Below are 111543 nucleotides of genomic sequence, written 5' to 3'. Positions count from 1 at the left end.
GTTTGGTCTGATTCGATTGAGGTCGAAGCAGATGCCACACGGACAAAGCACGGAACGGGCTGTTCCGCGGGTCAGGTCAAAGCACGTGCGCGGGTGATCCGCGATCCTCGGACCGAGGCGCTGAACCCCGGCGAAGTACTGGTTGCCCGCCACACCGATCCAGGCTGGATCGCCGTTTTCTCGAACGCCTCTGCCATCGTTGTCGAACGTGGCAGCTTGTTGTCCCACTCGGCCATTGTGGCGCGCGAATTGGGTATCCCCTGCGTTGTTGGCCTAAAAGGGGCCACACAATGGATCAAAGACGGAGAAGTACTGTCTGTCGACGGGGCAAGCGGCGCAGTGGAGCGGTGCGATGCATAGCAGTGAAATCGAAGAAAAGGCGGATTTCGACCATATCCGGTACGCCCAACTGTGGGAGGATGCGGACGTCCTGACCGCCGCATTGGGTGATTGCACGGGGCGGACACTGGTGTCGATATGCTCGGCCGGGGACAATGCGCTGGCCATGCTGACACTCGATCCCGCGCGTGTTGTGGTGCTGGATCTGTCGGCGGCTCAGATCGCCTGCCTCAAGCTCAGGATCGCGGCGTATAAGGTACTGACGCATTCAGAGTTCATTGAGTTGACGGGCTCGCGCCCAAGCAAGCGGCGGCTTGCTTTGCTGAACCGGGTGCTGGAAGAAACCGATGCGGAAACACACGCCTTCTGGCAGACCCTTGCGTCCGAGGTAAACAGACACGGCATCGGGGGCGTCGGCAAGTTCGAGCGGTATTTTCGCATCTTTCGAACCTGGCTGTTACCGCTGGTCCATTCGCGCCGCACCGTCGACGACGTGTTCACGCCCCGCCCCCCCGACGCACGCGAGGTTTTTTTCGACACGCGGTTCAACACATTCCGATGGCGGTTGTTGCTAAACACTTTCTTCTCGCGATTCGTGATGGGGCGGATGGGGCGGGACAGCGCGTTTTTCGACCACGTAGATGGAAGCCCGGCCCAACATGTTGCTCGCCGACTGCGCCATGCCGGGGTCGCGACCGATCCATCGCAAAACCCTTATCTGCACTGGATTCTGAAGGGCACCCATGGCGACGCATTGCCGATGGCGTGGCGTCCGGAACATTATGAAACTGTCCGGTCCCGATTGGATCGCCTGGATATTCGCCTTGGCTCGCTCGAGGCTTTCGTCGCGACAGGCGAAAAGGCCAGCGGGTTCAACCTGTCCGACATTTTCGAATACATGTCCCCTGAAACGTTCAAGCAGGTCTATGGGGCGATCCTGAGTGCGGCAGAGCCAAATGCACGATTGGTTTATTGGAACATGATGGCGCCGCGCCGTGTACCAGCGGATTACCGGGACAGGATTGAAACCCTGACCGAAATCGAAACACAGCAGAAGGCCCGCGATCTGGCCTTCTTCTATTCGGATTTCGTGGTCGAAGAGGTTCGGCCTTGACCGTTCTCATGCAGATATTGCTGGCGGCAGGGTCGGTGTTAGCATTGCTCGGCGTGATGATGGTCATCCGCCACCTGGCCAAAGCTGCAGGGCTGAACGCCGAAGTGCAGCGGAAACTGATGCATGTAAGCACGGGGCTCTTTGCGTTGCTGCTGCCCTGGATCTTTCCCGACCGCTGGCCGGTTTACATGCTGATCGCCACCACAATGCTTGTGATGCTTGTCTTGCGTCTTCCTCGTTATTCGAAAGGTCTCGGCGCGACCCTGCATGGGGTGGAGCGAACATCATATGGTGACTTCCTGCTCGCGTTGTCGGTGGGGCTTTGCTTCCTGCTGGCCGGGGACAACCTGTTGTTCTACATCTTGCCGATTGCGGTTCTGACCTTGGCAGACGCCGCCGCCGCGCTGGCCGGAACCGCGTATGGAACGCGGCGGTTCATTGTCGAGGATGGTGAGAAAAGCGTCGAGGGATCGGTCGTTTTTTTCGTGGTTACGATGCTGATCGCGATCGTCTGTTTTCTGTTCATGGCCGCCTTGCCACCGGCGAACACCCTTATGCTCTGCGTTATGGTTGCTGCGTTTGGAACCCTGGTCGAGGCCCAAAGCTGGCGGGGTTTTGACAACCTGTTCCTCCCACTTGGCCTCCTGATTTTTCTGAGCGTACACTTCGACAGTTCCTTGATTGAGCTGGCGACCATAGCCTTGGTTTTTCTGGCCTCGCTCGGCGGTTTCAGCATCCTGAGCGCAAGGCTGGGTCTTACCAAACATGCCACACGGGTTTACGTCATCACCGTTTTCCTCTTGCTGGCGGTCACTGCACTTCAAAATGCGGTCCTGCCTATTTTGGTACTGGCGACGCATCTTTGGGCACGGGTATCGACCCCCTGTGACAGTAAATACCCGGATCTGGATGTCGTGGCGTCTCTGGGGTTGTTCAGTTTCGGATGGCTGGCGCTTGGCAATGCGACCGGGTGGAATGCCGTATCGTTTTATGGCCTCAGTGCGATGGGGCTGGCCATGGGGTTCAGCGTTCTGGCGCTGCGAGGCAAAATCCTTGCGATCCTTGTGGTGGCCACAACATTATTCTTAGTCAGACACTTTTCTACTGCGCTGAACCCGGAACCTGCACGCTGGGCCGAACCGCTGACAATTCTGGCGCTGCTTTCCTTAATCTGCATGACGGCCGTACCGTGGATCAGACCGCAGTGGTTTGAAAAAGATCGGGTGCTGAGGTTAACAGTATTGGCCCTTGCCCTTCCGTTGATCTATTACGCGTACTCCGTTGCGGGATCGATCGGTGCAGGTTTTTTTGCCGGAGTCGCGTCATGACCAAAGAGACAATCAAAACCGCTGATGCGAAGCTGACCGTTTACCTGAACGGCCCCAATTGGGAGGGCGTACAAGCGGCAACATTCGGTGACTTTTCATGCAAATCACTCGAAGCCGGTGCCGAAATTCTGGATACGGGTATAGAACTGGTCAGAAACGCAGGCATCGACCGGGTCATTGGGCCGATGTCGGGGGACACCTGGCACAGTTACCGGTTCGTCTCCTACAGCGACGGTTCCTCTCCGTTCCTGATGGAGCCGACCAACAAAGCGCATGAACCTGAAGTATTCCGATCCGCGGGTTTTTGCGAAATCAGCCGGTATTTCTCGGCCCGTGTAGAGTTGGAGGATACCGACACAGTGGCACCGCCTGAAAACGATGGTTTTGAGGTGGAAGCGTGGGATGGAAATGATCCCGAGGGCTTGTTTCGCCAGGTGTTCGCGCTGTCTGCACAGGCGTTTTCGGAAAACGCGTTTTTCAAACCGATTTCCGAGACCGAGTTCCTAGCCATGTACCTGCCTGTCGTGCCGATGATGAAGCGTGAACTGATCCTGTTTGCGCGTCGCCACGATGGCAATTTGGCGGGTTTTCTGTTCGGCATTCCCAACTATGCCGAAGGGCCCACCCCCAGTTCCGCGATCCTCAAAACCTATGCAAGCCTGGAACCGGGCGCAGGGCGGCATCTGGCCCACAGGTTTCACAAAGCGGCTGCAGAGATGGGGTGCAACACTGCCATCCATGCCCTGATCCACGACGACAATAAGTCCGCTGATCGCAGTGCGGCAGAAGGGGCGACTATATTCCGGCGATACTCTCTGTTTGGACGTAAGCTGAATGGCTGATTTGATAGCACATTTTGCTGCTGCGGTTGAACGGTTTCCGAACAGAACCGCCATAGTGGACGGCAAAGGCCGCCAGATCAGTTTTCAGCAACTGCACTCTCGCATGCAGAAACTGGCAGGCCGATGGCACGCAAAAGGTATCAGGCCAGGCGACCGCGTATTGCTGGCAATGCCCGTCGACGCAGACCTATATGCAAGCCTGGCGGCCCTGTGGTCGTTGGGTGCAACCGTTGTGCTGCCGGAACCGGCAATGGGACTGGCCGGTTTGCGCCACGCTGCGCGGGCCACTTCGCCCAAGGCGTTCTGCGCAGCGGGCGCGTACTTTTTGCTCAAGTTTCTAATTCCAGAGCTTTGGAGGCTGCAACTTCTGACGCCCAAAGAAGGCCCCGGCTCGCCGCCCAATCATCAGATTCAGGCGGATGACACAGCCTTGATCTCATTCACCTCCGGAACGACAGGCCAGCCCAAGGCCATCCCGCGCTCGCATGCGTTTTTAATGGCGCAACACGACGCCATTGCTCCCCTTCTAGAAAGCGACAAGGCTGAAAGGGATTTGGTGGCCTTTCCGGTGTTCACCCTGATCAACCTGGCCGCAGGGCGCACCACCGTTATGCCAAACTGGCGGCTGAGCAAGTTTGACCGCCTTGCGCCCACCCACTTGGCGGACTGGATTCAAAAGCAGCAAGTTACTCGCGCCCTCATTCCACCCTCAATTTGCGAAAAACTGACCCAAACCCAAAATACCGGACAGTTGAACACGGTCTTCACGGGTGGCGGTCCGGTTTTTCCGGACCTTGTTGACACGTTGCGAACCCGAAACGGGCTTTCCGTGGTTTGTGTCTATGGATCGACCGAGGCTGAACCGATTGCCCACCTTGATGCCACAGATATCTCAGAACACGATCACCGACAGATGGCCGAAGGGAAAGGTCTACTTGTGGGGTATCCGGTTCCTGAAATCATACTCCGTATCTGCGACAACGAGATACAGGTCGCTGGGGCGCACGTGAATGACGGCTATCTTGATCCCGCACATTCGGGCGAAAATAAAATCAAAGAAGGCGCCGTCATCTGGCATCGCACCGGAGACGCCGGCACGTTGGATGAAGAGGGACGCTTGTGGTTGTGGGGTCGGGTGGGGTCTGAAATAGAAGTGAAATCGGGCCTGCTCTTTCCCTTTGCGATTGAAGTCGCGGCAAGACAATGGCCGGGTGTTGCGCGCTGTGCGTTGATCAACACTGGGACCAGACCGACGCTATGTGTCGAAGGGCGGCGTGATCACCTTCAGGATTGGCGTAAATTCGCGTCGGATTTTGGCGTGCCCAATGTGATTTCAGTTCACAAAATCCCCATGGACAAACGCCACGCATCTAAAGTTGACCGCTCGGAACTTGAACGTATCGTTGCCCGCTAGTGCAACACGGGTCGAAATCATGGCAAAGCACCTTCCCACTGAAATCCAAGTAATCTCCAACAATTGCGACCGACCTTGGTACAGCGACAACGGACGTGTTCAAGATTTCTTTCTTTGGTATTTCGATGATTTGGTGAAATGGCGATCCCTGAAGGACTCGAACCCTCAACCTGCTGATTAGAAGTCAGCTGCTCTATCCAGTTGAGCTAAGGGACCGCTGCGCCCTTCTTGCGGTTTTTACGGGCGGGGTTCAAGACCCAAGCGCATGAAGGCGCTGTTCGGGTCGGCCTCATACCCAAATATCGGTCCGCAATAGGTATATCCCAGCGCCTCATAGAGTTTGCGCGCGGCATCATATTCCGTCAGATGTTCCGCCCCAGTTTCCAGCACCAGGGCCGTCACACCTTCTGAACGGGCAAGGTCAGCCAGGTAGGTCATGATCACTCGCGCCAGACCACGGCCACGGGCGGCGGTCACGACATGCACTGATTTCACCTCAGAGGTGCCATCGGGCAAGGCTTTAAGCGCTCCGCATCCCAGCGGTTTACCCGCTTCATACAATGCCCAGAATCGAATGCCGGGCTCTCGCAATGCATCGACGTCCAGGGTGTGGTTCGAGGTCTGGGGCGTGGCATCCCAGCTATGGGCCAAATGCGCTTGAATGATCGGGCGCATGTCCTGCGCTCCGGGATCCACTTCGCGGATGTCGATCATTCCAAGGGTTTCGGTCAATGGGTCCAGGGTGCCCGACGACCCGGGGCGAAGTTTTCACCATACCCACCTGCGCGTACGTTGGGCTTGCGCTTATGCGGTTCGCTGACCTGCGCATCAATCCCGTTGTCCTTGGCGTAATCCAACGCCTCTTCCTTGGTGTCGAACTTCAGGCGCACCTGGGTCTGCGTGTCGTTGGACGAGGTCCAGCCCATCAGCGGATCAACCTCGCGCGATGACGCGGGGGCGTATTCCAAAACCCACTTGCGGGTCTTGGCCATTCCCGAAGTCATTGCATTTCTTGCGGGCTGGTAAATCCGTGCGCGCATGTCGCCTCTCCGTACTCACTTGGCTAGGGATGTTTATGCGTCAGGCAGGCGGCGCGGACAAGTCCGCAATTGTCGCAATTTCGGCATTTGGAAATGCCCCCTTGAACAAGAACAAAAACAGATCAAAATCAGGCGCGAAAGGAATCTCCCCCTATGGCCTATGCTCATTCCGACAAGACCCAGATGAATGCCGAGGATGTCCGCGCCCGCCTGAAGCTGGAAGGCGGCAAGGAATTCGTTATGCATACCGAGTTCGCACCAGCGGGTGACCAACCAACGGCCATCAAGGAGCTGGCCGGGGGCGTGATGGACGGTGAACGCGATCAGGTTCTGCTGGGCGCGACGGGGACGGGCAAGACCTTTACCATGGCCAAGGTGATTGAGGAGACCCAGCGCCCGGCTATCATCCTTGCACCCAATAAGACGCTGGCAGCGCAGTTGTATGGCGAATTCAAAGGCTTCTTCCCCGAGAACTCGGTCGAGTATTTCGTGTCCTACTATGACTACTACCAGCCCGAGGCCTACGTGGCGCGATCGGACACCTACATCGAGAAAGAATCCCAGATTAACGAACAGATCGACAGGATGCGCCACTCAGCCACGCGGGCACTGTTAGAGCGGGACGATGTGATCATCGTCGCCTCGGTTTCCTGCATCTATGGTATTGGTTCGGTCGAAACCTATGGGGCGATGACGCAAGACCTAAAGGTCGGCAACGAATACGACCAACGGCAGGTGATGGCCGATCTGGTCGCCCAGCAATACCGCCGCAACGATCAAGCGTTTCAGCGCGGGTCTTTCCGGGTACGCGGCGATTCCTTGGAAATCTGGCCCGCCCACCTTGAGGATCGCGCCTGGAAATTCTCGTTCTTCGGCGAGGAACTGGAAACCATCACCGAATTCGACCCGCTGACCGGCGAACGCGCCGCTACGATGGAACAGGTGCGCGTTTATGCGAACTCACACTACGTGACACCGAAACCAACGATGCAGCAGGCCATCATTGGGATCAAAAAAGAACTGCGCATCCGGCTTGATCAGCTGGTGGGCGAGGGCAAATTGCTGGAAGCGCAGCGGCTGGAACAGCGCACCAATTTCGATCTGGAGATGCTTGAGGCCACCGGCGTCTGCAACGGAATCGAGAACTATTCACGCTATCTGACCGGTCGCGCACCGGGCGAGCCGCCCCCGACCCTATTCGAGTTCATCCCCGACAACGCGATCGTCTTTGCCGACGAATCCCACGTCAGCGTCCCGCAGATCGGCGGTATGTACCGGGGCGACTATCGGCGCAAGTTCACGCTGGCCGAACATGGGTTCCGCCTGCCGTCCTGCATGGACAACCGACCGCTGAAGTTCGAAGAATGGGACGCCATGCGCCCCCAATCCGTCTTTGTCTCGGCCACCCCAGCAAAATGGGAGATTGAACAGACCGGCGGCGTCTTCACCGAACAGGTGATCCGCCCCACCGGCCTGCTGGACCCTGAGGTCGAAATCCGCCCCGTTTCGATGCAGGTGGACGACCTGCTGGACGAGGTGCGCAAGGTGGCCGCCGATGGCTATCGCACGCTGGTCACCACGCTGACCAAACGCATGGCCGAGGATCTGACCGAATACCTGCACGAACAGGGCATCAAGGTGCGCTACATGCACTCGGACATCGACACGCTGGAACGCATTGAAATCCTGCGCGACCTGCGTTTGGGCGCGTTCGATGTGCTGATCGGTATCAACCTTTTACGCGAAGGGCTCGACATCCCCGAATGCGGGCTGGTCGCCATTCTGGACGCGGATAAAGAGGGCTTCCTGCGGTCCGAGACTTCTCTGGTCCAGACCATCGGCCGCGCCGCACGGAATGCCGATGGCCGGGTGATCATGTATGCCGACAAGGTCACCGGTTCCATGGAGCGCGCGCTGAATGAGACCAACCGCCGCCGCGCCAAACAGCTGGCCTATAACGAGGAACACGGCATCACCCCCGAGACGGTGAAAAAGAATGTCGAGGACGTTCTGGCCGGTCTCTACGAGGGCGACGTCGACATGAACCGCGTCACCGCCACCATCGACAAACCGATGCACGGCGCCAACCTCGAGGCCCATCTGGACGGGTTGCGCGACCAAATGCGCAAAGCCGCCGAGAACCTGGAATTCGAAGAGGCGGCCAACATCCGCGATGAGATCAAACGTCTGGAAGCGGTCGACCTGGCCATCGCCGACGACCCCATGGCGCGCCAATGGGCGGTCGAGAAAGCCTCGGAAGACGCCGTGAAATCGCGCGGGCGGTCAACGGCTGGACGACCGGGGCAAAGAGGTGGGAATGTGAAGAGAAGAAAGCGTTGATTGATCTGAAATGGTTTCACCTAAAATAACAAGCAGAAGCATTTGACCGCGTCAGTTTAGATCTGTTTATGGAAGCCTATCAGCATAAAGGACTACTCATTGAACTTTGAATACGCACTTAAAAGCTACTTTCTCAAAGATGGAATTTTCAAGGATTACGGAATTGCAGAGTTATCGAACCGTTTTGTTTGGACGGTTCCACGCGATATTCCATTCGGGATCAAGCTAGAGGCCCAAAATTCGGCCACAAGAAATGTAGAGCTGAGATACAAGCTTAACAAAATTTGGATTAGTGAGCCGGAACATAGGTTAGAGATCACTACATGGATTGTTAAAGCTTGGGGCGGCATTCGCAATATCTTACCAGATTCCTTGGAAACATTCGTCCGACGTGCTGAATTGCAAAGTAGCTACGTTCCTGTGGACAAGATTGCTAGCTTTTCAAAGGTTTTATCTGTCGCGAACCCTGACAAGTTCGCCATCTTTGATGCACGGGTAGCCGTTAGCTTAAATGCGATACAGCTGTTGCACGGCGTTCGAGAAGGGACAGCTTTTCCATACTTGCCAGGTCGAAACAACATTACCGGCAACTGGTCAGCCAAAAGCAAGAAAGGGTTTTCCACTGTTCCCGAATTTTCCACTCAACAATTGGAGAGCGCCCACGGATGGGTGAAGCTACTTCCGGATTTTTCTTATGAAACATATATTGACTGCCTTGCGAAAGTCCGTAACGAAGTTTCACAAGAATATTCTCTTACTTGGTACGAAATGTGCTTATTCGCAGACGCTGAATCGTTGGCCTCAAAGTTAATGAAGGCTGCTCGCTAAATTTGTGTCCGGGGAATCTCAACACTGCAAATTACTCCCGGTCGCTGCCCTTTGTTAGCGGTCAAGTGGCTCAGTATTTGATTTCAGGAGTCTCCGCACGCTTGCGCTTTGTGACTTTTGACACATCCAGAACCAACACTCCACCCTTGCACCCCGCTCCACCCTCCTCCACGTTTGAAATCACAAATTGTGATTCCAAACGGTTGCCATGACGAACCCGAACACCCTGCCCAGCACGCATGAGGTCCAAAGCGCCATTCACCGGGTGCGCGGCACTCGCGTGGTGCTGGCCGAGGATCTGGCGCAGTTCTACGGAAAGTCCGTCAGCGCCTTCAATCAGGCCGTCTCGCGCAACAAGGACCTGTTCGAGGGTTACCGCTTTCAGCTGACCGACGCCGAGGTCGCCGATTTGCAATCACAGAATGTGATCTCAAAACCCAAGGGCCGCGGCGGGCGGCGGGTCAACCCTTGGGTCTATACCGATTACGGCGTGGCCATCGCCTCGGCCCTGTTCAAGGACCCGCGCGCGATCAAGATCACCCGGATGATCACCGAGGCCTTCGTTGACGGCGCAAATGCGCTGGCAGAGACCCCGCGCAGCGTGCCGGAAATCCTGCCGCCGGAGAACGCCCCGACCCCGCTGTTGCCCAATGGTGAGCAGTTGCGCGATCTGGCCGAAAACATCCTCGATTCCGGGCAGCAGAGCCTTGTCGATTATATCGCCAGCCCAACCACCAAGCGCCAGCAGGCCGTAGCGGCGATTATGAAAACTCTGGCGGAAACCGCCGGAGAAGAAGTGCGTACCCAGCACGAACGCCTGCGCCTGAACATCGCCCAGCGTCTGGCGATCGGAGATTACGCCGATGATGACGACAGAAAACGTCTGCTGGAATTGCTGCACGCGATGAAGGGTTAAACACCCAATTCGGCCCGCGCCTTCTTGGTCAGCTTGGCCACAACCAGATCATAAGACGTCACAATATGTTCGCGCAGGGAAGTATCGCTCATCCCGCGCTCTTCATAGACCTGCAGCCATTTCATCCCCCGCGAGGCCAGATAAGGCGCTGGGCGGATGCCGGGCTCATTACCAAGAACCTCAAAAGCCAGATCAGTGGCCTTGAAGGTGAACGCATCACGCCCGTCGTTCCAACCGCAGATCGCAAAGACCTTGCCGCCCACCTTCCAAACATCCGCATTGCCCCATTGCACCACATGGCTGGTGGCTTTGAGGCTGGCGCAAAAGCTGTTGAATTCATCACGGGTCATGACCCGATCTTGGCTTGCAGGATCAACTGAAAGCAAGCGAGAAGATCAATCCTCTCGCTTACTTTCTTTCCATGCGTTTAGTAGCTGACCCACCAATCATGTAAGTTGCGTTTGCCGTCAGTGAATCTCAGGTCACGGCCCATAAAATAGACTTTCGAACAGCGTTCGCCTTTGCCAGAGGTATCAGATTCCCGGCAAAGTTCATTGCCTTTGACGGACCACGTGCCTTTGTCTGTCCATGACCCATCATTTGCCGTCGAAGATTGTTTTCCGTCTTTTTCAAACGTCCAGGTCCAGTTGGAACTCTTGAGAGTTTTCCCCGAGACGATCTTTTCTATCGACGCCCCGTCCATTTGCTGTGCGCCCATATCCTTAATCTGGGACACCTTGGTCGCCGTCAGGAAATCTTTGGATGTGTCGGCAATGGCCGCACCGGAAAACAGGGTTGCGATCAAAGCCATAGCTGCGCATTTCGAAAAGTTCATTGAACATTCCTCCTGAAATAGTCTGGTACTAGAGTTGAAAGATTTGGCCCTGAATACGCGGACCTATCCTTTATCCCAATGGACAACCACGTCGAACCCGGCCGGTGATGGCGGGCCTTCTAGGAATTCGGCAAAATGTCCCCAAAGCGCCGCCACTTTGGGGGCGTTGGCGTTCGAGGTTTCCTCGCTTTGAACCACGGCCACAACAAAACCGGTACCGTCCTCATTCATGACATTGGTAAAGCTGTGCATGCCTTCCATGCCCATAATCTGATCTTTAAGCTCGTTCATCTTTGCCTCGGCCGCATCCCGCATTCCGGGCTTCATCTTGAACTGAGTAATACGTGCAAACATGATTTTCCTCGCTATCTGGGCGAAATCCCCCAATGACGGCCAAAACGGCGCGTCCGGCGGAGTGTACCACAGTCACGGGGATTCTGTTAGAATTGGGGTCAGGGCCGCAGGAATTTGGCGTTGCCGACTGTCCGCGATCTGGGCGTTTCAGCCGGTTGCGGCACTGCGCTCTGCTCGGAAATCGACCTTTGCGTTCCGCAGGCCACACCATCGCCATCGGGGTCATTGCGCGGGTGATACCCTGGGCCGCCCTCAACGAATGGCCCCGGCACAATGGTTTCAATCGCGCCGCACCCCGCCAGGGCAATCAGATGCAGCAAAGCTTCTTCGTGCCTATACTCAGACGTCCGCAGATAGACCCCCACAACGATGCCCATAATCGTCACCGGCAGCATCAGGACCATGAGGAAAATTCGAACCGGGGATAATGCGCGTTTCCGCTGCGCCTCAGCCCGTTTTTGACGCCGCGAAACCTTGGGGGCAGAAGATTCCGTTTCAGGGGTGGGTTTTCTAAACTGCATTCCCCTCTGTTACCCTCGATTTGTGGCGAAACCGAGACCCCAATTGACCCGGAAACAAGCCCTCGCACAGGGAGGGCATAGGGGGTATCTTTTGCGTGTTTCAAACAGCTAGAACCACGCACATCATGAGCCAATCCAGCCCATTTCACCCGGTCGATGAGACCGCCCGATGTTTGACTCGTGATCTGATCGAGGGCGCAACCTATGGTGCGCTTGCCACTTTGCGACCGGACTTAGGGGTGCCTTCGGTGTCGCGCATCGCCCTGGCCACGGATGACGCGGGCAGCCCTATAACCCTGATTTCGACATTGGCGGATCATACAGCCGCCTTGCGTGCCAATCCGGTTTGCGCGTTGCTAATCGGAGAACCCGGCAACACCGGCGACCCGCTGACCCATCCCCGATTGACATTGCATGCCACAGCCACGTTCGTTGCCCGTGAAAGCGCCGAACATGCCAGCTTGCGGTCGCGGTATCTGACCTTGCGACCCAAATCGAAACTCTATGTCGATTTCACCGATTTCAGCTTTGTGCGTTTCGCCATTTCAGACGCCGTTCTGAACGGAGGGTTCGGCAAGGCCTGGCGCCTTGCCCCCAACGATTTGCGGCCTGATCAACGCACCACGTGAACCGCACAGGCGGCGTGACGGACCACGTGGTTTGTGGTTGAGCCCAACAAAAGATCCTGCATGCCAGGCCGGTGTGAGGCCATGATGATCAGGTCAGGCTTGTGGGATTCCGCCCAGTCCAGAATGGTGCGCCCAGAATGCCCTTCGATCACCACACCCGTCGCATTGGACAGCTTGGCCGCCAACTCATCCAGCTCGCCCTGGACCGCCTTGCGGGCCGCGGTCAGATATTCCGGCGGCATGTAGGAAATCGCGTAGTTCGGAATATGCTCGACCACATGCAGCAGTGTCACCTGAGCATCTGGTGTTGCCAAAATCTCGGCCAGTTTCAGCGGGCCGGAGATATCCCGATCGGCATCAAATGAAATTGGAACAAGAATGTTGTGATACATGGTGAGCCTCTACTTTCTTCAGCCACCATACCTGATTTTATCGATTAAGGTTTTGATACAAGTCAGGAACTGCCAAAAGTTTCGGCCACGTCATACATCACCGGCTCAAAGCTTTTACACATCTCGTTGATCTTGCGATTGCGATCGCGCATTTCCGGCGTTCGCAACATTGCCAGAAAATCCTCACGACGGTTCCATTGGGAATAGTTGGCAATCCGCGTCTGCGCATCGTTCACATGCAGCCCTGCGGAAACAAATCCCGGCTGTTTCGAGATAAACTCGGCGTAGGCGTCGGTCAACGCATCCAACAGATCGTGGCAGGTACCCGGTGTCATCTCAAAAGTGGTGATGACAGTCTGGACGCTCGCGGTCTTGGAAATCTTCGGCATCTGGAATCTCCCTTTTCTTTTGCAAGCTTAACACAGGATTTGGAAAGGTCTTGTGTTTCCTTAAACGACACGTCGCCTTGGATTGGTTTCCAGAAAATAAACAAAACACTAACCAACCGTTAACCATGCTTGCGGAAACTGCGTGCATGTTCCGGGTTCTCGCTTTTTTGGTATTGCTGCTTGCCGCAGCCCCGGCTTGGTCCGGCGCATGGCTGCGTGAGAAGGACGTAGCGTTCACCGCGGCCTCGGTCACTGCATTCAAAGACCGTGACGGCAGCTATGATTACAAAACGGCGCTTTATGCTGAATTCGGATACAGGCCGAACCTCACAATCGGGGTAGATTTCGAACAAAGCCGGGATTTCTACGGCCACGCCCTGTTGTTTGCCCGGGTTCCCGTGGCCAATTTCAACAAATGGGGGCATTTCGCGGCCGAGTTCGGGGCCGGTGCCCACCACAAGCAACTTGACGCCTGGGCGATGTACAAACTGACCCTGTCCTATGGCAAAGGGTTTCAAACCGGTTGGGGCAACGGTTGGGTTGCGGTCGACACGGCCCTGGAAATTCGCACACATGACGCGGTTTATCGCAAACTGGATATCACGGCGGGCCTTTCGTCAGATCGATTGCTCAATCCTCTGATCCAGGTGGAAACGGCTTATACCTCTGGACACTCGTTATTTTGGAGGGCCAGGCCCTCGGTCATGATCCGTGCGCGCGACAAAGGGCCCACCTGGGTGCTGGGCCTTGAACGCAACGATGCCCGCAACGATACCGGTTTGAAAATCGCGCTTTGGGAAGAGTTTTGAGACCGGTGAAATGGCCACCCTGCAAAAGGGTGGCCATCCCAGTTGTCAGCTTTCCATACGAATGTGGGTCGAGACTTCTCCGCGGACCGCCTCGGGCCAGCGCAGGTTGATCGCATTTCTCGACGCACCTTGTTCTAACTGCACATAGGGGGTGGCATAGGTCACCGCGCCGAATGTATTTCTCAAAGCTCCCAATGCCGTAACCGCGTCGCAACTACGCGCATAGCCCCCGAAAGGCAGCTCTCCGGCTGTCTGAACGGACCAGGCTTGCGCTGCGGTTCCTTGCTTATGCTTGACCCGCAATGGGTTCGCAACTTTTTGGTCAACGCCGTGAAAGGTATTGTTTTCAAACATCACATTGCGATGCGCAAAGTTGTTCATACTGGCAAATGAGGTATCCACCCGTTCCACCCGCGTGATACCACCGCTTGTTGCGCGGAACTTATTTCCGGTCACGATCACACCGTTCAGGAAGTGTCCTGCACCATGGGGACGAACAATGAGATAGGTGAACCAGGCCGGGGCCTCGCTGGAATAGAAGATATTGTCGGTAATGGCCATCGAGCTGAAGGAAAACCCGGTTGTGTAAACCGGATCTGCGTCCCGTTCATTGGTCCACAGGATCGAGCAATTGTCGATATAGTTCCCCGAGATTGTCGAGCTGTTGTAAGTGCCGATCATGACCAATCCAGGGCTGCGTACACCTTGTGGAATGCTGTCGCCCTGGAAAAAGTGATTGCCGAGGATCATGTTGTTGGTGCCACCCAGAACCGCAAAATGGCGGAACCGTACGGCCCGGTTGTGGCGCAGTTTGACGTCGTTGGCTGTCGCGTTTAGCGCGATCGACGAACGGTCTGGGACGTTAAAGGATTCTTCGGTGGACAGGAATTGACACGTATCGATCAACATGCCCTGACAACCGGTACCGATAGACGTGATCCCGCGATCTTTGGGGCGGCTGACAAAACAGTTCGCCAATGCAAAGGTGCTACCTGACGGGGCCAGACGGATCGCGCTGCTGCGGCCGTTACATTGGAATTCGATCTGTTCCATTCCAAATTTGCGCAGCGTGCTGAAACCGCTGAAATCCAGCAGGTACTTGAAGGACAGGAACGTGAATGTCTGCGTACCAGACGCATCGTAGAGCGGCGCGCTGAGCGTGATTTCACCCGCGCCGTCGTTCTTCGAACGCACGTAAATCTCGCGACCGACCCCGCTCCCCTGTACCAGACAACCAACCGGAATATTGCCCACATTCGCCACGTTCACCAACCGGGTGGGATCGTTCGGGTTGTAGGTCGCGACCGATGTAAAGGTTTCGGTATCCCAGGCCGTACTGCTTTTGACGTCGAACTGTCCGTTGCGGATCACACGGCGCGTCGAGAATCCGGTTTGCCGGTTCGGAACAGCAGCGGCCATATCGATCGGCTCGGTTACCGATACCTTGCGCCCACCCATATCCAGCGATTCATGGTCAGAATTGTTCAACAACGCCTGAAACGCCTTTTTAAAGGCCCGCATTTCATCACCAAACGCATTGATATAGGTCGGCAGATCAAAATTCTTGGTCAGCAGCAGCATCTTGTCATCCGGCATTGTTACGGTGCCTTCAAATTCGATCTCGGATGCCACCGACGTGTTTTGCGCCAGCAGATAGGTCCCCTCGGGCACGAAAATACGACGACCATTCGCAGCCTGATCCGCGGCTTCAAACGCAGCTGAGTCATCCGTCACGCCATCCCCGACCGCGCCGAAATCGCGGACATCGACCAGACTGATGAGATTGCGAAGGAACACACCGGTGACATCCAAAATCTCGATATCATCAACGCGGATAACCGCCCCATTTGCGCCGTCGATATCCAGACCGAAATGCCCGTAAAGGGCTTGTACACCCCATGGCATATCCACGCCAGGGCGTTGACCGGTGCCGACAATGGCCGTGATCTCGTGCACAGTGCCATAGCCCGAAAGCTGCGTGGCCGGGCCTTGCTCGACCACACCGGTAACCTGAACATCCCCGGTACCGCCAGCCCATCCGGCGATACGTACCTCGGGCAGCGGGCCGCTGATGGCTTTGACCCGAGCCTTGATTTGCAGGTAACAGCCCGGCAGCAACGGCGTCTGCCCCATGTAACGCAGGCGCTGGGTGGTGCTGACTTTCAGGATTTCCAGACAGCCCGCAAAATCCGCATCCGCCGGAACAAATGCGCCGGTGCCAGATCCGTCATAGGTAGGCGAGCCGGGCGTCCCGTCGCCGCTGGACCACACATTCAAACCATTTGCGAAAGCAGGCGGCGTGAACACGATACCGTCGGTGATTGCCTTGTTCATAGAAATCCCTTTCCCAATCGCGCCGCATCAGCGCGCATAAACCCAGTGCCCGGAGACACACGCCCCGAACGCAAAAGCCTGAGTACCGAAAAGGGATTAACCGTCGCTCATATCACCGTGACGGTGGTGTTGCATCAAGCTGCCGGATCAGAATTGCCCAGCAATTGCACGCCATTGATCTTCCAACCGTTGTCCATCTGCACCATCTGATAGTCCAGGATATGCACCTTGCCAGCGTCATCAGTGATCATGACTTTTTGCCACAGCGCCCCGGCCACCTCGCGCAATTCCAGAAAACGAACCTCCGCCGGACGCCAGACCATCGGATAGCCGCGCCTTACCATGACGCCGAAATTCTCGGGCGTTTGAAACAGTTGCTGGATATTGGGGCTGGCAAAGGTAAAGGCGGTGGCAAAATCATCAGCCTCAAACGCCTTAATCTGCGCCGCGATGTTTTTCTCGATCTCGGCGCTTTGGGCAAACGCGCCCGAGGCCAAACCGGCGCTGAGGGATAGTGCAAGCAGTATTCGACGCATGGGGCCACCTCCTGTTGAAAGAGTAGCCCCACGCGGTATCAGGTCAAATCAGACCAGCTCACCCGTCAACGCCTTATCGATCAGCGCGATCGTTTCCGGCACGCCGTACAGCGCGATAAAGCCGCCAAAACGTGGGCCCTGCGAGGCACCCAACAACACTTCATACAGCGCAGTAAACCACCCGCGCATGGGATCGAACCGCTCTCGCCCGATCGAATAAACAACCGATTGCAGCGCTTCATCCTCAATGGGGCCATCATAAGCTTCCAACGCAGTTTTCAGTGCCTCCAACGCTTCGCGTTCCTGATCCGTCGGGGCGCGGTGCTGACGTGTTGGTTTGACGAAATCGTTGAAATAGCGCACGGCAAAGCCAGCCGCCTGATCCAGATCCGGATGCGTTTCAGCCGTCGCCTCAGGCGCATAGCGGCGGATAAAGCCCCACAGTGCCTCTTTATCCTCAGCCCCCGAAACGGATGCCAGGTTCAACAACATCGCAAACGGCACCATCAGTGTGGATGCAGGAACATCACCACCATGGATATGCCAGACGGGGTTGTTCAACTGCGCCTTCAGCTCCTGCCCCGGATAGGCTCGCAGCTGTTGATGATACTCATCCACTGCCTTCGGGATTACGTCAAAATACAGCCGCTTGGCCGTTTTCGGTTTCTGATACATGAAGTACGACAGGCTTTCAGGCGCGGCATAGGTCAGCCATTCGTCCATCGACAAGCCATTGCCCTTCGATTTGGAAATCTTCTGGCCCTGCTCGTCGTTGAACAGCTCATAGCTCAGCGCCTCGGGAGGCTTCTGGCCCAGCGCTCGGCAAATCTTGGAGGACTGCGTGACCGAGTCGATCAGGTCCTTGCCCGACATCTCATAGTCCACACCCAGCGCAGCCCAGCGCATCGCCCAATCCGGCTTCCACTGCATCTTGACGTTACCGCCAGTGACCGGGATTTCGACCTTCTCGCCGTCAGGTTCCTGATAGACGATCGTGCCCTTAGCGACATTGCGCTCCAGCGTCGGCACTTGCAGCACGTGCCCGGTTTTCGGGCTGATCGGCAGGAAGCACGAATAGGTCTCGCGCCGTTCCGGCCCAAGCGTCGGCAGCATGATCTCTTGAATTTTGTCGAAGCGCTCCAACGCGATCAACAGCATCTCATCAAACCGACCGCTGGTGTAGTAATCCGTGGCCGAGGCGAACTCGTACTCAAACCCGAAACTGTCCAGGAAATCGCACAGCATCGCATTGTTGTGCTGGGCAAACCCGGCATGGGTGCCAAACGGATCGCGCACCTTGGTCAGCGGCAGATGCAGGTCTTCTTTCAGCTCTTCCTGCATCGGCACGTTGGTCGGCACCTTGCGGAAACCGTCCATGTCGTCCGAGAAACAGATCAGCTTAGTCGGGATGTCACTGATTTGTTCAAAGGCGTGACGGACCATCGAGGTCCGTGCAACCTCGCCAAATGTACCGATATGCGGCAGACCCGACGGGCCATAGCCGGTCTGAAACAGCACGTATCCCTTTTCCGGAGCCGCTTTCTGATAGCGTTTGAGCACCCGGCGCGCCTCTTCGAAAGGCCAGGCCTTGGACGCAATCGCGGTTTCACGCAGTTCAGACATTTTTAGACAAGCTCCATCGGGAAAAACAGCGCCGGTCACCCCATGCAACCGACCGGACCCTCCTATTGTGCCGGTGCAGCATGAGTCAATAAAGCGCTGGTTTTTTCCTGTATGGAAGGCTGATCTATATGGTCAACTGGTCCAGTTTGGCCGCCCAGATGAAATCATTCTCGCTTAGACCACCAATTTCATGCGTGGTCAGTCTGACATCCACATAACCCCAGCCAAAGGTGACATCCGGGTGGTGCCCCTGCTGATCGGCGAGCCACGCGCAAAGATTGGCCAGATAGGTCGCCTTGGCGAACCCTTTGAACTTGTAGTGACGGCTCAGTTCTTTCGCATCAGCGTCCAAATTCCAATCGGGCGAAAGCTCCGCCATGTGCGTGTTCGCCTCATCCCGCGTCAAAGCTGGAACGCCACCTGAACAGGGCACACAGGTTCGGTCCGATAGGCTGCAGGTTTCTCCTGTTAGTGTCATGATCCGTTCACTCCGCTGCGGTTGCCTTTTCCGGGAACTTGTTTGGCAACAATCCCAGGGATTGTGCCTGCCGCACGTCTGCCAGCAAATCGCGGTCGGCGGCGGCAAAAAGTTCCTCGGGTGAGTTTAGCACGAAATAGCCCATCTGATGCATATCGATCCGATAAGGCGTGCGCAGGATCGTCAGCACATCGAACGGATCCCGATCAGGAATGTCGCTTTCGACGGCATAGACAAGCTCTGTCGGCGAGGACGCCAACCCCGACCCCAACGCCTTGATCACACCATCCTGACGACGCAACCCAAATTCGATCGAAAACCAATACAGTCGGATCAGCCAGGCATAGTCCTTGTCATCAGCCTGCACGCCTGCCTTGCCGATGGCATGGCTGAACGCCGCAAAGCGTGGATCGCTCAGCAGCGGGGTATGACCGAAAATTTCATGAAAAATATCCGGTTCCTCAATGTAATCGAAATCCTCGCGTGACCGAATAAAGGACGCAGCGGGAAACACCTTATCTGCCAGCATGCCAAAGAATGTCTTGAACCCGATAAGCGCTGGCACAGGCTGAACCCGCCAGCCGGTCATGTCCAACAGCCGTTCCGAGATATCCGCGCATGAAGGCACGCGGGTCATTGGCAAGTCCAGCCTTTCCAACCCTTCAAGATAGTCTCGCGCCATAAAACGCTGCACGTTCTCTGCTTGCGCAGCATAGAGGTCAGCCCAAACGGCGTCCTCTTCTTCTGTATAGGCGATATGGCCGCGTTCATCGGCCACTTTGGCGATGTATTTGGTCGACTTTGGCATCTGCATTCCCTCCGCAGGAAAAGTATAGCCACGCGACTTGAAGGTTTTGATTTGGACAATCGATGGTTTCTGATTATTTTGGCAAATATTTATCGAAAGGTGACAATTTGTGAAACAAACCATCCAACCTGCTGATATCGCCATCCTGCAAGAGCTGCAGACCAATGGCCGCCTGTCTATGCAAGACCTTGCCGACCGAACCGGTCTTTCCGCCTCGCAATGTTGGCGGCGCGTACGCGATCTTGAGGCATCCGGGGTGGTATCAGGCTACATTGCGCAGGTGCGGGCCAAATCGGTCGGGCTGGACGCCATTGCCTATGTTCACGTCGCATTGCGCGATCACCAAGAGGACAGCATCAACTCATTCCTGCGATTGGTCGAAACCGAGCCGCAAATCGTCGAATGCGCCTCAATCACCGGAGACCACGACTTTATCCTAAAGGTTTATGCCAAGACGCCCGAGGACCTTGAACATTTCATCATGCAACGGCTGCTGAAATCCGGCCTTGTCCGCGACACGCGCAGCAATTTTGTGCTGCGCCAGACCAAAACACGCGGCCCGTTGCCCATTCTCTGATCGGTCAGGGGCAAAATCCGTTGAACCTGCCCGCCAGCCCTCCTATCGTGCGAGCGCAAAAAGCCCAATCAGGACGACACCATGACCGAACAAGTACCCCACCCGATGTCCCCACAGGATTGCCTGGTTGCGATCATGGTCGCGGTCTCTGCATCGGATGAAACCATTCGCACGGCCGAGCTGGTCAAGATCGAAGGCGCCGTCAACATGTTACCTGTCTTTGCCGAATACGATATCGACCGCACGCGCCGTGTATCTCAGACGGTGTTCGACCTGTTCGAGCAAGAGGACGGGCTGGATGCACTTTTCGGCCTGATCCGCGATAACCTTCCCGAGCGGCTGAATGAAACGGCCTATGCGCTGGCTTGCGATGTGGCCGCTGCGGACGGGTCGCTTGCGGAAACCGAACTGCGCCTGCTGGAAGAAATCCGCTACGAGTTGAGCATTGACCGTCTGCACGCCGCAGCGATCGAGCGTGGCGCACGGGCGCGCCACACGACCTGATCCTAGCTGCCCTGTAACGACCCCCAACGTTCGATCAACGCGCGTTGCAGCTTGCGCGACCTGTTGTTCCAGCTGCGCGCGCCTTCCGGACGCTCGCGCAGCGCACGGGGAATGGTCGCGCGGTGATCAACGTCAGCGGTAAAGATGGCAAAGGCCAATTCAGAGCCATCCGGTGCAGTTATGAAGCCGCCCAATCCCGACACGAAATTCAGCGTCCCGGTCTTTGCGTCTACTTTGATCGGGTGATCCTTGACCGGCCGTCCCTTACGGTCCGCCAGGGTAAATTTCTTGAGCAAGGGCCGCAGCGCGCCGTCCTTGCGCGCCGCCACCAGCGCGGTAACCAAATCCGCGGGTGCCACGCGGGACGCATCGCCAAGCCCCGAATGATCCACCATCGCAATCCCGGTCACACCATAGGTCTCGACCGCCCAGCGATTCATTTCAGCGGCGGAATCGGCGAGGCTTTGCATATTTGCCCCACGGGCTTTCGAAGCCATCATACCGACCAATTCGGCCGTTATGTTGGTCGAATATTTGAGCATACCGCGCAGAATACTTTCCAGCGGATCACTCTGATGCACCACCAAAACAGTGCCCTGCGAGGTCTGCCGCGTGATCTGTACGCGCCCCAGCACAATGCCATTTGCCCGCGCCAGAGTCCGGAAAACATCCCCCGCATAAAGCGCAGGTTTGCGAACGGGCAGCCAACGCGCGCCACCATTGCCCAGCGCACCGCGGGCAACGGTCCAGCGATCCTGCCGCGCACTTGGCTGATAGGTGTATATCGGCAAACTGCGCTTTTCGACCTGCATCGACGCCATATCCACAGACGGAGTATATCGGGCGGTGCGCGCATCCATACTCACGTCATAACTGGCACCAGCGCGCTTCCATTCGAAATGGACGCGATTGAAATTGAGTGAGATGCCGCTGATGGCCGGGCTATAACCCAGATGATCCGGCTGCCCGGGGTCAATGCTGAACACATAGGGCAACGCTCCGTCATAGACCATGAACGCCCCGCGCACCTCGGTGATTCCGGCCTCGCGCAGATTGGCGGCCATCGTGGCCAGATCATCTGTGTCCAGCAACGGGTCGCCGCCACCAACAAGGATCAGGTCACCATCCAACACGCCATTCTCAATCGGCCCATCCGCCATCAACGCGGTTTCAAACCGATAATCCGCGCCCAGAACATCCAGCGCATAAAGCGCGGTCAGTGCTTTGGCGACACTGGCGGGCGGCAGGCCCTGATCGCCGCCAAACGCCTCAACCTGCATACCGGTCTCTGCATCAGAGACTGCAAACACAACCTCCCCGCGCAACCCGGCGGACTGGATAAGGCGCTCTGCCCCGCTGGGCAGGTCCCCCCGCAGTTGCGGTCGCAAGGATTGAACAGGCGCGTCGGCCAACGCTGAGCCCGACGCAATAGAGGCCCCAAGGCCCGCAAGAAACAAACGACGCGAAATACGATCAACCATGGGTCAATTAAAATCCCAGAGATCACAGGCAAACAACCACTGAATGTGATTATGCCCGCATGGGGGCTATTCAGGCAACACCCCTCCATCCCAGCCACCGCGTGTGCGAATCTCGGTCGAGCTGACATCGACCATCGGTACATTCACGAAACACCACGCCGGTGCCTGCGCACGCCCCAGCAAATGCCGCGCTTGGCCGTCAATGCGATATCGAGCGTAAAGCCGCGCCGCAGGCGACATCCGTGCCGAGATCCGATCCCCCGGCCGTGCGACAACCCCCACCGGCACGCTGTCCATAATCAGCCGCCAATCCTTCCAGTGATGAAACTGCGCCAGATTGTCCGCGCCCATCAGCCAGACAAACCGCACCTGCGGATAAAGTTTTTGCAAGGCCGCCAGCGTATCCGCCGTCGCCCGCGTCCCGGTCAGCGCCTCGATATCCGTCACCTCGACCTTGGGGTGCTGCATGACGTCCCGCGCAGCCTTGATGCGCCGCTGTAGCGGGGCAGGTCCACGCGCCTTTAACGGATTGCCCGGAGACACCAGCCACCAAACCCGATCCAGCCCAAACGCCTTCATCGCTTCAAGCGAGACATGCACGTGGCCGCGATGCGGTGGATCAAAAGACCCGCCGAACAGACCAACGACCTGCCCGGGCCGTGCATATGGAATAGCGCTTCGCAACATCCTTTGCTGATGTTCAGAACTGAAGCGGCTTGTCAATCAACCGGTTGCACCAGATCGCCCAGCCGGACCCGTCCGGACCTGATGACCTCGGCGCACCATCCCCCATGCCCACGCACGGCGGAATAGCCGCCCTTGCCCAGCGCCTCCTCCATCCGGCTGCAAGGCGCGCAGATGACTGTAAAACGCAAAATAGCCCCGCCAACCTGCACCTCACGCCCCTTGAGCGCCGCCAGATTAATCCCCGACACGACCAAGTTGCGCCGTAGGATGTCGGCGGCAATCGGCCCTTGCCCCAAGTAGGAACCAATCGCCGCCAGATGTTCTTGCTGGATCAGAGTCACAGCCCTTTTGCCAGCGCGACTCCGGTCGCCCTCTAGGCCGTCGGCTGAAATCATAATATTATCAACCGCGCGCATTTCTTTGCAGCGCTCAGGTCGCAATCCAATCCAATCGACACAACCCGGCTTGGCCCAGCCAGCTATCAATTCCGCCAAATTCGACATTTTAGCTCCCACTCAGCGAATAGATCTAACTAAATTCGACGCCATTAGAAATTCACAAAACCACCAGCTTGCCCCGCCCGCCCCGCTTAGATATCTAGCGTTTCAACCCAATTTCCCCGACCCAAAGGACGCGACATGGCCGCCTATCAATATGTCTACCACATGCAGGGTGTCTCAAAGACCTATCCCGGTGGCAAGAAGTGCTTTGAAAACATCCACCTGAGCTTTCTGCCTGGCGTGAAAATCGGTGTTGTCGGCGTCAATGGCGCGGGTAAATCGACGCTGATGAAGATCATGGCCGGCCTCGACACCGATTTCACTGGTGAGGCTTGGGCGGCTGAGGGCGCCAAGGTTGGCTACCTGCCGCAGGAACCGCAGTTGGATGAATCGCTGTCAGTCCGCGAAAATGTCATGCTGGGCGTGGCTGCGAAAAAGGCCAAAGTCGACCGGTTTAACGAGATCGCCATGGAGATCGCCGAGAATTACTCGGACGAGCTGATGGAGGAAATGACCACCCTGCAAGACGCGATCGATGCGGAAAACTTGTGGGATCTCGACAGCCAGATCGACGTGTCGATGGAGGCACTGCGCTGCCCGCCGGACGACGCCAACATCGCCAACCTTTCCGGTGGTGAGAAACGCCGCGTGGCGCTCTGCAAACTGCTGCTCGAAGCGCCCGACATGCTGCTGCTCGACGAACCGACCAACCACTTGGACGCCGAGACAATCGCATGGCTGCAACAGCACCTGATCGACTACAAGGGCACCATTCTGATCGTCACCCACGACCGGTATTTTCTGGATGATATCACCGGCTGGATTCTCGAACTCGACCGTGGCCGCGGCATTCCTTACGAAGGCAACTATTCCGCGTGGCTGGAACAAAAGGCCAAACGGTTGGAGCAAGAAGCGCGCGAAGACAAGTCCAAGCAGAAAACCCTGCAGCGCGAGCTGGAATGGATGCGTCAGGGCCAGAAGGCCCGTCAGGCCAAATCCAAGGCCCGGATCAACGCCTATAACGAGCTGGCTGAACAGTCCGAACGCGAAAAGCTGACCCGCGCCCAGATCGTCATCCCCAACGGCCAGCGCCTTGGTGGCAAGGTTATCGAGGTCGAAGGCCTGTCGAAACACATGGGCGACAAGCAACTGATCGAAGGTCTGGACTTTGCCCTGCCCCCCGGCGGCATTGTCGGCGTCATCGGCCCCAACGGCGCCGGTAAATCGACCCTGTTCAAGATGCTCACCGGTCAGGAACAGCCCGACAGCGGCACCATCACGCTAGGCGACACGGTTGAGCTGTCTTATGTCGACCAGTCCCGCGACGACCTGAAAGACAACGACACCGTGTGGGAGGCGATCACCGGCGGTGCCGAGATCATCCAGTTGGGCGACGCGCAGGTCAATTCCCGCGCCTATTGCTCGTCCTTCAACTTCAAGGGCGGCGACCAGCAGAAGAAAGTCTCGCTGCTGTCCGGGGGTGAGCGCAACCGCGTCCACATGGCCCGTCTGTTGAAAGAGGGTGGCAACGTCCTGCTGCTCGACGAACCGACCAACGATCTGGATGTCGAAACCCTGCGCGCGCTGGAAGACGCCTTGGTCGATTTCGCCGGCTGCGCGGTGGTCATCAGCCACGACCGTTTCTTCCTGGACCGTATCTGTACGCATATACTGGCCTTCGAAGGTGATGCCCATGTGGAATGGTTCGAGGGCAACTTCGAAGATTACGAAGAGGACAAGAAGCGTCGTTTGGGACCAGATGCGCTGGAGCCCAAGCGGTTGAAGCACAAAAAGTTTGCGCGATGAACGGTTTCATCGAAGCACGTATAGACAAATGGATGCGCAGCGTACGCAAAAGGCTGGCCCCCCGGCGTTTGAAGCGCATCCCGCAAAACGCGCCGGAAAATTGCGTCATCGTCGCCAGCAATGGCCGGTCAGGTAGCACAATGACCTTTCTGGCCCTTGCGGATTCGCTAAGGGACGTTGATAGGGAAGCTGCGAAAAAATCGAACTTCATCGCCCGGCTGGACGACGCTACATTTCACGCGCCGTGCGTGTACAAGACACACGATTACCCTCAGCCCCTCTCTTCATGGCCCGAGAACACTCGGGTCGTTTTTTGTTTTGGGTCTGCTAAGGATTCCGCGTTTTCCGTCTATTCCGCGCTGGACAGATACGGTGCAGATTGGATCGACCTGCATTTTCATCACCTGCATGCCACCGGTACCTATGACGAACTGTTTCAGCGTGATGTGCTGCAGCAGGCGCGGCAGATCAAGGAATGGGTGACATATGAAGACGTGCCTGTTCTGTGCGTTCACTATGACGCGCTTTGGGAATATCAGGAAACCATCTCGCGCTTTACTGGATTGGACTTCAGGCCCCCTGAACGGCGCGAGCGTGTGCCAAAGGACATTCCGGCAGAACTCAAAGCTGCAGCCGATCTTGTTTACGATCCGATCGACGACGTGATCGAACACCTGCCACGGTGTTTTGTTGCGTCCAAACAATACCGAATGACTGTCGAAGAACTACCGATTTCCAACTGAAGACCGCAGATCAAAGCACCCTGACTGGATGTTCGACGATGCATCACCCAGGTCAGACCAGCTTGGCAATTAGAAAAAAGTGGGTCAGGTTGCAACTGTTGGTCACATCGCAGCCGCAGCAGACGAGTAACAAAAGGACAATATTTGTGAGAGTGCTTTTCTCAAAGGGGCTTGTTTTCATATCCAAGCCACGCTGTGGTTCCACATCAATCCGCAGACATCTGGGCCCTTTTCTTTCAAAGGATGACGGTGATTTTGCTGTCGATGTGGCCAAAACGGTCGAGCATTTTCACCCGCATGATACGGCGCCCTATGTCAAAGCAAAGCTGGCAGAGTTGTACCCGGATCACCCAAAGCTGACCTATTTCATGACCATCCGTAATCCGGTTGATATGCTCTGGTCATATTATCGGTTTTTTCGACCTGATGCTGATTGTCTCTACAACTATCAATCCGATTGGAATGAAAACTCGACAATCGACTTTGAAGAATGGATTCAATTCGGCAAAGTTGGCATGAACCCTGCCTGGCAGGAACTTGCGCCCAAATGGATTTCGACCCAGAATCTTTCCCCGCTCAGCCTAGAAGCACATGCCATCGACCGCGCAGGTGTCAACCACGTCAAAAACGTGTTTCAGCTTGAAAACACTGAGAAACTGAACAGGTGGCTAACCAGCAAGCTGGAAAATCGTAGATTCCCAGCTTTGTCCGAGGCTTGGCGGTCTCGCAGACTTAAGCCACTTTCCAGCGCCAAGAACAAACAAAAGGCGCTTCCACACGTTAATCAATCGGATGGGGTTGGAAAGGCCGCAAGTGATCAACGACCCGTTGTTCTGTCAGACCAAAGTCTGAAGGCGATCCGAACAATGTTTCCTGAGGAAAGCAAGATTTACAAGATTTGACTCGCCCTTAACCGAACGGCCAATTGCCTACTGAAGGATATCGCCTTCAGCACTCTCTTGCCCTGCGCTTGTGCAAATGCCATATCTGACGGGCACACGTTTTTCTATTTCGACCTACTGTCTCCTTCTACGGCGCTCAGTCTATCGATACAGACAACGACGCCGGGCTGCCGCAACACCGTGGGCAGCACTAAACAGGAGACAACGGATATGCCCGCAGGCACCGTAAAATGGTTCAACACCACCAAAGGCTATGGCTTTATCGCACCCGAAGATGGCGGCAAAGACATCTTCGTACACATCTCAGCTGTCGAGCGTTCGGGTCTGACCGGCCTGGCCGACAATCAGAAAGTCACGTACGAGCTGCGCTCGGGTCGTGACGGCCGCGAAAGCGCCGACGACATTCAGTTGGCGTAAGTCAATGAAAGGGCAGAGCATTTCTCTGCCCTTTTCCTTACTGGACGACCACTTTTGCGTTTGACCATCATCCGCAAGTGTGTCCCGGCGAATACATCACAAACAGGTTACTTCTCTCCGGCGATTGACCAGATCGGCTATCATTCCGACATTAGGGTCAAGAATTTTGTGTTTTGTTGAAGAGAGCTGCCATGTTCACGCGCCGTACTTTCCTGACAGCAACTGCTGCCACCAGCCTTTTGCCCGGTGTTGCAATCGCAAAGCAAAAAGCTGTCGAATACGATCCCACGCCGCAATACGTACGGATCAAGAAAGAGTTTTTGCCGGGTCAGTTGCTTGTCGTTCCCCGGTCCTTCTACCTCTACTACGTTACCGAACCGCGCAAGGCGGTCCGCTATGGGTGCGGGGTGGGTAAAGCGGGGTTGGAATTCACCGGCACCGCCACGATCGACGTCAAGAAGGAGTGGCCGACCTGGCGCCCGACTGATGAGATGATCGAACGCGAACCCGTCACCTATGCCAAGTTCAAGGACAATGACTATGTCCAACCTGGTGGAGGCGACAATCCATTGGGGGCGCGGGCGCTTTATTTGTTCCAGAACGGTGTCGATACCTATTTCCGCATTCACGGCACCACGCAGCCGCAAACCATTGGGCGGGCAGCATCCAACGGCTGTATTCGCATGCTGAATTCACATGTGGTCGATCTGTATGAACGTGTGCCCATCGGCACCGTGGTCACTGTCGTCTGATCACTGCCGCGTGGCGTTCACAAGCTCCAACACGTAAGGACCTAGGTTCTCAACGATCAAGGTCACACCTGCGGCGTTCGGATGAATGCCATCTGATTGCATGTAGTTGCGGGCGGCGCCCGGATCGCCCCCGGCTGTCAGCCCAGCAAAGAAACTGGGCACATAACCCGTTTCATACGCAGTCGCCAAGTCGGGATAGATCGCGTCAAACGCTTCTTTGTAATCCGCCCCATAATTCCCCGGCGCTTGCATGCCGACCAGCAGGATATCGACCTCCGAGCTGTCTGCCACTTTTACAATTGCCTCAAGATTACTGCGCGACACTGCCGGATCGATCCCCCGCAGCAGATCATTACCGCCCAGCGCCACGATCATACCATCCACGTCCGGCGTCAAAGTCCAGCCCACGCGCGCGGCGCCTCCGGCTGTGGTATCGCCGGATACACCGGCGTTGATCAGGCGTACATCCGCGCCTTGTGCCCTCAACCACCGGTCCAACTGCGGTACAAACCCGTCCTCTTCCGGCAACCCATAGCCTTGTGTCAGGGAATCGCCTAAGGCTGCGATTACGACCTGTTCAGCTGTGGTTGCAAAACCGCAGCAGACAAATATCACCGACAACAAAGCCTTGCGCACCATCAGAACCGCTCCATATCCCATTTGACCGCCTTCATTTGGAAAGACCTATGACGACACCTGTTCTTTCGCTCCAAAATGCCGCTTTGTCGCTGGATGGCAATGCCGGGCGGGTCAATATCCTGCATGACATCTCCCTGACCGTGGCCAAAGGTGAGACACTGGGTCTGGTGGGGCCCTCCGGGTCGGGCAAATCCTCGTTGTTGATGCTGATGGGCGGGCTGGAACTGGCGACGGCGGGCAAGATCACCGCCCTTGGCAACGATCTGACAGAAATGGACGAAGACGCCTTGGCCCGTTTTCGGCGGGACACGATGGGGGTGGTGTTTCAGAACTTCCACCTTATCCCGACCATGACCGCGCTGGAAAACGTGGCCACGCCGCTGGAACTGGCCGGCCACAGGGATGCGTTCGACAGCGCCGAGGCCGAACTGGAAGCGGTCGGCCTGTCCCATCGGCGCGATCATTACCCGGCGCAATTGTCGGGGGGTGAACAACAACGGGTGGCGCTGGCCCGGGCGTCGGCCCCGCGACCGCAGATATTGCTGGCGGATGAACCCACGGGAAATCTGGACGATGCAACTGGTGCCGCCATTGTCGATCTTCTGTTTGGTCTGCGTGACAAACACGGTGCAACACTGGTTCTGGTCACGCACAGCCACAGTCTGGCGCGCAAGTGCGACAGGGTCGTGCGGTTGCGAGACGGAACGATTGCCGAAGACGTTCAGCAAGAGGCCGCGGAATGAGCCTGCGGCTGGCTGGCCGTCTGGCCCGGCGCGAACTGCGCGGCGGCCTGCGCGGTTTTCGGGTGTTTCTGGCCTGTCTTGCGTTGGGTGTTGCCGCCATCGCCGCCGTTGGATCGGTGCGTCAGGCCATCCAGACGGGACTTGCCCAGGAAGGCGCTGCGCTTCTGGGTGGACACGCCCAATTGGAATTCACCTACCGCTTCGCCAATGAGGATGAGCGTGACTGGATGGAACAGACCGCAACGGCTGTGTCTGAGGTGGTCGACTTCCGCTCGATGGCCGTAGTCCAGCAAGGCGAGGAAGCCCAGCGCGCGCTCACCCAGGTGAAATCGGTGGATGCAGCTTATCCGTTGTTGGGCACACCCGTGCTGGACCCTGACCAAACGCTATCCGCCGCTCTGGATGGTGATCAGAACCTGCCCGGAGCGGTCATGGATCCGGTGCTGATGGATCGGTTAGGTCTGTCCGTCGGAGACCGCTTTGCCCTTGGTACGCAAGAGTTTGCCCTGACCGCCGCCCTGATTCACGAGCCGGACGGGGCTGCCGACGGGTTCGGATTGGGGCCGCGTACTTTGGTACGAACCGAAGATTTACAGGCGTCGGGCCTTTTGGCGCCGGGGACGTTGTTTTCCACCAAATACCGGCTGGCTTTGCCACCCGATACTGACCTTGCGGCCTTGTCCACCACAGCACAGCAAAGTTTCGACAGTACCGGTATGCGCTGGACCGATGCCCGCAATGGCGCTCCGGGGATCGCGGAATTCGTCGCCCGCCTCAGCGCCTTTCTGGTTCTTGTGGGACTGTCGGGTCTGGCGGTTGGCGGTATCGGCGTCTCTGCCGCCGTCCGGGCCTATCTGAGGCAAAAGACCGAAACCATCGCCACGCTGCGCACTTTAGGGGCGGATCGCGCGACGATTTTGCAAACCTACATGATCCAGATCGGTGTATTGTCCGGTATTGGCATCCTTATAGGCATAACATTGGGTGGGCTACTTCCCCTGCTACTGGCCCCGCTGATCGAAAGCCAATTACCTGTCCCGGCGGTCTTCTCGCTTTATACCCGTCCGCTGGCCGAGGCCGCGCTATACGGGGTTCTGACAGCCTTCCTGTTCACCCTCTGGCCGCTGGCCCGCACCGAAGAAGTGCGTGCCGCGACCCTGTTCCGCGATGCGTTGTCTTCGGCCCGCACCCTCCCGCGCCCGGTATTCATCCTGGCGACTGGCATCGGGCTGGTCCTGCTGGTCGCATCAGCATCCTGGTTCAGCGGTTCGGCACGTCTGACACTCTGGACCAGCGGAGGACTGGTCGGCGCGCTGCTTGTGCTGTCTCTGTCGGCTTTGGCAATCCGCAAGTTTGCCCGTTTCGGTGCCAAACCAGCACGTGGTCGCCCGGCCCTGCGATGGGCCTTATCGGCCATCTCGGACCCGCGCGAAGGGGCTGCGTCGGTCGTGCTGTCCTTGGGGCTGGGGCTTTCGGTACTGGCCGCCGTTGGCCAGATTGACGGAACCCTGCGCAATGCAATCGCAGGCAATTTGCCGGACGTGGCGCCATCCTATTTCTTCGTCGACATCCAAAAAGACCAGATGCCCGGTTTTACCGAACGGCTGAACGCTGACCCGGCTGTCACCCGTGTTGAAAGCGCACCGATGCTGCGGGGGATCATCACCCAGATCAACGGCCGCCCTGCCCGTGAGGTAGCTGGCGACCACTGGGTTCTAGACGGTGATCGGGGCGTGACCTATTCCGCCGCTCGGCCACAAAACACCCGCGTCACGGCAGGCGAATGGTGGCCGGATGACTATTCCGGTTCACCGCAGGTCAGTTTCGCGGCAGAAGAGGCCGAGGAAATGGGCCTGTCCCTAGGCGACGAGTTGACCGTAAATATCCTTGGCCGGGACATCACTGCCGAAATCACCTCACTACGCGAGGTCGATTTTTCAACCGCCGGCATCGGCTTTATCATGTCGATGAACCCTTCGGCGCTGGCCGGAGCCCCACACAGCTTTATCGCTACCGTCTATGCCGAAGAACAGGCCGAGGCTGCCATTCTGCGCGATCTGGCCGGGCAATATCCGAACATCACCGCGATCCGGGTGCGTGATGCGATTGATCGTGTCTCGGGCCTGCTGGCCGGGCTGGCGGCGGCGACCTCCTATGGAGCGGGTGTGTCTTTGCTGACCGGTTTCTTGGTCCTGATCGGGGCCGCCGCAGCAGGCGAAACCGCGCGCCGCTACGAATCTGCGATCCTCAAGACATTGGGCGCAGACCGGCGGCGCATTTTGCTCAGCTTTGCGCTGCGTTCGATCTTGCTGGGCGGGGCCGCCGGATGTGTCGCCCTGCTGACCGGGATATTAGGAGGTTGGGCCGTGGCCACATACATCTTTGACACCGGGTTCACGGTCATCTGGAGTTCAGCCCTGGGTATCGTGCTGGCTGGAATCCTTGTGACACTGGGCGCAGGTCTGGTCTTTGCCCTGCGCCCACTGGCGGTACGCCCGGCCAGCATTCTGCGCGCCGCTGACTAGGATCAGCGCACGCAGGCCACCGGTTGCAGGATTTGCAAAAGCTGTTCGTTGTCACAGACCAGCGCATCCAGCGTGATCTCGTCCAGCGAGGCATAGAAAACCTCGGCAGCGTCGCTAAGCGCCACCCGCAAGCGACACGCATCGGTCAGCGGACAAGTATTGTCAGCATCGGCAAAACACTCGGCGATCGGCAAAGCGCCCTCGACATGGCGAAAAACCGACCCGACGCGAATTTCGTCAGCTGGGCGCGCCAGAGACATACCGCCATTGCGACCGCGCTGGGTGCTCAGGTAATTTAGCTGGCTCAATTGATTGATCACCTGTGCCAGATGGTTTTCCGAGATATTGCACACATCCGCAATCTCGGCCTTTGTCACCAATCGATCCTGATGCGCCGCACAATACATCAAAAGGCGCACTGCTATGTTTGTCCGTTTGGTAATCCGCATGTTGGCCTCCCAAATTTCAAGGTGGGACCTTATTGCATGTCTGGCAAAAAAGCGGTTTGACATACATCAATCGCTTCAAAGGATATGACGGCGCATGGCGGACCCCTATTTCTTTGGCTATGGCAGCCTTGTGAACCTTTCGACCCATGATTTCCCCGATCCGCACCCGGCCCGGTTAAAGGGATGGCGGCGCGCCTGGCGCCATACCGATCTGCGCCCGGTGGCCTTTCTGACCGCAGTGCCGGACCCGGATTGTGAGATTGAGGGGATGATAGCTCATGTCCCGAAAAACGACTGGGCGGCGCTGGATGAACGGGAATGGGCTTATGATCGGGTGCCTGCCACCCAGGCGGTGACACACCCTCTGACCCATGACGTTGAAATTGCCGTGTATGCGGTGCCGCATGACCGTCATACCGCACCCAGCAACCACCACCCGCTGCTGCTAAGTTATATTGACGTGGTTGTGCAGGGTTATCTGCGTGCCTTCGGAACCGATGGAGTGGATCGGTTTTTTGCAACCACCGATGGTTGGGACGCGCCAATCCTGAATGATCGCGCAGAACCTCGGTATCCGCGCCATCAGCAACTAAAACCGGCAGAGACCGAATTGGTGGATGATCGTTTGCAACAGGTTTCGGCACAAGTGCTGCAGACCGGCCAACAAAAAAAGGCAGGCGGTTTGCCTGCCTCATTCGTGTTCTAGGCTGATTAATACCGGATCAGGTACATTCATCCGCGCGCGCGGATCACCTGCAGCAACGGCAGCAAGGTCGCCATTTCCGGGCCCCGCTCCATGCCGGTCAGCGCCTTGCGCAGCGGCATGAAAAGGCCCTTGCCCTTGCGGCCGGTGGCCTCTTTCACCGCCTTGGTCCATGCGCCCCATGTTTCACCATCGAAAGGCCCTTCGGGTAGCAGCGCAACGGCTTCGGCGATAAACTCACGGTCCTCATCCGCGATCAAGGGTTCAGCCCCGTCGCGGCACAGCTCCCACCAGCCTTTCAGATCGGCCAGGGTGGTGATGTTTTCGCGCGCCATCGACCAGAACGGCTCGGCCAAGTCGGCTGGAACGCCTGCGTCGGCAACGGCGTCGGCCACATCGGCCAGCGGCAGCGATTGCAGGTGCTTCGCCGTCAGCGGGAACAGGTCCTGCACGTCGAACTTGGTTGGTGCAGCCCCGAAACGGTTTACATCAAATCCTTCGATCAGTTCAGCCATGTCCGAACGCAACTCAACCGGATCGGACGAGCCCAGACGCGCCATCAGGCTCAGCAGAGCCATTGGTTGCACACCCTGTTCACGCAGATCGCGCAGGGCCAGCGTGCCCAGACGCTTGGACAAAGCCTCACCCTGCGGGCCGGTCAGCAGCGAGTGGTGCGCAAAGCGCGGGCAAGTGCCGCCCAGTGCCTCGATGATCTGAATCTGCGTCGCGGTGTTGGTCACGTGGTCCGAGCCGCGCACAACGTCAGTAACGCCCATCTCAGTGTCATCCACCACTGACGCGATCGTATACAGAACCTGACCGTCCCCCCGGATCAGCACCGGGTCAGACACCGAGGCCGCATCGATTGAGATGTCGCCCAGAATACCATCGGTCCATTCGATCCGCTCATGATCCAGCTTGAACCGCCAGACACCATTACCACGCTCGGCCCGCAACGCGTCTTTCTCAGCCTCAGAAAGGTTCAGCGCGGCGCGGTCATAAACTGGCGGCTTGCCCATGTTCAGCTGTTTCTTGCGCTTCAGGTCCAGCTCGGTCGGCGTTTCAAACGCCTCATAAAACCGGCCCATCTCACGCAGTTTGTCCGCAGCTTCGGCATAGCGGTCCAGCCGTTCGGACTGACGCTCGACCCGGTCCCAATGCAGGCCCAACCATTCCAGATCCTGCTTGATCGCATCGACATATTCTTCTTTCGAACGCTCGGGATCGGTGTCGTCGATACGTAGGATAAACGTACCGCCTGCCTTGCGGGCGATCAGATAGTTCATCAGGGCGGTGCGCAGGTTGCCCACATGGATATAACCGGTGGGCGACGGGGCAAAACGGGTGGTGGTCATGGAGTTCTCCTGTTGGCGCGGCTCATGTCACAGGATGGGCCAATTGTCCAGCAGAGGCGTTCAGGTCGGCTGTACCGGCCAGTGCTGATCAAGGTCCTTCAACCCGGCTCGGATCAGCTCGGACAGAACGTCCAGATCAATATCCGCCAGCTTGTTCACATAGAGGCAGGACTTGCCCAGTTTGTGTTTGCCCAGGCGCGTCAGGATATCCCCGAAATCCGCATAACCGGGCATGATATAGATCGACAGCGCAGATTTACGTGGGGAAAACCCGGTGGCCAGAAAATCACCCTCGCGCCCAGATTTATATCGGTAATGGTATCGCCCGTACCCGATCATCGACGGCCCCCACATAACAGGTGCAAATCCCGTCGCGTCGCGGAATACTGCATCCAGTACCCGTGCCTCCTCGGCTTTTCGCGTTGGCTGTACCGCCGAAAGGAAACTCTCAACGCTTTGCCCTGTGGGGACGGTTTTGTTTACAGATCGCGCCATGAACAAAATTTAACACGTAATGTTCAACCACACAGCCCATGTCTTGGGTGTATAGAGTGGCAAGTGACCCTCTCCGCCCTACCTAACATCCTGATATTCTGACAGGGAGATCGAAAATGACCATCAAATTGACTCGCCGCGCGGCCATGGGAGCCGCAGCAGCATTGCCATTCGCATCCGCCGCCGCTCCGGTTTTGGCCGCCGGAACCGAGACCAAGGCCAATTCAACCATCGCCAAATCCTTTAAGTTGGGCGACTTCACCGTCACCACATTGTTGGACGGTAGCCTGCCCCGTGACGGCGCCAAGGATATCTTTGGCGGCGGCGCTTCGGACGAGGATTTCGCCAAGGTCTCAGCCGACAACTTCATCTCGCCCGAGGTGGCGCAGTTCTTTTTTACCCCAACACTGGTCAATACCGGGTCTGAGCTGGTTCTGTTCGACACTGGCCTGGGTCAGGGCGGCATTCAGGCCGCGCTGGCGGATGCGGGCGTGACGCCAGATCAGATCAATACCGTTGTGATCACCCATATGCATCCCGACCATATCGGCGGCATGACCACGAACGACTCGCCGACCTTCCCGAATGCGCGTTATGTCACTGCATCGCCTGAATATGATTTCTGGGCCGCGCAAGACGCAGGCAACCGCGTTGGCGATCTGGTCGCAGCCAAAGTGACACCGCTGGCCGAAAAGATGACCTTTGTCGAAGACGGGGGCGAGGTCGCGTCGGGCATCACCGCAGTCGCAGCCTATGGGCATACTCCGGGTCACACGGTTTACCACTTGGAAAGCAACGGGCAACGTCTGGTGCTGACCGCTGATTTGGCCAATCACTATGTCTGGTCTTTTGCCCACCCGGAATGGGAGGTGCGCTTTGACATGGACAAGGCGGCAGCCACTGCATCCCGGCGCAATGTGCTGGGCATGCTGGCCGCCGACAAGGTGCCTATGATCGGCTATCACATGCCGTTCCCGGCGGCTGGCTTTGTCGAAACGCGCGGTGACGGGTTCCGCTTTGTCCCGGTCAGCTATCAGATGATGGGCTAAGCCCTAGTATCCAGGGTCCGGCCGCACTACTGAGCCATCCGTGAAACGGGACAGGCGAAAAGCGGCCGGATCGACGCAAGGCGTGGTTTCGGCGACCAGGTCAGCCATCAGACGACCTGCTGCGGGGCCAATACCAAACCCGTGACCGGAAAAACCGGTTGCAATATACATTCCCGCCATCTCATCCACCCCCGAGATTACCGGCACCGCATCCGGTGTTACATCGATCATCCCCGCCCAGCTTTGTACAATCTCGGCCTGTTCAAGCGCCGGAAACGCATTGCGTGCTTTGGCCCATGCCTTGCGCAACACTTTTGACGACGGCTCGGGGTCCAGCACACGGCATTTTTCGAATGGCGTCACATCGGTTGGCAGCCAGGTCTGATCCTGCTGCGCCTCGGTGCGCCAGCGGCCCGACAATCGAAAGCGCAAAGACCGCCATTCCTGTTTAAAGGCAGGTAGGAACTGTCGACCCAGACGAAAGCTATCGGGCACGATATCAACCGTATTCTCACGACCGGACGCGATGCTATAGCCGCCATCGGCACGCTTTCGCATTGCGAATTCATCCGCCCAAAGCGCTGTTTCAGGACCCTCGACAGGTGACGTGCGCAAAACCGTGTTCAGTACCTTCAGTTGCGGCAGATCAATCCCGGCATTCCCGGCAAACAGACGTGACCACGCACCACCGGCCAGAACCACATAGTTACATGCCACCCGACCACGCTCGGTGAACACACCAGAAACGCGGCCATCCCTAAGATCGACACTGCGCACTGCGCAATTGGTCATCAGCACCGCCCCACGGTCCCGCGCCGTCTCGGCGATGGCGGGTGCGGCCCATTGCGGCTCGGCCCGACCGTCTTGCGGCATAAAAAGGGCGCAATCAAAATCCGCTGCAGTACCGGGCAGCATCGCGTCCAACTCACCCCCGGCCACCAATCTGGCACCGGTTTGCAACCCGTCGACATGGCGTAGCCAGCGTTCCAGATTTCCGCTGCTGCGTTTGCCCGAGGCGCCAAACAGGATGCCTGCACGGGTATAACCTGTCTTGCGGCCGGTCCGCTGATCCAGCCCTTGCCACAGGTGCAGCGCCTCGACCATCAACGGGATTTCCCGCGGGTCGCGCATACCCAGACGCACCCATCCCCAGTTGCGCGAGCTTTGCTCGCCCGCGATCTGCCCCTTTTCACACAGCAGCACCGAAGCACCGCGTTCAGACAGTTCCAACGCGGTGGACGCGCCGATTATGCCGCCGCCAATGACAACGACATCCACGGTTTTGGGCAAGTGCAAATCAGGTTCGAAGGGGGTTGGCTTGGGGCCGGGCATCAACCGCTCTTATTTCATGGCTCGAACCGCCATGAAGGCCCAGAGCGAGCGCACAGGCAACGTGTCTTGTGCCGCAGGGGTGATGATTTTCAAAAGTTGTGGCGAACACGCCAATAGGCGCGAGAAAACACGCGCCATTCCGTCCGGATTCACCTGGAAATTAAGCCGCGCCGCGCAACTCTGCCAATTTCTGGCGCAGGGTCGCCCCCAACCCGCTGTCTTTCGTCTCGACCTCTTCATCCATCTCGGCCTGTTGAGGCAGTTCAGGAAAGACGGCCGGCGCTTTTGTGGATTTCACCTCAGGCTCGGGGTCTTCGGGCTCATCCTCGCGAAGAAGATCCGCGATGGCAGAATCCAACTTAGCTTCGTCCAGAACCCGCGCCTCGGACTCCATTGATTTGTACCTCAACGGCGGGTGAAGCGGTTTGTCATATCCCTCATACATAATAACACCAAATCGTTAACTCAGACATCCAATACCAAGTGCGCCACAATTCGATACTTTCGAAATAAGGTCACACCGCCCCAGATGGGGCGTGAATTAAGCTAAAATGTGGCAAAAAAATGTCTCAATTTCAAGCCATCCATTCCAAGAGAGGCTGGAAAATTAGAGTGTTATCGGAAAATTTGAAACAATGCTCACCTCTCTGGGCAAACTAGCCTAGCGAAGGAGACAATCATTTTTTCCTTAATTGGTTCCAGAGCAGTTCAGCCTTTGTCCCGCCAGCGATTCACAATCGGATAGCGGCGATCCAGCCAGAAAGCCCGATGTGTCAACCGAGTTCCGGGGGCGGACTGAAAGCGTTTGTATTCGCTGATATAGATCAGATGCTCGACCCGCCGCGCATCAGCCTCGTCAAATCCGGCAGCGACACAATCGGCGATCGAGCCCTCACGATCGACCAGAATATCCAGAATGGCATCCAAAACCGGATAGTCGGGCAGGCTGTCGCTGTCCTTTTGGTCCTCACGCAGCTCGGCACTGGGCGGTTTGTCGATGACCGAAGGGCGGATCACCACACCTGCGGGCCCCATCATCCAGTCGCGGTGGTTTGCATTGCGCCAGCGGCAGGTCTCGAACACACGGGTTTTGTACAAATCCTTGATCGGGTTATAGCCGCCGTTCATGTCGCCGTAGATGGTGGCATATCCCACCGCGACCTCGGATTTGTTGCCTGTGGTCAAAAGCATCTCACCAAACTTGTTCGAGATCGCCATCAACAGCAATCCGCGCAAGCGGGATTGGATGTTCTCTTCGGTCAAATCCGCATCACGCCCAGTAAACAGCGGGGCCAAGGTCTCGGTCACGGCTGCCCTGCTGTCCGAGATCGGCACATAGTCATAGTGAACGCCCATCGCCTTGGCGACGGCTTCGGCATCGTCCAATGACGCCTGACTGGTGTATTCCGAAGGCAGCATCACACAGCGAACATTCTCAGCGCCAATGGCATCCACTGCGATAGCCGCGACCAAGGCAGAATCAACGCCGCCCGACAAACCCAGCAGCGCTTTTTTGAACCCGGTCTTGCCCATATAGTCGCGCAAGGATTGCACCATGGTGCGATAGTCCTGCTCCCATTCGTCGGGCTGCGGCACGATTTCTGCGGGCACGATGCGCCAGCCATCATCGCCACGCTCCAGATCGATCTGCGTCACGGCCTCGTCAAAGACAGGCATCCGAAACGCCAGCTCTCCGCCCGGGTTCAGGCCAAACGTGGCCCCGTCGAATACCTGATCGTCCTGACCGCCAACCATGTTCAGATAGATCAGCGGCAGGCCAGTCTCGACCACGCGGGCCACCATATGGTTCAGGCGCACGTCGTATTTGTTGCGGAAATACGGCGAACCATTGGGGATCAGCAGAAACTCGGCCCCGGTTTCCTCAAGCGTTTCGGCCACGTCCGGATGCCAGCTGTCTTCGCAGATCGGGCTGCCGATGCGGGTGTTGCCAACCGCATAAGGCCCGCCCAAAGGCCCGGCATCGTACAGGCGCACTTCGTCGAACACGGTTTCATTGGGCAAATGATGTTTCAACGACTTGCTGCTGATCCGCCCGTTCTTGAGGATCAGGTACGCATTGAAAAGATTGCCATCTTCTGCCCAAGGTCCGCCAATCGCCACCGCAGGGCCATCGGCGCATTGTTTGGCCAGATCCACGACCGCCGCCATCGCCGCCCGGTGGAACGCAGGCTTCATCACCAGGTCCTGCGTGTTGTAGCCGGTGATGAACATCTCGGGGAACGCCACCAGATCGGCCCCGGCCTCGCGCCCCTGCTTCCACGCGGCCAACGCCTTGGCAGCGTTACCGTCGATATCCCCCACAGTGGGATTGAGTTGCGCCAGAGTGATACGGAAACGGTCGGCCATTGTGCCCTCTTGCCCTCGTCAGTCTTACAGCCATTTAGCAGATCATTGCGCAAGTAAAAGGCAAATGCGGCAAAACCCGTTGCTCTGCCCCCACCGGTACCTTAGTTTTGCGCAAAAGGATGAACACTGGGCAGGCAGGACAGATTATGAACGCTTTTCGCATTTCCATTGCCGCATCAGCAATCGCTCTGATCGCTGCTGGCGCCGCCGCGCAGAACGGTCAGGTAATCACCACGGACGATGAAGTTGGCGGCGTCTATGAAGGCACGTTCGAAAACGGCCTGCGCCACGGGACCGGCACGTATCGCCTGCCTAACGGGTTCGAATATAGCGGCGAATGGGCCGAGGGTGAGATTCAGGGCAAAGGGATTGCCCGTTATGTCAACGGCTCGATCTACGAAGGCATGTTTGTCAAAGGGCAACCCGAAGGGCGCGGCAAGATCATCTATGCCGACGGCGGCAGCTATGACGGTGAATGGGCCGACGGGTCGCTCAATGGCGCTGGCATCGCTATCTATGCCAATGGCGCGCGCTACGAGGGCAATTTCAAAAACGCGCGTTATCACGGCAAGGGCGTGATGACGGACCCCAGCGGCTTTAGCTATGACGGGGACTGGGTTGATGGTGTCAAACAGGGCAGTGGCAAGATTACCTATGCCGAAGGCGGTATCTACGAGGGCGAAATCAAGGATGGTCAGCGCCACGGTCAAGGCAGCCTGACCCTGCCCGACGGGATGACTTACGTCGGCGATTGGGTCGAAGACCGCATAACAGGCTCCGGGCGCATGACCCTTGTCAACGGTGACGTCTACGAAGGCGAACTGATCGAGGGTCGGCGGCAAGGCAAGGGCAAGATGATTTATGCCAATGGCGACGTCTACGAAGGCGACTATGCCAACGATCTGCGCCATGGTCAGGGGGCCTATACCGGCACTGACGGATTTGCATACACAGGCGAATGGACCGACGGGCTGCTTGAGGGTTTAGGTGAGATGACTTATCCGGATGGCTCGGTCCATGTCGGCGATTTCAAGGCTGATTTGGCCGAGGGCAAGGGCCTGATCACCTACCCCGACGGCTCGACCTATGATGGCGATTGGATCGCTGGTGTGATTGAAGGTCAGGGTATTTCCACCTATCCCAACGGCACGGTCTACAAAGGACAGTTCAAAAACGCCAAACCGAGTGGCAAGGGCATTCTGACTTCTGCTGACGGGTCCAGCTATGACGGGGATTGGGCCGATGGTCTGCGTCAGGGCAAGGGCTTGTCCACGTATCCCGATGGCACCACCTATTCCGGCGAGTTCAACGCAGGCAAACGCCACGGGCAAGGTGAAATCGTCATGGCCAACGGGTTCAGCTATTCTGGCCAATGGACCGAAGGCAAGATCACCGGTGACGGGATCGCCACATACCCAAGCGGTGATGTTTACGAGGGCAGCTTTGTCGACGCCAAACGGCACGGCAACGGCACAGTGCGCTATGCCAACGGCGAAGAGGAAACCGGCGTTTGGGAAAACGGTGCATTGGCGACATCGAACAGCACAACCCCTGAGACGGATACAGCAGACACCACCGATTCGGACGGCTGAACCATCACCACGGCACGGGGTCTCCGGCCCAATCGAAAAACCCTCCGGTTTCGGCTGGGGTTAAATGCGCCATCACGGTCAACAGGTTCTCGGCGGCTTCATCCGGTGCAACAGCGGGATGACGTCCCAGGTATTTTCGGGTGAATTCAGTTTTCACGGTGCCGGGATGCAGGGCAACGCAGATCGCTTGCTGGTGGGTACGATGCAGTTCGATCGCCCCCGTATGTACGATCTGGTTCATCGCGGCTTTTGCTGCGCGATAGCTGACCCAACCGCCCAGCCTATTGTCCCCGATGGACCCGACGCGCGCCGATAGCACAGCAAAAATCGCCCGGCGATCCCGCGGCAGCAGGCGTGATGCATGGCCCAGAATCAGCGCAGGTCCGACAGCGTTCAATGCAAACTGGCCCATCATTGTCTGTGCTGTGACCGCACGCATTGTCTTTTCCGGGGCCGCCCCGTTGATCTCTAACGCGCCCGAGGCGACGAGGATCAAATCGAAGGGGCCGGACAACTTGCCCAATACGCTCTCAATACCGGCGGGATCGGTTAAATCAAACCCGTCCGTAGACCGCGACAAGGTGGTCACCGCCACGCCCTGCCCCCTTAGGCGGTGACATACCGCCTGACCGATTCCTCCTGACGCGCCTATGATCAACGCTGTTTTCATCACTAACCACCTAGACGTCCTGTTACGCGGATCAATACGCCACTCTTGAAAGAAACCCCTGCAACAGCAGTTAAGGCGCAAATGGGTCTTTTCATTCTGGGCGGGCTCTGTATAAATTCCGCCCCATGATCAACCGCGCAGATATCCCTTTTGCCGACACCGCCCTGCGCGGTGCGTCTCTGCGTGGCCTACTGATCCTAATCCGCCTCTGAGCGTGCCATCCGGCGCGCCCGCTCAGAGGAGGACGCCCGCGCGCCATAGGCTTTAGGACAGAAGAAGAAAGAGAATCCCATGACCAACGTGACCGACCAAGACCGCGTCTTGATCTTTGACACCACTTTGCGCGACGGCGAGCAAAGCCCCGGCGCAACCATGACCCATGACGAAAAGCTGGAAATCGCAGAATTGCTGGATGAAATGGGCGTCGACATCATCGAGGCCGGTTTCCCCATCGCATCCGAGGGCGATTTCAAAGCGGTATCCGAGATCGCCGAGCGTTCCAAAAACAGCCGCATCTGCGGCCTGGCGCGTGCCAATTTCGCGGATATCGACCGCTGTTGGGAAGCCGTCAAGCACGCCGGAAAGAACCGAATTCACACGTTTATCGGCACCTCACCACTGCACCGCGCCATTCCGAACCTGACACAGGACGAAATGGCCGAGAAAATCCACGAGACTGTCAGCCACGCGCGCAACCTGTGTGAAAACGTGCAATGGTCGCCGATGGATGCAACGCGGACCGAGTGGGATTATCTGTGCCGCGTGATCGAGATTGCGATCAAGGCCGGCGCCACGACGATCAATATCCCAGACACTGTGGGCTATACGGCCCCGATGGAATCGGCTGACCTGATCAAGCGCCTGATCGAGACGGTGCCGGGTGCAGATGAGGTGGTATTTGCCACCCACTGCCACAACGATCTTGGCATGGCGACGGCGAACTCGCTTGCCGCTGTCGCGGGCGGGGCACGTCAGATTGAATGCACGATCAACGGCCTTGGCGAACGCGCAGGCAACACGGCGTTGGAAGAGGTCGTTATGGCGCTGCGAACCCGCAACGACATTATGCCGTGGAACACCGGCATTGATACGACCAAGATCATGCATATCTCGCGACGCGTTGCGACGGTGTCGGGCTTCAACGTGCAGTTCAACAAGGCCATCGTCGGCAAGAACGCCTTTGCCCATGAAAGTGGTATCCACCAGGATGGCATGCTGAAGAACCGCGAAAACTTTGAGATCATGCGCCCCGAAGATATCGGCCTCTCGGGCACGTCCTTGCCTTTGGGAAAACACTCGGGGCGGGCGGCGTTGCGCGACAAGCTGGAAACGCTGGGCTATGAGGTTGGTGACAATCAGCTCAAGGATATCTTCGTGCGGTTCAAGGATTTGGCTGACCGCAAGAAAGAGGTGTTTGACGACGATCTTATTGCACTGATGACGCTGGATGACGAAGACGATCATCTGCAATTGGTGTCGATGAAGGTGACCTGCGGCACTGGCGGACAGGCAGAATCGACGGTCGAGTTGGAAGTGGACGGCAAGGACATCATCGCAACCGAACACGGCGACGGTCCGGTGGATGCGACCTTCAAGGCTATCCGCGCGATCTTTCCGAACAAAGCCCATCTTCAGCTGTATCAAGTGCATGCAGTAACCGCGGGCACTGATGCCCAGGCCACAGTGTCGGTGCGTCTGGAAGAAGACGGCATGATCGCAACGGGCCAATCGGCCAACACGGATACAGTGGTGGCTTCAGCCAAAGCCTATCTTCACGCCTTGAACCGCCTGATCGTACGCCGTGAAAAAACCGGCCCCGGTGCCGACGCGCGCGAGATCAGCTACAAAGATCTGACCTAGAGACAAAGGTCAAAGGCTCCCGCATCCGCGGCGGCCCGGCTTCGCCGAACCTTCTTGGGTTTTGGGCCCGGCAGCGCGTCTTTGGCGCGCTGCCGGGCCCAACTCGGTTGGCTGCATCTTTGATGCGGGCAAGCGAGGCGAGAGCATTCTGGAATTAACTGTAGACTGTGTTCAGAGCGCCTTGAACAACTTAGTCAACCGGGCGGCTTCGTTTTCCAGACCGAATGGTGCATTGACGATAAACATACCTGAACCGACCATGCGGTGCCCTTCTCGCACCGGATCAAAACGAACCTCGTGGCAAAACGCCTTGGGCAGATTCTGCGCCTGCAGCGCCGAAACCATGGCCCGGTGACGGTCATCCGTTAGAAGCGGATACCACAGGGCAATCACGCCAACATTCCACTTGCGATGCAGTTTGGCGATAATGCCGGGCAGACGATCATATTCCGATTTCACCTCGTAGCTTGGGTCGATCAGCAACATCCCGCGCCGCGGCGTCGGCGGCAGCAGGGATTGCGCCAATTCGTACCCTTCCTGCTGATACACTTTGGCTCCATAGGGTGACATCGCCATAGCCAAAGCCGCGTGTTCCTGCGGGTGTAGCTCCGCAAAGTGCAAACTGTCCTGATCGCGCAGCAAACTGGCCGCGATCATCGGAGAACCGGGATAGGCCACTCTCCCCTGCCGCTGCTGAACCGCCGTAATTGCCCGGCTCAGTGGATGATCCGCATCGAACCAGTCGGCACTTTGGGCTCGCCCGATACCCGCCGCCGCCTCGCCCGTGCGCAGTGCCTCAACCGCATCCAGCTTATACAGTCCCCGTCCAGAGTGGGTTTCAAGGTATGTCAGCGGCTTGTCTTTGCGGGTCAAATAATTCAGCACCCATGCCAATAATGCGTGCTTTTGCACATCAGCCAGATTCCCGGCGTGGTAAATGTGTTGATAAGAGAGCATATTGCCTTCTAAAGTCCCTCTCAATAAGGCGGAAAGGTGCTGATTGTCGCGGAATCAGCCCTTTAACCGGGCGTATTGGCACCCTATAAGTCATCCGTCCCGGAACCGTCGAGTCGCGGGCAGTAGAAAACCGACATACAGGATCAGGGGAATCATGGGGATCTTTGGCAATCTAGGCGGCCTGTTCACAGCGGACATGGCCATCGACCTTGGGACAGCGAACACGCTGGTTTATGTCAAAGGACGCGGCGTGATCCTGTCGGAACCGTCCGTTGTCGCCTACCACGTGAAAGACGGTGTGAAAAAAGTGCTGGCCGTGGGCGAGGATGCCAAGCTGATGTTGGGCCGGACGCCGGGTTCGATTGAAGCCATCCGCCCGATGCGTGAAGGCGTCATTGCCGATTTCGACACCGCCGAAGAGATGATCAAACATTTCATCCGCAAGGTGCATAAGCGCTCGACCTTTTCGAAACCCAAAATCATAGTCTGCGTTCCACACGGCGCAACTCCGGTTGAAAAGCGTGCGATCCGTCAGTCGGTTCTGTCCGCAGGTGCGCGTCGCGCCGGATTGATTGCGGAACCTATTGCTGCCGCGATCGGTGCTGGCATGCCAATTACTGACCCGACCGGCAACATGGTCGTTGATATCGGCGGCGGCACCACCGAGGTGGCCGTTCTGTCGCTGGGCGACATCGTCTATGCCCGTTCAGTCCGTGTGGGCGGAGACCGGATGGATGAAGCCATCATCTCGTATCTGCGCCGCCAGCAGAACCTGCTGGTGGGTGAATCGACCGCCGAGCGGATCAAGACCACCATTGGCACCGCCCGTATGCCCGATGACGGCCGCGGTCAGTCGATGCATATCCGTGGCCGCGACCTGCTGAACGGCGTGCCGAAGGAAATCGAAATCAGCCAGGCGCAAGTGGCCGAGGCATTGTCGGAGCCAGTTCAGGCGATCTGCGAAGCCGTCATGACCGCGCTGGAAACCACTCCGCCCGATCTGGCTGCGGACATCGTGGACCGAGGCGTCATGCTGACCGGAGGTGGCGCGCTGCTGGGCGATCTGGATCTGGCCCTGCGCGAACAAACCGGGCTGGCCGTGTCGATTGCAGATGAAAGCCTGAATTGTGTGGCTTTGGGCACCGGCAAGGCGTTGGAATATGAAAAACAGCTGCGCCACGCGATTGACTACGAAAGCTAAGGCGCGCACCCTTTAAGGGACAACACTCGGGCAAGAGCAGCACGGGAAGGTAACCTGTGGCAAAGGACCGATCACAGCGCGACGAATACACCACCCCCCTGCGCCGTCTGCTGTTGGGGATTGTGGTGCTGTGCCTGCTTGCCATCTTTCTGGTCTGGCGGATCGACAGCCCGCGCGTGGAACGGTTCCGCGCGCAGGTCGTGGACCGGGTGGTGCCCTCGATGGAGTGGGCAATGGTCCCGGTCACCGCCGTGGTCAACCTGGTCCGCGATTTCCAAAGTTACCAACGCCTGAGCGAACAGAACCAGGAGCTGCGCAGCGAGCTGCGCCTGATGCGCGCCTGGAAAGAAGCAGCACTTCAGCTTGAACAGGAAAACGCCCGGCTGTTGGATTTGAACAACGTGCGTCTCGATCCCCGTCTGACCTATATCACCGGGGTCGTGATGGCCGATAGCGGGTCACCCTTCCGGCAGTCGGTTCTGCTGAATGTGGGGGAACGCGACGGCATCACCGATGGCTGGGCCACAATGGATGGGATTGGTGTGGTCGGGCGCATTTCCGGCGTGGGGCCGGACACGGCACGGGTGATCCTGATGACCGATGCCTCCAGCGCGATCCCTGCCACAATCCAGCCCTCTGGCCAGACCGCCCTGATCACCGGCGACAACACGTCCGCACCGGCGGTCGAGTTTCTGGAGAACCGAGAGCTGGTCCGCCCCGGCGACCGGGTCGTAACCTCGGGCGATGGTGGCGTGTTTCCCGGCGGTTTGCTGATCGGTCAGATCACTGCTGATCCCGGCGGTCGCCTGCGGGTGCGCCTGTCAGCAGATTTTGAACGGCTCGAATTTCTGCGGGTGCTGCGCTATCAATCAGCGCCTCAGATCCGCGATACGGGTGATATCGTCGGTCCACGAAACCCCGAGGCCGCCCTGACCCCGTCCGAGGTCGGCGATGGATAACGCAACCTCACAGCTTTGGTCCAAGCGTGGGCTGTATCTTATACTGGCCGCCCTTGTGCTATTTCTGCACTTGCTGCCACTGGACACGAAACCGGACCGCTGGCCATTTCCCGACTTTTTGATCGCACTGACTTTTGCCTGGGTATTGCGGCGGCCCGAATTTGTACCGACCCTGCTGATCGCCTTCGTCATGCTGATGGCTGATCTGTTGTTACAACGCCCGCCCGGCTTGTTGGCCGCGCTCGTAGTGTTGGGCTCGGCTTATCTGCGCTCGGCTGCATTTGGAATGCGGGATTCAGGTTTTGTTAGCGAATGGTCCACCGTTGCGGTGGCGATCACGGGAGTTTTCATGCTGAACCGTGTCATTCTTGCTATTGTGTCTGTACAACAAGCGGCATTGGGGCCTGTAGTGATACAAGTGGTTCTGACAATTGCGGTTTATCCTTTGATCGTTCTGCTTAGCCAGAACGCGCTTGGCGTGCGGCGCGCAACCGTGGCCAATACCAATGCCGTAGGGGCACGGGGATGAAACAGCGCAAACCCAAAGCCCCGGGCCTTGCCTATAAACGCCTGCCTCGTCGAGCATTGCTTTTGGGTGGGCTACAAGCCGCCTTCATCGGCGGGCTCGCCGCCCGGATGCGCTATATGCAGGTGGATCAGGCCGATGAATACCGCCTGCTGGCCGAGGAAAACCGGATCAATATCCGCCTGATCCCGCCAACCCGTGGACGGATCTACGACCGGAACGGCGAGATCATCGGCCAGAACTCGCCCTCATACCGTATCGTCATGGTGCGCGAAGATGCCGGTGACGTCGATCAGGTTATCGCCAAGCTTTCAGAGCTGATCCCCCTGACGGCAGATGAGATTGAACGCGCCAAGACCGAAATGCGCCGCTCGGCCCCGTTCCTGCCGGTCACGCTGGCCGATCAGGTCACGTGGGAGGATATCTCGAAGGTTGCCGTCAACGCACCTGCCCTGCCCGGTGTGATCCCCGAAGTGGGACAGACAAGGCAGTACCCGCGCTATGAGGATTTTGCCCATGTGGTCGGCTATGTCGGCCCGGTCAGCGATTATGACCTGAGCCAGATCGAAGACCCAGAGCCGGTCCTACGAATTCCGCGGTTCCAGATCGGCAAGGTCGGGCTAGAGGCCAAGCAAGAGATTGCCCTGCGCGGCAAAGCCGGGGCGAAACGGGTCGAGGTCAACGCCACCGGCCGCGTGATGCGTGAACTGGACCGGCAAGAAGGTGAGACCGGGGCCGACTTGCAGCTTTCTGTCGATGCGGATCTACAGCAATACGCGCAAGCACGTCTGGCCGGGGAAAGTGCCGCCGCCGTGGTGATCGATTGCGAAACCGGCGATATCCGTGCCATCAGTTCAGCCCCCAGTTTTGATCCGAATCTGTTCGTGCGCGGTATCTCGGTCGCAGACTATCGGACGCTGACACAGGACAATTACCGCCCGCTGGCCAACAAGACGGTTCAGGGCACCTATCCGCCGGGCTCGACCTTCAAGATGATCACCGCCATGGCCGCGCTTGAGGCCGGGGTGATCGGGCCATCGAACACAGTCTATTGTCCCGGCCACCTAAAGGTGGGCAGCCGCCGCTTCCACTGCTGGAAACGCGGCGGGCACGGCACGGTTGATTTGGAAACCTCGCTGAAACGCAGCTGCGACGTCTATTATTATGACGTGGCTCTGCGCACCGGTATCGACAAGATTTCGGAAATGGCGCGCATTTTTGGTCTGGGCGTAAAGCACGACATACCGATGTCTGCCGTCGCCGCCGGGTTGGCACCTAACCAGGCGTGGAAGCAGCGTGTTCATGGCGAGGAATGGCTGGTCGGCGACACGGCGAATGCCTCGATCGGTCAAGGCTTTATGCTGGCCTCACCGCTGCAATTGGCAGTCATGACGGCGCGGATTGCAACCGGTCGCGCGGTGTCGCCGCGGCTGGTACGCTCGGTGAACGGGATTGAACAACCTTCCGGCGCGGGAGAACCGCTGGCGGTGAACCGCAATAATCTGGAACAGGTGCGTCATGCCATGTTCACGGTCTCGAACAACCGGCGCGGCACCGCCTATCGCAGCCGTATCATCGCGGATGAATTCCGCATGGCCGGGAAAACCGGCACCAGCCAGGTGCGCAACATCACCAAGGCGGAGCGCGCAGCCGGTGTGATCCGCAACGAAGACCTGCCATGGGAACGCCGCGACCACGCGCTGTTCGTCAGCTTTGCACCCTATGACAATCCGAAATTCGCCGTGGCCGTGGTGGTGGAACATGGCGGCGGTGGCTCCAAGGCAGCGGCCCCGGTCGCACGGGACATCATGTTGCAAGCGCTGTACAACGGCACACCGCCGCTTGAGGCCTATCCGGCTGGCGATCGCGACCGCATCAAGGAACAGCAAAAACGGCTTGAGGGCGATCGCCGCCCCAAAGCGCGTCCCACCGAGAAGGACCGCGCATGAGCTATCTTGAATATGCCGTCAAATCCACACCGTCGGGGTTCCGCAAATTCCTGTATATGAACTGGCCACTGACCCTGTTGCTGATCAGCACGGCAAGTGCCGGATTCCTGATGCTGTATTCGGTTGCGGGGGGATCGTGGATGCCCTGGGCGGAACCGCAGATGGAACGCTTTGGGCTGGGTCTGACAGCGATGTTCATCATCGCGCTGGTACCGATCTGGTTCTGGCGAAACATGTCTGTCGTGGCCTATCTCGGGTCAATCGTATTGCTTGTTTTCGTTGAACTTTTTGGCACCATCGGCATGGGCGCGCAGCGCTGGATCGACCTGGGATTCATGCGACTGCAGCCGTCCGAGGTTATGAAAGTTGCGCTGGTTATGGTTTTGGCCGCCTATTACGACTGGCTGCCGTCTCATAAAACGTCACGCCCGCTGTGGGTGCTGATCCCGGTGGCGTTGATCCTGATCCCCACGTTCATGGTTCTGAAACAGCCCGATCTGGGCACCTCAATCCTGCTGTTGGCGGCTGGTGGCGGGCTAATGTTTTTGGCTGGAGTCCACTGGGCCTATTTCGCCGCCGTCATCGCCGCTGTAGTCGGCCTGATTGCCACTGTATTCAACAGCCGCGGGACCGAGTGGCAGTTGCTCAAGGATTATCAGTTCCGACGGATCGACACGTTTCTGGACCCGTCTACCGATCCGCTGGGCGCAGGGTATCACATCACCCAGTCCAAGATCGCTTTGGGATCGGGGGGATGGAACGGGCGCGGGTTCATGCAGGGTACGCAGTCGCGTCTGAACTTTTTACCCGAAAAACACACCGACTTCATCTTTACCACGTTGGCCGAAGAGTTCGGCTTTGTCGGTGGCATCACCCTACTGACTCTGTATGGCCTGATCCTGGTGTTCTGCCTAATCACCGCGCTCTCGACAAAAGATCGATTCTCATCACTGGTGACGCTGGGCATCGCACTGAATTTCTTCCTGTTCTTTGCTGTCAACATGTCGATGGTGATGGGCCTTGCCCCGGTGGTGGGAGTGCCGTTGCCGATGGTCAGCTATGGCGGTTCCGCCATGCTGGTTCTGATGGCCGCCTTCGGCATCGTCCAAAGCGCCCATATCCACCGCCCCCGCTGATCCGAAAGGCCCCTTATGCCCGTGAACGTCCTGTTTTCCGCGCGCCCAGCCCAATGGCCGATCTATAAGCCTCTATTGACCAAAGGCCTGACCGAGGCCGGGGTAGACTTTCGCCTGGCAACCGAGTTTGAGCCGGATCAAGTCGACTATATTGTCTATGCCCCAAGCGGTGGGTTATTGGATTTCACCCCATACACCCGGCTGAAGGCTGTGCTTAGCCTGTGGGCCGGGGTAGAAAAAATCGCGGGGAATGCGACCCTGACCGTGCCGCTGGCGCGGATGGTGGATCATGGCCTGACACAAGGCATGACCGAATGGGTGGTGGGCCACGTGCTGCGCCATCACCTCGGCATGGATCGGCACATCACCGTGCAGGATGGTGTCTGGACCCCTGCACCGCCCCCGCTGGCAACCGGACGTCAGGTCTGTGTTCTGGGCCTTGGCGCGTTGGGCGAGGCCGCGGCGCGTGCGCTGGCGGCGCTGAAATTCGATGTCACCGGCTGGAGCCGCACAGCCAAGGATATTCCCGGTATCACCTGCCTGCATGGTCCCGATGGGCTGCGCACAGCCTTGTCGCGGGCCGAGATCGTAGTTTTGCTGTTGCCTGACACTCCCGCCACCGTGAATATATTGAACGCCGACACTCTGGCCCTGCTGCCAAAGGGTGCTTGCATTATCAATCCCGGTCGGGGCCCGTTGATCGACGACGATGCCCTGCTGGCGGCACTGAATGCGGGTCAGGTTGGCCACGCGACGCTGGACGTGTTTCGGGTTGAGCCCCTGCCTGCAGATCACCCCTATTGGGCGCATCCGAACGTGACGGTGACCCCGCATATCGCCTCGGAAACCCGACCCGAAACGGCGGCGCAGGTGATCTGCGAGAACATCCGTCGGGGTGAGGAAGGTGAACCCTTCCTGCACCTCGTTGACCGGTCTCTGGGGTACTAAGCCGCGATCAGACCGCGCCCTTTCAGCAAGGCCTCAACCCCCGGCAACCGACCCCGAAAGGCGAGGTACAGCTCTTCGGCCTCGCGTGAGCCGCCTGTGGACAGGATGTTTTCTTCCAACGCTTTAGCGCGTTCCGGGTCAAAGGCCCCTCCGGCCTCTTCAAACGCGGCAAAGGCATCGGCGTCCATGACCTCGGACCACATATAGCTGTAATAGCCCGCGCTATAGCCATCGCCCGCAAAGACATGCGCGAAATGCGGGGTGGCGTGGCGCATCCCAATGGCTTGCGGCATGCCGATCTGGGACAAAACCTCAGCCTGTTTCGCCATCGGATCAGCCGGGGCATCGCCATCGTGGAACGCCAGATCGACCAGCGCCGAGGCGACATATTCCACCGTCTGAAACCCCTGATCGAAATTGGCGGCCTTGAGCACTTTTTCCAGCATCTCCTGTGGCATCGCTTCGCCGGTTTCGGCGTGGGTGGCAAATTCGGCCAGAACCTCGGGCACTTCCAACCAGTGTTCGTAAAGCTGGCTGGGCAACTCTACAAAGTCCCGCGCCACGCTGGTGCCCGAAATGCTTTCATAGGTCACATCGGACAGCATCTGATGCAGCGCGTGACCGAACTCGTGGAATAGGGTCCGGGCATCGTCGTAAGACAACAACGCAGGATCGCCCTTGGCAAAGTTGCAGACGTTGATCACGACCGGCGCCTGCACTTTGGGGAACTTGGCCTGCGACCGCATCGCACTGCACCATGCCCCTGACCGTTTAGACCCCCGTGCGAAGTAGTCGCCTATGAATACGGCTATATGTTGCCCGTTGCGCGTGACTTCCCACGCGCGGCAATCGGAGTGATAAAGCGGCACATCCAACGGTGCGAATTCAAGCCCGAACAGGCGGTTTGCGCAGGCAAAGGCAGCCTCGATCATCCGATCCAACTGCAGGAAAGGCTTCAACGCGGCCTCATCCAAATCATGCTCGGCCTTGCGGCGTTTCTCGGCATAATAGCGCCAGTCCCACGCTTCCAGCGGGCCGTTGAAGCCGTCCTCCTGCATCATCTGCGTCAGGATTTCAGCATCGGCATCGGCGCGTGACTTGGCGGGGCCCCAAACTTGCATCAGCAGGTCGCGCACCTTGTCAGGCGTGCGGGCCATTTCAGTTTCCAGCTTGAAACCGGCGAAGCTGTCATAGCCCAGCAGCTTGGCGCGTTCTTCGCGCAGTTGCAGGATTTCAGCTGAGATATTGCGATTGTCGGTCTCACCGCCATTGGCACCACGCGCCGCCCAGGCCTGATAGGCCTTTTCCCGCAGGTCGCGCCGAGGCGAGAATTGCAAGAACGGCACAATCAGCGAGCGCGACAGGGTGACCACCGGACCCTTTACTCCCTTTTCCTGCCCCGCACCGCGGGCGGTATCCACCACGAATGCAGGCAACCCCTCAAGATCGTTTTCGGATAGCTCCATGTACCAATCACGTTCGTCGGCCAGAAGGTTTTGCGTGAAAGACGTTCCCAACGAGGCCAGCCGTGCCTTGATGTCCTGCATCCGGGCGTCCTTTTCGCCCTCAAGCGCCGCACCCGCACGGACAAAACCGCGATGGGTCAGCATGAGAACGCGGGCCTGTTCATCCGTCAGGTTCAGATCCTCCTTGCGAGACCACAGATCGGCCAACCGTTGGAAAAGAGCCTTATTCGAAGAAATACCCGAGAAATGCGCCGCAAGTTTGGGCGAGAAGTCTCGTTGCAGTTCCTCTCGTGCCGGGTTGCTGTCTGCCCCTGCGACCGTGAAAAAGACCGACAACACCTTTTCCATCTGCTCTCCAGCAGCTTCCAGCGCTTCGACCGTATTGGCAAAGGTGGGCGCATCGGGGTTGTCGGCAATCGCGTCGATCTCGGCGTTATGCGCCTGCATGGCCTGCTCAAGCGCGGGGACGAAATCGTCGTCTGAGATTGCGTTGAACGGAGCGATTTCAAACGGCGTGTTCCAGTTGGACAGGATCGGGTTGGTCATGCAAATCTCCTTTGCTGGTCAAGCTAGGGAGGCGGGCTGGAATGGTCCAGAGGTGGCGTATCAAATTCCGCGACAATCCAGTTTCGCGCGCCAGAAGCAGGGTGCGTTTTCAGGGGTTCCCGCCCCCGCAGCGCGCATCAAAGATGCGCCTTGGCGGCGTTGGGCCGGACCGCGCGCTGACGCGCGCGGCGGTTGCATCTAGTTTTTGGAACCTGCGCAAATGGGGCAATCTTCCCGGCGTGATAGGGTGATTTTGCGACTTTCACCAAATAGCGCGTCGTAGATCAACATCTCACCGCGCAGAGCTTGCCCAGCCCCGGTGATTACCTTGATCGCCTCAACCGCCATCATCGAGCCTACCACGCCGGGCAACGGGCCAATCACACCAGCCTCGGCGCAGGAGGGGGCCAGACCAGGGGCCGGAGCCTGGGGGAAGATACATTGATAGCAGGGCGCACCATTGGCCGGGTCGAAGACGCTGAGCTGGCCTTCCCATTGTGACAGCGCGCCCGAGATCAGCGGCTTGCCCAGCGCGACAGCAGTACGGTTTGCCAGATAGCGGGTGTCAAAGTTATCGGTGCCATCAAGGATCAGGTCAAAATCGGCAAACAGTTCAGTGGCGATTTCATCCGTCAGGCGTCGGTGATATGGCAGAACAACCACATTGGGGTTCTGCGCCAGCATCGCCTGTTGCGCCGAAAAGACCTTGGGCATGCCGATATCTGCGTCGCGATGGATAACCTGCCGTTGCAGATTGGCGTTTTCGACCTCGTCATCATCAATCACGCCGATAGTCCCCACCCCGGCGGCAGCCAGATATTGCAACGCAGGTGCCCCAAGACCGCCAGCACCGATGACCAGAACCCGCGCCTGTTTCATCTTTTTCTGTCCCGGCCCGCCCAGCTCACGCAGGACGATATGGCGGGCATAGCGCTCAAGTTCGGTCTCAGAAAACTGGTCAGATGGCATTGCGGGCTCCTTGGCTGAGGCTGGCGCGGCGCGGTTTCGCAACCCTTTCAGAACACGTCCGTAAACCAGTACCAGCAGCACCGTACCCGCCGTTATCAGCCACATCGCCGCAGAACCGCCGGTCGCCTGACGCAACGGATGCCCATCAGGCAGCAGCAATTGAGCCGTAATCACACCCAGAAGCAGCACGGCCACCGAAGTCGCGCGGGCCGTTCGCGATACACCAGCCAGATAACCGATGCCCCACAGACCAGCCGCTAAAATCCCGACCAGAAGCATCAGCCGCGCCCGGTCGAGCCGAAACCACCCGCCCCGCGCGCCGTGTCGCTGAGCATATCAACCGCTTCGAACGCGGCTTGTACGACCGGGGCTACGACCAGTTGCGCGATGCGTTCGCCATGGGTGATCTCGAACGCCTCTTGACCTGCGTTCAGGACGATCACACCCAATGGACCGCGATAGTCGCTGTCGATTGTACCGGGCGCATTGGGCAGGGTGATCCCGTGTTTCAGAGCCAGACCCGAGCGGGGGCGCACCTGAACTTCGAACCCCTGCGGAATTTCGATCCTTAGACCAGTGGGCACCAGGGCGCGTTGGCCCGGTTCAAGCGTGATTGACGCACCGCCGGGCAGGTTTGCCCGCACATCCGCACCAGCCGCCCCCGCGGTTTCATAAGACGGCAAAGGTACTGAGGGGTCAGCGCCCTGTTCGCGGATCACACGAATTGCAACCATCACTGTTCCTCTTGTCTAGCTCGTCAAAGCGTCGGCGATCTTGGTCGCCAAACGCTCGGCCACTGCATCTTTGCCCATGCGCGGCCATTCCTCGGCCCCGCCATCCGAAATCAGGATCACCGCATTCTCGGACCCGCCCATGATCCCGGTTGCCGGGCTGACATCATTTGCCACGATCCAGTCACAGCCCTTACGCCCCCGTTTGGCGGTGGCATGTTCGATCACATTGTCCGTCTCGGCGGCAAATCCCACAACCAGCGCCGGGCGACCGGTTTTCATATGCGATACGCGTTTTAGGATGTCGGGATTTTCGGCAAACTCCAGCGCTGGCATCCCATCGCGGCTTTTCTTCAGCTTTTTGTCCGAGGCACTGGCGACCCGCCAATCCGCGACAGCTGCAGCGAACACGCCTGCATCCACCGGCAATGCGGCATTGACGGCGTCCGACATTTGCAGCGCGGTTTCGACCTGCACGACCTGCACCCCTTGGGGCGGCGGAACATCCGCTGGGCCGGTGACAAAGACCACGTCAGCGCCCAGTGCAGCAAGCGCCCGGGCCACCGCCGTACCCTGCGCCCCAGACGAGCGATTGGCGATATAACGCACCGGGTCAATCGGTTCATGCGTCGGCCCCGAGGTCACAAGCACGCGCTTACCGCTAAGCGGGCCCTGACCCAGTTCCGCCTCAATCGCTGCGACGATCTCAAGCGGTTCGGACATACGGCCGGGGCCGTATTCGCCGCATGCCATATCACCCTCGTTTGGGCCGACAAAACGGACGCCGTCCGCCTGTAATTGCTTCAAATTGCGCTGCGTCGCCGGATGGTCCCACATGCGCACATTCATCGCAGGTGCACACAGAACCGGCGTGTCGGTGGCCATCAACAGGGTCGAGGCCAGATCGTTCGCCAGCCCGGTAGCCATCTTTCCCATCAAATCCGCCGTCGCGGGGGCCACAACGATCAAATCCGCCGAGCGCGACAATTGGATATGCCCCATCTCGGCCTCATCTGTTAGATCGAACAGATCGCGATAGGCTTTCTCTCCGGCCAGAGCCGCCACGGACAGGGGTGTCACGAATTCCTCAGCCGCGCGCGTCAACACGGGCGTCACGGCCGCGCCGCGTTCTTGTAGGCGCCGGATCAGGTCCAGCGACTTATAGGCCGCGATCCCACCGCCGATAATCAGCAGAATGCGTTTCGATGCCAGCATGTTGAGCCTTTCCTGTCCCGGTCGGCCCCGACATTAGGCAAGGGGGCCTAACAGTTCCAGCCGTTAATTCGGCTTTTGAAACGCCAGACATGGGTCTTCACGTTCAACGCTGGGGCTGTCGATCACTGCGTCGAAGGTGCCGTTTACCACGCCATCCTCGGATTGACCCAGCACAAAGACCTTCAGCCCCGGGCGCAGTCGGGACAAATAGGTAGGAATGCCACGATCCTTACGCGCATGGCCATTCCCGGTAATCACCGCCACCGGTCCGCCGGTTTCATCGGTGGCGCGCAAGATGGCGCGCGTCAGCACCGCATCGCGCAGGCGCTGAATGGCCACCAGTTGCGGCAAGGCACTTTCTGGGATCGCATCGCAATGGGCGGCCAGTTGATCGGCCTCGCGCGCGGCCTGTTCGTCGGCTGGCAAAGGCACGGTCAGTCCATAACGTGCCGCATCCGCGCCCAAAGCGGTGGCTGCCCCTCGCTCCATCGCCGCACGGGCTGCGGCACGTGGAACCATCGCCCCGTAGACGGGCGCGTCTGACGCTTGAAACACTGGGTAATACATGCTGAGTGGCGGCCAGCCCGATTCAAGCCATTCCAGAATGCGCGCAAGCTCTTCGGGGTTGGATACAGCCTTATCCGCCAGTCGCTGCGCACCTTCTTCGGTTACCATCTCCCACACAACAGCCGAGGGGGTGATGGCCTTCAATGCTTCGGCCTGAATGACATGGTGTTGCGGGTTGTCGTGTATCTCGCCCAAAATGACTACATCCGCCGAGGTCATCGCGGCCAGAATATCATCGGGGATCAAATCTTCGGCCTGGCCGGGCGCGGCCATAACCATCAGTGTACAAACAAGAATCGCAAGCTGTCTCATGCGATGAAGTGTTGCACCTCGCGCGACTGGGCTTCAAGGTTCTTACGCATTTTCACAAAAGCCGCAGCCTCAAGCTGACGCACGCGTTCCTTCGACAGGCCAAGCTCTTGCCCCAGACTTTCCAGCGTGCGGGCAGGATCGCGCAGCTTGCGTTCGCGCACGATAAAGCGTTCGCGGTCGTTCAACGCCTGCATCGCCGTCACCAGCCATTCGCGCAGCTGTTCAGTATCGTGGCTGTTTTCAACCGTCTCGGCAGCTTGCTCGCGTTCATCCTCTAGCGCATCTATCCACTCCCGACCGTCTTCATCGGTCGATTGCACCGCGTTCAGTGAGAAATCCGAGCCCGAAAGGCGCCCTTCCATCATCTCAACATCACGCAAGGGCACGCCGATTTCAGCTGCAATCATCTGGTGCAACTGATGACGGTCCAGATCCATCCCTTCGGTTGCGGCCTCGCGTTCCAAACGCGCCTGAACCCGCCGCATGTTGAAAAACAGGGATTTCTGCGATGAGGTCGACCCAGTGCGCACCATCGACCAGTTGCGCATCACGTAGTCCTGAATGCTCGCCTTGATCCACCAGACCGCATAGGTTGAAAAGCGCACGCCTCGGTCGGGATCAAATTTGTCGGCCGCTTTCATAAGGCCCAATCCGGCCTCTTGAATCAGATCATTCATCGGCGCGCCGTATCGTTTAAACTTGGCCGCCATCGAAATCGCCAGCCGCATGTAGGCCGTGATCAACCGATGCAACGCTTGTTCGTCACGGTCGTCACGCCATGCATAAGCCAGCTTTAATTCAGTTTCTGCGTCCAGCAATTCGGCTTTCATCGCCTGCCGGGACATCGAAAAATCGGTTCCATTATCCAGTGCCATGGAAATCTCCCCTTTTCACAGGCGCGGGCCGGGCTTGCCTTACCGACCTAGGGTCGATACGCAGAACAAAACCGGGTGGATCACCAGAAAGGTAATAATAGTGTATCCGGATTTAACCTTTGTGTTGGGTGGCGCGGCCTCTGGCAAATCCGTTTTTGCCGAGCAACTTGTTGTTTCATCAGGGAAAAACCGCGTTTATCTCGCCACATCACAAGTGTTTGATGATGAGATGCGCGACAAGGTTCAGCGCCATATCGCCCAACGCGGTGCAGGATGGGCGACGATCGAGGCCCCATTTGATCTTGACCCGGCCCTGTCCGATTTGACCCCCGATCATATCTGTCTGATCGACTGCGCCACCATGTGGCTGACCAATCATCTGTTGGCTGAAAACGATCTGGAACAAGCCCAATCTGTGCTGTTGCAGGCCCTTCAATCGTGCCGGGCGCCGGTTATCATCGTCTCGAACGAAGTCGGCCATGGCATCGTCCCGGACAACGCTCTGTCCCGCCGCTTCCGCGAAGCACAGGGTCGGTTGAACATCGCGCTGGCCGCACAGGCCGATCTGGCCGTGCAGGTCACAGCAGGGCTTCCGCTGGTGCTGAAAGGACAATTGCCGTGACCCGGCTGCATCTTGTTCGTCACGGGCCGACCCATGCGAAAACTATGGTCGGGTGGTCCGATCTGCCTGCCGACCTCAGCGATCACGCCGCAATCGCACGGTTGCACGACCATCTGCCAGACAAGGCGCTGGTGGTATCATCTGACTTGCTGCGGGCCACCGATACGGCATCGGCCATTCAGGGTGAACGCCAGCGTCTGCCGCACCATAGAGACCTGCGCGAGATTCACTTCGGCACATGGGAATTGCGCAATTTCAAAGAGATTGAGGCCGAAAACCCCGATCTGGCCTTTGCGTATTGGGACAATCCCGGCGACGTGCGCCCGCCCAAAGGTGAAAGCTGGAACGAGGTTTGCGCCCGCGTCGATGCCGTGATCGACCAGTTGATTGTCGATCACACGGGCCACGACCTGATCATCGTGGCCCATTTCGGCGTGATCCTGACGCAGGTGCAGCGCGCCCTTGGCGTTGACGCACAAGAGGCGTTCAGCCATCGCATCGACAACCTCTCGGTCACCGACATTACTCATCACGGCGATCGCTGGTCGGTTGGGCAGATCAATCACTGTCCGTGATCACACCCCGCACAAATCACTGATTTACTGAACGATCGCGGCGCGCCATCGTAGTCGTATGACCTATGATTTATTTATCGGAGACCGCCTGTTTTCCAGCTGGTCCTTGCGCGGTTGGCTGATGCTGGAAAAGTTCGGCCTGCCCTACCGAAACCACATGATCGGTCTCTATTCCGGCACCATGGCCGAGGATATGAAGCCACTGGCTCCGGCGCGCCTCGTCCCTGCCCTGCGCCTGCCGGATGGGACCATAGTGGGCGAAAGCCTTGCCATGGCCGAGACCTTGGCCGAACGGCATCCAGAGGCCGGGATGTGGCCCGAAGACGTGGCCGCCCGCGCAACGGCCCGGTGGCTATGCGCCGAAATGACTGCCGGGTTCGCCGCGTTGCGCGCGGAATGTTCGATGCAGCTGTTGCACTGCTGGCAGGGATTTGATCCATCGCCTGAAACGCTGGTTGATCTGGACCGGATCGAAACCCTCTGGGCACATGCCCGCACTATATCCGGTGCAGACTCCGGGCCGCTTTTCGGCAGGTATTCTCTGGTGGATGTATTTTACACCCCCGTGGCCGCGCGGATCATTGGCTATGGTTTGCCTGTGTCCGTGGCTAACCGGGAATATTGCCTGGAATTGCTATCCGACCCTTCGGTCCGACAATGGCGCGCAATGGGATTGACCGTGACCTATGATCCGTTCCCCTACGCATTCGACCTGCCGTCACAGGCATGGCCCATCGGCGCGCAAACCGATGCCCAATCTGTAGATAACGGACCATCGATCAACGATATCTGTCCTTATTCCGGCAAAGCGGTCACCCATTTTCTGGAACTGGACGGTCAGCGCTGGGGATTCTGTAACCAATTCTGCCGCGACAAAACGGTTGCGGACCCCGGTGCCTGGCCAAAATTCTTAGCAATGACCGACACCGTTAACCATTCGTAAACCGCATCCATGGCAGCAACGACCTGTTAACCAAACAGGTCGTTCATGGTCGCCCGTTCTCATACCGTCGCTTTCCAAGGGGTTGATGCCCGCCCGGTCGAGGTGCAATGCGCCGTCTCGCCGGGCCTGCCCGCTTTTTCCATCGTAGGCCTGCCCGACAAGGCCGTGTCCGAGGCCCGCGACCGCGTCCGTAGCGCGCTGAGTTCGATGGCCATCGCGCTGCCTTCGAAGCGGATCACCATCAACCTGTCTCCCGCTGACCTGCCCAAAGAAGGCAGCCATTTCGACCTGCCCATCGCCGTCGCGCTGCTTTCGGCGTTGGAAATCATCCCGCCTGACGCCGCCGAAGGCGCGGTTTCGCTGGGCGAGCTGTCTCTGGACGGCTCTCTGGTTCCGGTCGTCGGTGCGCTGCCGGCCGCCATGACCGCCGCAGCCGAGGATCGCGCGTTGCTGTGCCCCCGAGCCTCCAGCGCCGAGGCGGCTTGGGTGGATGCCACACAGGTCATCGGCGCGGGATCACTCGGCGATGTCGTACGCCATTTTTCGGGACAGTCGCCCTTGCCTGCGGCCCAACCCGGCGAAGTGAACTTGGCTCCCAGCGCCCGCGATCTACGCGATGTAAAAGGGCAGGAACGGGCCAAGCGCGCGCTGGAGATCGCCGCCGCAGGCCGCCACCACCTGATCATGATCGGCACACCCGGATCGGGTAAATCCATGCTCGCCGCGCGCCTGCTCGGTATTCTGCCGCCTCTGACCCCGACCGAGGCACTGGAAACTTCGATGATCCAATCTCTGTGCGGGTTGCTGGACGAAGGCGGCATCAGCCGCAGCCGTCCCTTTCGCGAACCCCACCATACCGCCTCTATGGCGGCGATCGTTGGGGGTGGCAAGGGCGCCAAGCCGGGCGAGATTTCCTTGGCTCATAATGGCGTTCTGTTCTTGGACGAATTTCCCGAATTCCCGCGCACCGTGCTGGAAACCCTACGCCAACCTATCGAGACTGGCGAGGTTATGGTCGCGCGCGCAAATGCCCATGTGAAATACCCCTGCCGGTTCATGCTGGTGGCTGCAGCCAACCCCTGCAAATGTGGATATCTGACCGATCCCGCCCGCGCCTGTTCTCGCGCGCCTGTCTGCGGAGAGGACTATCTGGGCCGCATATCAGGCCCGCTGATGGATCGGTTTGATCTGCGGATCGAGGTGCCCCCAGTCGGGTTCACCGATCTGGACCTGCCACCTTCCGGCGACAGTTCGGCGACAGTTGCAGCGCGCGTCGACCAGGCCCGCGCCATTCAGGCCGAACGGTTCCAGGACACGCCCGCTACGCGGCAGAATGCCGATGTTGAAGGTTCGATACTGGAAGAAATTGCCGCGCCGGATGCCGAAGGCAAAGAGTTGCTGTTGAAGGCCGCTGAACGGTTCGGCCTGTCGGCGCGCGCCTTTCACCGTATTTTACGGGTCGCGCGCACGATTGCAGATCTCGATGGCACACCAGATGTCCGGCGCCCTCACGTGGCCGAGGCGCTGAGCTTTCGCATCAGCGCCAAGGTTGCCTCTTAAAGCTTGGCTTCAATGGCCTGCCAGATTTTTTCGGCGATGTTCACATCGTCGAAGCGCTCAAGCTCCTGAATGCCGGTGGGCGAGGTCACGTTGATTTCGGTCAGATAGTCTCCGATCACGTCGATCCCTACGAAAATCTGGCCTTTTTCTTTCAGCAACGGGCCAATCGCCGCGCAAACCTCCCGGTCACGCTCGGACAAGCCGATCTTTTCGGGCCGCCCCCCCACATGCATGTTTGACCGCGTCTCACCCTTCGCCGGAACACGATTGATCGCGCCCACGGCTTCGCCATCCACAAGGATCACGCGCTTGTCGCCGTTGCTGACATCGGGCAGGAATTTCTGCACGATCAACGGCTCGCGCGAGAAGCCTGTAAACAGCTCGTGCAGAGAGGTCAGGTTGCGGTCATTCGCATCCAGCCGGAACACGCCCGCGCCACCGTTGCCATAGAGCGGCTTCAGAATGACATCGCCGTGCTTTTCCTTGAACGCTTTGATGGTTTGCAGATCACGCGCGATCGTGGTTGGCGGGGTCAGGTTAGGGAAATCCAGAACCAGCAGCTTTTCGGGGTAATTCCGCACCCAAAACGGATCATTGACCACCAACACCTGCCCTTTGAGACGATCCAGCAGATGAGTCGAGGTGATATAATGCATATCGAACGGAGGGTCCTGGCGCAGCCAGATCACGTCGAACTCGGCCAAATCCACCTCGCGTTCCGGGCCCAGCTCGGCCGGGTTGCCTGCCACACGCTGCACTTTCATGTCCTGACCGCGCGCGGTGATCCGCCCCTCTTGATAGGCCAACTGGTCCGGGCTGTAGAAAAACAGCATATGCCCGCGCGCCTGTGCTTCTTCGGCCAGACGGAATGAGCTGTCTGCGTTGATATCCACGGCCCCGATCGGGTCCATCTGAAAGGCGATTTTCATGGCGTGTCCCTCAGTTTCACGCCAGATACATGGCCCAGAGGGGCCGAGGGTTCAATGGGTGTCAGGCCTGACCAAACGCGTTTTCGATGATTTGAACAGCCCCCGTGGCATCCACCAACGCCGCATCAAACCGAACATTTGTCAGCTGCCCGCCCGGTTCCGTTTCCAGAAATTGCGCTGCTGAAGTAAAAATCCGGTCAATCTGCCGCTGGCTAATCCGCGCCGCGGCCATGTCGAAACTGGTGCTTTTCTTGACTTCGATGAACACAAGCCCGTCACTGCCCCGGGCGATCAGATCGATCTCACCGCCTGCGCCGCGCCAGCGATGATGCGCGATTTTGAAACCCCTACGTTCATAGTCGGCTGCGACCTGCAACTCTGCCGCCTGTCCGGCATGGTAGGAAACCGAACTTCGGACAGATCGCGAGGTCATGTCATCCCTTTCCCAATTTCAACGCCTTTTGATAAATCGGACGGCGCGGTAGTTTGTACATCTGCGACACCAGATCCGCCGCATCACGCACCGAATGGGTTTCCAAGGCGCGTGTCAAAGCCTCTTCTATGTCGGATTCGTTAACAGATTCCGAATGACCCCTGTCGACCAGAAGAACAATTTCACCTTTGACCGTCTGTCCTTGCAGGGCAGTAGCCAGTTCACCCAATGAGCCGCGCCGGATCTCTTCGAACTTTTTCGTCAACTCACGGCACATCGCGGCCTGGCGATCTCCACCCAACACCTCGGCCAAATCCGACAAGCAAGCCGCCACGCGCTTGGGTGATTCGTAAAACACCAGCGTGCCGGGAATGTCGCGCAACGCCTCGATCCGCGTCCGGCGCGCGCCGGTTGCGTTGGGCAAGAAACCCGCGAAAAAGAACGCGTCCGTCGGCAACCCCGCCAGCGTCAGGGCCATCAATGCCGCCGACGGCCCCGGCGCGCAGGTCACCATATGCCCGGCCTCGGCCGCCTGCCGCCCCAGATCATAACCCGGATCGGCAATCAGCGGCATTCCGGCCTCGGACGCATAAGCAACCGATTTCCCTTCGGCCAGAGCATCCAGAATTTTGCCACGTGCCCCCGCGCCGCTGTGGTCGTGATAAGCCAGAATGCGCCGCCCTTCGAGCGGGACGCCATGAATCTCCATTAACCGCCGCAGGCTGCGAGTGTCTTCGGCGGCAATCACATCAGCCGAGGCCAGCACGTCCAGCGCCCTGAGCGTGATATCGCGCGCTGTTCCAATCGGAGTGGCAACAAAATACAGGCCGGTGCCCAATCTGACTTTTTGGAAATTCAAAGCTGGACCCTCACAGCGTGACGTTTATTATCGCGACCCAATAGATTGGCGGCATCTCAAGCCGCCGGGACAGGGAGTTTTCATTCAGATGTTTACCGTTTGCAAGCCCGTTCGCAAACTGGCGCGCACCGCCGCCGTACTGGCAACCGCCGCATTTCTGGCCGCCTGTGACGTCAGCACCATCGGCGGAGGTCCGTCGATCGACACGTCAGACCCCGTGCCTGTTGCCCTACTGGTTCCCGCGGGATCGGGGCAGGCCGGTGATGCGGCGCTGGCACGTAGCCTGGAAAACGCCGCCCGACTGGCCATGTCAGATCTGCAGAATGTTCAGATTGATCTGCGCGTTTATGACACGCGGGGCAGTTCAAATACGGCCGCTGCGGTTGCGCAACAGGCGGTGGCGGACGGGGCGAAAATCATACTCGGTCCGGTCTATGCGCAGGCTGCAAACTCTGCAGGCATTGCGGCGCTGAGCAGCAACGTCAACGTGTTGTCCTTCTCGAACAACACCAGCATTGCAGGCGGCAATGTTTTCGTGCTTGGACCAACTTTCGACAATACAGCCAACCGCCTTGTCAGTTTTGCTGGGTCGCAAGGCAAATCAAACATGGTCATCGTTCACAGCAACGATGCTGCGGGCCAGTTGGGTCAAACCGCCATTGCCAACGCGCTTGCCGGCAGCCGCGTGAACAATGCAGGATCGGTGGGGTATGACCGTTCGCAGCAGGGCGTCATCAACTCGGTTCCCTCAGTCAAAGCAACAGTAGATGCGTCTGGCGCGGATTCGCTGTTCTTAACGGCAACCACAGCCGGCGCGCTGCCGCTTTTCACTCAGCTACTGCCTGAGGCGGGCGTTTCCACAACAAGCACGCAGTTTATCGGACTGACACGCTGGGACATCCCGCCGCAAACACTGGACCTGCCAGGCGTACAAGGTGGCTGGTTTGCGCTGCCGGACCCATCGAAGGCGCAGGCATACCGACAACGGTATAACAATACCTATGGCGAGGCCCCGCACCCGATCAGTGGATTGGCCTATGACGGCATCGCCGCAATCGCCGCACTTGTCAGCCAGGGTAAATCCAACGCTCTGACCGCTTCGGCGCTGACGCAAAACGCCGGTTTCCAGGGGGTTGGCGGTATCTTCCGCCTGCGGCCGAACGGTACGAATGAACGCGGTCTGGCTGTCGCCACGATCCAAAATAAACAGGTAGTAGTGATTGACCCTGCCCCACAAAGCTTCACAGGCGCCGGTTTCTGAGCAAACGGGTTTGAAGCTCACCCCCAGGGGTGAGCTGATCTGCCCGGCGGATGAAATTTTCGACAGCGCCGCCGTCATGGCACAGCTGTCGGAGGCCTTTGACAAGACCTCGGACAACGCAGCGCGGCGCAATGAGACCGTTCGCATCTTGCGTGATGCCCAGAAAGGCGGGCGCCAGGCCATTGCCGATGCCTTTGCCGAACGCCCGTTTGATGCACGGCCGCTGACCCATTCCTACACCTATCTGACCGATGGGCTGGTCTGTACCGCCATGAAGGTATCCAGCGAGGATCTGCACCCTCTGGCCACCCCGACACAGGGGGAAAGGATCGCAGTGCTGGCGGTGGGCGGCTATGGGCGCGGGGAAATGGCACCGTCCTCTGATGTCGACCTGCTGTTCCTGACGCCCTACAAAATCACCGCCTGGGCCGAGAGCGTGATTGAATCCATGCTGTATATCCTGTGGGATTTGCGGCTGAAGGTTGGCCATTCGTCCCGCACGATCAAGGATTGCCTGCGGCTTGGGGCCGAGGATTTCACCATCCGAACCTCGATGCTGGAACAGCGCTATCTAGCGGGGGACAGCAAACTGGCCGCCGAGCTGGACAACCGCCTGAAGGCTGACCTGTTCAAAGGCAGCGAGCGAGAGTTCATCGAAGCCAAATTGCAGGAACGCGATGAGCGTCACCAAAAACAGGGTGAGCGCTATATGGTCGAGCCCAATGTCAAAGAAGGCAAAGGCGGGCTGCGTGATCTGCAATCGCTCTACTGGATCGCGAAATACATCTATGGCGTTCAGGATGTGGCTGAACTGGTGCCTCTGGGCCTGTTCACACCCGAAGAGTTTAAAACATTCGTAAAGGCCGAGGATTTCCTGTGGGCCGTCCGTTCGCATCTGCATCTGATCACCAGGCGCCCGACCGAACAACTGACCTTTGACCTGCAAGTCGAGGTGGCCGACCGGATGGGTTATGAAGACCGGGCCGGGCGCCGCGCGGTCGAAGTGTTCATGCAGCGCTATTTCCGCGAGGCCACTTATGTCGGGGAATTGACGCGTATTTTCCTGACCAAGCTGGAAGCCTCGCATATGAAAGGTGAGGCCCTGCTTGAACGCATCTTCCGTCGCCGACCACGGGTCAAGGCGGGCTATAGGGTAGTGCATGGTCGTCTGGACGTTGCCGATCCCGAGAAATTCCTTGCCGACAAGGTGAACCTACTGCGTCTGTTCGAAGAAGGTTTGCGCACCGGCATGCTGATCCACCCAGACGCGATGCGGTTGGTGACCGCGAACCTGGACCTGATCGACGAAGATATGCGCGAAAACCGCGAGGCGCGGCGCATCTTCCTTGATCTGATGCTGAAACACGGCAACCCCGAACGCGCCCTGCGGCGGATGAACGAACTGGGGGTGCTGTCCGCCTTTCTGCCCGAGTTCGAGCCCATCGTGGCGATGATGCAGTTCAACATGTATCACAGCTATACGGTGGACGAGCACACCATCCAATGTATCGTCAACCTCGCCCAGATCGAACGCGGAGAACTAATTGAACCTCTGCCGCTGGTGTCGTCCATTCTGAAAGGCGGTGTGAACCGCAAGGTGCTGTATGTTGCGTTGTTGTTGCATGACATCGCCAAGGGACGACCCGAAGATCACTCGATCCTCGGCGCGCAAATCGCCCGTAAGGTTGCGCCCCGGCTTGGGCTGAACAAGGCGGACTCGGAAACCGTGGAATGGCTGGTGCGGTATCACTTGTTGATGTCGGACATGGCGCAAAAGCGCGACATCTCAGACCCGCGCACTGTGCGCGATTTTGCCAAAGCGGTGAAAACGGTCAAACGGCTGGACCTGCTGACGGTTCTGACAGTCTGCGATATTCGCGGGGTCGGGCCGAACACGTGGAACAACTGGAAAGCCACCCTTTTGCGCGCCCTGCACGCCGAAACCAAGCGCGCGCTTGAAACCGGGATGGAGGACCTCAACCGCGCCAATCGCGGGACCGAGGCCAAAAAAGCCCTGCGTGCCGCGTTGTCGAATTGGTCCAAGGCGGACCTAAAGGTCGAAACCGGGCGGCACTATGCGCCGTACTGGCAGGGCCTGAACCTGCACACCCAAGTCGAGTTTGCCGAGATGCTGCGGGCGCTGGAACACAGCGGTGATCCGGGTGAGGTAGAAATCCGCATGCAACCGGACGAAGACCGGGACGCCACGCGGGCCTGTTTCGCAATGGGCGATCACCCCGGTATCTTTGCGCGAATTGCGGGTGCTCTGGCGCTGGTCGGGGCCAACGTGGTGGATGCGCGCAGCTACACCACCAAAGACGGTTATGTAACCGATGCCTTCTGGATTCAGGACACCGAAGGCCACCCGTTCGAGGCCAGCCGCCTGCCACGCCTGGCCCAGATGATCCGAAAGACACTCAAGGGTGAGGTTGTTGCCCGCGATGCGCTGAAATCGCGCGACAAGATCAAGAAACGCGAACGCGCCTTCAACGTGCCGACCCATATCACCTTTGATAATGATGGGTCCGAGATTTATACGATCATCGAGGTCGATACCCGCGACCGTCCGGGTCTGCTCTATGACCTGACCCGAACGTTGGCCGCGGCCAATGTCTATATCGCCAACGCAGTGATCGCGACCTATGGCGAACAGGTGGTCGACACCTTTTACGTCAAGGACATGTTTGGTCTAAAATACCATGCAGAAGGCAAACAGCGCACGCTTGAAACCAAACTTCGCAAAGCCATCACCGAAGGCGCCGAGCGCGCGGCCTCATGAAGCAGATCCGGTTGTTTTCAGGCCTGTTCACGGTCGGGTTCTGGACGCTAGCCAGCCGGATTCTGGGCTTTTTGCGGGAAATACTGCTGACGGCTTATATCGGTCCAGGTCCGGTGATGGATGCTTTTGTCGCGGCCTTCCGTCTGCCAAACATGTTCCGCCGTTTCTTTGCCGAAGGCGCGTTCAACGCGGCCTTTGTGCCGATGTTTTCCAAGCGGCTGGAAGGAGAGGAAAACGCCCAAGGCTTTGCGCAGGACGCCTTCAATCTGTTGGCCGTGGCGGTGCTGGCGCTGGTCGGGCTGGCAATGTTGTTCATGCCCGCGCTGGTCTGGATCACGGCCGAGGGGTTTCACGGTGATGAACGGTTCGATCTGGCCGTGGACTATGGTTATGTGGTGTTCCCTTACATCCTGTTCATGTCGCTGGCGGCGCTGTTCTCGGGTGTTTTGAACGCCACGGGTCGCTTTGCCGCCGCCGCCGCCGCACCCGTATTGCTGAACATCTTTGCCTGCACGGCCCTGATCGCCGGGGCAGCCGCTGGAGGCGAGGTAATCCGTTGGCTGATCGCCGTCATTCCCGTGGCCGGGGTCGCACAGCTGGCGCTGGTCTGGGTGGCGACCGAGCGTGCAGGCATTCGCATCCGGCCCGGCCTGCCGAAGCTCAGCCCCGAGATGCGCCGCATGGTGCGCATCGCCGTTCCGGCGGCACTGGCAATGGGCGTCACTCAGATCAATCTGGTGGTGGGGCAATTGGTAGCCTCGAAAACCGAAAAGGCGATCAGTTGGCTGTTCGCGGCTGACCGGTTGTATCAACTGCCGCTGGGCGTGGTGGGCATTGCCGTCGGCATCGTGCTACTGCCCGATCTGTCCCGCCGCCTGCGAGCCGGGGACAAGGACGGCGCCCGCAACGCGTTTTCCCGCGCGGGTGAGTTCACGCTGTTGCTGACCATACCGTCGACCGTGGCGTTTGTGATCCTGCCAAACCCGATGGTCTCGGTCCTGTTCGAACGTGGCCAATTCAGCGCCGAGGACACCGCCGCTACAGCGCTGGCAGTGGCAATTTACGGAATCGGCCTTCCTGCCTTTATGCTGCAAAAGCTGCTGCAACCGCTGTATTTCGCACGTGAGGATACGCGGTCCCCGTTCCGCTATGCAGTGGTTGCAATGGTCGTGAATGCCGGGCTGGCCTTTGGTCTCTATCCGCTGGTGGGTTGGATCGCACCGGCCATTGCGGCGTCGGCTGCCGGGTGGGCTATGGTCGGTCTGCTGATCCTCGGCGCGCGACGCATGGGTGAAGAGGCGCGGTTCGACGACCGCTTCAAACACCGGGCATGGCGCATCGTGGCCGCGTCGCTGGGGATGGGTGTCGTTCTATACGCCGCCATTCACCTGTTCGGCTGGGCGTTCGAGCTGTCCGGCTGGCGTTATCTGGCGCTGATCATCCTGATCAAGATTGCCGCGGCCACCTATTTCTTCCTAGGCCACCTGTTTGGCGCCTTCGAGGTGTCAGAGTTCCGCAAAGCCTTGCGTCGGTCGTGATCAGTCGCGGCGAATGCGCCGCACGATCCGCGCCCAGCCACCCGGGGCAAGCAGGAACGAAAGGCCAAAGCCTGTGGCAAACCCGCCCAAATCAGCCACCCAGTCGGACGTACCGCCGAACAGCAGGCCGAACACCAGTTGAATCCCCATCAGGGCCGCGATCAAACCAAAGGCGCGGTGCTGGTTTTCGCCAACCAATGACAGTTTGCGCCACAGCAACCACGTGAATGCGCCGATCAGGCCATAGACAGGCGGGAACCCTCCGACCAGCGGGTATTGGGGGTCCAGCAGCAGTGCATAGGCCAGTGCCCCGCCCACGCCAGACAGCACGAAGATCACCAACATCTGAAACCCGCCAAAGACCTCGGCCACCATCTTGCCCATGGCCAACAGGAAGACGCAGACAAAAACGGCCTGCGTGAAAGAGCCCGACACGAAGGGGTAGGTCACGAAACGCATGACATGTTCGAACGGCCAGCGCCCGTTCTCGACCATCCAATCAAAGATATCAGGCGAAAACGAATAGCTCTGCAGCGCATCCAGCCGCCATCCCACCGCCGACGGACCGCCGATCAGCCCGCGTGTTCCCAGGGTAAAGGCCAGTTCCACCCCCATAATGAACAGCACCAAGGCCACCACAACGGGCGGCAAAGGGTTCACGGCGGGTGTATAATTCTCACTGCTCATTGGGCTGGCCTTTCGCGGCGGTTGACGTCCCTTGGCCTCATGGGTAAGCGACGGGGGCTGATTTTTCCAGACGGGAGTTCCCTTCGATGACCGAGACCCAGTTCACACCGCGCGTGTTTTCCGGCATCCAGCCGTCGGGAAACCTGCATCTTGGCAACTATCTGGGTGCGCTCAAGCGGTTTGTGGATATGCAGCAGCCGGACATGGAGACCATCTATTGCATGGTCGATCTGCACGCGATCACCGTCTGGCAGGACCCCAAGGAACTGGCCCATTCGACGCGCGAACTGTGCGCTGGTTTCATCGCTGCCGGTCTCGACCCGGATAAATCGATACTGTTCAACCAAAGCCAGGTGCCTGAGCATGCGCAATTGGCGTGGATCTTCAACTGCGTCGCCCGCATGGGCTGGATGCAGCGGATGACTCAATGGAAAGACAAGGCCGGAAAAAACCAGCAAAACGCCTCGTTGGGTCTGTTCGCCTATCCGTCGCTGATGGCCGCCGACATCCTGACCTATCACGCAACACATGTGCCGGTTGGCGACGACCAGAAACAGCATCTTGAGCTGACGCGCGATATCGCGATCAAGTTTAACCATGATTACGGCGTCGATTTCTTTCCGATCACCGAACCTGTGATCGAAGGGGCCGCGACCCGTGTCATGAGCCTGCGCGACGGGTCCAAAAAGATGTCCAAGTCCGACCCCTCGGACATGAGCCGCATCAACATGACGGACGACGCCGACACGATCGCCAAGAAGATTCGCAAAGCCAAGACCGACCCGGATGCGCTGCCATCCGAGATCGATGGTCTGGAAGACCGCCCCGAGGCGCGCAATCTGGTGAACATCTATGCCGCGCTCAGCGATCAGACGGTCGATCAGGTGCTGGCCGATGTTGGCGGTAAACAGTTCGGTGAATTCAAACCGATGCTAGCAGAACTGGCGGTGGAAAAACTGGCACCGATTTCGTCCGAAATGGCCCGCCTGATGGGCGAAGAAGCCGAGATTGACCGGATTCTGGGCAAAGGCGCGGAAAAGGCCCGCGCGATTGCCGCGCCGATCCTGCAGCAGACTTACGAAATTGTGGGCATGGTCAGCTCAAAACAAGGCTGATTGCGCTGGACGTTACCGCAGCGCCTTCCTAGGTTTGCGCAAAGCGTGGGAGGGCGTCATGGCAGTCGGCAAGAACATCCGCACCTATTTCGAAAGTCAATGGCATGACGGGGATGCCCCGATCATGCGCGCGGCCGATCACGGTGCTTGGCTGGGATCGTCAGTCTTCGACGGTGCGCGCTATTTCGACGGCATGGCCCCGGATCTTGAGGCACATTGTGCCCGCGTGAATCGCTCAGCCGAGGCACTGATGCTGACCCCGTTCGTCTCAACCCAACAGATGGTCGAGATCATCCGAGAGGGGTTGGCTTCTTACGGACCGGACTCAGCCGTCTATATTCGCCCGATGTATTGGGGCATCGACGGCGACGCGACCGCGATTGTCCCACAGAAAAACAGCACTGGTTTTGCCATCTGCCTAGAAGAGATTCCGATGGCGCCCGAGACCGCCTCGGTCACGCTGGGTACCACAAAATTCCGCCGTCCGGTTCTGGAATCGTCGGTGGTGAATGCCAAGGCCGGGTGCCTGTACCCCAACAATGCGCGCATGCTGCAGGAGGTTCGCGGCAAGGGGTTCTCGAATGCGCTGGTCGCGGACGCACTGGGCCACGTGGCCGAGACCGCAACCGCCAACATCTTCATGGTCCGTGACGGAGAGGTGTTTACCCCAACCCCCAACGGCACCTTCCTGGCTGGCATCACCCGCGCGCGTCACATTGAAAACCTGCGCGCCGACGGGACGGTCGTTCACGAAGCTATCCTTGGCTTTGACGATTTCCACAAGGCGGATGAGGTCTTTATGACCGGCAACATGAACAAGATCACCCCGGTGACCGCGCTGCAGGACACGCAGTATCAAATCGGCCCCATAGCCCGCCGTGCGCGCGAGCTGTATTGGGACTGGGCACTAAGCACCCGCTAACCAGCCGCTTATTGCCAGCACGCAAATGGTCGGGCATGATCGCCTGAAATATACGAGGACACTTCATGCGCAAATTCTTGGTCGTTCTGGATGACAGTCGCGAATGCCTGAACGCGATGCGTTTTGCCGCTATGCGCGCAGCCCACACCGGCGGTGGCGTTACAATCCTATCGGTCATTCCGCCGGATGAGTTCAACCATTGGATCGGCGTGGCCGAGGTAATGCGCGAGGAAGCACGCGAGCGTATTCACGCCCATTACGAGGTGTTCGCCAAGTGGATGCGCGACAAGCAAAACATCGACCCCGAACTGGCCATCCGCGAAGGTGAGCCGGTCGCCGAGATCATCGAACATGTGCAATCAGACCCCGAGATCGGGGTGCTGGTGCTAGGCGCAGGCGTTGAAAAGAAAGGCCCCGGGCCGCTGGTGACGCAACTGACCAAGAATTCGGGCAACCTGCCAATTCCGATCACCATCGTTCCTGGTGATCTGAGCAAGGAAAAGCTGGAAGAAATCACCTAAAAGGGCACCCATGCAGCGTAGCATCCAGTTCTGGTTCGAATTCGCATCCACATACTCTTACCTAAGTGCGATGCGAATCGAGGATCTGGCTGCGCAGAACGGGGTGTCAGTTGAATGGCATCCCTTTTTGCTTGGTCCGATTTTCGCCGCGCAGGGCTGGGACAATTCCCCGTTCAATATCTATCCCGCCAAAGGGCGCTATATGTGGCGCGATATGGAGAGGTTGTCGGCCCGTCGGGGGTTGCGATTTGCCCGGCCTGACCCCTTTCCCCAAAATGGTCTGAAGGCTGCGCGGCTAGTGATGACGATTGAAACCCACCCTCAACGGGCTGCCTTTGTTCGGGCCGTCTATGCCGCCGAATTCGTTGATGGCCTCAATATCTCGGACGACAAGGTGCTGATCGACTGCCTGTCCCAAGCCAGCCTGCCCCCAGAAACGCTGGCCGGTTGTCAAGACCCGGATATCAAGGCGGCCTTGATCCAACAGACTCAGACCGCGCAGGCCAAGGGGATTTTCGGGGCGCCAAGCTTTCTAGTGGGGGATGAACTGTTCTGGGGCGATGATCGGCTGGATGCGGCGATGCAACTGGCGGCAGAAATTTAGAATGGTTCCAAATCTTGACTTCCCCGGCCCGGACCCGCATATCAAGTACAACTGAAACGGAGCCGTGACATGTTCATCCAGACCGAATCCACGCCGAACCCTGCAACGCTGAAATTCCTGCCCGGTCAGCCGGTGCTGGAAGCGGGCACTGCAGACTTTCCTTCGGCGGAAGCCGGGGAAAAATCGCCCTTGGCGAAACGGATTTTTGCAGTGTCTGGTGTCACCGGCGTGTTCTTTGGCAATGATTTCGTCACCGTGACCAAATCGGATGACGTTCAGTGGGATCACATCAAACCGGCCATTCTGGGCGCTGTGATGGAGCATTTTCAGTCCGGTCAGCCGGTATTGGGTGAAGATGCTGTCGATGGGTCAGGTCACGCAGAACATTTCGGCGAGGATGCCGAAGTGGTCAATCAGATCAAGGACCTGCTGGATACGCGCGTGCGCCCGGCGGTGGCCCAGGATGGGGGTGACATCACGTTCCACGGATTCGACCGGGGCGTTGTTTACCTGCACATGCAAGGCGCTTGCGCGGGCTGCCCGTCCTCGACCCTGACGCTGAAAATGGGAATTGAGAACCTGCTGCGCCACTACATCCCGGAAGTGACCGAGGTTCGCCCCGTTGCCGTCTGACCCGATCATTTTGGCATTTGACACATCGGCCGCGCATTGCGCGGCCGCTTTGCTACATGGCGACACGATTGTCGCTTCGCGCGTTGAGCCCATGTCACGCGGGCAGGCAGAACGGTTGATGCCGCTGTTAGAAGAGATTCTGGCCGAGGCGGATTGCACGTGGCGCGATCTGACCGCCATTGGAGTCGGGATCGGGCCGGGGAATTTTACCGGCATCCGTATCTCGGTTTCGGCTGCGCGGGGATTGGCGTTGGGACTTGGTATCCCGGCTGTTGGAGTTACCGGTTTTGATGCCTTGGCCGAAATCGGGGATGGGATTCCCGCGATCCGCGCACCCCGCGAGCAAGTCTATGTCGCGCTGCCCGGTCAGGACCCCGCACTGATGGCGCAGGAACAGGCAGAATCACTTGGAAACCTGATTCTGAATGATGACGCCGATGTGCTGGTCAACGCCCTTGCCCGGCTGACAGCGCAAAGATGGTCCACCACGACCCAGCCCCCTGCCCCGTTATATGTGCGCCCGGCTGATGCGGCCCCGTCAAAGGACTCACCACCGGTTCTGCTGGACGGATGACCCCGCAAGAATTGGCTCATACCCATACGGCAGCCTTCACGCAGTCGCGCCCTTGGACGGAATCAGAATTTTCTGATCTTCTGACCAATCGGTTCACGCATGTCATTGGTAACGCTTACTGTTTTGCCCTGTTTCAAGTCACTGCAGGTGAAGCTGAACTGCTGACAATCGCCACCCACCCCAATCGTCAGCGCCAAGGTCTTGCCCTGCGCCTTATGCAGGAATGGCACGCAAAAGCCAAAGCGTTGGGCGCAACCCGTGCCTTTCTGGACGTTGCGGCAGACAATCACCCGGCTATCGCGTTGTACCAGCGCTGTGGATACACAACCTGCGGCCTGCGCAAGGGTTACTATCTGCGCGAAAAAGCTGAGAAAATCGACGCCGTTGTCATGGTCAGCGCCCTGACCTGACCGGCGCCTCCTAATTTTTTCGACCATTTGGTCAAGAATCAGTTGACCGCACCGGTTGCAAACGCCCTTAATTCCCGCCATCACAACAGTTATGCTCGCTCACAGTGAGTAATCGGGGCTATCTTGACCCCGACCAACAATAACAAACGGGAGTATGAAATGACCCTGATGAAATCCTTGATGGGCGCTGCCGCCGCCGTCGCGTTGACCGCGGGTGCGGCCCTGGCTGAACCAGCCCTGATCTTCGACCTGGGTGGCAAGTTTGACAAATCGTTCAACGAAGCAGCCCATAATGGGGCATCACGTTGGGCGGAACAGACCGGTAAGACTTATCGCGAAATCGAACTGCAGTCTGAAGCCCAGCGTGAACAAGCCCTGCGTCGTTTTGCCGAAGCTGGCCTGAACCCAATCATCACCATGGGTTTCGCAATGGCTGATCCGCTGGCGGCTGTCGCGGGCGACTATCCCGACACCAAATTCGTTGCAGTTGATGTGAATTGGCTAGATGCTCCAAACGTGCGTCAGATCGGCTTTGCCGAGCATGAGGGTTCCTATCTGGTTGGAATGATGGCTGCGATGGCATCTAAGACCGGAACAGTTGGCTTCATCGGTGGCATGGATATTCCGCTGATCCGTCACTTTGGCTGCGGTTACGCGCAAGGCGCCAAAGCCGTGAACCCCGACATCAATATCGTTGCCAACATGACTGGTACCACCCCATCGGCATGGAACGACCCGGTCAAGGGCTCCGAACTGACCAAGGCACAGATCAGCCAGGGTGCTGACGTCATCTATGCTGCTGCGGGCGGCACCGGTGTGGGCGTTCTGCAGACCGCCGCCGATGAAGGCATCCTTTCGATCGGTGTGGACAGCAACCAGAACCACCTGCATCCGGGCAAGGTTCTGACCTCGATGCTGAAGCGCGTGGACGTGGCCGTTTATGACGCCATGAAGGCTGGCGAGGATCTGCAAACCGGCGTTTTCGCCATGGGTCTGGCCGAAGAGGGTGTGGGCGTCGCCATGGATGAATACAACGCTGAACTAGTTACGGAAGAGATGAGCTCGGCCGTTGCAGATGCACGCAGTGACATCATCAACGGAAACGTCACCGTCGTCAGCTATTACGAGAACGACAGCTGCCCGGCACTGCAGTTCTGATATCGCGTGGGGCGGGGGTTGATCCTCCGCCTCATTCCCACTTGGCCGCAGCGTTCGCGGCCTTTTCGGCAATTGAGGACACGACATGACAGTCCCCGCCATTGAGCTCAAAGGGATTTCCAAAGCCTTTGGGCCGGTTCAGGCCAACAAAGACATTTCCATCAGCGTCGTCCCCGGCACGATCCACGGGATCATCGGTGAAAACGGTGCGGGCAAATCCACGCTGATGAGTATTCTCTACGGTTTCTACAAAGCCGACAAAGGTGAGATTTGGATCAACGGGACCAAGACCGACATCCCCGACAGTCAGGCGGCGATTGCGGCGGGCATCGGGATGGTGTTCCAGCATTTCAAGCTGGTTGAGAATTTCACGGTTCTGGAAAACATCGTTCTGGGCGCCGAAGATGGCGGGCTGCTGGCTCCGTCTTTGTCCAAGGCTCGCAAGGAACTGAAAGAGCTGGAAGAAGAATACGAGCTGTTCGTTGACCCAGACAAGCGCATTGACGAAATCGGCGTGGGGATGCAGCAACGGGTCGAAATCCTCAAAGCCTTGTATCGCAAAGCAGAGATTTTGATTTTGGACGAACCGACCGGCGTTCTGACCCCGGCCGAGGCCGATCAGCTGTTCCGCATTCTCGACCGTCTGCGGGCCGAAGGGAAGACGATCATTGTGATCACCCACAAGCTGCGCGAGATCATGGAAAACACCGATACAGTCTCGGTGATGCGGCGCGGGCAGATGACGGCGACAGTCAAAACCGCCGAGACCAGCCCCGAGGAGCTGGCCGAGCTGATGGTAGGCCGCAAGGTTCTGCTGCAGGTCGACAAGGTTCCTGCAAAACCCGGCAAACCCATTCTTGAGGTCGAAAACCTGCGCGTCTTCGATTCAGCGGGTGTTGAGCGGGTCAAGGGTATCGACTTGACGGTCCGCGCGGGTGAGATCGTCGGCATCGCCGGTGTTGCGGGTAATGGCCAGTCGGAACTGCTTGAGGTTTTGGGCGGGATGCGGCCTGGAAAAGGGTCTATCAAGCTGAATGGTGAACCGCTGGCGCTTAGTGGGCATGGGTCTGACGGTCAGGCGCGGCGTGCGCAGCACATCGCTCACGTCCCCGAGGATCGTCAGCGCGAGGGCCTGATCATGGATTTCCACGCGTGGGAAAACGTGGCGTTCGGCTATCACCGCGACCCTGCCTATAAACGCGGTCTGTTCATGGACAATGCCGCCCTGCGCGCGGATACCGAGCGCAAGATTCAAAAGTTCGATGTGCGCCCGCCCAATGGCTGGCTGACCGCCAAAAGCTTTTCAGGCGGCAACCAGCAGAAAATCGTCGTCGCGCGCGAGATCGAGCGGAACCCCGACCTGTTGCTGGTCGGCCAGCCGACACGCGGTGTGGATATCGGCGCGATCGAATTCATTCACAAACAAATCGTCGCCCTGCGCGATCAGGGGAAGGCAATCCTGCTGGTCTCGGTCGAGCTGGAGGAGATCTTCTCGCTGTCCGATCGGATAGCGGTGATGTTCGACGGACATATTATGGGCGAACGCCTGCCCCATGAGACAGATGAAAAAGAACTGGGCCTGCTGATGGCCGGTGTTGCGGAAGAGGCCGCGTGAAGCATGGATAAAATGCCCAAATGGGCCGATGTCGTTCTGATCCCACTGATCAGTCTGATATTGGCCGCGATCCTTTCGGCGCTGGTTATTCTGGCCATTGGTGAAAACCCGGTTGAAGCGGTGAATCTGATGGTTACCGGCGCGCTGGGGTCGACTTATGGCTGGGGCTATACGCTCTATTACGCGACCAATTTCATGTTCACCGGGCTGGCGGTAGCTGTGGCGTTCCACGCGCGGCTGTTCAACATCGGCGGCGAAGGCCAAGCCATGCTGGGCGGGCTTGGCGTTGCCATAGTGTGTCTGTACATCGACTGGCCGCATTGGAGCATTGCCCTGCTGGCCGCCTGTGCGGCGTCGATGCTGTTTGGGGCGGCATGGGCCGCGATACCGGCCTATCTGCAAGCCAAGCGCGGCAGTCATATCGTCATCACCACGATCATGTTCAACTTTATCGCGGCGGCCTTCCTGAACTATATGCTGGTCAATGTGATGCGCCCGCAGGGCTCGCAAGATCCTGCAACTGCACGCTTCCCCGAGGCCGTGCATCTGCCGACCTTCCAGTCGATGTTCTCGACCGCTGAAAACGCGGTGTTCAAAGGTGCGCCGGCCAATATCTCGTTCTTTGTCGCGATCCTGGCCTGTTTCGTGGTCTGGGCGCTGATCTGGCGGACGCGGCTGGGGTATGAGATTCGCGCCTATGGTCATTCCGAAACCGGCGCTGTTTATGCCGGTATCTCGCCCGTACGCATCACTATCGTCGCCATGCTTATCTCGGGTGCGTTGGCCGGGTTGATGGCGACCAACAACGTGATGGGAGAGGCTGAACGGCTGGTACTCAACTCGACCGAAGGTGCGGGTTTCATCGGGATTGCCGTGGCGCTGATGGGCCGATCGCACCCGTTCGGCGTGTTTGTGGCGGCCCTTTTATTCGGGTTCCTGTACCAGGGCGGTGCCGAATTGGCGCTGTGGACCTCGATCCCGCGTGAGCTGATCGTGGTTATTCAAGCGCTGGTGATCCTGTTTACCGGGGCACTGGACAACATGGTGCGCATGCCGCTTGAGAAACTGTTCCTCGGTCTGCGGAAGGGGGCCGAGTGATGGAGATTTTCGTAACACTCATTCAGGTTTTTGATTCAACGATCCGCCTGGCAACACCGCTTTTACTGGCGTGTCTGGCCGGGTTGTATTCGGAACGCGCGGGTATTTTCGACATCGGGCTGGAAGGCAAGATGTTGATGGCGGCGTTTTTCTCGGCGGCGATTGCGGCAGTGACCGGGTCTGTCTGGTTGGGCCTGCTGGCGGGAATCGGATCCTCGCTGATTTTGTCCGGCTTGCACGGGCTCGCTTCGATAACCTTCAGGGGCAATCAGCTGATCTCGGGCGTTGCCATCAACTTTCTGGCCTCGGGCCTGACCGTTCTGATTGCGCAGAGCTGGTTCAAACAGGGCGGGCGCACGCCTTCTCTCTTTGGCGGTGGACGGTTCGAATCTGCAGAGTTTCCTTATGCAATCGGCCCCGAAGATGCTGAACTGTCGGGGAAACCGGTTTCTGAACTGATGTCTGACACCAATTCGTTTCACATGGTGTATTCCGAACTACTCTCGGGTCATTCGATATTGGTCTATGTGGCGTTTCTGATGGTGCCATTGACATGGTGGATTCTGTATCGCACCCGGTTCGGCTTGCGCCTGCGCGCGGTGGGTGAAAATCCGGCTGCGGTGGATACCGCCGGTGTCTCGGTTGTCGGCCTGAGATTTGCGGCCGTTGCCATCTGCGGCGTGCTGTGTGGGATCGCCGGGGCCTATCTGGCCACTGCCCTGCAGGCCGGGTTCGTCAAAGAAATGACCGCCGGTCGCGGGTTCATCGCTTTGGCCGCGCTGATCTTTGCGAAATGGCGGCCTTGGCATGCGATGTGGGCTTGCCTGCTGTTCGGTCTGTTACAGGCGATTGCGCTGCGTTTCCAGAACATCGACCTGGGCGGCGTGGTTATCCCGGTCCAGGCCATGGACGCCCTGCCATATATCCTGACGGTGGTTATTCTGGCCGGGTTCGTAGGCAAAGCCGTCCCGCCACGCGCCGGTGGCGAACCCTATGTGAAAGAGCGCTGATAAGTCCAGTTTAAGACTCATTTCAGTCCTGTTCGCTGCAGAGCGGCATGCAGAGTTGATTTTGCATGCCGCAACCGCTCTAAGGGGGTATGTGTTTGTTTCCTGTGATAGCCAAGATCGGATTCGTTCCTGTCACGGTGGCAAACGCTCAAAAACGTCTCGGTTCCGGGGTCCGTTTTTCAATTCAGCCAGATCGGCTTGTCGGTCACGCAGCCCGCGCGATCGGCAGGTTGGTATTCGCCATACGGCCGCATTGCGCGCGCAGTATTAAAGCCTCATCCCTGTGGTATGAGACGGGCCGGATCACTTTGTGTGACGCGTCTGACCTCATCCGGTAAATACACATGCAGATCTACCTTCCAATCGCCGAAGTCTCCGTCAACGCCTTTTTGCTGCTGGGGCTGGGTGGGATGGTTGGCATCCTGTCGGGCATGTTCGGTGTAGGCGGCGGGTTTTTGATGACGCCGCTGCTGTTCTTCATCGGCATCCCCCCCGCTGTCGCCGTCGCAACCGAAGCCAATCAGATCGTCGCCTCGTCCTTTTCCGGTGTATTAGCGCATTTTCGACGAAAGACCGTAGATCTGAAAATGGGCACGGTCTTATTGATCGGGGGCTTAATGGGTGCGGCCCTTGGGGTGGTGGTGTTCAACTATCTCAAAAGCCTGGGCCAGGTCGATCTGCTTGTCACGCTATGCTACGTCGTCTTCCTTGGCGTCGTTGGTGGCCTGATGTTCATTGAAAGCTTGCGGGCACTGCGCAAGGCCAAAAAGGGCGGCGGCGCACCAGCAAAACGGCGCCAGCGTGGCTGGGTTCATGCGATGCCGTTCAAAATGCGCTTTCGCACTTCGGGCCTGTATATCTCGGTCATTCCCCCAATTCTGGTCGGGCTTTGCGTCGGTGTACTGGCGGCCATCATGGGCGTCGGCGGCGGCTTTATTATGGTGCCTGCAATGATCTATCTACTGGGCATGCCCACCAAGGTGGTGGTTGGAACATCCTTGTTTCAGATCATCTTCGTGACCGGCTTTACCACCATGTTGCACGCAACCACGAACTATACGGTTGATGTTGTTCTGGCCGTTCTGCTGCTGGTCGGCGGTGTCGTGGGCGCGCAGATTGGCACGGTGATTGGCGCGAAGATGCCCGCCGAGCAGTTGCGCGTTTTGCTGGCAGCCCTGGTTCTGGTGGTCTGCGGCAAGCTGGCACTGGACTTATTGATCGAACCATCCGAGCTGTATTCCATTGGCAGCGAAGGAGGGCACTGATCATGCTGAAACGCTTGATTGCCCTGCTGGTTTTCTGCTGCTCGCCAGCTCTTGCGCAAGAAGAGCAGGTGGTGCTGGGTCTCAGCCAGGACCGGGTCGCCATTACCGCGACATTCGATGGTTCTGAAATCCTGATCTTCGGTGCCGTCAAACGAGAAGCACCGATCCCCGCCGGCCCACCGCTTGAGGTGATCGTGACTGTGGCCGGGCCGTCCAGCCCAGTGACAGTCCGGCGCAAGGAACGCAAACTGGGCATCTGGGTCAACACTGACAGCGTTCTGGTCGATCTTGCGCCAAGTTTCTACGCCGTCGCCACAAGCGGGCCGCTGGATAATATCCTTTTGGACACCGAGGACCTGAGATACCGGATTTCAATCGAACGCGCCATCCGATCGGTCGGGGCGGCCATGCATATCCGAGGCGCGCAGGATTTTGCAGATGCCGTGGTGCGCATTCGCGAGGATGAGGGGCTGTATTCCATTCGCGAAAACACAGTGGCCGTGGATGAGCAAACCCTGTTCCGCACCTCAATTGCAATGCCTGCCGACCTGACCGAAGGCGACTATGCTGCGCGCATCTTCCTGACCCGCGGCAAAGAGGTGATCTCGGAATTTGAGACAACCATCGACGTGCGCAAAGTGGGGCTGGAGCGGTTTTTGTACAACATGTCCCGACAGCAACCTGTGTGGTACGGGCTGATGTCACTGGTCATTGCGATTGCAGCGGGCTGGGGGGCGTCGACTGCGTTCCGATTGCTGCGTGAAAACTAACCTCTAACCGCGCCCGATATAGGGCATCGTTGTTGCCATCACGGTCATGAACTGCACATTCGCCTCGGGCGGCAGGGTCGCCATATGCAGCACCGAGCGTGCTGCATCTTCAACCGCCATGGTCGGGTCGGGCGTCTGACCGGCCTCAACCGCGGCATCCACCAGTCCCTGTACCATCTGCGTGCGCGCGTTGCCGATGTCGATCTGACCGCAAGCAATTCCGAGGTCCCGCCCGTCCAGCGACAGACTGCGGGTCAGACCGGTGATGGCATGTTTCGTGGTCGTGTAATGCACCGAGTTCGGGCGCGGCACATATGCGGCAATCGAGCCGTTGTTGATGATGCGCCCGCCCTGCGGCGACTGGTGGCGCATGATCCGAAAAGCCTCGCGCGCGCATAGGAACATGCCGTTCAGATTGACGTTGACGGTTTGATACCAATCCTCCAGCGCGATCTCGTCGATGGTTCCGCCGGGCGCAAAGATGCCCGCATTGTTGAACAACGCGTCCAACCGGCCAGCCTTTTCCTGAAACGCGCCAAAGGCCGCATGGACCGCATCCGCGTCCGTTACATCCGCAACCAATGGGATCGCGTTTGTGCGATCCTTGGCCATTTCGTGCAACGTATCGGCACTGCGCGCCAACAGGCCCACTGTCCAGCCTTCGTTCAAGAACAAGTCCGCCGTGGCCCGCCCAATGCCCGAGCTTGCGCCGGTTACTATGATGGATGTCATGTATCTTCAGCCTCCAATGTCAAGGACGCCGCCGGAACCGCGCGCAGATCATCCACACGCAGCGGATGGGTGGGCTTGGCCAGACGGTTGCGCACAACCCAGATCAACCGCTCTTGCGCGCGGGTGATGGCGACATAGGCCAGCCGCTTCCAAAGCGGCTGCCCGGCCTCGGTCCTGCCCATGCGGGCGGCGGCGTAAATGTCCGGCGCAAAGACCTGTACCGTGTCCCATTGCGAGCCCTGCGCCTTGTGAATGGTTACCGCCGCGCCATGCAGAAAGGTGGCACCCATGCGGGCGGCGAAGGGGATAAAGGGTTCTTCTTCATCCGGTTTTTCGATCTTGACGATCGAGGCCGCACTGACCTGTGGGTCCTCGGCGCCCATCACGTGCAGGCGTGAAAAGCCCGGCTTGCGCCCCGGTCCCAAATAGATGACTTGCGCGCCTTTGATCAACCCGCGCGCCTCAAGGTCCAAACGTTTCTTGCGGTGTTTCAACGGCAGTTCGATGCCATCACAGATCATTGGTTCACCTTCCAGCAGCTCGGTCTCCGGCGCGCCGTGAACTTGCCGAAACGCCTGAATCAACCGAATACGTGTGGCGTTGCGCCAGACCAGAACCGGGCTGCGGGCCATCAGATCAACCTCGACCCGCTGACCCCAGACCACGCGGTCATCCTGACGGGCGGTTTGTTCTATAAGACGTTCGAAATCCTCGAACCCCATCTTAGGGTCCGCCAGCGCGTGGGCCAGGTCTAGGATAGGATTGTCCGCCTCTTGCCGGTGGACCCGGTGCAGGATCTGTTTGCGCGGCTCGGGCAAAGCGTCAAACACCATGCTGCCCGATTGATTGACGGGGGCCAGCTGCGCAGGGTCACCAAATAACAATAAGGTCGGAAAAATCTCTTGCAGGTCCTCGAATTGCCGGTCGTCCAGCATCGAGGCCTCATCGACGAACCCGATATCCAAAGGCTCGTCCCGACGTTTCCAGCCGGTGATGAAATCGGACCCGCGCAGTCCGGCGGCGGCCAAGGCACCAGGGATCGATTTATTATTCGCATAAAACGCCGCTGCACGGTCCAACGCCTCGTCCGTCAGACCTTGGACCTCGGGGCGTTCGTCATTGCCCGCCAGCCATTCGGCGATGCGTTCATATTCCGGGTCATAAACCGGGGTATAGAGAATGCGGTGAATGGTCGTTGCAGGGACCCCGCGCAGACGCAACACGCTGGCAGCCTTGTTGGTGGGGGCCAGGATCGCAAGGCTGCGCTTTTCCTTCGCTTTGCGGCTTTCGAAATCACCCGACACAATCTGAACACCGGTTTCGGCCAAGGCCTTGTACAGCTCGGCCAGCAACAAGGTCTTGCCCGAGCCGGCTTTGCCGATCACCGCCATCACACCGGATTTGCCATTGCCCGGCAATTTCAGCAGGGCATCATCATCCAGATCAACACCGGCTGATCGCAGCATTTCAGAAATGCTGTCATAGGCGGCCGCCTGGTCGTCAGAGAAGGTCACGGGGGGCAAAGACATGGCGCGACCCTACAGGGCCGCGCCAGCTATCACCAGAGAGGGATTGGGCTTTTCGCCTGATCAGGCCGACAGAGAAAAGCGATGCTGCCGTCCGATCCCGAATGCCGTCTTGAACCACAGCCGCGACAACTCTCGCGGGATCCCCGCGCGTTCGGCTACGCGGTTGCAATCATCGGCAGAATAGGGCCACAGCCCTACCGAAATCTGATCACGCCCATGCCCTTCGGTGCCCAGAACCACCGGGGACGATCCGATCAGGCGGTAAATCCGAATCATGCGTGCATCGAAGACCCCGGCGATATGGGTCAGGCCGAACCCTTCCATCATCTCACCGCCGCTTAGCATGATGGCGCCTGCGGTGTGCGGGCTGGCCGTGCGCGACAGGCAGAACCTTGTGACCTCCCAAATCAGCGGGCTGCAGACTGGTTTGCCACCGGTCAGATGGCCGAACACCTCGTTCACCATGACCGGGCCGGTGGTCGGCAACACGCGCATTGAGCCTCCATGACTGCCGTCTTCTTCTTCCCAGATGACATAGAGCGGGTTCCGATCGTCATACCGATCCCGCTCTTCCCCTTTTTCGTTAACGTGTACGTCCCAACCCAACCGGGTTTTGAACTGATCCGCGCGATCCCGGAACATCCCTTCGGCCAGATCCGGAAACTTGTGCAGCTCATCCGCATACAAATAGCGCAACATGACTTTTTTCCCCTTGTCGTCCTGTGCAGGAACGAAGGGGGTACAAAGTCATAGTTAATTTCCCGTTCTGAGGGCGCGTGCCTCTTAAACCACTATTAATCCTCGGCTGAGCGCTGTGGCGATGGCGTGAGTGGTGTTCTGCGCCCCAAGCTTCGCCCGGGCGCCTTCGATATAGACCCGTAGTGTATGTTCAGAGATAGACAGCGAATGGGCCACCTGAGCCCGGCTGTACCCCAGCGCCAGCAAGGTCATCGCGTCGACTTCGCGTGGCGACAGACTGCGGGCAGAGTCGGGCTGTCGATCAACTTCGAATTCCAGCGCTTTGCGGTTGAAATAATGCGCGATCAGGATCAGCTCACGACCATGACGCTCGATGAAACGCTGCCAGGTTTCATCATCACAGGTATGGTTGACCGTAAACAAGGCGAATTGCCCGTTCGGCCCCCGGATCGGGATGGAATAGCCTTGATTGCCGACACCGTGGCTTTGTGCGTCTTGCAGAAATGCCTTGGCCACTTTGCTGGACCAATCCAGCGTTTTCCAATCGACCGGGTGGAACCGCTGAAAGCACCCCAGGATGACCGGATCAATGCGGTGATAACTCTTTTCCAGATATCGCTCTGCCCAAGCATCGGGATAGGTCGTATAGCCGTACTGATCCCCGGCACCATCGACCCAGTGGTATATAAGGTGCTCGACTTTCAGCCGGTCACGCAATCGGATTGCGACGCCACTTAATTCATCAAGCGTGCTGGTGTTTTCCAAGTCCTCCAGGACTTGGCTCATATCGAGTATTTTTCCCATCCGCCGGCGTCCGTACCTCAGCCTTCATGGACGCGATCTCGGCTGCGGCGATCAGCTTGGTGTCGTCCAGCTGTTCGGCCAGCGCGATCATACCATTCTCAACAGCGAAGGCGTTGAGGTCCGACAACACGTCCAGTATCCACTCATTCTGCGCCATCAGGGTCTCTCCGAAACGGTTAACGAAGGGTTAACACAACCATAACATGTGCAATATTTTTTTGCCTATTCGCTGCTTTCTACTCCCCCAAAACAGTAGGGTTAATATCTATAACCCCTTAAAATGAATAGACTTACCCTTGAAAAAGTGACTCCCGCGAACCATTAACACGATTCGCGGGCACCATTACCTGATTTTGGTGCGGCTCAACCGCGGGCGTCCAAAACCTCTTCCAGAGTCCGCATTCCGGTCTGCGGAGCTTGAACCAAGACCGACATGTTGCCCGGCTTATGCTCGTTGCGCATCATCTTCATGTGCGCATCGGGTAGTTCATTCCACGAGAACACCTCGGACATGCATGGGTCCAGGCGACGCTCGACCATCAGCTGGTTCGCAGCAGCCGCTTGTTTCAGATGCGCAAAGTGCGAACCCTGCAGACGCTTCTGGTGCATCCACATGTAGCGCACGTCGAAGGTCAGGTTATAGCCGGTGGTACCGGCGCAGATCACAACCATGCCGCCCTTTTTCACCACGAAGGTCGACACCGGGAAGGTGCTTTCGCCGGGGTGTTCAAACACCATGTCGACATTGTTGCCCTTGCCGGTAATGTCCCAGATGGCCTTGCCGAACTTGCGTGCTTCTTTGAACCAATCGGCATATTCCGGTGTGTTCACTGTGGGCAATTGGCCCCAGCAATTAAAGTCTTTGCGGTTCAGAACACCCTTAGCACCCAGACCCATTACAAAGTCACGTTTACTTTCGTCCGAGATCACACCGATCGCGTTTGCACCCGCAGTGTTGATCAACTGGATTGCATATGAGCCCAGACCACCCGACGCACCCCAAACCAGAACGTTCTGGCCCGGCTTCAGATCGTGTGGCTCGTGACCGAACAGCATCCGGTATGCGGTGGCCAGTGTCAGCGTGTAGCAGGCGCTTTCTTCCCAGGTCAGGTGCTTGGGGCGCGGCATCAGCTGCTGTGCCTGAACATTAGTGAACTGAGCGAACGACCCATCCGGCGTCTCATAGCCCCAGATCCGCTGGCTGTCCGAATACATCGGATCGCCGCCGTTACAGGCTTCGTCGTCACCGTCATCCTGGTTGCAGTGGATTACGACTTCATCGCCCACTTTCCAGCGCTTGACCTTGTCGCCTACGGCCCAAACGATGCCCGATGCATCCGAACCGGCGATGTGGAACGGCTGTCCGTGACCATCAAACGGGCTGATCGGTTTACCCAACGACGCCCAGACGCCGTTGTAGTTGACGCCAGCGGCCATCACCAGAACCAGCACCTCGTGGCTGTCCAGCTTGGGGACATCTACCACTTCCAGCTGCATGGCCGTGTCCGGCTCGCCATGGCGTTCCTTGCGGATCGCCCATGCATACATTTGTTTCGGGACAAACCCCATCGGAGGGATTTCACCCATCTCATAGAGGTCTTTTTCCGGTGCCTCGTACGACGCGATGCCGCTATCGGTGTCCAGAGCCATGTTGGCCTCCTTTTCTAAAATCCTTGCCGCAACGCAGAATCGGCGGCTTTACCCGATGAGTATTTTCCATCGAGCAATATTGCAACCCATTTTGAGTTCATTTTGTAATTTTATGACCCAGCGGGTGCAGAAATTTCTTTTGCAGTCGCAGAAATCACTTGCCCTGCATCCAGTGGCGCCGAGGCTGCATAATAGTTCAACAGGTCAACTCTTTGACCTGACGACGATAATTTCCCGCCCTCGCGTTTCAGAATGCGGCGATCCACCAATTGCTGAATACTAGCCTCGATTGCACTATGCTCCAATGGTGCAGAACTTCCGTTGCGTCGCAGCAGTTGGTCTATCAGCGCCACCGCGTCTGTTTCGGCAATTTCGCCCTTTTCACGCACCAACCAACACGTAGCAGGCCCCGGAACCAGCGGAATCGCTTTACCAATGCCCACCATCAAGTCCCGCGCCAGATCGGTCATCAGGTTGGTATTGTGGTCCGCCCGGAACGCCCGCAGCGAAACAGGCTGGCCGTACCGCACCGAAGCCACGCCGAATCGCTGATAACGACCTACCAACCGTCGGCCGACCTGTTTGATAATCCACCAGGCGATGACCCCGATCCTGGCCCGAAACCTGCGTTCATTTCCCAGCGCCGCTTTGGTCAGGATTGTATCCTCTAGCACGCGGTCATAATTCAGCGCGACGGGTACAAAAACAACGTCCCTACCGTCGGGGGTGGTGGCATCAATGATGTATTTGAGCAGCCCCAGCTTTGGCCGACCCAGTGCGCCGGTCAAGCTAAGACCGCCCTCGGGGAACATAGCTTGTGTCACGCCCGCTTCGGTCGCGTGCCGCACATAGCAAGCCAGCACCTGCCGATAAAGCTCACTGCCCGATTTGCGGCGGATAAAGTAGGCACCCATTGCCCGGATCAAACGGCTAAGCGGCCAGACGCGCGCCCATTCCCCAACCGCATAAGACAGCGCAGATTGTTGCGCCGCCAGATAGGTCACCAACACATAGTCCATATTGCTGCGATGGTTCATGACGAAAACAACCGTCGCCTCTGGGTCAATGTTGCGCAGGGCTTTTTCGTCCATATAGCTAAGACGCACGTTATAAAACGCGTTGCTCAGCATACGAGTCAGGCGGATGGCGATGCTGAAATAGGCTACCGCTGAAAAGGACGGAACGATTTCGCGCGCATAACGACGGGCCGTTTCAAAGGCCACGGCCTCGGGAACACGTTCCTCGCGTGCAAAGTTCTGAACCGCCTGCCCGACCTGCGGGTCATAAATCAGCCGCTGAATCATGTCATGTCGATGCGCCAGCTTGAACGGTTGGATGGGTCGCTGCAGGCGTTTGTTCAGGCGTTTGACTGCCCGCTCAAGCCGGCGGCGAAAAAACCAGCGCACCGAAGGAAACAGAAAATGCGAGGCCAGAGTGACCGCGGCAAACACCACGATCAGCAAAAACAGCCAAAGCGGAAGTTCCACGGTCTGAGTCATGCACGCACCCTGCCACCAAACCGGGCCACCTACAATCTGAAGAACCTGAAATGCCGCGACGCAGCGAATTGACATATCCCGAAAATTGCGCTTTAGAGGCCAGTGACGTAATTTTCTTGCCCACCCGCAACACGAGGCCCAGCTATGACGCAGACGCAGAAAGATCGCCCTTGGCTCATCCGAACCTATGCCGGTCATTCCACCGCCAAGGCCTCAAACGCGCTGTATCGCGGGAATTTGGCGAAGGGACAGACCGGTCTTTCCGTGGCTTTCGACCTGCCGACGCAGACCGGTTACGACAGCGATCACACATTGGCGCGCGGCGAGGTCGGCAAGGTTGGCGTTCCGATCAGCCATCTGGGCGACATGCGGGTATTGTTCGATCAGATTCCGTTGGAACAGATGAACACCTCGATGACGATCAACGCCACCGCCCCTTGGTTGCTGGCGCTTTATATCGCTGTGGCCGAGGAACAGGGCGCGGACGTGTCCAAGCTGCAAGGCACCGTGCAGAACGACCTAATCAAGGAATACCTGAGCCGCGGCACCTATGTTTGCCCGCCAAAACCGTCGCTGAAGATGATCGCGGACGTGGCCGAGTATTGCTATACCAACGTGCCGAAATGGAACCCGATGAATGTGTGTTCCTATCACTTGCAAGAAGCCGGCGCGACACCCGAACAAGAGCTGGCCTATGCACTGGCCACGGCCATCGCCGTATTGGATGAGCTGCGCCCCCGCGTCCCAGCCGAGGATTTCCCGGCGCTTTGCGGTCGCATTTCGTTCTTTGTGAACGCGGGCATCCGCTTTGTCACCGAAATGTGCAAGATGCGGGCTTTCGTGGATCTTTGGGACGAAATTCTGCAACAACGCTATGGCGTCGAGGATTCAAAATACCGTCGGTTCCGCTATGGTGTTCAGGTCAACTCGCTGGGCCTGACCGAGCAGCAGCCCGAAAACAACGTCTATCGCATCCTGATCGAAATGCTTGCCGTGACCTTGTCGAAAAAGGCCCGCGCCCGTGCTGTGCAATTGCCCGCATGGAATGAAGCGTTGGGTTTGCCACGTCCGTGGGATCAGCAATGGTCGATGCGGATGCAGCAAATCCTGGCCTATGAAACCGACTTGCTGGAATATGGTGACCTGTTTGACGGCAACCCCGTCGTGGACGCTAAGGTTGAAGTGCTGAAAGCAGGCGCGCGGGCTGAATTGGGCAACCTCGAATCGATGGGCGGCGCGGTGGCGTCGATCGAATACATGAAATCCCGTCTGGTCGATTCCAACGCCGAACGCCTGAACCGGATCGAACGCAACGAAACCGTCGTGGTCGGGGTGAACAAATGGACACAGGGCGAACCCTCACCACTGGAGACCGAAGATGGCGGTATCATGGTTGTCGACCCTGCCGTTGAGCAAGAGCAGATCAACCGCCTGAATGAATGGCGCGCAGATCGTGACGACGCAGCCGTCAAGGCGGCTTTGGCCGCACTACGTGAGGCGGCGCGATCCGGCACCAACGTGATGGAACCGTCAATCGCCGCCGCCAAGGCAGGTGTCACCACCGGCGAGTGGGCTGAAGAAATGCGCAAGGTCTACGGTACCTACCGCGGCCCAACCGGCGTCTCAGGTTCGGTATCGAACAAGACCGAAGGGCTGGAGGATCTGCGCGCTGCTGTTGATGCGGTCAGTGACAAACTGGGGCGCCGCCTGAAATTCCTGGTGGGTAAGCCGGGATTGGACGGCCATTCAAACGGAGCCGAGCAAATCGCCTTCCGCGCCCGCGATTGCGGCATCGACATCAGCTATGAAGGCATTCGCCTGACACCCGAGGAAATCGTCACGGCTGCCATTGAAGACAAGGCCCATGTCATCGGTCTGTCGATTCTGTCCGGCAGCCACATCCCATTGGTGCAAGACGTCATGACCCGCCTGCGCGAAGCCGGGCTGAACGATGTCCCTGTCGTGGTTGGAGGGATCATTCCCGATGATGATGCAGCGAAACTAAAGGCAATGGGCGTTGCCAAAATCTATACGCCCAAGAACTTTGAGTTGAATGTAATCATGGGCGATATCGTAACTCTGGTCGATCCGCAAAATATCGCGGCTGAATAATTCAACCCTTTTTGGGAAATCTCTGTTTCTATTCCCCTTCACGAGGGGATAGATAAATTTCGGATTTGGAATTACGGTGGGCTATTGCGTCCACGTATGACGAAGTGCGGAACGGAGAAAAAAATGGCGATCAGCCTAGATAAAATGTCTCGAAAAGAACTGCTTGAATTGCGCGACAAGGTGGAAATCGCGCTTAAAAATGCGGAAAAGCGTGATCGCAAAGAGGCTTTGAAAGCGGCCGAAAAGGCCGCCGCTGAGTTCGGATTTTCACTTTCAGACCTGTCTGGCAATGGCTCAAAGCTACCTAAAAGCCCGAAAGCCAACGCAAAATACAAGAATCCGTCCAATCCTGAACAAACCTGGTCGGGCCGAGGCCGCAAACCGCAATGGGTTCATGACGCGTTAAAAGCCGGGGCAGATATTTCGGATTTGGAAATCTGACAGGAATTGAGTGAAAAATGACAATTCATATTGGCGCAGAAAAAGGTGAAATTGCTGAAACCGTTTTAATGCCCGGTGATCCCTATCGGGCGAAATGGGCGGCAGAGTCCTTTTTGCAGAATGCCAGGCTGGTCAATAATGTGCGGGGCATGCTGGGTTTCACCGGAACCTGGAAAGGACACCCGGTTTCAATTCAGGGCAGCGGCATGGGGATGCCGTCCTTGTCGATTTACGCCAATGAACTGATCCGCAATTTTGGTGCCAAAACCCTGATCCGCATCGGATCGTGCGGCGGGATGCAGGACAGCGTCAATATCCGCGATGTGATATTGGCGATGACCTCGACCACGCTCAGCACGCCATCACGCGGCATTCTGAAAGAACTTAACTTTGCCCCCTGCGCCGACTGGGGTTTGCTACAGGCGGCGGCTCAGGCGGCGGCGGCGAAAGGGACACCCACGCATATCGGCGGGATTTATTCGTCGGACGTGTTTTATGACGAACGACCTGATTTGAACGAACAGATGGTGCGACACGGCATTCTGGGGGTCGAGATGGAGGCCGCCGAATTGTATATCCTCGCCGCGCGTCACAATTGCCGCGCGCTGGCGGTTCTGACCGTGTCCGATCACCTGCTGACGGGTGAGGCACTGCCGTCGTCCGAACGCGAAAGCAGCTTTGGGGATATGGTGGAAATCGCGCTGCAAGCAGCATTTCCCGACGCGGCATAGCCACAGACAGGGCGAAAGATCGCCCTGCTGTCCTATTTCCCTTTCAGGCAACTGGTCGGTGTATCAGCGCCTTCGTGCTGTGCCCCGCAATAGGCACAAACCCAAACGCCTTCCTTGCGGTGTTGCCGCCATCGGCAATCACGCGTCAACGACGACGTACGTGATCGCCAGATAAAATAGGCGAACACTCCGGCCGCCAGTACTAACAACAGAATGGGCATGCTTATGCATTGCCCAATCCAAGGATAAATTCAAGCGTTAGGCGGCGTTTGCGTATTCGAACAATTCAGGCTCGTGAACCTCAGCCACCGGCGCAGGTTCCGGCGTGTAATAAGCCCAAGCTTGTTCCAACAGTTCCAGAGCTTCAGCAGCGTTCGTTTTTGAGTTTTGGTCGTGCATCGGAGCGATCCCGTTTCGGTTCCATCACTCCTCCCCTGTTGAAAGGTTAAGCAGTCCAACAACTGACTTCATCACATCTTTTTGCAATCTCGGCATGACAAAACTGCATAAAAGGCTGGCACTTGCATCTGCCAGCCTTTCTCGTCTTTCGCCAATTACGCGATCATACAAGCATTCGCTTTAGCGGCTTGTTCTTCGCTGACGCCGTTGCCGGAAACGAACACCGCAGTCTGCTTACCATCCTGAAGGGTGTATTGAGTGGTAAATGCCCCCCCAATTCCGGCCTGTTTTGCACAGTCTACCTGTTTGAATGCTAAGTCCGCCCGGTCGCTGCCCGATCCACCACACGCTTAAAGAATGGTGATGGCAGAAATTGACAAGGCTTTTAGTAGTCTATGGGTCATTGATGTACTCCGACATTACAATGCCCGCATAACACGAAATAACCCGAAGTGTTGCCACCCCAGGTTTTGTCTTCTTTTGTGGCTGTGATCAAACGGACCGATCGACCATCATCTTCTTGATCTCGGCAATTGCCTTGGCCGGGTTCAGCCCCTTGGGACAGGTCTTGGCACAGTTCATGATCGTATGGCAGCGATACAGCTTGAAGGGATCTTCCAGCTCGTCCAGACGCTCACCCGTGGCTTCATCGCGGCTGTCGATGATCCAACGATAGGCATGCAGCAACGCGGCGGGCCCAAGGTAGCGATCGCCGTTCCACCAGTAACTCGGGCACGAGGTCGAGCAGCTGGCGCACATCACACATTCATACAAACCATCCAGCTTTTTGCGGTCTTCGATCGACTGCTTCCACTCTTTTGCGGGGCGGTTGGTCTTGGTTTCCAACCACGGCATGATCGAAGCGTGCTGGGCATAGAAATGTGTCAGATCGGGGATCAGGTCTTTGACTACCGGCATATGCGGTAGCGGATAGATTTTCACGTCACCCTTGATCTCATCCATGCCGTAGATACAGGCCAGCGTGTTGATCCCGTCGATATTCATTGCGCAGGAACCGCAGATGCCTTCGCGGCACGAGCGGCGGAAGGTCAGGGTCGGATCGATCTCGTTCTTGATCTTGATCAGCGCATCCAGAATCATCGGCCCACAGCTGTCCATATCAACGAAATAGGTGTCGAGCTGGGGGTTTTTTCCATCATCCGGGTTCCAGCGATAGATCTGGAACTTACGCACATTGGTCGCGCCTTCCGGCTTCGGCCAGGTTTTGCCCGTCGTGATGCGCGAATTCTTGGGGAGGGTTAGTTGTACCATAAAGTTCCTCTCCTTAGAACGTCCGCGCCTTCGGCGCGATTTTCTTGAGGCTGATGCCACCTTCTTCTTCGGTGGTCAGCGGATCGGCAATAACCGGGCGATAGCTGAGGTCAACCTTGTTGCCCTCAACCCGCGAAACGGTATGGACACGCCAGTTTTCGTCGTCACGCTCGGTGAAGTCTTCATGCGCATGGGCACCGCGGGATTCCTTGCGTGCCTCGGCACCAACGATGGTGGCCAGCGCGCTTGGCATCAGGTTGGTCAGTTCCAGAGATTCCATCAGATCACTGTTCCACACCAACGAGCGGTCGGAGACCTTCAGGTCGTCCATCTTGGCCGCGATCACCATCATCTTTTCGACGCCCTCGGCCATGGTCTTGGCGGTCCGGAATACGGCTGCGTCTTCCTGCATGGTTCGCTGCATCTCAAGCCGCAGATCGGCGGTAGGGATTGCGCCGCTCGCATTCCGCACAGCATCAAACCGGTCAAACGCCTTGTCGACCGACGCTTGGTTCAGAACCGGGTTCGACGCTTTGGCATCGACAACCTCACCGGCCCGGATCGCTGCCGCACGGCCAAACACCACAAGGTCGATCAGCGAGTTCGAGCCCAAACGGTTCGCCCCGTGAACCGAAGCACAACCCGCTTCACCCACGGCCATCAGGCCCGGCACAACAGCCGTTGGGTTATCGGCTGTGGGGTTCAGAACCTCGCCCCAATAGTTGGTCGGAATGCCACCCATGTTATAGTGCACGGTCGGCAGAACCGGGATCGGTTCCTTGGTCACGTCCACACCGGCAAACACACGCGCCGATTCCGAGATGCCCGGCAGACGTTCCGCCAGCGCTTCGGCCGGTAGGTGGCTGAGATTCAGGTGGATGTGGTCGCCATTGTCACCATGGCCACGGCCTTCACGGATCTCCATGGTCATCGAACGCGAGACGTAGTCACGTGGCGCGAGGTCCTTGTATTGGGGCGCGTAACGCTCCATGAACCGTTCACCTTCCGAATTGGTCAGGTAGCCACCCTCGCCCCGTGCGCCTTCGGTGATCAGGCAGCCCGAACCGTAGATGCCGGTCGGGTGGAACTGCACGAATTCCATATCCTGCAGCGCCAGGCCCGCGCGGGCCACCATACCGCCGCCGTCACCAGTACAGGTATGGGCCGACGTCGCGCTGAAATAGGCACGGCCGTAGCCGCCGGTCGCCAGTACCACCATCTTGGCGTTGAAGACGTGCATCGTTCCGTCGTCAAGCTTCCAGCAGACGACACCCTGACACTGCCCGTCCTCGGACATGATCAGATCGATGGCAAAGTATTCGATGTAGAACTCGGCGTTGTTCTTCAGCGACTGACCATACAGCGTGTGCAGGATCGCATGGCCTGTCCGGTCGGCTGCGGCACAGGTGCGCTGCACGGCAGGACCTTCGCCGAATTCGGTTGTGTGGCCACCGAAGGGACGCTGATAAATCTTGCCTTCTTCGGTCCGGCTGAAGGGCACGCCGTAGTGCTCCAGCTCATACACCGCTTTGGGTGCTTCACGGGCCAGATATTCCATCGCGTCGGTGTCACCCAACCAGTCCGAACCCTTGACGGTATCGTACATGTGCCACTGCCAGTGGTCCGGTCCCATGTTAGACAGAGATGCCGCGATGCCGCCCTGCGCCGCAACCGTGTGCGAGCGTGTCGGGAACACTTTGGTGACGCATGCAGTGCGTAGGCCCTGTTCGGCCATGCCCAGCGTCGCCCGCAGACCTGCACCACCTGCGCCTACGACAACGACGTCGTATTCGTGGGTTTCATATTCATATGCTGCTGTCATTGTTCTTGTTCCTTACCGCGCATCACAGGGCGAGCTTGACCAGAGCGAACAGCCCGGCCGCGATCAGCGTGTAGCCCAGGGCCCACATTGCAACGAGCGAGACTTTCTCGAGAACACCATGGACATAATCTTCGATGGTTTCCTGCGCCTCATACATCAGCTGTTGCATGCCCACGACCAAAGTCAGAGCGGTCACAATTGCCGGGAATGGGCGGCTGAAATAGGCGACGACTTCTTCGTATGTGCCGCCGATACCGGCCCCGAAGGTGAAGATGAAGATCGGAACCAGCACGGTCAGGATCATCGCCCGGACCATGGTGCGCCAATGTGTTTGTGTGCCGGATTTCCCTGCGCCCAGACCCTGCGCGCGTTTACGGTCAGTCAGATATCGCATGTGCCGCCCCCTTAAACCGTAATCACAGTGATAATGGTCAGGATGGTCGCACCGACGAACATGCCTAGACCCAGTTTCTCAGAGACCTCAACATCAAGGCAGTAGCCGAAATCCCAAAAGACGTGACGCAGACGACCCAGCGTGTGATACCAAAGCGCCCAGGTGGCCAAGGTCAGGAGGATGTCGCCGAACCAGCTGCGCAGAAAACCGTCGATGGCCAGAAACGCGCTTTCCGATGTCGAAGCGGCCAACAGCCACCAGACGATCAGGATTGCAACGGCAAAGGCGCCCAATCCCGAGAGGCGAACCATGATCGACGACAACGAAGTCATCTGGGGGCGATAGATCATAATGTGTGGCGAGAGCGGGCGGTTGCCCCGATTGACATCGGCCATGTCGGCTCCTCTTTCGTTGGCTACCGGTCGTTTTACTGTTTTTTGCCCTTCTGTCACGTGCTGCATGCGCAAAAATGGGTAAAAAGGGTTCAAAATAGCAGATTTCATCAGTTTGTGATCACGCAAAATAATACTGTGATCACGAAAACCCTTCCAAGCCTTGAATGTTAGCGTTTTCAGGGAACAAGCATTGTGATCACGAATCTGCTACTGCTGCTCCAAAGCCGCTGATTGCTGTGTAACTTCGCGCAACAGCTTCTTTCGAATCCGCTCGGGGTAATCGGCAAACCCCGCTGCCGACACCACAAATGCGCCCTCGCCGACAATGACATTTTCAAAGAAATAGGCGGTCAGGTCCGGTTCGCTTTCCTCGATCGCAATTGCGTTTACCGTCACCCCGCGTGTGCGCAACGCCCTGTGCGTCTCGGTTGGTTCGACACCCTCGTTCGACACCCCATCGCCCGAAATGTCTATCAGATGCCGTTTGCAATCCGCCACCGCATCGAAGCTGGACATGGTCATCTCAAGCGCCTCACCGATTGCGGTTGAAAAGTTGCGCCAAACCCTGGGGTCGTCGGCAACTTGATCGGCAAACCGTTCAAGCGTGTCAAAGCTATCGATCCGGGTCCACGGGATCGTCACCTTTTGACGCGAGGACCCGGTCCACTGCACCAGCATCAACTGTGCCTGCCCCCTCACCAGCGCCTCGGACACCAAGGGGTCGCGCAGCCCGGCGGCCAGCCCATCCATCTGTATCCGGTATTCCGTCGTATCGACCGAACCGGATACGTCCACTGCCAAAGCCAACGCCAGATCGCACGCGACGGCGGGCGGCGTCAGAAACAGGAAGGCAGCAAGTGATCGAAGTAGGACCATGATCGCAGCCTAGCATGATTGACACAGGCTGCGATCAAATGAATGTGGGACGTGCTCAGATTGGCATCAGCGCCCAATAATCAAGGTCCAACAGGACGTTCGGCTGATACCGGCCATCTTCGTTTTTCAGCGCAAACGGCTCTCCACCCTTTGTCGCGACCAGCCGCAGACGGATGGCACCCACGCCCGGCACGCCGGTTTCGGCCTTGTCCAGAACCTCGGACCAGGCCTTGATTGTGTCGCCTGCGAAGCAGGGGTTGGCATGGGCGCCGCCGTTCAGGCCGACAATCATCTGCGCATTGGCCAGGCCATTAAATGACAATGTCCGCGCCATCGAAATCACGTGGCCACCATAAATCAAACGACCATCGGGCCGGAAGGTCAGGTCGAAATGCACCTTGGCTGTGTTCTGCCACAGCCGGGTGGCAAGCATATGCTCGGCCTCTTCCACCGTCACGCCGTCGACATGATCAATGGTTTCGCCAATCTTGTAATCACCCCAACGATGCGCCTCGCCCGATTGGGCAAAATCGTAATTCGAGAAATCCAACCCCGCGGGCACCACCAGGTCTTTGGGCTCAAGCACCTTTTTCAGGTCCGGTACAACCGCCTCGGGCGCGGGGGCGTCAAGGTTCGATTTGCGCACCATCACCCAGCGGACATATTCGATCACGACCTCATCGCGCTGATTCAGGCCACGCGTGCGTACCCAGACCACGCCGGTCTTGCCGTTCGAATTCTGCTTGACCCCGATTACCTCGGATTCAGAGCGCAGCGTATCACCGGGATAGACCGGCAACAGCCAGCGCCCCTCGGCATATCCCAGATTTGCAACCGCGTTCAGCGAGATGTCTGGCACGGTCTTGCCAAACACCACGTGGAAAGCAGCAAGATCGTCAATCGGGCTTTGCTGCAAGCCGCAATTCCGAGCAAATTCATCCGACGAATAAAGCGCGAGTCGCGCCGGGTAGAGCGCATGGTACAGCGCCCGCTCTCCGTCAGTTACAGTACGCGGCACGGCGTGATGCAGCACCTGACCAACAGAGTAGTCCTCGAAAAAGCGGCCCGGATTTGTCTTTGCCATTATTGCTGTCCCAGTTTCATATCGGAGGAATAGTCGGCCTCGACCTCTTTGGTCACAGCCTGCGCACACCGCATCATGCGGCTGTTTTCGTCATAGGCGTAAGACGGATCGCCATACAGCTCCCACCCTTTTGCTAAGGCGTCTGACACTTTGTGGCAGAAGGCGGATGTGTCTTCCTCAGTCAGCAGGCGATAGAGTTTTGCCATGATGTCATTTCCTTAAGATGGGAAGGGAGACGGACCAACCAGCCCGTGAATATAGCCGATCACACCCAACAACACGATCGAGGCGACAAAGAACATCGCGTCCTTGCCATAGGTACCGGGTTCACCGGGTGTCCAATCGGGCTCAGACTTGTTGATCACAATGACCTCGACAACAGCCCAGGCCAACAGCCCGCCGAACAGAATGATCGAGGCCAAATCGCCGTTAACCAGCAAATGCGCAAAAGCCCACAGCTTGAACCCGCCCAGCATTGGGTGGCGAAGCTTGTTCAACAGGCGACCCTTGGTGCCTGCGGGGCTCATCATATAGATCGCGATCAACACCAACAGATTGTTTATGTGGATCATGAAGGATGGTGGTGCCCAGACGAAAACGGTATCGGTCATGCGATAGCCGAAGATCATTAGCAGGATTGCCACGACCAGCGCCAGCGCAACCGCGCCTTTGCCCGCGCTGCCCATCGCCGCGCGCTGCGCCGGCATGACGCGTTGGAACAGATGAGCGGCCCACCACAGCGCCACCCCAAGGATCAGAAGAACAAAGCCCATTGCTGGCTACCCCGCTTGCAAAGCTGAAATCGCCTCTGCTTTTGCCAGAATTTCGCGGGCTGTTACAACATGCAGGTTTTCAACGATCTTCCCATCCACGACGGCAACGCCCTGCCCCTGTGCCTCGGTCTCTTCAAAAGCTGCAATCTGACGGCGGGCCAAGTCGATCTCGGCCTCTGACGGCGCATAGGCCGCGTTGGTGATGTTGACCTGCGCCGGGTGGATCAGCGTCTTACCGTCAAAACCCATGTCACGGCCTTGTTCGCATTCTGCGGCCAGACCAGCCTCATCCTTGAATGCGTTATAGACACCATCCACGATGATCAGCCCATTGGCCTTGGCGGCCAACACGCACAGGCCCAGCGACGTCATCAACGGCAGACGGTCCGGACGGAACCGGGTTTGCAGATCTTTGGCCAGATCGTTGGTGCCCATGACAAAGCCTGCCATCAACGGATGCGCTGCAATCTCGGCCGCGTTCAACATCCCTTGCGGAGTTTCCATCATCGCCCAGATCGGCATGTCGCCGGTGATCGCGGCCAGCGCGTCCACGTCAGCGGCCGAACCCACCTTGGGCAACAACACGGCATCCGCGTCCATCTCGCGTACGGCTTCGGCGTCGGCACGGCCCCATTCGGTATCCAGCCCGTTGATGCGCACGATCCTGACCCGGTCACCATACCCGCCAGCAGCCAGTGCCGCCCTGAGCGTTTCGCGGGCATTGACCTTTTCGTCGGCGGCAACGGCATCTTCAAGATCAAAGATGATCGCATCCACTGGCAGGGTGCGGGCCTTATCCAGCGCCCGATCGCGCGAGCCGGGGATATAGAGAACGGAACGATAGGGGCGCTGACGGGGGTCCATTGGCCTCTCCCTTTGAAAGAATGTTGCGCGGAATGGGGCATTTTTTGTCGGAAAGTTCAAGGGCAAAATCGCCGCGCTGCAGCATTTACGACGCAACGTGCGGAGCTTTAACCGGATTTCTGCCCGCCGGACGCACTCTGATTGCTATGGAATCGAAAGGGGTGCCTGATGAAAACGACGCTGTTCAAGATGACGATGGGCCTTGGGATCATGGTTCTGGCCGCACAACAGGTACAGGCCCGCACCTGTGCCCCGCGCGAAGACATAGTGAAGCGCCTGACCGAGACCTACGGCGAAACACGCCGCAGTATCGGCGTCGCGCGGCAAGGGACCGTGATGGAGGTTTACGCTTCGGATCAAAGCGGCAGCTGGACGATCACGGTGACATTGCCGGACGGGATAACTTGCCTAGTTGCCTCGGGCCAGGCCTATGATGATATGGCCGAGGCGCTGCCGCCCAACGTCTAGGTCAACGCGTCCCAGATCAGCTTGCTGCCGGTCAATGTCAGCAGCACAAAGGCGATGCCAAAGAACAGGCGCTCGGACAGCATGAAATGCGCCCGGACGCCCAGCCAAGCACCCAGAATAGCAAAGGGCGTCAGCAGCAGGTCAACCCATGCGGTGTGCCAGGTGAACAGACCCAGATAGGCATAAGGCACAAACTTCGCGATATTGATGACCCAGAAAACCAGCACGGTCGACGCCTGAAACTGAGTCTTCGTCAAGCGCTGCGACAGCAGGTAGACCGCGGCCGGGGGCCCTCCGGCGTGGCTGACGAAACTGGTGAACCCGGCGATCAGACCCGCGAACAGCCCGGCAGGCGGTGGCAGGCGGTTGGCAAAACCGCGCACCCAGCCTTTGGTCTGCGAAAAATGCCAAATCACAAATCCGACAGAAATTCCGCCGATCAACAATCGCAGCAGGTCATCATTGGTGGCGCGATACAACCACGCCCCCAGCGCAACCCCCGGCACAGCGCCCAGTATTAACAGGCGTGAATCCGGCCAACTCCACCGTTTCCAGTATGGGCCAAGGGTGGCCACATCGATCACCATCAGGATCGGCAACATCAGCGCAAGCGCCTGCCCGGGTTCAAGTATCAGGGCCAGAATCGACGAGGACGCAAACGCCACCCCCGACCCGAACCCGCCCTTCGAGATTCCGGCAAAGACCACCGCAGGGATCGCCACGGCAAAAAACATCAAGTTCAATTCGAACATGTGGCGTCCTGCAAATTGGCCTGTCTAAAAGGCCGTTTAGCGCAATCACACGGCCGGGTGCAAATGGTATGCGGTTGCATGCCGCGCCCAAGGGTACTTGCGCGAAACCCATTTAACGACTAGCAAAACCGCGATTTCAAAACCGACCGGAGATAATCCAAATGGCCAGACCCAAGATCGCGCTGATCGGCGCAGGTCAGATCGGCGGCACGCTCGCCCACCTCGCAGCAATGAAAGAACTGGGTGACGTCGTCCTGTTCGACATCGCCGAAGGCACCCCCGAAGGCAAGGCGCTGGACATCGCTGAATCCGGCCCGTCCGAAGGCTTTGACGCCAAGCTGAAAGGCACTCAGTCCTACGAAGATATCGCTGGCGCCGACGTCTGCATCGTGACCGCTGGCGTCCCTCGCAAGCCGGGCATGAGCCGCGACGACCTGTTGGGCATCAACCTGAAGGTCATGAAATCTGTCGGCGAAGGCATTGCGGCCAACGCACCCGACGCGTTCGTCATCTGCATCACCAACCCGCTGGACGCGATGGTCTGGGCGCTGCGTGAATTCTCGGGCCTGCCGCACAACAAGGTCTGCGGTATGGCAGGTGTTCTGGATTCGGGCCGCTTTGCTCATTTCCTGGCCGAAGAGTTCAACGTCTCGATGAAAGACGTCACCGCGTTTGTTCTGGGCGGCCATGGCGACACTATGGTGCCGTCGGTCCGTTACTCGACCGTCGCCGGTATCCCACTGCCCGATCTGGTCGAGATGGGCTGGACCACGCAAGAGAAGCTGGACGCGATCGTGCAGCGCACCCGTGACGGCGGCGCCGAAATTGTTGGCCTGCTGAAAACCGGTTCGGCCTTCTACGCACCGGCCACGTCGGCAATCGAAATGGCCGAAGCCTATCTGAAAGACCAAAAGCGCGTCCTGCCCTGCGCAGCCTATTGCGAAGGTGAGCTGGGCGTCAGCGGCCTGTACGTGGGCGTACCCACCGTGATCGGCGCGGGCGGTATTGAAAGGATCGTCGACATCAACTTGAACGAAGAAGAGCAGGCTGGTTTCGACAATTCGGTCAACGCGGTGAAGGGCCTGATCGAGGCGTGCAAAGGCATCGACAGCTCGCTGGCCTGATCCCTTCTGTGAGAATTCTGAAAGCCGGTCCTTTTCAGGTCCGGCTTTTCTATTGCCCGTTTGCCCAAGTCCGAATGGAGCTACCGAAAATGTTGGCGCAAACGTTTTAAATTATGTTTTTGAATGTGTTTTTGGCAGGTTTGGTTTCAGATTCGAATCAAGTAACTGCCCGAGAATGAATTGTGATCACACCCCAAAAAACTGTGATCACAAATAACAAAAATCTACGCTAAAAAGCTCTTCGCCGTCAAAAAAGCCTTTATATTTGCGCTCTACAGCCCTCTATAACGGTGTAATCGTAGTCAGACGGGACAGTGTTGATGAACATTCACGAATATCAGGCCAAAGCTCTTCTTCGCAGCTATGGCGCTCCGGTCTCCGAGGGACGCGCGGTTCTGCGCGCCGAGGAAGCCAAAACCGCAGCCGGTGAACTGGACGGCCCGCTTTGGGTTGTCAAAGCGCAAATCCACGCAGGTGGACGCGGCAAAGGTAGCTTCAAAGAGGCCGATGCCGGTGAAAAAGGCGGTGTGCGTCTGACCAAATCGGTGGAAGAAGCCGCCGAAGAAGCCAAGAAGATGCTAGGCCGCACGCTGGTTACGCATCAGACCGGCCCGGCGGGCAAACAGGTTAACCGCATTTATATCGAAGCCGGTTCCGGCATCGAGCGTGAACTGTACCTGGCCCTGCTGGTGGATCGCCAGACCAGCCGCATTTCCTTCGTCTGTTCGACCGAAGGCGGCATGGACATCGAAGAAGTGGCCGCAGCCACGCCCGAGAAAATCCTGTCCTTCTCGGTTGACCCTGCAACCGGCTATCAGCCCTATCACGGCCGTCGCATCGCCTTCTCGCTGGGTCTGGAAGGCGCTCAGGTCAAGCAATGCGTCAAGCTGATGGGTCAGCTCTATAACGCTTTCGTCGAGAAGGACATGGAGATGCTGGAGATCAACCCGCTGATCGTGTCCGACAGCGGCGACCTCAAGGTGCTGGACGCCAAGGTCGGATTTGACGGCAACGCGGTCTACCGCCACCCCGACATCGCCGAACTGCGCGACACGACCGAGGAAGACCCCAAGGAACTCGAAGCCTCGAAATACGACCTGAACTACATCGCGTTGGACGGTGAGATTGGCTGCATGGTCAACGGCGCCGGTTTGGCGATGGCGACGATGGACATCATCAAGCTGTATGGCGCTGAGCCTGCCAACTTCCTCGACGTGGGTGGCGGTGCGACCAAAGAGAAAGTGACCGAGGCGTTCAAGATCATCACCTCGGACCCGCAGGTCAAAGGCATTCTGGTCAACATCTTCGGCGGCATCATGCGCTGCGACGTCATTGCCGAGGGCGTTGTCGCCGCGGTGAAAGAGGTCGGCCTGCAGGTTCCGCTGGTCGTGCGTCTGGAAGGCACGAATGTCGAGAAAGGCAAAGAGATCATCAACACCTCGGGCCTGGACGTGATCGCGGCGGACAACCTGAAAGACGGTGCCGAGAAGATCGTGAAGGCGGTTAAGGGGTAATCGCCACAGCTCATCGAACCTTAAACCAAACGGAGAACCGCTATGCGCAGTGGTTTGAGAGACACTTTTGAAACGCTGAGCTGGTCCGGACGCCGCAACGGACCGCGCTCGGGGCATGGGTCGACCCTTGCGGCGACCCGACCGCTGCGTGATGCGCTTCCGCGTATTTTTGACGAGTACAATGTCAAAACGTTTCTTGACGCGCCATGTGGTGATTGGACTTGGATGCAACATGTGGACCTGACCGGCATTCAATATGTCGGCGGGGACATTTCGCTGGAGGTTCTGGAAGAGGTCAAACAGCAGCATGCTGCTCCGGGACGCGAGTTCATGCACCTCGACATCACATCAGACACTCTGCCAAAGGCGGATATGATGATGTGCCGCGACTGTCTTTTTCATCTAAAATGGTGGTTGCGGTGGGCCTTTTTTGAAAACTTCGTCGCCAGCGGAATCCCGTATTTGCTGACGACGCGGCATTACATCCCCCAAAACCCCAGACTGCCAAGAAACGGAGGTTTCAAACGGTTCAACCCGTGCGTTGCACCCTTTAACTTTTCAGAACCGATCGAGACCGTCAGTGAAACGGGCGAAATCAACCTGGACCCCGAGTTTATGCTGACGCGAGAAGGTCAGAAACAACGGTCTTTGGGGATTTGGTCCCGAGACCAGGTCATCGACGCCGTGGCACGACGCGGTTCTGATCCCGACCAAAACGAGACTCGCAGCGCTGGTGATCAAAACATCTAGCGCGCTAACATTAATCACTATGGAGGCCACGAAATGGCAGTCCTCATCGATGAAAATACCAAAGTGATCTGTCAGGGCTTTACCGGCTCGCAGGGCACATTTCACAGCGAACAGGCCATCGCCTATGGCACCAAGATGGTCGGCGGCGTGACCCCTGGAAAAGGTGGGATGACCCATCTCGACCTGCCCGTGTTCAACTCGGTCCACGAAGCCAAGCACGTGACCGAAGCCAACGCCTCGGTGATTTACGTTCCGCCTCCATTTGCGGCTGACTCGATCCTCGAAGCGATTGATGCCGAGATGGAGGTGATCGTCTGCATTACCGAAGGCATCCCGGTTCTGGACATGATGAAGGTGAAACGCGCGCTGGAAGGCTCAAGCTCGCGCCTGATCGGTCCGAACTGTCCTGGCGTGATCACGCCGGATGCCTGCAAGATCGGCATCATGCCCGGTCACATCCACAAGCGCGGTTCGGTCGGCGTTGTGTCCCGTTCGGGCACCCTGACCTATGAGGCCGTCAAGCAGACCACCGATGTGGGTCTGGGCCAGTCCACCTGCGTGGGCATCGGCGGCGACCCGATCAAAGGCACCGAGCATATCGACGTGCTGGAATGGTTCCTGGCCGATGACGAAACCGAGTCGATCATTATGATCGGTGAGATCGGTGGCTCAGCCGAGGAAGAAGCCGCGCAGTTCCTGGCGGATGAGGCCAAGAAGGGCCGCAAAAAGCCAACCGCAGGTTTCATCGCAGGCCGTACGGCCCCTCCGGGCCGCCGCATGGGCCACGCGGGCGCAATCGTCGCCGGCGGCAAAGGTGGAGCTGAGGACAAGATCGAAGCCATGCGCTCGGCCGGTATCGTCGTGGCCGAAAGCCCGGCGCAACTGGGTGAGGCGGTGCTGGAAGCGATTGGGTAAACTGTGAACTGGGGTACAAGAACCCTTATTGGCCTTGTGGCTGCCGTCTCGGCAGCCACAACTGCCCCAGCTGTCGCCGACAGCTCAAAATTCGCTTCGGAAACCGTGGCGGCTTGTCAATCCGCCATTGATCTGGTGACGGTAACGGATAACCTGATCAAGATTGGTTGGACTCACGCTGTTCCAGCAGAACTTGATGACCGCGCAATAAAGTCTTTTGCCGCATCGTTGCTTTCAGAACAGTTTGGTTATGGGGACGTTGCTGATCCGCGCATAGTAAGAACATGGGAACTTGCGTTAAAAAATGCCGCCGGTACACGCAATCTAGTAACTTTCGAAGGCACAGAACAAAAAGACCGTTGGTTTGTAAAATTGCAAACTGGGAGTGTTTTACGCATCAGCACTGATGAGTATAACACCTACAGTCAATTACGTTGCCTGATTGCACTCAAGGATGAAGACTCGCCAGTGACATTTGAGCGTTTGCTTGGGGGTTCAGGACGCGACCCTGCGACTTTGCCTCCGGTGTACCGTCTCAGATCTCAATCTTATGAAAGCAATGGCCTAAAACGGGTTCTGAACAGTGCAGTACTGAACACCGAGCGCATTTCAACCGTTTCGGACATTGGGATAGATGTGTCCTCCATTTTCTCAACCTATGTCACGAAACAGGCAGAGAACTCAAAATGACCTTCTCCGACGCCATCCGCACCTGTTTCTCGAAATTCTTCACCTTCTCGGGTCGTGCCTCGCGGTCTGAATATTGGTTCTTTTTCCTGTTCATCGTGATCTGGAGTATCATCGCCGGGATCATTGATGCACAGTTCTTCACTCAGGTTGCTGTGACTGAAACTGAAACATCCAAATCTGTCACCGCCACGTCTTCGGCACCCGTGCAAAGCATCGTTAGCCTGATCGTTTTCTTCCCGCATCTGGCGGTCGCTTGGCGGCGGATGCATGATACAGGGCGCAACGGGCTATACGCATTGCTGCCGATCCTGCTGATCCTCGGGGCCTTTGCGGTTCTGATCTTTGGTATCGGTCTTGCGTCGCATTTTCAGCACGGCGGCAGTCTGGACATCCTGTTCACCCGCGCCACGCTGCTGATCGTAGTTCCGACGTTGATCGTTCTGTTTGTGTCTCCTCTTCTGGTGTTGTGGTGGCTAACCCGCCCAAGTCAGCCAGGTGTCAATAAATACGGCCCCAATCCAATTGAGGTGCCCCAGTGAACGGACTTGGTATGCAAAAAAGGTCGCGGCCATCTTCTTCCGGAAAGGACCGTTGAAATGGTTCTTGTGTGCCACAAGCATAAATTCATCTACCTCAAGACTACAAAGACGGCTGGCACGTCGACGGAAAAGGTCCTTCAGCCGCTTTGCGAAAAGCCGGGTCTGGGGGAACTGGAAAACGGCAAGGTCAGGATCTCAAAATACGGGATCGTCGGGGCACGGGGGCCTGGGCGGCTTGAACCGCATCCGGATTGGCAGTTCTGGCGCAAGCACAAATACCCATGGCGCAACCACATGCCGGCCTGGGAAGTCAAAGAGAACCTTGGGGCCGAACCATTCGACGAATACACCAAAATCGCAAATGTCCGCGATCCTTTTGACCGAGCGGTGTCTCAGTTTCATTTCATGAAATACCAGCAGAACCTGCCCTCGGAAGATCCGAAAACGGAATTTGAGCAGTTCAAATCGTTCATCTTGTCGGGAACCTGGTCCATCGATTGGAAGATTGTCTCGATCGACAACATTTTGATCGTGGATCGCTTTATTCGAAAGGAACATCTGGTTGCCGACCTGAACGGTATTTTCGCTGATTTTGGCCTGCCGGAAAACAGTTTTAACCTGGGGCATGACAAATCGATGAAGGAACGACGAAAAGGAATACCTGTGCCAGAGTATTATGACACCGAAACGATCGATACTGTCCGACGAAACATGGCCTGGGTGTTTGACAAGCTGGGCTACCCCGACAGCCCGCAGCACTGAGACCAAAACCGAAACCGCCAGCCCATTCGAGGTTCGCACATGACCGAACATACGCCCAATTCCGCATTTCACGCCTCTAGCTTTATGCAGGGGCACAATGCCGAGTATCTGGAACAGCTTTATGCCCAGTACACCAAGAATCCCGGCGCGGTGGATGCCGCCTGGGCCGAGTTCTTCAAGGCCATGGGTGACGCTACGCCGGACGTGCAGCGTGAGGCCGAGGGGCCATCCTGGGCGCGCACCGACTGGCCGCCGATGCCAGCCGATGACCTAACCGGCGCGCTAACCGGCGAATGGGCCGAGATCGACGCCAAGGCAGCGGGCCAAAAGATCAAGGAAAAGGCTGCGGACAAGGGCGTTGCCGTCAGCGACGATCAGATCAAGCGCGCGGTGCTGGACAGCCTGCGGGCGCTGATGCTGATCCGGGCCTACCGTATCCGGGGCCATCTGGCCGCCAATCTGGACCCGCTGGGCATGCGCACGGCCAGTACACACCCCGAGCTGGACCCCAAAACCTATGGCTTCACCGAGGCCGACATGGACCGTCCGATCTTTATCGACAACGTGCTTGGCCTGCAGATGGCAAGCATGCGCCAGATCGTTGAGATCGTGAAACGCACCTATTGCGGCACCTTCGCGCTGCAATACATGCATATCTCTGATCCCGAACAGGCCGCGTGGCTGAAGGAACGGATCGAAGGCTATGGCAAGGAAATCGCCTTCACCAAGGAGGGCCGCAAGGCGATCCTGAACAAGATGGTCGAGGCCGAAGGTTTTGAGAAATTCCTGCACGTCAAATACATGGGCACCAAGCGCTTTGGTCTGGACGGCGGCGAGGCCCTGATCCCGGCGATGGAGCAGATCATCAAACGCGGTGGCGCCCTGGGCGTTCGGGACATCGTGATCGGCATGCCGCACCGGGGCCGCCTGAACATTCTGGCCAACGTGATGCGCAAGCCCTATCGCGCGATCTTCAACGAATTCCAGGGGGGCAGCTTCAAGCCCGAAGACGTGGATGGTTCGGGCGACGTGAAATATCACCTCGGCGCCTCCAGCGACCGTGAGTTTGATGGCAACTCGGTCCACCTGTCACTGACCGCGAACCCATCGCACCTTGAGGCGGTGAACCCGGTGGTGCTGGGCAAGGTCCGCGCCAAGCAAGACCAGTTGAAAGACGATGACCGCACGACAGTGATGGGCATCCTGCTGCATGGCGACGCGGCATTTGCCGGTCAGGGTGTTGTGGCCGAAGGCTTTGGCTTGTCGGGTCTGCGCGGGCACAAGACCGGCGGCACCATGCACATCGTGGTCAATAACCAAATCGGTTTCACCACCGCTCCGCACTTCTCACGCTCCAGCCCATATCCCACGGATATCGCGCTGATGGTCGAAGCACCAATCTTCCACGTGAACGGTGACGACCCCGAGGCCGTCGTGCACGCCGCCAAGGTCGCAACCGAGTTCCGCCAGAAGTTCCACAAAGACGTCGTGATCGACATCTTCTGCTATCGCCGGTTTGGTCACAACGAGGGCGACGAGCCCATGTTCACCAATCCGATCATGTACAAGAAGATCAAGACCCATAAGACCACGCTGTCTCTGTATACCGAGCGCTTGGTCAAGGACGGCCTGATCCCCGAGGGTGAGATCGAGGATATGAAAGCCGCCTTTCAGGCCCATCTGAACGATGAGTTCGACGCGGGCAAAGACTATAAACCGAACAAGGCAGACTGGCTGGACGGGCGCTGGTCGCATCTGGACAAGAACAAAGAAGAATATGTCCGCGGCGAAACCGCGATCACGCCGGACACTCTGGTCGAGATCGGCAAGGCCCTGACGCATGCACCCGCCGACGTTGCCCTGCACAAGACCGTCGGGCGGTTGCTGGATCACAAGAAGAACATGTTCGACAGCGGCAAGGGCTTTGACTGGGCCACGGGCGAGGCGCTGGCCTTTGGCTCGTTGCTGACCGAAGGGTTCCCGGTGCGCCTGTCCGGTCAGGACGCAACACGCGGCACCTTTAGTCAACGTCACTCGGGCTTTGTGCATCAGGAAAGCGAAGAGCGGTACTACCCGCTGAACAACATCCGAGCAGGCCAGTCGAAATACGAAGTGATCGACTCGATGCTCAGCGAATACGCTGTACTGGGTTTCGAATACGGGTTTTCATTGGCCGAACCGAACGCACTAACCCTGTGGGAAGCGCAGTTCGGAGACTTTGCCAACGGTGCGCAGATCATGTTCGATCAGTTCATCAGCTCGGGCGAAAGCAAATGGCTGCGCATGTCCGGTCTGGTCTGCCTGCTGCCGCACGGGTTTGAAGGGCAAGGGCCCGAACACTCGTCCGCACGGCTTGAGCGGTTCCTGCAGATGTGCGGCCAGGATAACTGGATCGTGGCGAATTGTACGACGCCTGCGAACTACTTCCACATCCTGCGCCGTCAGTTGCACCGCACCTTCCGCAAACCGCTGATCCTGGTGACGCCGAAATCGCTGCTGCGCCACAAGCTGGCGGTCAGCACTGCCGACGAATTCACGACAGGCTCAAGCTTCCACCGGGTGCTGTGGGATGATGCACAACACGGCAATTCGGACACCAAGCTGGTCAAGGATGACAAGATCAAGCGGGTCGTGATGTGTTCGGGCAAGGTCTACTATGACCTGCTGGAAGAACGCGACGCCCGCGGGATCGACGACGTCTATCTGATGCGGATCGAGCAGTTCTACCCCTTCCCCGCCCACTCGCTGATCAATGAGCTTGAGCGTTTCAAAGGGGCCGAGATGGTCTGGTGTCAGGAAGAACCCAAGAACCAGGGCGCCTGGACCTTTATCGAACCCAATATCGAATGGGTGCTGACCCGCATCGGCGCCAAACACACAAGGCCGATTTATGTCGGCCGCGCAACCTCGGCTTCGCCCGCGACGGGTCTGGCCAGCCAACACAAAGCTCAACAAGAGGCGCTTGTGAACGAAGCGCTGAGCCTCGAAGGAAAGTAAACGATGACCATTGAAGTTCGTGTACCTACGCTAGGCGAATCCGTCACCGAAGCTACGGTTGCCACCTGGTTCAAGAAACCTGGTGACGCTGTGGCCGTGGATGAGATGCTCTGTGAGCTTGAAACCGACAAGGTAACGGTCGAGGTTCCAGCCCCCGCTGCCGGTGTGATGGGCGAAATCGTCGCTGCCGAAGGTGAAACCGTAGGCGTTGACGCATTGCTGGCCACCATCACCGCAGGCGAAGGTGCTGCACCGGCACCCGCCGCTGCCCCGGCCCCTGCTGCCGCGCCTGCAGCGGCCGCTCGTGGTGGCAGCGTCGATGTGATGGTGCCCACTTTGGGTGAATCCGTGACCGAGGCTACCGTTTCGACCTGGTTCAAACAGGTTGGCGATGCCGTGGCGCAAGACGAAATGCTGTGCGAATTGGAAACCGATAAGGTCTCGGTTGAGGTTCCGGCACCGGCTGCTGGTGTTCTGGCGGAAATCGTAGCGCCCGAAGGCACCACCGTGGACGCCTCGGCCAAGCTGGCCGTGATTTCGGGTTCGGGTGCTGGAGCCGCCCCGGCCGCAGCCCCAGCCGCCGCAGCAGCGCCTGCAGCAGCCACCGCTGCTAAAGACGTGGCCAATGCACCCTCGGCTGAGAAAGCGATGGCCGAGGCTGGTTTGTCCGCCGATCAGGTTACAGGTACTGGCCGCGATGG

The 111543-nt window shown here is 58.1% G+C and carries 114 protein-coding genes, 1 tRNA gene and 1 pseudogene (2 of these 116 running past the window's edge); 62 read left to right on the top strand and 54 right to left on the bottom strand.

The genetic code is table 11. From position 1 onward, the window contains the following. The 5 genes in view from ACR0AL_RS13685 to ACR0AL_RS13665 are tightly spaced (each overlapping or abutting the next) and all read left to right on the top strand, a layout consistent with a single transcriptional unit that may run on beyond the window. Positions 1 to 360: the final stretch of a PEP/pyruvate-binding domain-containing protein gene (locus ACR0AL_RS13685; RefSeq protein ID WP_480663409.1), read on the top strand. 2097 nt of this gene lie to the left of the window's left edge; 360 of the gene's 2457 nt are visible here — the last part of the coding sequence; its start codon lies beyond the left edge, outside the window; its stop codon occupies positions 358 to 360. Next, a complete protein-coding gene (locus tag ACR0AL_RS13680) occupies positions 353 to 1453 on the top strand; it encodes a BtaA family protein (RefSeq protein WP_170551461.1) in 1101 nt (366 codons plus the stop codon). Before ACR0AL_RS13685 ends, ACR0AL_RS13680 begins: the two co-directional genes overlap by 8 nt. Further along, a complete protein-coding gene (locus tag ACR0AL_RS13675) occupies positions 1450 to 2781 on the top strand; it encodes a hypothetical protein (protein WP_480663407.1) in 1332 nt (443 codons plus the stop codon). The genes ACR0AL_RS13680 and ACR0AL_RS13675 overlap by 4 nt, the downstream gene beginning before the upstream one ends. After that, positions 2778 to 3623, top strand: coding sequence for a hypothetical protein (locus ACR0AL_RS13670; protein WP_480663405.1), 846 nt, complete (start codon positions 2778 to 2780; stop codon positions 3621 to 3623). Before ACR0AL_RS13675 ends, ACR0AL_RS13670 begins: the two co-directional genes overlap by 4 nt. Next, positions 3616 to 5037 carry an AMP-binding protein gene (locus tag ACR0AL_RS13665; RefSeq protein WP_480663403.1) on the top strand — a complete coding sequence of 474 codons (1422 nt, stop codon included), beginning with the start codon at positions 3616 to 3618 and terminating at the stop codon, positions 5035 to 5037. The genes ACR0AL_RS13670 and ACR0AL_RS13665 overlap by 8 nt, the downstream gene beginning before the upstream one ends. Positions 5038 to 5176: 139 nt before the next feature. Here ACR0AL_RS13665 and ACR0AL_RS13660 read toward each other — a convergent pair. The 3 genes from ACR0AL_RS13660 to ACR0AL_RS13650 all read right to left on the bottom strand — a co-directional run bounded on the left by ACR0AL_RS13660 (position 5177) and on the right by ACR0AL_RS13650 (position 6077). Continuing rightward, positions 5177 to 5253, bottom strand: a tRNA-Arg gene (locus ACR0AL_RS13660). Positions 5254 to 5274: 21 nt separating this feature from the next. Then, complete coding sequence (locus ACR0AL_RS13655; RefSeq protein ID WP_367648264.1) at positions 5275 to 5769, bottom strand: GNAT family N-acetyltransferase; 495 nt, start codon at positions 5767 to 5769, stop codon at positions 5275 to 5277. Continuing rightward, entirely contained in the window at positions 5766 to 6077 is a 312-nt protein-coding gene (locus tag ACR0AL_RS13650) for an ETC complex I subunit (RefSeq protein WP_170361525.1), read from the bottom strand. The genes ACR0AL_RS13655 and ACR0AL_RS13650 overlap by 4 nt, the downstream gene beginning before the upstream one ends. A 153-nt stretch (positions 6078 to 6230) precedes the next feature. Between ACR0AL_RS13650 and uvrB the strand changes: the two genes are divergently transcribed. The 3 genes from uvrB (at position 6231) to ACR0AL_RS13635 (ending at position 10161) form a co-directional block, all read left to right on the top strand. Then, entirely contained in the window at positions 6231 to 8417 is a 2187-nt protein-coding gene (gene uvrB, locus ACR0AL_RS13645; RefSeq protein ID WP_480663401.1) for an excinuclease ABC subunit UvrB, read from the top strand. Between the two features lie 99 nt (positions 8418 to 8516). Next, positions 8517 to 9245 carry a hypothetical protein gene (locus tag ACR0AL_RS13640; RefSeq protein WP_480663399.1) on the top strand — a complete coding sequence of 243 codons (729 nt, stop codon included), beginning with the start codon at positions 8517 to 8519 and terminating at the stop codon, positions 9243 to 9245. Between the two features lie 208 nt (positions 9246 to 9453). Next, the gene (locus tag ACR0AL_RS13635) at positions 9454 to 10161 is read left to right on the top strand and encodes an ORF6N domain-containing protein (protein WP_480663398.1); all 708 of its coding nucleotides are present in this window, start codon (positions 9454 to 9456) and stop codon (positions 10159 to 10161) included. Here the strand turns inward: ACR0AL_RS13635 and ACR0AL_RS13630 are convergent. The 4 genes from ACR0AL_RS13630 to ACR0AL_RS13615 all read right to left on the bottom strand — a co-directional run bounded on the left by ACR0AL_RS13630 (position 10158) and on the right by ACR0AL_RS13615 (position 11754). Beyond that, positions 10158 to 10511 (bottom strand): MmcQ/YjbR family DNA-binding protein, encoded by a 354-nt coding sequence (locus tag ACR0AL_RS13630; protein ID WP_480663396.1) that lies wholly within the window; start codon positions 10509 to 10511, stop codon positions 10158 to 10160. The two genes, ACR0AL_RS13635 and ACR0AL_RS13630, sit on opposite strands and share 4 nt — an antisense overlap. A 77-nt stretch (positions 10512 to 10588) precedes the next feature. Continuing rightward, positions 10589 to 10996, bottom strand: a complete 408-nt coding sequence (locus tag ACR0AL_RS13625) for a hypothetical protein (RefSeq protein WP_480663394.1) — start codon at positions 10994 to 10996, stop codon at positions 10589 to 10591. A gap of 63 nt (positions 10997 to 11059) precedes the next feature. Continuing rightward, positions 11060 to 11350 carry an antibiotic biosynthesis monooxygenase family protein gene (locus tag ACR0AL_RS13620; RefSeq protein ID WP_170350529.1) on the bottom strand — a complete coding sequence of 97 codons (291 nt, stop codon included), beginning with the start codon at positions 11348 to 11350 and terminating at the stop codon, positions 11060 to 11062. Between the two features lie 98 nt (positions 11351 to 11448). Next, positions 11449 to 11754, bottom strand: coding sequence for an excalibur calcium-binding domain-containing protein (locus tag ACR0AL_RS13615; RefSeq protein ID WP_480663392.1), 306 nt, complete (start codon positions 11752 to 11754; stop codon positions 11449 to 11451). Positions 11755 to 11996: 242 nt separating this feature from the next. Between ACR0AL_RS13615 and ACR0AL_RS13610 the strand changes: the two genes are divergently transcribed. Next, positions 11997 to 12500 (top strand): HugZ family pyridoxamine 5'-phosphate oxidase, encoded by a 504-nt coding sequence (locus tag ACR0AL_RS13610; RefSeq protein ID WP_480663390.1) that lies wholly within the window; start codon positions 11997 to 11999, stop codon positions 12498 to 12500. On the opposite strand, the gene ACR0AL_RS13605 is transcribed toward ACR0AL_RS13610, so the two are convergent. Together ACR0AL_RS13605 and ACR0AL_RS13600 are read right to left on the bottom strand one after the other, a co-directional pair. After that, positions 12485 to 12892, bottom strand: coding sequence for a universal stress protein (locus ACR0AL_RS13605; RefSeq protein WP_170350532.1), 408 nt, complete (start codon positions 12890 to 12892; stop codon positions 12485 to 12487). The two genes, ACR0AL_RS13610 and ACR0AL_RS13605, sit on opposite strands and share 16 nt — an antisense overlap. Positions 12893 to 12954: 62 nt before the next feature. After that, a complete protein-coding gene (locus tag ACR0AL_RS13600) occupies positions 12955 to 13281 on the bottom strand; it encodes an antibiotic biosynthesis monooxygenase family protein (protein WP_170350533.1) in 327 nt (108 codons plus the stop codon). Positions 13282 to 13427: 146 nt separating this feature from the next. Here ACR0AL_RS13600 and ACR0AL_RS13595 point away from each other — a divergent pair, with 146 nt between their 5' ends. Next, positions 13428 to 14090 (top strand): hypothetical protein, encoded by a 663-nt coding sequence (locus tag ACR0AL_RS13595; RefSeq protein ID WP_480663388.1) that lies wholly within the window; start codon positions 13428 to 13430, stop codon positions 14088 to 14090. Positions 14091 to 14135: 45 nt separating this feature from the next. On the opposite strand, the gene ACR0AL_RS13590 is transcribed toward ACR0AL_RS13595, so the two are convergent. The 5 genes from ACR0AL_RS13590 to phhA form a co-directional block, all read right to left on the bottom strand. Beyond that, complete coding sequence (locus tag ACR0AL_RS13590) at positions 14136 to 16424, bottom strand: glycosyl hydrolase family 28-related protein (protein WP_480663386.1); 2289 nt, start codon at positions 16422 to 16424, stop codon at positions 14136 to 14138. A 134-nt stretch (positions 16425 to 16558) separates the two neighbouring features. Next, positions 16559 to 16960, bottom strand: coding sequence for a DUF4864 domain-containing protein (locus ACR0AL_RS13585; RefSeq protein ID WP_170350536.1), 402 nt, complete (start codon positions 16958 to 16960; stop codon positions 16559 to 16561). A gap of 48 nt (positions 16961 to 17008) precedes the next feature. After that, entirely contained in the window at positions 17009 to 18583 is a 1575-nt protein-coding gene (locus tag ACR0AL_RS13580; protein WP_170350537.1) for a lysine--tRNA ligase, read from the bottom strand. 124 nt (positions 18584 to 18707) lie between these two features. Next, complete coding sequence (locus ACR0AL_RS13575; RefSeq protein WP_170350538.1) at positions 18708 to 19061, bottom strand: 4a-hydroxytetrahydrobiopterin dehydratase; 354 nt, start codon at positions 19059 to 19061, stop codon at positions 18708 to 18710. A gap of 7 nt (positions 19062 to 19068) precedes the next feature. Further along, positions 19069 to 19869 carry a phenylalanine 4-monooxygenase gene (phhA, locus tag ACR0AL_RS13570; protein ID WP_170350539.1) on the bottom strand — a complete coding sequence of 267 codons (801 nt, stop codon included), beginning with the start codon at positions 19867 to 19869 and terminating at the stop codon, positions 19069 to 19071. Between the two features lie 109 nt (positions 19870 to 19978). Here phhA and ACR0AL_RS13565 point away from each other — a divergent pair, with 109 nt between their 5' ends. Continuing rightward, complete coding sequence (locus tag ACR0AL_RS13565) at positions 19979 to 20446, top strand: Lrp/AsnC family transcriptional regulator (RefSeq protein WP_368040019.1); 468 nt, start codon at positions 19979 to 19981, stop codon at positions 20444 to 20446. An 81-nt stretch (positions 20447 to 20527) separates the two neighbouring features. Continuing rightward, on the top strand, positions 20528 to 20950 hold the full coding sequence (locus ACR0AL_RS13560; protein ID WP_170350540.1) for a tellurite resistance TerB family protein: 423 nt from the start codon (positions 20528 to 20530) through the stop codon (positions 20948 to 20950). A 2-nt stretch (positions 20951 to 20952) separates the two neighbouring features. On the opposite strand, the gene dacB is transcribed toward ACR0AL_RS13560, so the two are convergent. The 3 genes from dacB to ACR0AL_RS13545 form a co-directional block, all read right to left on the bottom strand. Beyond that, positions 20953 to 22431 carry a D-alanyl-D-alanine carboxypeptidase/D-alanyl-D-alanine endopeptidase gene (dacB, locus tag ACR0AL_RS13555; protein WP_480663384.1) on the bottom strand — a complete coding sequence of 493 codons (1479 nt, stop codon included), beginning with the start codon at positions 22429 to 22431 and terminating at the stop codon, positions 20953 to 20955. Positions 22432 to 22497: 66 nt separating this feature from the next. Beyond that, on the bottom strand, positions 22498 to 23118 hold the full coding sequence (locus ACR0AL_RS13550) for a nicotinate-nucleotide adenylyltransferase (protein WP_480663382.1): 621 nt from the start codon (positions 23116 to 23118) through the stop codon (positions 22498 to 22500). A gap of 32 nt (positions 23119 to 23150) precedes the next feature. Then, on the bottom strand, positions 23151 to 23621 hold the full coding sequence (locus tag ACR0AL_RS13545; RefSeq protein WP_480663380.1) for an MOSC domain-containing protein: 471 nt from the start codon (positions 23619 to 23621) through the stop codon (positions 23151 to 23153). A gap of 135 nt (positions 23622 to 23756) precedes the next feature. Between ACR0AL_RS13545 and ettA the strand changes: the two genes are divergently transcribed. From ettA to ACR0AL_RS13520, 5 genes are all read left to right on the top strand, one after another. Then, positions 23757 to 25424, top strand: coding sequence for an energy-dependent translational throttle protein EttA (gene ettA / locus ACR0AL_RS13540; RefSeq protein WP_170327107.1), 1668 nt, complete (start codon positions 23757 to 23759; stop codon positions 25422 to 25424). Next, entirely contained in the window at positions 25421 to 26167 is a 747-nt protein-coding gene (locus tag ACR0AL_RS13535; RefSeq protein ID WP_170350545.1) for a hypothetical protein, read from the top strand. Before ettA ends, ACR0AL_RS13535 begins: the two co-directional genes overlap by 4 nt. Before the next feature lie 89 nt (positions 26168 to 26256). Beyond that, positions 26257 to 27069: a sulfotransferase family protein gene (locus ACR0AL_RS13530; RefSeq protein ID WP_480663378.1), complete on the top strand. Its 813-nt coding sequence runs from the start codon at positions 26257 to 26259 to the stop codon at positions 27067 to 27069. Positions 27070 to 27279: 210 nt separating this feature from the next. Next, positions 27280 to 27486 (top strand): cold-shock protein, encoded by a 207-nt coding sequence (locus tag ACR0AL_RS13525; RefSeq protein WP_170350547.1) that lies wholly within the window; start codon positions 27280 to 27282, stop codon positions 27484 to 27486. Between the two features lie 191 nt (positions 27487 to 27677). After that, on the top strand, positions 27678 to 28238 hold the full coding sequence (locus ACR0AL_RS13520) for a L,D-transpeptidase (RefSeq protein ID WP_170350548.1): 561 nt from the start codon (positions 27678 to 27680) through the stop codon (positions 28236 to 28238). On the opposite strand, the gene ACR0AL_RS13515 is transcribed toward ACR0AL_RS13520, so the two are convergent. Beyond that, positions 28239 to 28898 (bottom strand): arylesterase, encoded by a 660-nt coding sequence (locus ACR0AL_RS13515; protein ID WP_480663376.1) that lies wholly within the window; start codon positions 28896 to 28898, stop codon positions 28239 to 28241. A 26-nt stretch (positions 28899 to 28924) separates the two neighbouring features. On the opposite strand from ACR0AL_RS13515, the gene ACR0AL_RS13510 reads away from it, so the two are divergent. Together ACR0AL_RS13510 and ACR0AL_RS13505 are read left to right on the top strand one after the other, a co-directional pair. Beyond that, positions 28925 to 29620: an ABC transporter ATP-binding protein gene (locus ACR0AL_RS13510; protein WP_480638762.1), complete on the top strand. Its 696-nt coding sequence runs from the start codon at positions 28925 to 28927 to the stop codon at positions 29618 to 29620. Beyond that, positions 29617 to 32145, top strand: coding sequence for an ABC transporter permease (locus ACR0AL_RS13505; RefSeq protein ID WP_480663374.1), 2529 nt, complete (start codon positions 29617 to 29619; stop codon positions 32143 to 32145). Before ACR0AL_RS13510 ends, ACR0AL_RS13505 begins: the two co-directional genes overlap by 4 nt. Positions 32146 to 32147: 2 nt before the next feature. Here ACR0AL_RS13505 and ACR0AL_RS13500 read toward each other — a convergent pair whose 3' ends face one another. Beyond that, complete coding sequence (locus ACR0AL_RS13500) at positions 32148 to 32594, bottom strand: RrF2 family transcriptional regulator (RefSeq protein ID WP_170350551.1); 447 nt, start codon at positions 32592 to 32594, stop codon at positions 32148 to 32150. A gap of 94 nt (positions 32595 to 32688) precedes the next feature. Here ACR0AL_RS13500 and ACR0AL_RS13495 point away from each other — a divergent pair, with 94 nt between their 5' ends. After that, positions 32689 to 33300, top strand: coding sequence for a gamma-glutamylcyclotransferase family protein (locus ACR0AL_RS13495; RefSeq protein WP_480663372.1), 612 nt, complete (start codon positions 32689 to 32691; stop codon positions 33298 to 33300). A gap of 26 nt (positions 33301 to 33326) precedes the next feature. Here the strand turns inward: ACR0AL_RS13495 and gltX are convergent, their stop codons facing one another. Further along, positions 33327 to 34652: a glutamate--tRNA ligase gene (gltX, locus tag ACR0AL_RS13490; RefSeq protein ID WP_170350553.1), complete on the bottom strand. Its 1326-nt coding sequence runs from the start codon at positions 34650 to 34652 to the stop codon at positions 33327 to 33329. Between the two features lie 60 nt (positions 34653 to 34712). Further along, positions 34713 to 35147 carry a DUF1801 domain-containing protein gene (locus ACR0AL_RS13485; protein WP_170412782.1) on the bottom strand — a complete coding sequence of 145 codons (435 nt, stop codon included), beginning with the start codon at positions 35145 to 35147 and terminating at the stop codon, positions 34713 to 34715. A gap of 116 nt (positions 35148 to 35263) precedes the next feature. On the opposite strand from ACR0AL_RS13485, the gene ACR0AL_RS13480 reads away from it, so the two are divergent. Continuing rightward, the gene (locus tag ACR0AL_RS13480; protein ID WP_480663370.1) at positions 35264 to 36196 is read left to right on the top strand and encodes an MBL fold metallo-hydrolase; all 933 of its coding nucleotides are present in this window, start codon (positions 35264 to 35266) and stop codon (positions 36194 to 36196) included. 3 nt (positions 36197 to 36199) lie between these two features. Here ACR0AL_RS13480 and ACR0AL_RS13475 read toward each other — a convergent pair whose 3' ends face one another. The 3 genes from ACR0AL_RS13475 to ACR0AL_RS13465 form a co-directional block, all read right to left on the bottom strand. After that, the gene (locus ACR0AL_RS13475) at positions 36200 to 37528 is read right to left on the bottom strand and encodes an NAD(P)/FAD-dependent oxidoreductase (RefSeq protein WP_480663368.1); all 1329 of its coding nucleotides are present in this window, start codon (positions 37526 to 37528) and stop codon (positions 36200 to 36202) included. A gap of 160 nt (positions 37529 to 37688) precedes the next feature. Further along, positions 37689 to 37922 (bottom strand): hypothetical protein, encoded by a 234-nt coding sequence (locus ACR0AL_RS13470; RefSeq protein WP_170350557.1) that lies wholly within the window; start codon positions 37920 to 37922, stop codon positions 37689 to 37691. A gap of 314 nt (positions 37923 to 38236) precedes the next feature. Beyond that, the gene (locus ACR0AL_RS13465; protein ID WP_170350558.1) at positions 38237 to 39895 is read right to left on the bottom strand and encodes an NAD+ synthase; all 1659 of its coding nucleotides are present in this window, start codon (positions 39893 to 39895) and stop codon (positions 38237 to 38239) included. A 146-nt stretch (positions 39896 to 40041) separates the two neighbouring features. Here ACR0AL_RS13465 and ACR0AL_RS13460 point away from each other — a divergent pair, with 146 nt between their 5' ends. After that, on the top strand, positions 40042 to 41487 hold the full coding sequence (locus ACR0AL_RS13460) for an MORN repeat-containing protein (RefSeq protein ID WP_170350559.1): 1446 nt from the start codon (positions 40042 to 40044) through the stop codon (positions 41485 to 41487). 4 nt (positions 41488 to 41491) lie between these two features. Here the strand turns inward: ACR0AL_RS13460 and ACR0AL_RS13455 are convergent, their stop codons facing one another. Next, a complete protein-coding gene (locus tag ACR0AL_RS13455) occupies positions 41492 to 42157 on the bottom strand; it encodes an SDR family NAD(P)-dependent oxidoreductase (protein ID WP_480663366.1) in 666 nt (221 codons plus the stop codon). Between the two features lie 291 nt (positions 42158 to 42448). Between ACR0AL_RS13455 and ACR0AL_RS13450 the strand changes: the two genes are divergently transcribed. Further along, a complete protein-coding gene (locus tag ACR0AL_RS13450) occupies positions 42449 to 44017 on the top strand; it encodes a 2-isopropylmalate synthase (RefSeq protein ID WP_170350561.1) in 1569 nt (522 codons plus the stop codon). A 171-nt stretch (positions 44018 to 44188) separates the two neighbouring features. On the opposite strand, the gene ACR0AL_RS13445 is transcribed toward ACR0AL_RS13450, so the two are convergent. Further along, positions 44189 to 44974: a 23S rRNA (adenine(2030)-N(6))-methyltransferase RlmJ gene (locus tag ACR0AL_RS13445; RefSeq protein WP_480663364.1), complete on the bottom strand. Its 786-nt coding sequence runs from the start codon at positions 44972 to 44974 to the stop codon at positions 44189 to 44191. 154 nt (positions 44975 to 45128) lie between these two features. On the opposite strand from ACR0AL_RS13445, the gene ACR0AL_RS13440 reads away from it, so the two are divergent. Genes ACR0AL_RS13440 through ACR0AL_RS13415 form a run of 6 tightly spaced genes read left to right on the top strand, consistent with a single transcriptional unit; the run spans position 45129 to position 51693 of the window. Continuing rightward, a complete protein-coding gene (locus ACR0AL_RS13440; protein WP_008756832.1) occupies positions 45129 to 46175 on the top strand; it encodes a rod shape-determining protein in 1047 nt (348 codons plus the stop codon). A 56-nt stretch (positions 46176 to 46231) separates the two neighbouring features. Further along, the gene (gene mreC, locus ACR0AL_RS13435; RefSeq protein ID WP_480648180.1) at positions 46232 to 47134 is read left to right on the top strand and encodes a rod shape-determining protein MreC; all 903 of its coding nucleotides are present in this window, start codon (positions 46232 to 46234) and stop codon (positions 47132 to 47134) included. Then, positions 47127 to 47663, top strand: a complete 537-nt coding sequence (locus ACR0AL_RS13430) for a rod shape-determining protein MreD (protein ID WP_480638753.1) — start codon at positions 47127 to 47129, stop codon at positions 47661 to 47663. The genes mreC and ACR0AL_RS13430 overlap by 8 nt, the downstream gene beginning before the upstream one ends. Continuing rightward, entirely contained in the window at positions 47660 to 49609 is a 1950-nt protein-coding gene (gene mrdA, locus ACR0AL_RS13425) for a penicillin-binding protein 2 (RefSeq protein WP_170350565.1), read from the top strand. The genes ACR0AL_RS13430 and mrdA overlap by 4 nt, the downstream gene beginning before the upstream one ends. After that, positions 49606 to 50745, top strand: coding sequence for a rod shape-determining protein RodA (gene rodA / locus ACR0AL_RS13420; RefSeq protein WP_170350566.1), 1140 nt, complete (start codon positions 49606 to 49608; stop codon positions 50743 to 50745). Before mrdA ends, rodA begins: the two co-directional genes overlap by 4 nt. A 15-nt stretch (positions 50746 to 50760) precedes the next feature. Beyond that, positions 50761 to 51693: a 2-hydroxyacid dehydrogenase gene (locus ACR0AL_RS13415; protein ID WP_480663362.1), complete on the top strand. Its 933-nt coding sequence runs from the start codon at positions 50761 to 50763 to the stop codon at positions 51691 to 51693. On the opposite strand, the gene ACR0AL_RS13410 is transcribed toward ACR0AL_RS13415, so the two are convergent. The 6 genes from ACR0AL_RS13410 to ACR0AL_RS13385 form a co-directional block, all read right to left on the bottom strand. Beyond that, entirely contained in the window at positions 51690 to 53705 is a 2016-nt protein-coding gene (locus ACR0AL_RS13410; RefSeq protein WP_480663360.1) for a M3 family metallopeptidase, read from the bottom strand. The two genes, ACR0AL_RS13415 and ACR0AL_RS13410, sit on opposite strands and share 4 nt — an antisense overlap. Positions 53706 to 53903: 198 nt before the next feature. Then, entirely contained in the window at positions 53904 to 54953 is a 1050-nt protein-coding gene (locus tag ACR0AL_RS13405) for a HesA/MoeB/ThiF family protein (RefSeq protein WP_480663358.1), read from the bottom strand. Beyond that, a complete protein-coding gene (gene dut / locus ACR0AL_RS13400; protein WP_425081650.1) occupies positions 54953 to 55408 on the bottom strand; it encodes a dUTP diphosphatase in 456 nt (151 codons plus the stop codon). Before dut ends, ACR0AL_RS13405 begins: the two co-directional genes overlap by 1 nt. 15 nt (positions 55409 to 55423) lie before the next feature. Then, positions 55424 to 56620: a bifunctional phosphopantothenoylcysteine decarboxylase/phosphopantothenate--cysteine ligase CoaBC gene (gene coaBC / locus ACR0AL_RS13395; RefSeq protein WP_480663356.1), complete on the bottom strand. Its 1197-nt coding sequence runs from the start codon at positions 56618 to 56620 to the stop codon at positions 55424 to 55426. Between the two features lie 63 nt (positions 56621 to 56683). Beyond that, complete coding sequence (locus ACR0AL_RS13390) at positions 56684 to 57499, bottom strand: ChaN family lipoprotein (protein ID WP_170350572.1); 816 nt, start codon at positions 57497 to 57499, stop codon at positions 56684 to 56686. Then, positions 57496 to 58374, bottom strand: coding sequence for an RNA polymerase factor sigma-32 (locus ACR0AL_RS13385; protein ID WP_170377693.1), 879 nt, complete (start codon positions 58372 to 58374; stop codon positions 57496 to 57498). Before ACR0AL_RS13385 ends, ACR0AL_RS13390 begins: the two co-directional genes overlap by 4 nt. A gap of 100 nt (positions 58375 to 58474) precedes the next feature. Here ACR0AL_RS13385 and cobU point away from each other — a divergent pair, with 100 nt between their 5' ends. From cobU to ACR0AL_RS13365, 4 genes are read left to right on the top strand one after another with little or no spacing between them, the layout of a single operon-like run. After that, entirely contained in the window at positions 58475 to 58996 is a 522-nt protein-coding gene (gene cobU, locus ACR0AL_RS13380; protein WP_170350574.1) for a bifunctional adenosylcobinamide kinase/adenosylcobinamide-phosphate guanylyltransferase, read from the top strand. Further along, positions 58993 to 59571, top strand: a complete 579-nt coding sequence (locus ACR0AL_RS13375; protein WP_480663354.1) for a histidine phosphatase family protein — start codon at positions 58993 to 58995, stop codon at positions 59569 to 59571. The genes cobU and ACR0AL_RS13375 overlap by 4 nt, the downstream gene beginning before the upstream one ends. Before the next feature lie 58 nt (positions 59572 to 59629). Beyond that, entirely contained in the window at positions 59630 to 60514 is an 885-nt protein-coding gene (locus ACR0AL_RS13370) for a glutathione S-transferase N-terminal domain-containing protein (RefSeq protein ID WP_480663352.1), read from the top strand. 45 nt (positions 60515 to 60559) lie between these two features. Beyond that, complete coding sequence (locus ACR0AL_RS13365) at positions 60560 to 62074, top strand: YifB family Mg chelatase-like AAA ATPase (RefSeq protein WP_480663350.1); 1515 nt, start codon at positions 60560 to 60562, stop codon at positions 62072 to 62074. Here the strand turns inward: ACR0AL_RS13365 and gshB are convergent. The 3 genes from gshB to rsmI form a co-directional block, all read right to left on the bottom strand. Beyond that, entirely contained in the window at positions 62071 to 63003 is a 933-nt protein-coding gene (gene gshB / locus ACR0AL_RS13360; RefSeq protein WP_480663348.1) for a glutathione synthase, read from the bottom strand. The genes ACR0AL_RS13365 and gshB overlap by 4 nt on opposite strands. Before the next feature lie 61 nt (positions 63004 to 63064). Then, entirely contained in the window at positions 63065 to 63436 is a 372-nt protein-coding gene (locus ACR0AL_RS13355) for a YraN family protein (protein ID WP_170397216.1), read from the bottom strand. A gap of 1 nt (position 63437) precedes the next feature. After that, a complete protein-coding gene (gene rsmI, locus ACR0AL_RS13350; protein ID WP_170350580.1) occupies positions 63438 to 64295 on the bottom strand; it encodes a 16S rRNA (cytidine(1402)-2'-O)-methyltransferase in 858 nt (285 codons plus the stop codon). Between the two features lie 88 nt (positions 64296 to 64383). Between rsmI and ACR0AL_RS13345 the strand changes: the two genes are divergently transcribed. Genes ACR0AL_RS13345 through murJ form a run of 3 tightly spaced genes read left to right on the top strand, consistent with a single transcriptional unit; the run spans position 64384 to position 69873 of the window. Next, complete coding sequence (locus ACR0AL_RS13345) at positions 64384 to 65556, top strand: penicillin-binding protein activator (RefSeq protein ID WP_170350581.1); 1173 nt, start codon at positions 64384 to 64386, stop codon at positions 65554 to 65556. Next, complete coding sequence (locus ACR0AL_RS13340) at positions 65516 to 68335, top strand: [protein-PII] uridylyltransferase (protein WP_480663346.1); 2820 nt, start codon at positions 65516 to 65518, stop codon at positions 68333 to 68335. The genes ACR0AL_RS13345 and ACR0AL_RS13340 overlap by 41 nt, the downstream gene beginning before the upstream one ends. After that, positions 68332 to 69873 carry a murein biosynthesis integral membrane protein MurJ gene (gene murJ / locus ACR0AL_RS13335; protein ID WP_170551562.1) on the top strand — a complete coding sequence of 514 codons (1542 nt, stop codon included), beginning with the start codon at positions 68332 to 68334 and terminating at the stop codon, positions 69871 to 69873. Before ACR0AL_RS13340 ends, murJ begins: the two co-directional genes overlap by 4 nt. On the opposite strand, the gene ACR0AL_RS13330 is transcribed toward murJ, so the two are convergent. Beyond that, positions 69874 to 70560: a rhomboid family intramembrane serine protease gene (locus tag ACR0AL_RS13330; protein WP_170350584.1), complete on the bottom strand. Its 687-nt coding sequence runs from the start codon at positions 70558 to 70560 to the stop codon at positions 69874 to 69876. A gap of 86 nt (positions 70561 to 70646) precedes the next feature. Here ACR0AL_RS13330 and trpS point away from each other — a divergent pair, with 86 nt between their 5' ends. The 13 genes from trpS (at position 70647) to ACR0AL_RS13265 (ending at position 82255) form a co-directional block, all read left to right on the top strand. Next, positions 70647 to 71675: a tryptophan--tRNA ligase gene (trpS, locus tag ACR0AL_RS13325; RefSeq protein ID WP_170361433.1), complete on the top strand. Its 1029-nt coding sequence runs from the start codon at positions 70647 to 70649 to the stop codon at positions 71673 to 71675. A gap of 58 nt (positions 71676 to 71733) precedes the next feature. Next, positions 71734 to 72597: a branched-chain amino acid aminotransferase gene (locus ACR0AL_RS13320; RefSeq protein WP_480663344.1), complete on the top strand. Its 864-nt coding sequence runs from the start codon at positions 71734 to 71736 to the stop codon at positions 72595 to 72597. 65 nt (positions 72598 to 72662) lie between these two features. Beyond that, complete coding sequence (locus tag ACR0AL_RS13315) at positions 72663 to 73118, top strand: universal stress protein (RefSeq protein ID WP_170350587.1); 456 nt, start codon at positions 72663 to 72665, stop codon at positions 73116 to 73118. Between the two features lie 10 nt (positions 73119 to 73128). Next, complete coding sequence (locus ACR0AL_RS13310; RefSeq protein ID WP_170350588.1) at positions 73129 to 73722, top strand: 2-hydroxychromene-2-carboxylate isomerase; 594 nt, start codon at positions 73129 to 73131, stop codon at positions 73720 to 73722. Between the two features lie 69 nt (positions 73723 to 73791). After that, positions 73792 to 74355, top strand: coding sequence for a NifU family protein (locus ACR0AL_RS13305; protein ID WP_170350589.1), 564 nt, complete (start codon positions 73792 to 73794; stop codon positions 74353 to 74355). Then, positions 74345 to 74929 (top strand): tRNA (adenosine(37)-N6)-threonylcarbamoyltransferase complex dimerization subunit type 1 TsaB, encoded by a 585-nt coding sequence (tsaB, locus tag ACR0AL_RS13300; RefSeq protein ID WP_425081664.1) that lies wholly within the window; start codon positions 74345 to 74347, stop codon positions 74927 to 74929. Before ACR0AL_RS13305 ends, tsaB begins: the two co-directional genes overlap by 11 nt. After that, positions 74926 to 75339 (top strand): GNAT family N-acetyltransferase, encoded by a 414-nt coding sequence (locus ACR0AL_RS13295; RefSeq protein WP_480663342.1) that lies wholly within the window; start codon positions 74926 to 74928, stop codon positions 75337 to 75339. Before tsaB ends, ACR0AL_RS13295 begins: the two co-directional genes overlap by 4 nt. 159 nt (positions 75340 to 75498) lie before the next feature. Further along, positions 75499 to 76497, top strand: a complete 999-nt coding sequence (locus ACR0AL_RS13290) for a BMP family lipoprotein (RefSeq protein ID WP_058281934.1) — start codon at positions 75499 to 75501, stop codon at positions 76495 to 76497. Between the two features lie 85 nt (positions 76498 to 76582). Beyond that, on the top strand, positions 76583 to 78112 hold the full coding sequence (locus ACR0AL_RS13285; protein ID WP_480663340.1) for an ABC transporter ATP-binding protein: 1530 nt from the start codon (positions 76583 to 76585) through the stop codon (positions 78110 to 78112). A gap of 3 nt (positions 78113 to 78115) precedes the next feature. Further along, positions 78116 to 79210, top strand: coding sequence for an ABC transporter permease (locus ACR0AL_RS13280; RefSeq protein WP_170350593.1), 1095 nt, complete (start codon positions 78116 to 78118; stop codon positions 79208 to 79210). Further along, positions 79210 to 80220 (top strand): ABC transporter permease, encoded by a 1011-nt coding sequence (locus ACR0AL_RS13275; RefSeq protein WP_170350594.1) that lies wholly within the window; start codon positions 79210 to 79212, stop codon positions 80218 to 80220. The genes ACR0AL_RS13280 and ACR0AL_RS13275 overlap by 1 nt, the downstream gene beginning before the upstream one ends. A gap of 344 nt (positions 80221 to 80564) precedes the next feature. Continuing rightward, positions 80565 to 81485 carry a sulfite exporter TauE/SafE family protein gene (locus ACR0AL_RS13270; RefSeq protein ID WP_170350595.1) on the top strand — a complete coding sequence of 307 codons (921 nt, stop codon included), beginning with the start codon at positions 80565 to 80567 and terminating at the stop codon, positions 81483 to 81485. Positions 81486 to 81487: 2 nt separating this feature from the next. Continuing rightward, the gene (locus ACR0AL_RS13265) at positions 81488 to 82255 is read left to right on the top strand and encodes a TIGR02186 family protein (protein ID WP_170350596.1); all 768 of its coding nucleotides are present in this window, start codon (positions 81488 to 81490) and stop codon (positions 82253 to 82255) included. Between the two features lie 3 nt (positions 82256 to 82258). Here the strand turns inward: ACR0AL_RS13265 and ACR0AL_RS13260 are convergent, their stop codons facing one another. The 7 genes from ACR0AL_RS13260 to ACR0AL_RS13230 all read right to left on the bottom strand — a co-directional run bounded on the left by ACR0AL_RS13260 (position 82259) and on the right by ACR0AL_RS13230 (position 89168). After that, a complete protein-coding gene (locus ACR0AL_RS13260) occupies positions 82259 to 82987 on the bottom strand; it encodes an SDR family oxidoreductase (protein WP_170350597.1) in 729 nt (242 codons plus the stop codon). Beyond that, a complete protein-coding gene (locus ACR0AL_RS13255; RefSeq protein ID WP_170350598.1) occupies positions 82984 to 84516 on the bottom strand; it encodes an ATP-dependent DNA helicase in 1533 nt (510 codons plus the stop codon). Before ACR0AL_RS13255 ends, ACR0AL_RS13260 begins: the two co-directional genes overlap by 4 nt. 60 nt (positions 84517 to 84576) lie before the next feature. After that, positions 84577 to 85215, bottom strand: a complete 639-nt coding sequence (locus ACR0AL_RS13250; protein WP_480663338.1) for an acyl-homoserine-lactone synthase — start codon at positions 85213 to 85215, stop codon at positions 84577 to 84579. Between the two features lie 84 nt (positions 85216 to 85299). Continuing rightward, positions 85300 to 86019: a helix-turn-helix transcriptional regulator gene (locus ACR0AL_RS13245; protein WP_170361413.1), complete on the bottom strand. Its 720-nt coding sequence runs from the start codon at positions 86017 to 86019 to the stop codon at positions 85300 to 85302. Beyond that, positions 85958 to 86176, bottom strand: a complete 219-nt coding sequence (locus ACR0AL_RS13240) for a hypothetical protein (RefSeq protein ID WP_170350439.1) — start codon at positions 86174 to 86176, stop codon at positions 85958 to 85960. Before ACR0AL_RS13240 ends, ACR0AL_RS13245 begins: the two co-directional genes overlap by 62 nt. 206 nt (positions 86177 to 86382) lie before the next feature. After that, a complete protein-coding gene (gene ccrA, locus ACR0AL_RS13235; protein ID WP_170377733.1) occupies positions 86383 to 87669 on the bottom strand; it encodes a crotonyl-CoA carboxylase/reductase in 1287 nt (428 codons plus the stop codon). A 110-nt stretch (positions 87670 to 87779) separates the two neighbouring features. Beyond that, positions 87780 to 89168 carry a 1-acyl-sn-glycerol-3-phosphate acyltransferase gene (locus tag ACR0AL_RS13230; protein ID WP_170350602.1) on the bottom strand — a complete coding sequence of 463 codons (1389 nt, stop codon included), beginning with the start codon at positions 89166 to 89168 and terminating at the stop codon, positions 87780 to 87782. A gap of 135 nt (positions 89169 to 89303) precedes the next feature. Between ACR0AL_RS13230 and ACR0AL_RS13225 the strand changes: the two are divergent. From ACR0AL_RS13225 to deoD, 3 genes and pseudogenes are all read left to right on the top strand, one after another. Beyond that, positions 89304 to 91280 (top strand): annotated as a pseudogene (locus ACR0AL_RS13225) (methylmalonyl-CoA mutase family protein); the annotation flags it as partial. A gap of 123 nt (positions 91281 to 91403) precedes the next feature. Then, positions 91404 to 91721 (top strand): H-NS histone family protein, encoded by a 318-nt coding sequence (locus ACR0AL_RS13220; protein WP_170350763.1) that lies wholly within the window; start codon positions 91404 to 91406, stop codon positions 91719 to 91721. A 17-nt stretch (positions 91722 to 91738) separates the two neighbouring features. Continuing rightward, on the top strand, positions 91739 to 92452 hold the full coding sequence (gene deoD, locus ACR0AL_RS13215) for a purine-nucleoside phosphorylase (RefSeq protein WP_170350604.1): 714 nt from the start codon (positions 91739 to 91741) through the stop codon (positions 92450 to 92452). Between the two features lie 258 nt (positions 92453 to 92710). Here the strand turns inward: deoD and ACR0AL_RS13210 are convergent, their stop codons facing one another. The 10 genes from ACR0AL_RS13210 to ACR0AL_RS13165 all read right to left on the bottom strand — a co-directional run bounded on the left by ACR0AL_RS13210 (position 92711) and on the right by ACR0AL_RS13165 (position 100331). Next, positions 92711 to 92851, bottom strand: coding sequence for a hypothetical protein (locus ACR0AL_RS13210; protein ID WP_170350605.1), 141 nt, complete (start codon positions 92849 to 92851; stop codon positions 92711 to 92713). Positions 92852 to 93343: 492 nt separating this feature from the next. Next, complete coding sequence (locus ACR0AL_RS13205) at positions 93344 to 94123, bottom strand: succinate dehydrogenase iron-sulfur subunit (RefSeq protein WP_170350606.1); 780 nt, start codon at positions 94121 to 94123, stop codon at positions 93344 to 93346. A gap of 13 nt (positions 94124 to 94136) precedes the next feature. After that, positions 94137 to 95945 carry a succinate dehydrogenase flavoprotein subunit gene (gene sdhA / locus ACR0AL_RS13200; RefSeq protein WP_170350607.1) on the bottom strand — a complete coding sequence of 603 codons (1809 nt, stop codon included), beginning with the start codon at positions 95943 to 95945 and terminating at the stop codon, positions 94137 to 94139. A 22-nt stretch (positions 95946 to 95967) separates the two neighbouring features. Next, positions 95968 to 96339, bottom strand: a complete 372-nt coding sequence (locus ACR0AL_RS13195; RefSeq protein ID WP_170350608.1) for a succinate dehydrogenase, hydrophobic membrane anchor protein — start codon at positions 96337 to 96339, stop codon at positions 95968 to 95970. Positions 96340 to 96350: 11 nt separating this feature from the next. Beyond that, positions 96351 to 96734 (bottom strand): succinate dehydrogenase, cytochrome b556 subunit, encoded by a 384-nt coding sequence (gene sdhC, locus ACR0AL_RS13190; RefSeq protein ID WP_480663336.1) that lies wholly within the window; start codon positions 96732 to 96734, stop codon positions 96351 to 96353. 207 nt (positions 96735 to 96941) lie between these two features. After that, positions 96942 to 97610: a DUF1194 domain-containing protein gene (locus ACR0AL_RS13185; RefSeq protein WP_170551612.1), complete on the bottom strand. Its 669-nt coding sequence runs from the start codon at positions 97608 to 97610 to the stop codon at positions 96942 to 96944. Positions 97611 to 97665: 55 nt separating this feature from the next. Further along, positions 97666 to 98694, bottom strand: coding sequence for a MaoC family dehydratase (locus ACR0AL_RS13180; protein ID WP_480663334.1), 1029 nt, complete (start codon positions 98692 to 98694; stop codon positions 97666 to 97668). After that, complete coding sequence (locus tag ACR0AL_RS13175) at positions 98694 to 98900, bottom strand: DUF1737 domain-containing protein (RefSeq protein WP_170350615.1); 207 nt, start codon at positions 98898 to 98900, stop codon at positions 98694 to 98696. Before ACR0AL_RS13175 ends, ACR0AL_RS13180 begins: the two co-directional genes overlap by 1 nt. A gap of 12 nt (positions 98901 to 98912) precedes the next feature. Further along, positions 98913 to 99467, bottom strand: a complete 555-nt coding sequence (locus ACR0AL_RS13170; RefSeq protein ID WP_170397171.1) for an NnrU family protein — start codon at positions 99465 to 99467, stop codon at positions 98913 to 98915. Between the two features lie 6 nt (positions 99468 to 99473). Then, positions 99474 to 100331, bottom strand: a complete 858-nt coding sequence (locus tag ACR0AL_RS13165) for an HpcH/HpaI aldolase/citrate lyase family protein (protein ID WP_480663332.1) — start codon at positions 100329 to 100331, stop codon at positions 99474 to 99476. Between the two features lie 168 nt (positions 100332 to 100499). Between ACR0AL_RS13165 and ACR0AL_RS13160 the strand changes: the two genes are divergently transcribed. After that, positions 100500 to 100799, top strand: coding sequence for a hypothetical protein (locus ACR0AL_RS13160; protein WP_170397167.1), 300 nt, complete (start codon positions 100500 to 100502; stop codon positions 100797 to 100799). Here the strand turns inward: ACR0AL_RS13160 and ACR0AL_RS13155 are convergent. Further along, on the bottom strand, positions 100796 to 101551 hold the full coding sequence (locus ACR0AL_RS13155) for a sulfite exporter TauE/SafE family protein (protein ID WP_480663330.1): 756 nt from the start codon (positions 101549 to 101551) through the stop codon (positions 100796 to 100798). The two genes, ACR0AL_RS13160 and ACR0AL_RS13155, sit on opposite strands and share 4 nt — an antisense overlap. A 161-nt stretch (positions 101552 to 101712) precedes the next feature. On the opposite strand from ACR0AL_RS13155, the gene mdh reads away from it, so the two are divergent. The 9 genes from mdh to odhB form a co-directional block, all read left to right on the top strand. Then, positions 101713 to 102675 (top strand): malate dehydrogenase, encoded by a 963-nt coding sequence (gene mdh, locus ACR0AL_RS13150; RefSeq protein ID WP_480663328.1) that lies wholly within the window; start codon positions 101713 to 101715, stop codon positions 102673 to 102675. Between the two features lie 320 nt (positions 102676 to 102995). Beyond that, positions 102996 to 104189, top strand: a complete 1194-nt coding sequence (sucC, locus tag ACR0AL_RS13145; protein ID WP_170350625.1) for an ADP-forming succinate--CoA ligase subunit beta — start codon at positions 102996 to 102998, stop codon at positions 104187 to 104189. A 42-nt stretch (positions 104190 to 104231) separates the two neighbouring features. Then, entirely contained in the window at positions 104232 to 104939 is a 708-nt protein-coding gene (locus ACR0AL_RS13140) for a class I SAM-dependent methyltransferase (protein WP_170377761.1), read from the top strand. Positions 104940 to 104972: 33 nt separating this feature from the next. Then, positions 104973 to 105854: a succinate--CoA ligase subunit alpha gene (sucD, locus tag ACR0AL_RS13135; protein ID WP_170350627.1), complete on the top strand. Its 882-nt coding sequence runs from the start codon at positions 104973 to 104975 to the stop codon at positions 105852 to 105854. Positions 105855 to 105857: 3 nt separating this feature from the next. Then, positions 105858 to 106544 (top strand): hypothetical protein, encoded by a 687-nt coding sequence (locus ACR0AL_RS13130; RefSeq protein WP_170350629.1) that lies wholly within the window; start codon positions 105858 to 105860, stop codon positions 106542 to 106544. Further along, entirely contained in the window at positions 106541 to 107083 is a 543-nt protein-coding gene (locus tag ACR0AL_RS13125; RefSeq protein ID WP_170350630.1) for a DUF805 domain-containing protein, read from the top strand. The genes ACR0AL_RS13130 and ACR0AL_RS13125 overlap by 4 nt, the downstream gene beginning before the upstream one ends. A 57-nt stretch (positions 107084 to 107140) precedes the next feature. Then, positions 107141 to 107845: a sulfotransferase family 2 domain-containing protein gene (locus tag ACR0AL_RS13120; RefSeq protein ID WP_480663326.1), complete on the top strand. Its 705-nt coding sequence runs from the start codon at positions 107141 to 107143 to the stop codon at positions 107843 to 107845. Between the two features lie 39 nt (positions 107846 to 107884). Then, the gene (locus tag ACR0AL_RS13115; protein ID WP_170350633.1) at positions 107885 to 110842 is read left to right on the top strand and encodes a 2-oxoglutarate dehydrogenase E1 component; all 2958 of its coding nucleotides are present in this window, start codon (positions 107885 to 107887) and stop codon (positions 110840 to 110842) included. Between the two features lie 3 nt (positions 110843 to 110845). Next, a protein-coding gene (gene odhB, locus ACR0AL_RS13110) for a 2-oxoglutarate dehydrogenase complex dihydrolipoyllysine-residue succinyltransferase (protein ID WP_170350635.1) crosses the window boundary here: on the top strand, positions 110846 to 111543 show its 5' portion. The gene runs 808 nt beyond the window's last position; only the first 698 of its 1506 coding nucleotides appear in the window; it begins with the start codon at positions 110846 to 110848; its stop codon lies off the right edge, out of view.

The sequence above is a fragment of the Ruegeria sp. BB1 genome, from assembly GCF_056539465.1.
The sequence above is the reverse complement of the archived record's forward strand: the minus strand, read 5'-3'. Positions and strand labels throughout refer to the sequence as shown.

Excerpts from the sequence above, each read along its gene's own strand:
- ACR0AL_RS13260 (WP_170350597.1), bottom strand. The coding sequence starts at position 82,987 with ATGACATCCATCATAGTAACCGGCGCAAGCTCGGGCATTGGGCGGGCC.
- ettA (WP_170327107.1), top strand. The coding sequence starts at position 23,757 with ATGGCCGCCTATCAATATGTCTACCACATGCAGGGTGTCTCAAAGACC.
- ACR0AL_RS13125 (WP_170350630.1), top strand. The coding sequence starts at position 106,541 with ATGACCTTCTCCGACGCCATCCGCACCTGTTTCTCGAAATTCTTCACC.
- ACR0AL_RS13180 (WP_480663334.1), bottom strand. The coding sequence starts at position 98,694 with ATGGCAAAGACAAATCCGGGCCGCTTTTTCGAGGACTACTCTGTTGGT.
- ACR0AL_RS13330 (WP_170350584.1), bottom strand. The coding sequence starts at position 70,560 with ATGAGCAGTGAGAATTATACACCCGCCGTGAACCCTTTGCCGCCCGTT.
- ACR0AL_RS13450 (WP_170350561.1), top strand. The coding sequence starts at position 42,449 with ATGACCAACGTGACCGACCAAGACCGCGTCTTGATCTTTGACACCACT.
- ACR0AL_RS13590 (WP_480663386.1), bottom strand. The coding sequence starts at position 16,424 with ATGAACAAGGCAATCACCGACGGTATCGTGTTCACGCCGCCTGCTTTC.
- ACR0AL_RS13550 (WP_480663382.1), bottom strand. The coding sequence starts at position 23,118 with ATGTTGCGAAGCGCTATTCCATATGCACGGCCCGGGCAGGTCGTTGGT.
- ACR0AL_RS13510 (WP_480638762.1), top strand. The coding sequence starts at position 28,925 with ATGACGACACCTGTTCTTTCGCTCCAAAATGCCGCTTTGTCGCTGGAT.
- ccrA (WP_170377733.1), bottom strand. The coding sequence starts at position 87,669 with ATGGCTCTGGACACCGATAGCGGCATCGCGTCGTACGAGGCACCGGAA.
- ACR0AL_RS13415 (WP_480663362.1), top strand. The coding sequence starts at position 50,761 with ATGCCCGTGAACGTCCTGTTTTCCGCGCGCCCAGCCCAATGGCCGATC.
- ACR0AL_RS13355 (WP_170397216.1), bottom strand. The coding sequence starts at position 63,436 with ATGACCTCGCGATCTGTCCGAAGTTCGGTTTCCTACCATGCCGGACAG.
- ACR0AL_RS13265 (WP_170350596.1), top strand. The coding sequence starts at position 81,488 with ATGCTGAAACGCTTGATTGCCCTGCTGGTTTTCTGCTGCTCGCCAGCT.
- sucD (WP_170350627.1), top strand. The coding sequence starts at position 104,973 with ATGGCAGTCCTCATCGATGAAAATACCAAAGTGATCTGTCAGGGCTTT.
- ACR0AL_RS13445 (WP_480663364.1), bottom strand. The coding sequence starts at position 44,974 with ATGCTCTCTTATCAACACATTTACCACGCCGGGAATCTGGCTGATGTG.
- deoD (WP_170350604.1), top strand. The coding sequence starts at position 91,739 with ATGACAATTCATATTGGCGCAGAAAAAGGTGAAATTGCTGAAACCGTT.
- ACR0AL_RS13270 (WP_170350595.1), top strand. The coding sequence starts at position 80,565 with ATGCAGATCTACCTTCCAATCGCCGAAGTCTCCGTCAACGCCTTTTTG.
- ACR0AL_RS13370 (WP_480663352.1), top strand. The coding sequence starts at position 59,630 with ATGACCTATGATTTATTTATCGGAGACCGCCTGTTTTCCAGCTGGTCC.
- ACR0AL_RS13610 (WP_480663390.1), top strand. The coding sequence starts at position 11,997 with ATGAGCCAATCCAGCCCATTTCACCCGGTCGATGAGACCGCCCGATGT.
- ACR0AL_RS13305 (WP_170350589.1), top strand. The coding sequence starts at position 73,792 with ATGTTCATCCAGACCGAATCCACGCCGAACCCTGCAACGCTGAAATTC.
- ACR0AL_RS13385 (WP_170377693.1), bottom strand. The coding sequence starts at position 58,374 with ATGGCACTGGATAATGGAACCGATTTTTCGATGTCCCGGCAGGCGATG.
- ACR0AL_RS13295 (WP_480663342.1), top strand. The coding sequence starts at position 74,926 with ATGACCCCGCAAGAATTGGCTCATACCCATACGGCAGCCTTCACGCAG.
- sucC (WP_170350625.1), top strand. The coding sequence starts at position 102,996 with ATGAACATTCACGAATATCAGGCCAAAGCTCTTCTTCGCAGCTATGGC.
- ACR0AL_RS13465 (WP_170350558.1), bottom strand. The coding sequence starts at position 39,895 with ATGGCCGACCGTTTCCGTATCACTCTGGCGCAACTCAATCCCACTGTG.
- ACR0AL_RS13515 (WP_480663376.1), bottom strand. The coding sequence starts at position 28,898 with ATGGGATATGGAGCGGTTCTGATGGTGCGCAAGGCTTTGTTGTCGGTG.
- ACR0AL_RS13480 (WP_480663370.1), top strand. The coding sequence starts at position 35,264 with ATGACCATCAAATTGACTCGCCGCGCGGCCATGGGAGCCGCAGCAGCA.
- ACR0AL_RS13620 (WP_170350529.1), bottom strand. The coding sequence starts at position 11,350 with ATGTTTGCACGTATTACTCAGTTCAAGATGAAGCCCGGAATGCGGGAT.
- ACR0AL_RS13585 (WP_170350536.1), bottom strand. The coding sequence starts at position 16,960 with ATGCGTCGAATACTGCTTGCACTATCCCTCAGCGCCGGTTTGGCCTCG.
- ACR0AL_RS13250 (WP_480663338.1), bottom strand. The coding sequence starts at position 85,215 with ATGTTGCGCTATTTGTATGCGGATGAGCTGCACAAGTTTCCGGATCTG.
- ACR0AL_RS13615 (WP_480663392.1), bottom strand. The coding sequence starts at position 11,754 with ATGGTCCTGATGCTGCCGGTGACGATTATGGGCATCGTTGTGGGGGTC.
- mdh (WP_480663328.1), top strand. The coding sequence starts at position 101,713 with ATGGCCAGACCCAAGATCGCGCTGATCGGCGCAGGTCAGATCGGCGGC.
- coaBC (WP_480663356.1), bottom strand. The coding sequence starts at position 56,620 with ATGCTGGCATCGAAACGCATTCTGCTGATTATCGGCGGTGGGATCGCG.
- ACR0AL_RS13185 (WP_170551612.1), bottom strand. The coding sequence starts at position 97,610 with ATGGTCCTACTTCGATCACTTGCTGCCTTCCTGTTTCTGACGCCGCCC.
- mrdA (WP_170350565.1), top strand. The coding sequence starts at position 47,660 with ATGAAACAGCGCAAACCCAAAGCCCCGGGCCTTGCCTATAAACGCCTG.
- ACR0AL_RS13155 (WP_480663330.1), bottom strand. The coding sequence starts at position 101,551 with ATGTTCGAATTGAACTTGATGTTTTTTGCCGTGGCGATCCCTGCGGTG.
- ACR0AL_RS13665 (WP_480663403.1), top strand. The coding sequence starts at position 3,616 with ATGGCTGATTTGATAGCACATTTTGCTGCTGCGGTTGAACGGTTTCCG.
- ACR0AL_RS13280 (WP_170350593.1), top strand. The coding sequence starts at position 78,116 with ATGGATAAAATGCCCAAATGGGCCGATGTCGTTCTGATCCCACTGATC.
- ACR0AL_RS13240 (WP_170350439.1), bottom strand. The coding sequence starts at position 86,176 with ATGGCGCAGAATGAGTGGATACTGGACGTGTTGTCGGACCTCAACGCC.
- ACR0AL_RS13160 (WP_170397167.1), top strand. The coding sequence starts at position 100,500 with ATGAAAACGACGCTGTTCAAGATGACGATGGGCCTTGGGATCATGGTT.
- ACR0AL_RS13475 (WP_480663368.1), bottom strand. The coding sequence starts at position 37,528 with ATGCCCGGCCCCAAGCCAACCCCCTTCGAACCTGATTTGCACTTGCCC.
- ACR0AL_RS13120 (WP_480663326.1), top strand. The coding sequence starts at position 107,141 with ATGGTTCTTGTGTGCCACAAGCATAAATTCATCTACCTCAAGACTACA.
- ACR0AL_RS13175 (WP_170350615.1), bottom strand. The coding sequence starts at position 98,900 with ATGGCAAAACTCTATCGCCTGCTGACTGAGGAAGACACATCCGCCTTC.
- ACR0AL_RS13595 (WP_480663388.1), top strand. The coding sequence starts at position 13,428 with ATGTTCCGGGTTCTCGCTTTTTTGGTATTGCTGCTTGCCGCAGCCCCG.
- sdhC (WP_480663336.1), bottom strand. The coding sequence starts at position 96,734 with ATGGCCGATGTCAATCGGGGCAACCGCCCGCTCTCGCCACACATTATG.
- ACR0AL_RS13650 (WP_170361525.1), bottom strand. The coding sequence starts at position 6,077 with ATGCGCGCACGGATTTACCAGCCCGCAAGAAATGCAATGACTTCGGGA.
- dut (WP_425081650.1), bottom strand. The coding sequence starts at position 55,408 with ATGGTTGCAATTCGTGTGATCCGCGAACAGGGCGCTGACCCCTCAGTA.
- ACR0AL_RS13630 (WP_480663396.1), bottom strand. The coding sequence starts at position 10,511 with ATGACCCGTGATGAATTCAACAGCTTTTGCGCCAGCCTCAAAGCCACC.
- ACR0AL_RS13285 (WP_480663340.1), top strand. The coding sequence starts at position 76,583 with ATGACAGTCCCCGCCATTGAGCTCAAAGGGATTTCCAAAGCCTTTGGG.
- ACR0AL_RS13205 (WP_170350606.1), bottom strand. The coding sequence starts at position 94,123 with ATGGTACAACTAACCCTCCCCAAGAATTCGCGCATCACGACGGGCAAA.
- ACR0AL_RS13345 (WP_170350581.1), top strand. The coding sequence starts at position 64,384 with ATGTTTACCGTTTGCAAGCCCGTTCGCAAACTGGCGCGCACCGCCGCC.
- ACR0AL_RS13505 (WP_480663374.1), top strand. The coding sequence starts at position 29,617 with ATGAGCCTGCGGCTGGCTGGCCGTCTGGCCCGGCGCGAACTGCGCGGC.
- ACR0AL_RS13560 (WP_170350540.1), top strand. The coding sequence starts at position 20,528 with ATGACCGAACAAGTACCCCACCCGATGTCCCCACAGGATTGCCTGGTT.
- ACR0AL_RS13580 (WP_170350537.1), bottom strand. The coding sequence starts at position 18,583 with ATGTCTGAACTGCGTGAAACCGCGATTGCGTCCAAGGCCTGGCCTTTC.
- ACR0AL_RS13430 (WP_480638753.1), top strand. The coding sequence starts at position 47,127 with ATGGATAACGCAACCTCACAGCTTTGGTCCAAGCGTGGGCTGTATCTT.
- ACR0AL_RS13320 (WP_480663344.1), top strand. The coding sequence starts at position 71,734 with ATGGCAGTCGGCAAGAACATCCGCACCTATTTCGAAAGTCAATGGCAT.
- ACR0AL_RS13525 (WP_170350547.1), top strand. The coding sequence starts at position 27,280 with ATGCCCGCAGGCACCGTAAAATGGTTCAACACCACCAAAGGCTATGGC.
- ACR0AL_RS13605 (WP_170350532.1), bottom strand. The coding sequence starts at position 12,892 with ATGTATCACAACATTCTTGTTCCAATTTCATTTGATGCCGATCGGGAT.
- ACR0AL_RS13410 (WP_480663360.1), bottom strand. The coding sequence starts at position 53,705 with ATGACCAACCCGATCCTGTCCAACTGGAACACGCCGTTTGAAATCGCT.
- ACR0AL_RS13545 (WP_480663380.1), bottom strand. The coding sequence starts at position 23,621 with ATGTCGAATTTGGCGGAATTGATAGCTGGCTGGGCCAAGCCGGGTTGT.
- ACR0AL_RS13670 (WP_480663405.1), top strand. The coding sequence starts at position 2,778 with ATGACCAAAGAGACAATCAAAACCGCTGATGCGAAGCTGACCGTTTAC.
- ACR0AL_RS13310 (WP_170350588.1), top strand. The coding sequence starts at position 73,129 with ATGCAGCGTAGCATCCAGTTCTGGTTCGAATTCGCATCCACATACTCT.
- sdhA (WP_170350607.1), bottom strand. The coding sequence starts at position 95,945 with ATGACAGCAGCATATGAATATGAAACCCACGAATACGACGTCGTTGTC.
- ACR0AL_RS13520 (WP_170350548.1), top strand. The coding sequence starts at position 27,678 with ATGTTCACGCGCCGTACTTTCCTGACAGCAACTGCTGCCACCAGCCTT.
- gltX (WP_170350553.1), bottom strand. The coding sequence starts at position 34,652 with ATGACCACCACCCGTTTTGCCCCGTCGCCCACCGGTTATATCCATGTG.
- ACR0AL_RS13470 (WP_170350557.1), bottom strand. The coding sequence starts at position 37,922 with ATGGAGTCCGAGGCGCGGGTTCTGGACGAAGCTAAGTTGGATTCTGCC.
- ACR0AL_RS13495 (WP_480663372.1), top strand. The coding sequence starts at position 32,689 with ATGGCGGACCCCTATTTCTTTGGCTATGGCAGCCTTGTGAACCTTTCG.
- ACR0AL_RS13115 (WP_170350633.1), top strand. The coding sequence starts at position 107,885 with ATGACCGAACATACGCCCAATTCCGCATTTCACGCCTCTAGCTTTATG.
- ACR0AL_RS13365 (WP_480663350.1), top strand. The coding sequence starts at position 60,560 with ATGGTCGCCCGTTCTCATACCGTCGCTTTCCAAGGGGTTGATGCCCGC.
- ACR0AL_RS13195 (WP_170350608.1), bottom strand. The coding sequence starts at position 96,339 with ATGCGATATCTGACTGACCGTAAACGCGCGCAGGGTCTGGGCGCAGGG.
- ACR0AL_RS13230 (WP_170350602.1), bottom strand. The coding sequence starts at position 89,168 with ATGACTCAGACCGTGGAACTTCCGCTTTGGCTGTTTTTGCTGATCGTG.
- ACR0AL_RS13390 (WP_170350572.1), bottom strand. The coding sequence starts at position 57,499 with ATGAGACAGCTTGCGATTCTTGTTTGTACACTGATGGTTATGGCCGCG.
- ACR0AL_RS13275 (WP_170350594.1), top strand. The coding sequence starts at position 79,210 with ATGGAGATTTTCGTAACACTCATTCAGGTTTTTGATTCAACGATCCGC.
- ACR0AL_RS13460 (WP_170350559.1), top strand. The coding sequence starts at position 40,042 with ATGAACGCTTTTCGCATTTCCATTGCCGCATCAGCAATCGCTCTGATC.
- ACR0AL_RS13405 (WP_480663358.1), bottom strand. The coding sequence starts at position 54,953 with ATGCTTCTGGTCGGGATTTTAGCGGCTGGTCTGTGGGGCATCGGTTAT.
- ACR0AL_RS13575 (WP_170350538.1), bottom strand. The coding sequence starts at position 19,061 with ATGACACTAACAGGAGAAACCTGCAGCCTATCGGACCGAACCTGTGTG.
- ACR0AL_RS13625 (WP_480663394.1), bottom strand. The coding sequence starts at position 10,996 with ATGAACTTTTCGAAATGCGCAGCTATGGCTTTGATCGCAACCCTGTTT.
- trpS (WP_170361433.1), top strand. The coding sequence starts at position 70,647 with ATGACCGAGACCCAGTTCACACCGCGCGTGTTTTCCGGCATCCAGCCG.
- ACR0AL_RS13600 (WP_170350533.1), bottom strand. The coding sequence starts at position 13,281 with ATGCCGAAGATTTCCAAGACCGCGAGCGTCCAGACTGTCATCACCACT.
- ACR0AL_RS13245 (WP_170361413.1), bottom strand. The coding sequence starts at position 86,019 with ATGGGAAAAATACTCGATATGAGCCAAGTCCTGGAGGACTTGGAAAAC.
- ACR0AL_RS13440 (WP_008756832.1), top strand. The coding sequence starts at position 45,129 with ATGGGGATCTTTGGCAATCTAGGCGGCCTGTTCACAGCGGACATGGCC.
- gshB (WP_480663348.1), bottom strand. The coding sequence starts at position 63,003 with ATGAAAATCGCCTTTCAGATGGACCCGATCGGGGCCGTGGATATCAAC.
- ACR0AL_RS13680 (WP_170551461.1), top strand. The coding sequence starts at position 353 with ATGCATAGCAGTGAAATCGAAGAAAAGGCGGATTTCGACCATATCCGG.
- ACR0AL_RS13220 (WP_170350763.1), top strand. The coding sequence starts at position 91,404 with ATGGCGATCAGCCTAGATAAAATGTCTCGAAAAGAACTGCTTGAATTG.
- rodA (WP_170350566.1), top strand. The coding sequence starts at position 49,606 with ATGAGCTATCTTGAATATGCCGTCAAATCCACACCGTCGGGGTTCCGC.
- ACR0AL_RS13315 (WP_170350587.1), top strand. The coding sequence starts at position 72,663 with ATGCGCAAATTCTTGGTCGTTCTGGATGACAGTCGCGAATGCCTGAAC.
- ACR0AL_RS13170 (WP_170397171.1), bottom strand. The coding sequence starts at position 99,467 with ATGGGCTTTGTTCTTCTGATCCTTGGGGTGGCGCTGTGGTGGGCCGCT.
- ACR0AL_RS13535 (WP_170350545.1), top strand. The coding sequence starts at position 25,421 with ATGAACGGTTTCATCGAAGCACGTATAGACAAATGGATGCGCAGCGTA.
- ACR0AL_RS13635 (WP_480663398.1), top strand. The coding sequence starts at position 9,454 with ATGACGAACCCGAACACCCTGCCCAGCACGCATGAGGTCCAAAGCGCC.
- ACR0AL_RS13290 (WP_058281934.1), top strand. The coding sequence starts at position 75,499 with ATGACCCTGATGAAATCCTTGATGGGCGCTGCCGCCGCCGTCGCGTTG.
- ACR0AL_RS13455 (WP_480663366.1), bottom strand. The coding sequence starts at position 42,157 with ATGAAAACAGCGTTGATCATAGGCGCGTCAGGAGGAATCGGTCAGGCG.
- ACR0AL_RS13165 (WP_480663332.1), bottom strand. The coding sequence starts at position 100,331 with ATGGACCCCCGTCAGCGCCCCTATCGTTCCGTTCTCTATATCCCCGGC.
- uvrB (WP_480663401.1), top strand. The coding sequence starts at position 6,231 with ATGGCCTATGCTCATTCCGACAAGACCCAGATGAATGCCGAGGATGTC.
- ACR0AL_RS13210 (WP_170350605.1), bottom strand. The coding sequence starts at position 92,851 with ATGCACGACCAAAACTCAAAAACGAACGCTGCTGAAGCTCTGGAACTG.
- dacB (WP_480663384.1), bottom strand. The coding sequence starts at position 22,431 with ATGGTTGATCGTATTTCGCGTCGTTTGTTTCTTGCGGGCCTTGGGGCC.
- phhA (WP_170350539.1), bottom strand. The coding sequence starts at position 19,869 with ATGCCAAAGTCGACCAAATACATCGCCAAAGTGGCCGATGAACGCGGC.
- murJ (WP_170551562.1), top strand. The coding sequence starts at position 68,332 with ATGAAGCAGATCCGGTTGTTTTCAGGCCTGTTCACGGTCGGGTTCTGG.
- ACR0AL_RS13140 (WP_170377761.1), top strand. The coding sequence starts at position 104,232 with ATGCGCAGTGGTTTGAGAGACACTTTTGAAACGCTGAGCTGGTCCGGA.
- ACR0AL_RS13255 (WP_170350598.1), bottom strand. The coding sequence starts at position 84,516 with ATGTCTTTGCCCCCCGTGACCTTCTCTGACGACCAGGCGGCCGCCTAT.
- ACR0AL_RS13485 (WP_170412782.1), bottom strand. The coding sequence starts at position 35,147 with ATGGCGCGATCTGTAAACAAAACCGTCCCCACAGGGCAAAGCGTTGAG.
- ACR0AL_RS13500 (WP_170350551.1), bottom strand. The coding sequence starts at position 32,594 with ATGCGGATTACCAAACGGACAAACATAGCAGTGCGCCTTTTGATGTAT.